General features: G+C 64.9%; 98 protein-coding genes and 4 tRNA genes (2 of these 102 cut by a window edge). 61 read left to right on the forward strand and 41 right to left on the reverse strand.

All coding sequences use genetic code 11. The features are described from left to right. Nucleotides 1–45, forward strand: partial view of a xylulose 5-phosphate 3-epimerase gene (locus ACKI1H_RS13425; protein WP_440468595.1) — the final stretch only. 2,361 nt of this gene lie to the left of the window's left edge; the window shows 45 of its 2,406 coding nt (coding positions 2,362–2,406); its start codon lies off the left edge, out of view; its stop codon occupies nt 43–45. Between the two features lie 39 nt (nt 46–84). On the opposite strand, the gene ACKI1H_RS13430 is transcribed toward ACKI1H_RS13425, so the two are convergent. Together ACKI1H_RS13430 and ACKI1H_RS13435 are read right to left on the reverse strand one after the other, a co-directional pair. Continuing rightward, nucleotides 85–300 carry a DUF3820 family protein gene (locus tag ACKI1H_RS13430; protein WP_138522650.1) on the reverse strand — a complete coding sequence of 72 codons (216 nt, stop codon included), beginning with the start codon at nt 298–300 and terminating at the stop codon, nt 85–87. A 9-nt stretch (nt 301–309) separates the two neighbouring features. Further along, nucleotides 310–717 (reverse strand): quorum-sensing-regulated virulence factor family protein, encoded by a 408-nt coding sequence (locus tag ACKI1H_RS13435; RefSeq protein ID WP_017518004.1) that lies wholly within the window; start codon nt 715–717, stop codon nt 310–312. A gap of 299 nt (nt 718–1,016) precedes the next feature. On the opposite strand from ACKI1H_RS13435, the gene ACKI1H_RS13440 reads away from it, so the two are divergent. Then, the gene (locus ACKI1H_RS13440) at nt 1,017–1,733 is read left to right on the forward strand and encodes a tRNA-uridine aminocarboxypropyltransferase (protein WP_440468596.1); all 717 of its coding nucleotides are present in this window, start codon (nt 1,017–1,019) and stop codon (nt 1,731–1,733) included. Nucleotides 1,734–1,896: 163 nt separating this feature from the next. On the opposite strand, the gene ACKI1H_RS13445 is transcribed toward ACKI1H_RS13440, so the two are convergent. Beyond that, nucleotides 1,897–2,781 (reverse strand): DMT family transporter, encoded by an 885-nt coding sequence (locus ACKI1H_RS13445; RefSeq protein WP_138522648.1) that lies wholly within the window; start codon nt 2,779–2,781, stop codon nt 1,897–1,899. A gap of 266 nt (nt 2,782–3,047) precedes the next feature. Here ACKI1H_RS13445 and erdR point away from each other — a divergent pair, with 266 nt between their 5' ends. Beyond that, nucleotides 3,048–3,698: a response regulator transcription factor ErdR gene (erdR, locus tag ACKI1H_RS13450; RefSeq protein ID WP_440468597.1), complete on the forward strand. Its 651-nt coding sequence runs from the start codon at nt 3,048–3,050 to the stop codon at nt 3,696–3,698. Between the two features lie 107 nt (nt 3,699–3,805). Next, on the forward strand, nt 3,806–4,177 hold the full coding sequence (locus ACKI1H_RS13455) for a diacylglycerol kinase (protein WP_440468598.1): 372 nt from the start codon (nt 3,806–3,808) through the stop codon (nt 4,175–4,177). 114 nt (nt 4,178–4,291) lie between these two features. On the opposite strand, the gene ACKI1H_RS13460 is transcribed toward ACKI1H_RS13455, so the two are convergent. Next, nucleotides 4,292–5,218 (reverse strand): LysR family transcriptional regulator, encoded by a 927-nt coding sequence (locus ACKI1H_RS13460; protein WP_017517999.1) that lies wholly within the window; start codon nt 5,216–5,218, stop codon nt 4,292–4,294. Between the two features lie 222 nt (nt 5,219–5,440). Between ACKI1H_RS13460 and fpr the strand changes: the two genes are divergently transcribed. Beyond that, nucleotides 5,441–6,217 carry a ferredoxin-NADP reductase gene (fpr, locus tag ACKI1H_RS13465; RefSeq protein ID WP_440468599.1) on the forward strand — a complete coding sequence of 259 codons (777 nt, stop codon included), beginning with the start codon at nt 5,441–5,443 and terminating at the stop codon, nt 6,215–6,217. Nucleotides 6,218–6,492: 275 nt separating this feature from the next. Here the strand turns inward: fpr and ACKI1H_RS13470 are convergent, their stop codons facing one another. Beyond that, nucleotides 6,493–6,906, reverse strand: a complete 414-nt coding sequence (locus ACKI1H_RS13470) for a VOC family protein (protein WP_138522642.1) — start codon at nt 6,904–6,906, stop codon at nt 6,493–6,495. 60 nt (nt 6,907–6,966) lie between these two features. Between ACKI1H_RS13470 and ACKI1H_RS13475 the strand changes: the two genes are divergently transcribed. Beyond that, on the forward strand, nt 6,967–7,269 hold the full coding sequence (locus ACKI1H_RS13475) for a putative quinol monooxygenase (RefSeq protein ID WP_081517928.1): 303 nt from the start codon (nt 6,967–6,969) through the stop codon (nt 7,267–7,269). A gap of 8 nt (nt 7,270–7,277) precedes the next feature. On the opposite strand, the gene tsaA is transcribed toward ACKI1H_RS13475, so the two are convergent. Further along, entirely contained in the window at nt 7,278–7,976 is a 699-nt protein-coding gene (tsaA, locus tag ACKI1H_RS13480; RefSeq protein ID WP_440468600.1) for a tRNA (N6-threonylcarbamoyladenosine(37)-N6)-methyltransferase TrmO, read from the reverse strand. Nucleotides 7,977–8,024: 48 nt separating this feature from the next. Then, nucleotides 8,025–8,798 (reverse strand): SDR family oxidoreductase, encoded by a 774-nt coding sequence (locus ACKI1H_RS13485; RefSeq protein WP_440468601.1) that lies wholly within the window; start codon nt 8,796–8,798, stop codon nt 8,025–8,027. A 172-nt stretch (nt 8,799–8,970) separates the two neighbouring features. Here ACKI1H_RS13485 and ACKI1H_RS13490 point away from each other — a divergent pair, with 172 nt between their 5' ends. Continuing rightward, nucleotides 8,971–10,554 carry an ArnT family glycosyltransferase gene (locus ACKI1H_RS13490; RefSeq protein ID WP_440468602.1) on the forward strand — a complete coding sequence of 528 codons (1,584 nt, stop codon included), beginning with the start codon at nt 8,971–8,973 and terminating at the stop codon, nt 10,552–10,554. Here the strand turns inward: ACKI1H_RS13490 and ACKI1H_RS13495 are convergent. From ACKI1H_RS13495 to rimO, 3 genes are read right to left on the reverse strand one after another with little or no spacing between them, the layout of a single operon-like run. Next, nucleotides 10,502–10,870 carry a DUF2784 domain-containing protein gene (locus tag ACKI1H_RS13495; protein WP_138522634.1) on the reverse strand — a complete coding sequence of 123 codons (369 nt, stop codon included), beginning with the start codon at nt 10,868–10,870 and terminating at the stop codon, nt 10,502–10,504. The genes ACKI1H_RS13490 and ACKI1H_RS13495 overlap by 53 nt on opposite strands. A 7-nt stretch (nt 10,871–10,877) precedes the next feature. Beyond that, nucleotides 10,878–11,339, reverse strand: a complete 462-nt coding sequence (locus ACKI1H_RS13500; protein WP_138522632.1) for a DUF1456 family protein — start codon at nt 11,337–11,339, stop codon at nt 10,878–10,880. 49 nt (nt 11,340–11,388) lie between these two features. Then, nucleotides 11,389–12,711 carry a 30S ribosomal protein S12 methylthiotransferase RimO gene (gene rimO, locus ACKI1H_RS13505; RefSeq protein ID WP_138522630.1) on the reverse strand — a complete coding sequence of 441 codons (1,323 nt, stop codon included), beginning with the start codon at nt 12,709–12,711 and terminating at the stop codon, nt 11,389–11,391. A 244-nt stretch (nt 12,712–12,955) separates the two neighbouring features. Between rimO and ACKI1H_RS13510 the strand changes: the two genes are divergently transcribed. Then, nucleotides 12,956–14,860 (forward strand): potassium transporter Kup, encoded by a 1,905-nt coding sequence (locus ACKI1H_RS13510; RefSeq protein WP_138522628.1) that lies wholly within the window; start codon nt 12,956–12,958, stop codon nt 14,858–14,860. A 262-nt stretch (nt 14,861–15,122) separates the two neighbouring features. On the opposite strand, the gene ACKI1H_RS13515 is transcribed toward ACKI1H_RS13510, so the two are convergent. The 4 genes from ACKI1H_RS13515 to ACKI1H_RS13530 all read right to left on the reverse strand — a co-directional run bounded on the left by ACKI1H_RS13515 (nt 15,123) and on the right by ACKI1H_RS13530 (nt 17,890). Further along, nucleotides 15,123–15,389: a DUF2790 domain-containing protein gene (locus tag ACKI1H_RS13515; RefSeq protein WP_138522626.1), complete on the reverse strand. Its 267-nt coding sequence runs from the start codon at nt 15,387–15,389 to the stop codon at nt 15,123–15,125. Between the two features lie 256 nt (nt 15,390–15,645). Beyond that, entirely contained in the window at nt 15,646–15,876 is a 231-nt protein-coding gene (locus tag ACKI1H_RS13520) for a cbb3-type cytochrome c oxidase subunit 3 (RefSeq protein ID WP_440468860.1), read from the reverse strand. 1 nt (nt 15,877) lies between these two features. Beyond that, nucleotides 15,878–17,305, reverse strand: coding sequence for a cytochrome-c oxidase, cbb3-type subunit I (gene ccoN / locus ACKI1H_RS13525; protein WP_440468603.1), 1,428 nt, complete (start codon nt 17,303–17,305; stop codon nt 15,878–15,880). A 150-nt stretch (nt 17,306–17,455) separates the two neighbouring features. Further along, entirely contained in the window at nt 17,456–17,890 is a 435-nt protein-coding gene (locus tag ACKI1H_RS13530; protein ID WP_440468604.1) for an NUDIX hydrolase, read from the reverse strand. 122 nt (nt 17,891–18,012) lie between these two features. On the opposite strand from ACKI1H_RS13530, the gene rluB reads away from it, so the two are divergent. Continuing rightward, on the forward strand, nt 18,013–19,518 hold the full coding sequence (gene rluB, locus ACKI1H_RS13535; RefSeq protein WP_440468605.1) for a 23S rRNA pseudouridine(2605) synthase RluB: 1,506 nt from the start codon (nt 18,013–18,015) through the stop codon (nt 19,516–19,518). A 200-nt stretch (nt 19,519–19,718) separates the two neighbouring features. Here the strand turns inward: rluB and ACKI1H_RS13540 are convergent, their stop codons facing one another. The 5 genes from ACKI1H_RS13540 to ACKI1H_RS13560 form a co-directional block, all read right to left on the reverse strand. After that, complete coding sequence (locus ACKI1H_RS13540; protein ID WP_138522616.1) at nt 19,719–20,645, reverse strand: GGDEF domain-containing protein; 927 nt, start codon at nt 20,643–20,645, stop codon at nt 19,719–19,721. Nucleotides 20,646–20,911: 266 nt separating this feature from the next. Beyond that, complete coding sequence (locus tag ACKI1H_RS13545; protein ID WP_138522614.1) at nt 20,912–21,655, reverse strand: YciK family oxidoreductase; 744 nt, start codon at nt 21,653–21,655, stop codon at nt 20,912–20,914. A gap of 51 nt (nt 21,656–21,706) precedes the next feature. Continuing rightward, nucleotides 21,707–22,384 (reverse strand): N-acetylmuramic acid 6-phosphate phosphatase MupP, encoded by a 678-nt coding sequence (mupP, locus tag ACKI1H_RS13550; protein ID WP_440468606.1) that lies wholly within the window; start codon nt 22,382–22,384, stop codon nt 21,707–21,709. After that, nucleotides 22,381–23,079, reverse strand: coding sequence for a bifunctional 2-polyprenyl-6-hydroxyphenol methylase/3-demethylubiquinol 3-O-methyltransferase UbiG (gene ubiG, locus ACKI1H_RS13555; protein WP_017517979.1), 699 nt, complete (start codon nt 23,077–23,079; stop codon nt 22,381–22,383). Before ubiG ends, mupP begins: the two co-directional genes overlap by 4 nt. A gap of 132 nt (nt 23,080–23,211) precedes the next feature. Beyond that, entirely contained in the window at nt 23,212–24,537 is a 1,326-nt protein-coding gene (locus tag ACKI1H_RS13560) for a TRZ/ATZ family hydrolase (RefSeq protein WP_440468607.1), read from the reverse strand. 152 nt (nt 24,538–24,689) lie between these two features. Between ACKI1H_RS13560 and mtnA the strand changes: the two genes are divergently transcribed. The 10 genes from mtnA to rarD all read left to right on the forward strand — a co-directional run bounded on the left by mtnA (nt 24,690) and on the right by rarD (nt 39,067). Then, the gene (gene mtnA / locus ACKI1H_RS13565; protein WP_081517944.1) at nt 24,690–25,766 is read left to right on the forward strand and encodes an S-methyl-5-thioribose-1-phosphate isomerase; all 1,077 of its coding nucleotides are present in this window, start codon (nt 24,690–24,692) and stop codon (nt 25,764–25,766) included. 233 nt (nt 25,767–25,999) lie between these two features. Further along, entirely contained in the window at nt 26,000–28,780 is a 2,781-nt protein-coding gene (gene gyrA / locus ACKI1H_RS13570) for a DNA gyrase subunit A (protein ID WP_440468608.1), read from the forward strand. Nucleotides 28,781–28,794: 14 nt separating this feature from the next. Beyond that, a complete protein-coding gene (gene serC / locus ACKI1H_RS13575; protein WP_440468609.1) occupies nt 28,795–29,880 on the forward strand; it encodes a 3-phosphoserine/phosphohydroxythreonine transaminase in 1,086 nt (361 codons plus the stop codon). Continuing rightward, on the forward strand, nt 29,880–30,977 hold the full coding sequence (pheA, locus tag ACKI1H_RS13580; protein WP_138522602.1) for a prephenate dehydratase: 1,098 nt from the start codon (nt 29,880–29,882) through the stop codon (nt 30,975–30,977). Before serC ends, pheA begins: the two co-directional genes overlap by 1 nt. Nucleotides 30,978–31,065: 88 nt before the next feature. Then, nucleotides 31,066–32,178, forward strand: a complete 1,113-nt coding sequence (gene hisC, locus ACKI1H_RS13585) for a histidinol-phosphate transaminase (protein WP_440468610.1) — start codon at nt 31,066–31,068, stop codon at nt 32,176–32,178. Further along, nucleotides 32,171–34,396 (forward strand): bifunctional prephenate dehydrogenase/3-phosphoshikimate 1-carboxyvinyltransferase, encoded by a 2,226-nt coding sequence (locus ACKI1H_RS13590; RefSeq protein WP_440468611.1) that lies wholly within the window; start codon nt 32,171–32,173, stop codon nt 34,394–34,396. The genes hisC and ACKI1H_RS13590 overlap by 8 nt, the downstream gene beginning before the upstream one ends. Then, a complete protein-coding gene (gene cmk, locus ACKI1H_RS13595; RefSeq protein WP_138522596.1) occupies nt 34,396–35,085 on the forward strand; it encodes a (d)CMP kinase in 690 nt (229 codons plus the stop codon). Before ACKI1H_RS13590 ends, cmk begins: the two co-directional genes overlap by 1 nt. A 396-nt stretch (nt 35,086–35,481) precedes the next feature. Then, a complete protein-coding gene (gene rpsA / locus ACKI1H_RS13600) occupies nt 35,482–37,164 on the forward strand; it encodes a 30S ribosomal protein S1 (protein WP_017517968.1) in 1,683 nt (560 codons plus the stop codon). Between the two features lie 140 nt (nt 37,165–37,304). Beyond that, nucleotides 37,305–38,174, forward strand: a complete 870-nt coding sequence (locus tag ACKI1H_RS13605; protein WP_138522594.1) for a carboxylate/amino acid/amine transporter — start codon at nt 37,305–37,307, stop codon at nt 38,172–38,174. Beyond that, the gene (gene rarD, locus ACKI1H_RS13610) at nt 38,171–39,067 is read left to right on the forward strand and encodes an EamA family transporter RarD (protein WP_138522592.1); all 897 of its coding nucleotides are present in this window, start codon (nt 38,171–38,173) and stop codon (nt 39,065–39,067) included. Before ACKI1H_RS13605 ends, rarD begins: the two co-directional genes overlap by 4 nt. Before the next feature lie 57 nt (nt 39,068–39,124). Here rarD and ACKI1H_RS13615 read toward each other — a convergent pair whose 3' ends face one another. From ACKI1H_RS13615 to ACKI1H_RS13625, 3 genes are all read right to left on the reverse strand, one after another. Next, a complete protein-coding gene (locus tag ACKI1H_RS13615) occupies nt 39,125–39,730 on the reverse strand; it encodes a C40 family peptidase (protein ID WP_138522589.1) in 606 nt (201 codons plus the stop codon). A gap of 343 nt (nt 39,731–40,073) precedes the next feature. Continuing rightward, entirely contained in the window at nt 40,074–40,478 is a 405-nt protein-coding gene (locus ACKI1H_RS13620) for an NUDIX hydrolase (RefSeq protein WP_440468612.1), read from the reverse strand. Beyond that, nucleotides 40,475–41,020, reverse strand: coding sequence for a dihydrofolate reductase family protein (locus ACKI1H_RS13625; RefSeq protein WP_440468613.1), 546 nt, complete (start codon nt 41,018–41,020; stop codon nt 40,475–40,477). Before ACKI1H_RS13625 ends, ACKI1H_RS13620 begins: the two co-directional genes overlap by 4 nt. Before the next feature lie 171 nt (nt 41,021–41,191). Here ACKI1H_RS13625 and ACKI1H_RS13630 point away from each other — a divergent pair, with 171 nt between their 5' ends. Next, nucleotides 41,192–42,529 carry a DEAD/DEAH box helicase gene (locus ACKI1H_RS13630; RefSeq protein ID WP_440468861.1) on the forward strand — a complete coding sequence of 446 codons (1,338 nt, stop codon included), beginning with the start codon at nt 41,192–41,194 and terminating at the stop codon, nt 42,527–42,529. Nucleotides 42,530–42,588: 59 nt separating this feature from the next. On the opposite strand, the gene ACKI1H_RS13635 is transcribed toward ACKI1H_RS13630, so the two are convergent. Continuing rightward, entirely contained in the window at nt 42,589–44,253 is a 1,665-nt protein-coding gene (locus ACKI1H_RS13635) for an MFS transporter (RefSeq protein WP_138522583.1), read from the reverse strand. A 237-nt stretch (nt 44,254–44,490) separates the two neighbouring features. On the opposite strand from ACKI1H_RS13635, the gene ACKI1H_RS13640 reads away from it, so the two are divergent. Next, nucleotides 44,491–45,786 (forward strand): phospholipase, encoded by a 1,296-nt coding sequence (locus tag ACKI1H_RS13640; RefSeq protein ID WP_280054213.1) that lies wholly within the window; start codon nt 44,491–44,493, stop codon nt 45,784–45,786. 59 nt (nt 45,787–45,845) lie between these two features. Here ACKI1H_RS13640 and ACKI1H_RS13645 read toward each other — a convergent pair whose 3' ends face one another. Beyond that, nucleotides 45,846–46,109 carry a DUF2790 domain-containing protein gene (locus ACKI1H_RS13645; RefSeq protein WP_138522579.1) on the reverse strand — a complete coding sequence of 88 codons (264 nt, stop codon included), beginning with the start codon at nt 46,107–46,109 and terminating at the stop codon, nt 45,846–45,848. Between the two features lie 424 nt (nt 46,110–46,533). After that, complete coding sequence (locus ACKI1H_RS13650) at nt 46,534–48,681, reverse strand: FUSC family protein (RefSeq protein ID WP_138522577.1); 2,148 nt, start codon at nt 48,679–48,681, stop codon at nt 46,534–46,536. A 347-nt stretch (nt 48,682–49,028) separates the two neighbouring features. Here ACKI1H_RS13650 and ACKI1H_RS13655 point away from each other — a divergent pair, with 347 nt between their 5' ends. The 25 genes from ACKI1H_RS13655 (at nt 49,029) to ACKI1H_RS13775 (ending at nt 75,482) form a co-directional block, all read left to right on the forward strand. Beyond that, nucleotides 49,029–49,976 (forward strand): LysR family transcriptional regulator, encoded by a 948-nt coding sequence (locus ACKI1H_RS13655; RefSeq protein WP_138522575.1) that lies wholly within the window; start codon nt 49,029–49,031, stop codon nt 49,974–49,976. Nucleotides 49,977–50,192: 216 nt separating this feature from the next. Continuing rightward, nucleotides 50,193–51,227 carry a TRAP transporter substrate-binding protein gene (locus ACKI1H_RS13660; protein WP_440468862.1) on the forward strand — a complete coding sequence of 345 codons (1,035 nt, stop codon included), beginning with the start codon at nt 50,193–50,195 and terminating at the stop codon, nt 51,225–51,227. A gap of 45 nt (nt 51,228–51,272) precedes the next feature. Continuing rightward, complete coding sequence (locus tag ACKI1H_RS13665; RefSeq protein WP_440468614.1) at nt 51,273–51,911, forward strand: TRAP transporter small permease; 639 nt, start codon at nt 51,273–51,275, stop codon at nt 51,909–51,911. Beyond that, entirely contained in the window at nt 51,908–53,188 is a 1,281-nt protein-coding gene (gene dctM, locus ACKI1H_RS13670) for a C4-dicarboxylate TRAP transporter large permease protein DctM (RefSeq protein ID WP_416747805.1), read from the forward strand. Before ACKI1H_RS13665 ends, dctM begins: the two co-directional genes overlap by 4 nt. Before the next feature lie 162 nt (nt 53,189–53,350). After that, on the forward strand, nt 53,351–55,306 hold the full coding sequence (acs, locus tag ACKI1H_RS13675; protein ID WP_138522567.1) for an acetate--CoA ligase: 1,956 nt from the start codon (nt 53,351–53,353) through the stop codon (nt 55,304–55,306). A gap of 724 nt (nt 55,307–56,030) precedes the next feature. Further along, a complete protein-coding gene (locus ACKI1H_RS13680) occupies nt 56,031–56,810 on the forward strand; it encodes an ABC transporter substrate-binding protein (protein ID WP_138522565.1) in 780 nt (259 codons plus the stop codon). A gap of 140 nt (nt 56,811–56,950) precedes the next feature. After that, nucleotides 56,951–57,640, forward strand: coding sequence for an ABC transporter permease (locus ACKI1H_RS13685; RefSeq protein ID WP_138522563.1), 690 nt, complete (start codon nt 56,951–56,953; stop codon nt 57,638–57,640). 16 nt (nt 57,641–57,656) lie between these two features. Next, complete coding sequence (locus tag ACKI1H_RS13690; protein ID WP_138522561.1) at nt 57,657–58,355, forward strand: ABC transporter permease; 699 nt, start codon at nt 57,657–57,659, stop codon at nt 58,353–58,355. 10 nt (nt 58,356–58,365) lie between these two features. Further along, nucleotides 58,366–59,478, forward strand: a complete 1,113-nt coding sequence (locus ACKI1H_RS13695; RefSeq protein ID WP_138522559.1) for a succinylglutamate desuccinylase/aspartoacylase family protein — start codon at nt 58,366–58,368, stop codon at nt 59,476–59,478. 17 nt (nt 59,479–59,495) lie between these two features. Beyond that, nucleotides 59,496–60,260 carry an arginine/ornithine transport ATP-binding protein AotP gene (aotP, locus tag ACKI1H_RS13700; RefSeq protein WP_138522557.1) on the forward strand — a complete coding sequence of 255 codons (765 nt, stop codon included), beginning with the start codon at nt 59,496–59,498 and terminating at the stop codon, nt 60,258–60,260. A 34-nt stretch (nt 60,261–60,294) separates the two neighbouring features. Beyond that, complete coding sequence (argR, locus tag ACKI1H_RS13705; protein ID WP_440468615.1) at nt 60,295–61,278, forward strand: transcriptional regulator ArgR; 984 nt, start codon at nt 60,295–60,297, stop codon at nt 61,276–61,278. A 432-nt stretch (nt 61,279–61,710) separates the two neighbouring features. Beyond that, complete coding sequence (locus ACKI1H_RS13710) at nt 61,711–62,931, forward strand: aspartate aminotransferase family protein (protein ID WP_081517971.1); 1,221 nt, start codon at nt 61,711–61,713, stop codon at nt 62,929–62,931. A gap of 165 nt (nt 62,932–63,096) precedes the next feature. After that, on the forward strand, nt 63,097–64,113 hold the full coding sequence (gene aruF, locus ACKI1H_RS13715; protein ID WP_138522553.1) for an arginine/ornithine succinyltransferase subunit alpha: 1,017 nt from the start codon (nt 63,097–63,099) through the stop codon (nt 64,111–64,113). A gap of 11 nt (nt 64,114–64,124) precedes the next feature. Then, on the forward strand, nt 64,125–65,144 hold the full coding sequence (gene astA, locus ACKI1H_RS13720; RefSeq protein WP_440468616.1) for an arginine N-succinyltransferase: 1,020 nt from the start codon (nt 64,125–64,127) through the stop codon (nt 65,142–65,144). Between the two features lie 25 nt (nt 65,145–65,169). Next, nucleotides 65,170–66,636, forward strand: a complete 1,467-nt coding sequence (gene astD / locus ACKI1H_RS13725) for a succinylglutamate-semialdehyde dehydrogenase (RefSeq protein ID WP_171049480.1) — start codon at nt 65,170–65,172, stop codon at nt 66,634–66,636. Further along, nucleotides 66,636–67,982, forward strand: coding sequence for an N-succinylarginine dihydrolase (gene astB / locus ACKI1H_RS13730; RefSeq protein ID WP_440468617.1), 1,347 nt, complete (start codon nt 66,636–66,638; stop codon nt 67,980–67,982). Before astD ends, astB begins: the two co-directional genes overlap by 1 nt. A gap of 9 nt (nt 67,983–67,991) precedes the next feature. Then, nucleotides 67,992–68,273 carry a hypothetical protein gene (locus ACKI1H_RS13735; protein ID WP_054907334.1) on the forward strand — a complete coding sequence of 94 codons (282 nt, stop codon included), beginning with the start codon at nt 67,992–67,994 and terminating at the stop codon, nt 68,271–68,273. A gap of 50 nt (nt 68,274–68,323) precedes the next feature. Then, complete coding sequence (gene astE / locus ACKI1H_RS13740; protein ID WP_440468618.1) at nt 68,324–69,316, forward strand: succinylglutamate desuccinylase; 993 nt, start codon at nt 68,324–68,326, stop codon at nt 69,314–69,316. A gap of 183 nt (nt 69,317–69,499) precedes the next feature. Then, entirely contained in the window at nt 69,500–70,504 is a 1,005-nt protein-coding gene (gene ltaE / locus ACKI1H_RS13745; protein ID WP_440468619.1) for a low-specificity L-threonine aldolase, read from the forward strand. Between the two features lie 121 nt (nt 70,505–70,625). Next, nucleotides 70,626–73,250: an alanine--tRNA ligase gene (alaS, locus tag ACKI1H_RS13750; protein ID WP_138522540.1), complete on the forward strand. Its 2,625-nt coding sequence runs from the start codon at nt 70,626–70,628 to the stop codon at nt 73,248–73,250. Nucleotides 73,251–73,351: 101 nt separating this feature from the next. Continuing rightward, nucleotides 73,352–74,587 (forward strand): aspartate kinase, encoded by a 1,236-nt coding sequence (locus ACKI1H_RS13755; protein ID WP_081517979.1) that lies wholly within the window; start codon nt 73,352–73,354, stop codon nt 74,585–74,587. Nucleotides 74,588–74,774: 187 nt separating this feature from the next. Then, entirely contained in the window at nt 74,775–74,960 is a 186-nt protein-coding gene (csrA, locus tag ACKI1H_RS13760) for a carbon storage regulator CsrA (protein ID WP_003085981.1), read from the forward strand. Between the two features lie 70 nt (nt 74,961–75,030). Next, nucleotides 75,031–75,121: transfer RNA gene (locus ACKI1H_RS13765), tRNA-Ser, on the forward strand. Nucleotides 75,122–75,230: 109 nt separating this feature from the next. Further along, nucleotides 75,231–75,307: transfer RNA gene (locus tag ACKI1H_RS13770), tRNA-Arg, on the forward strand. Nucleotides 75,308–75,405: 98 nt separating this feature from the next. Next, nucleotides 75,406–75,482 (forward strand) — tRNA-Arg (locus ACKI1H_RS13775). A 65-nt stretch (nt 75,483–75,547) separates the two neighbouring features. Here ACKI1H_RS13775 and bamE read toward each other — a convergent pair. After that, nucleotides 75,548–76,072 carry an outer membrane protein assembly factor BamE domain-containing protein gene (bamE, locus tag ACKI1H_RS13780; RefSeq protein WP_440468620.1) on the reverse strand — a complete coding sequence of 175 codons (525 nt, stop codon included), beginning with the start codon at nt 76,070–76,072 and terminating at the stop codon, nt 75,548–75,550. A gap of 322 nt (nt 76,073–76,394) precedes the next feature. Between bamE and mgtE the strand changes: the two genes are divergently transcribed. Beyond that, complete coding sequence (gene mgtE, locus ACKI1H_RS13785; protein ID WP_138522536.1) at nt 76,395–77,837, forward strand: magnesium transporter; 1,443 nt, start codon at nt 76,395–76,397, stop codon at nt 77,835–77,837. A 125-nt stretch (nt 77,838–77,962) separates the two neighbouring features. On the opposite strand, the gene amrZ is transcribed toward mgtE, so the two are convergent. Next, nucleotides 77,963–78,295, reverse strand: a complete 333-nt coding sequence (amrZ, locus tag ACKI1H_RS13790; RefSeq protein ID WP_017517196.1) for a transcriptional regulator AmrZ — start codon at nt 78,293–78,295, stop codon at nt 77,963–77,965. Between the two features lie 485 nt (nt 78,296–78,780). Here amrZ and phnN point away from each other — a divergent pair, with 485 nt between their 5' ends. After that, nucleotides 78,781–79,344 (forward strand): phosphonate metabolism protein/1,5-bisphosphokinase (PRPP-forming) PhnN, encoded by a 564-nt coding sequence (gene phnN / locus ACKI1H_RS13795; protein ID WP_440468621.1) that lies wholly within the window; start codon nt 78,781–78,783, stop codon nt 79,342–79,344. Between the two features lie 2 nt (nt 79,345–79,346). Here phnN and ACKI1H_RS13800 read toward each other — a convergent pair whose 3' ends face one another. After that, complete coding sequence (locus ACKI1H_RS13800) at nt 79,347–79,823, reverse strand: GNAT family N-acetyltransferase (RefSeq protein ID WP_138522532.1); 477 nt, start codon at nt 79,821–79,823, stop codon at nt 79,347–79,349. A gap of 92 nt (nt 79,824–79,915) precedes the next feature. Here ACKI1H_RS13800 and ACKI1H_RS13805 point away from each other — a divergent pair. Further along, nucleotides 79,916–79,992 (forward strand) — tRNA-Arg (locus tag ACKI1H_RS13805). Nucleotides 79,993–80,032: 40 nt separating this feature from the next. On the opposite strand, the gene ACKI1H_RS13810 is transcribed toward ACKI1H_RS13805, so the two are convergent. The 5 genes from ACKI1H_RS13810 to wecB form a co-directional block, all read right to left on the reverse strand. Then, the gene (locus ACKI1H_RS13810; RefSeq protein WP_440468622.1) at nt 80,033–81,100 is read right to left on the reverse strand and encodes a diguanylate cyclase domain-containing protein; all 1,068 of its coding nucleotides are present in this window, start codon (nt 81,098–81,100) and stop codon (nt 80,033–80,035) included. 96 nt (nt 81,101–81,196) lie between these two features. Next, nucleotides 81,197–82,072: a DUF4434 family protein gene (locus ACKI1H_RS13815; protein WP_440468623.1), complete on the reverse strand. Its 876-nt coding sequence runs from the start codon at nt 82,070–82,072 to the stop codon at nt 81,197–81,199. Further along, nucleotides 82,072–85,254 (reverse strand): NfrA family protein, encoded by a 3,183-nt coding sequence (locus tag ACKI1H_RS13820; RefSeq protein ID WP_440468624.1) that lies wholly within the window; start codon nt 85,252–85,254, stop codon nt 82,072–82,074. The genes ACKI1H_RS13815 and ACKI1H_RS13820 overlap by 1 nt, the downstream gene beginning before the upstream one ends. After that, the gene (gene nfrB, locus ACKI1H_RS13825; protein WP_138522524.1) at nt 85,251–87,425 is read right to left on the reverse strand and encodes a cyclic di-3',5'-guanylate-activated glycosyltransferase NfrB; all 2,175 of its coding nucleotides are present in this window, start codon (nt 87,423–87,425) and stop codon (nt 85,251–85,253) included. The genes ACKI1H_RS13820 and nfrB overlap by 4 nt, the downstream gene beginning before the upstream one ends. Next, a complete protein-coding gene (wecB, locus tag ACKI1H_RS13830) occupies nt 87,422–88,576 on the reverse strand; it encodes a non-hydrolyzing UDP-N-acetylglucosamine 2-epimerase (protein ID WP_138522522.1) in 1,155 nt (384 codons plus the stop codon). The genes nfrB and wecB overlap by 4 nt, the downstream gene beginning before the upstream one ends. Before the next feature lie 254 nt (nt 88,577–88,830). Between wecB and ACKI1H_RS13835 the strand changes: the two genes are divergently transcribed. The 6 genes from ACKI1H_RS13835 to ACKI1H_RS13860 all read left to right on the forward strand — a co-directional run bounded on the left by ACKI1H_RS13835 (nt 88,831) and on the right by ACKI1H_RS13860 (nt 96,763). Then, entirely contained in the window at nt 88,831–89,682 is an 852-nt protein-coding gene (locus ACKI1H_RS13835) for a LysR family transcriptional regulator (RefSeq protein WP_138522520.1), read from the forward strand. Between the two features lie 631 nt (nt 89,683–90,313). Continuing rightward, a complete protein-coding gene (locus ACKI1H_RS13840) occupies nt 90,314–91,369 on the forward strand; it encodes a putative 2-aminoethylphosphonate ABC transporter ATP-binding protein (protein ID WP_138522518.1) in 1,056 nt (351 codons plus the stop codon). Between the two features lies 1 nt (nt 91,370). Beyond that, on the forward strand, nt 91,371–93,086 hold the full coding sequence (locus ACKI1H_RS13845) for a putative 2-aminoethylphosphonate ABC transporter permease subunit (RefSeq protein ID WP_440468625.1): 1,716 nt from the start codon (nt 91,371–91,373) through the stop codon (nt 93,084–93,086). A 95-nt stretch (nt 93,087–93,181) separates the two neighbouring features. Beyond that, nucleotides 93,182–94,207 carry a putative 2-aminoethylphosphonate ABC transporter substrate-binding protein gene (locus ACKI1H_RS13850; protein ID WP_440468626.1) on the forward strand — a complete coding sequence of 342 codons (1,026 nt, stop codon included), beginning with the start codon at nt 93,182–93,184 and terminating at the stop codon, nt 94,205–94,207. 218 nt (nt 94,208–94,425) lie between these two features. Further along, nucleotides 94,426–95,556: a TIGR03364 family FAD-dependent oxidoreductase gene (locus ACKI1H_RS13855; RefSeq protein ID WP_440468627.1), complete on the forward strand. Its 1,131-nt coding sequence runs from the start codon at nt 94,426–94,428 to the stop codon at nt 95,554–95,556. Nucleotides 95,557–95,740: 184 nt separating this feature from the next. After that, nucleotides 95,741–96,763, forward strand: coding sequence for a transporter (locus ACKI1H_RS13860; RefSeq protein ID WP_138522512.1), 1,023 nt, complete (start codon nt 95,741–95,743; stop codon nt 96,761–96,763). Nucleotides 96,764–96,933: 170 nt separating this feature from the next. Here the strand turns inward: ACKI1H_RS13860 and ACKI1H_RS13865 are convergent, their stop codons facing one another. From ACKI1H_RS13865 to phhA, 3 genes are all read right to left on the reverse strand, one after another. Continuing rightward, the gene (locus tag ACKI1H_RS13865; protein ID WP_440468628.1) at nt 96,934–98,130 is read right to left on the reverse strand and encodes an amino acid aminotransferase; all 1,197 of its coding nucleotides are present in this window, start codon (nt 98,128–98,130) and stop codon (nt 96,934–96,936) included. Continuing rightward, nucleotides 98,127–98,483: a 4a-hydroxytetrahydrobiopterin dehydratase gene (locus ACKI1H_RS13870; protein WP_138522508.1), complete on the reverse strand. Its 357-nt coding sequence runs from the start codon at nt 98,481–98,483 to the stop codon at nt 98,127–98,129. Before ACKI1H_RS13870 ends, ACKI1H_RS13865 begins: the two co-directional genes overlap by 4 nt. A gap of 105 nt (nt 98,484–98,588) precedes the next feature. Beyond that, nucleotides 98,589–99,377 carry a phenylalanine 4-monooxygenase gene (gene phhA / locus ACKI1H_RS13875; protein ID WP_440468629.1) on the reverse strand — a complete coding sequence of 263 codons (789 nt, stop codon included), beginning with the start codon at nt 99,375–99,377 and terminating at the stop codon, nt 98,589–98,591. 259 nt (nt 99,378–99,636) lie between these two features. On the opposite strand from phhA, the gene ACKI1H_RS13880 reads away from it, so the two are divergent. Continuing rightward, nucleotides 99,637–101,199, forward strand: a complete 1,563-nt coding sequence (locus ACKI1H_RS13880) for a sigma-54-dependent transcriptional regulator (protein WP_440468630.1) — start codon at nt 99,637–99,639, stop codon at nt 101,197–101,199. Nucleotides 101,200–101,243: 44 nt separating this feature from the next. Here the strand turns inward: ACKI1H_RS13880 and ACKI1H_RS13885 are convergent, their stop codons facing one another. Then, nucleotides 101,244–101,612: a hypothetical protein gene (locus ACKI1H_RS13885; protein WP_138522502.1), complete on the reverse strand. Its 369-nt coding sequence runs from the start codon at nt 101,610–101,612 to the stop codon at nt 101,244–101,246. A 112-nt stretch (nt 101,613–101,724) separates the two neighbouring features. Between ACKI1H_RS13885 and ACKI1H_RS13890 the strand changes: the two genes are divergently transcribed. Both ACKI1H_RS13890 and ACKI1H_RS13895 read left to right on the forward strand, forming a co-directional pair. After that, nucleotides 101,725–106,041 (forward strand): Lhr family helicase, encoded by a 4,317-nt coding sequence (locus ACKI1H_RS13890; protein ID WP_440468631.1) that lies wholly within the window; start codon nt 101,725–101,727, stop codon nt 106,039–106,041. A gap of 57 nt (nt 106,042–106,098) precedes the next feature. Next, the gene (locus tag ACKI1H_RS13895; protein WP_440468632.1) at nt 106,099–107,619 is read left to right on the forward strand and encodes a glycosyltransferase family 39 protein; all 1,521 of its coding nucleotides are present in this window, start codon (nt 106,099–106,101) and stop codon (nt 107,617–107,619) included. A gap of 12 nt (nt 107,620–107,631) precedes the next feature. Here ACKI1H_RS13895 and ACKI1H_RS13900 read toward each other — a convergent pair whose 3' ends face one another. Then, a complete protein-coding gene (locus tag ACKI1H_RS13900; RefSeq protein ID WP_081518014.1) occupies nt 107,632–107,949 on the reverse strand; it encodes an Mpo1-like protein in 318 nt (105 codons plus the stop codon). Nucleotides 107,950–108,118: 169 nt separating this feature from the next. On the opposite strand from ACKI1H_RS13900, the gene ACKI1H_RS13905 reads away from it, so the two are divergent. Both ACKI1H_RS13905 and ACKI1H_RS13910 read left to right on the forward strand, forming a co-directional pair. Then, the gene (locus tag ACKI1H_RS13905) at nt 108,119–108,664 is read left to right on the forward strand and encodes a hypothetical protein (RefSeq protein ID WP_440468633.1); all 546 of its coding nucleotides are present in this window, start codon (nt 108,119–108,121) and stop codon (nt 108,662–108,664) included. 143 nt (nt 108,665–108,807) lie between these two features. After that, nucleotides 108,808–109,806 carry an AraC family transcriptional regulator gene (locus ACKI1H_RS13910; RefSeq protein WP_138522496.1) on the forward strand — a complete coding sequence of 333 codons (999 nt, stop codon included), beginning with the start codon at nt 108,808–108,810 and terminating at the stop codon, nt 109,804–109,806. A 182-nt stretch (nt 109,807–109,988) separates the two neighbouring features. Here ACKI1H_RS13910 and ACKI1H_RS13915 read toward each other — a convergent pair whose 3' ends face one another. Next, nucleotides 109,989–111,443 carry a TrkH family potassium uptake protein gene (locus ACKI1H_RS13915; protein WP_440468634.1) on the reverse strand — a complete coding sequence of 485 codons (1,455 nt, stop codon included), beginning with the start codon at nt 111,441–111,443 and terminating at the stop codon, nt 109,989–109,991. 179 nt (nt 111,444–111,622) lie between these two features. Here ACKI1H_RS13915 and ACKI1H_RS13920 point away from each other — a divergent pair, with 179 nt between their 5' ends. After that, nucleotides 111,623–112,183 carry a nitroreductase family protein gene (locus tag ACKI1H_RS13920; protein WP_440468635.1) on the forward strand — a complete coding sequence of 187 codons (561 nt, stop codon included), beginning with the start codon at nt 111,623–111,625 and terminating at the stop codon, nt 112,181–112,183. On the opposite strand, the gene ACKI1H_RS13925 is transcribed toward ACKI1H_RS13920, so the two are convergent. Together ACKI1H_RS13925 and ACKI1H_RS13930 are read right to left on the reverse strand one after the other, a co-directional pair. Then, entirely contained in the window at nt 112,164–112,655 is a 492-nt protein-coding gene (locus tag ACKI1H_RS13925; RefSeq protein ID WP_440468636.1) for a hypothetical protein, read from the reverse strand. The genes ACKI1H_RS13920 and ACKI1H_RS13925 overlap by 20 nt on opposite strands. Nucleotides 112,656–112,681: 26 nt before the next feature. After that, nucleotides 112,682–113,348: the end of a sensor histidine kinase gene (locus tag ACKI1H_RS13930; protein WP_138522489.1), read on the reverse strand. Its footprint extends 671 nt past the window's final position; the window shows 667 of its 1,338 coding nt (coding positions 672–1,338); the start codon falls outside the window, past its right edge — the gene reads right to left on this strand; it ends in the stop codon at nt 112,682–112,684.

Genomic DNA, 113,348 nt, shown 5'->3' on the forward strand with positions numbered 1-113,348 from the left:
GCGGCGGCAGTGGCGGGCAGGGAAAACCCGTTCGTGCTGCGCTGACGAGCGCTCGCGCAACCGCCGCAGGGCGGTTGCGCGGCCTCAGTGCTTGAGCGCTTTGATCAGGTCGTCGAGACCATCGATCTTCAGTTCCAGGGTCAGTTGCATCAGCCGCCCCAGTTCGCCGGCCGGAAACTGCCCCTTCTTGTGGAACCACAGCAGGTACTCGTCAGGCAGGTCGACCAGCATGCGGCCCTGGTACTTGCCGAAGGGCATCGGCGTGCGCGCGATCTTCAGCAGCATTTCCTTGTCGAGCATGGACGCGGCTTACTTCTTCAGCTTGATCTTGCAGCTGCCAGCATCGAAGCGCTCGGTGGCGACCGGAGCGTTGGTCTTGTACTCGGTGAAGCTGTAGGTGAGGATCGCGCCCTCGGCCAGCAACTGGCGGTAGGCGGTGTTGCTGCAGACGCTGTCGCCCAGCTGGCTGCGCACGCTGTCGGGGTTCTCGCGCATGCGTTCGGCATGGCTGGCGCGCACACTCAGGTGGTTGATCAACTGGGGGCCGTCGACGGTGTAGCCCTGGTCGAGGATGTCCTCGTTGATGGCGCGCGGGGTGCCTTCGCTGCTTTCCTTGGCGACCTTTTCCAGGGTCTGGGTCAGTTCGAAGTCCTTCTTCGACGCGGCGTGCGCGACGGGAATGACGAGGCAGAGGGCGAGGGCGGTGAGGCGCAGCATGGGCATCTCCTGACAATGGTGCCGATTCGACCGTGGCGAGCCTTCCGGGTTCGCGGGTCATTACAGCCGCCTATTGTCCCTTAAAACGACCTGCCTGCCGAGATTCGATTGCCGCAGGCCGCTGTCCGGCCCGCAGGGTCGCCAAATGGGTCAAGGAAGAGGCGGGTTCGCCGAGCCTATCGACGGTCGGCTGTGCGAGGGGGCGGACCATGGCTCTGGTACAATCGGCGGTCCGCAACCGTCGTCCCGTTCGAGCCTTCGATGTCCCGTCCGCTTTTCCTCATCCCGGTGGCTGCAGCATGAGCCACGCCGTCGCCCGCCTTCGCGATGAACGCCTGGCCCGCTGCATCAAACCGTTCTTCGCCCGTGGCTCGCGCTCGCCGCGCTGTCCCGGCTGCCGTTTGCGGCCGAACTACTGCATGTGCAGCCTGCGCCCGCAGGTCGAGTCCAATTCGGCGATGTGTCTGGTGATGTTCGACACCGAACCGCTCAAGCCCAGCAACACCGGCTGGCTGATCGCAGAAACCGTACCCGAGACTTGGGCCTTCGGCTGGTCGCGCATCGAGGTCGCCCCGGCGCTGCTGGCGCTGCTCGATGACCCGCAGTGGCAGCCGTACGTGGTGTTCCCTGGTGAGTTCGTCCAGCCCGAGCGCGTGGTGACCACGGTGGAGCCGCAGGACGGCAAGCGCCCGCTGTTCATCCTGCTCGACGCCACCTGGAACGAAGCGCGCAAGATGTTCCGCAAGAGCCCTTACCTGGATCGCTTTCCAGTATTGAGCATCACCCCCGATGCGCTGTCGCGCTATCGCCTGCGCCGCTCCAAGTTCGATGAGCACCTGTGCACCGCCGAGGTTGCCGCGCTTTGCCTCGGGCTGGCCGGCGACCGTCGTGCGGGGGATGCGCTGGATGCTTACCTGGACGTGTTCAGCGAGCGCTACCTGGGCTCCAAGCGCCAGCAGCCGCTGGATGAGCAGAGCCCGGCGCATCAGGCGTTGAGGCCGTTTACCGAGCGCTAGATCGGCCCTTCATCGCATGCATGTTTCTGATTTTCAGAGCGGGCGCCGAGGTGTGCGGTTCGCGAGCGAGCTCGCTCCTACGAAGAGCGCTTGTGCCGCCGAATCCCCAGCCTGTAGGAGCGAGCTGGCTCGCGAACAGTCTCGCTCCGTTGTGCAGTAGAGATCAGACCGCCTTCACCTCGGCCTTCTTCGGCCAAAGCTGCGCCACCAGCATGCCGGCGAGCATCAGCGCGCAGCCGAAATAACCACGCACATGCAGGGTCTCGTTGAGGAACAGTGCGCCGGCGATGGCGGCGAACACGGCCTCCAGAGAGAGGATGATCGCCGCGTGGGAGGCAATGGCGTGTTTCTGCGCGATGACCTGCAGGGTGAAGCCGGTGGCAACGCCGAACAGGCCACCGTAGATCAGCGCGGGGCCGGCCTGGATGATGGCGTCGAGGCGGATCTCTTCGAACACCAGCGCGAGAATCATGCTTACCACCGCACAGGTCGCGAACTGCAGGAAGGCCAGTCGGATCGGGTCATAGCGGCTGGCAAAAAGCCCCACCAGCAGCACGTGGCCGCCCCAGACGAAGGCGCCGGTCAGTTGCAGCCAGTCGCCGGAAGCGACGTGGAAGCCCGGGCCGATGCTCAGCATCGCCATGCCGGTCACGGCCAGTGCGCAGCCCAGCCAGGTTCCCATGCCGGCACGATGGCCGATGAGCAGGCCGAGCAGCGGCACGATGATCACGTACAGGCCGGTGATGAAGCCGGAGTTGGTCACGCTGGTGAACATCAGGCCGACCTGTTGCAGGTTGATCCCCACGGTCAGTGCGGTACCGATGGCCAGGCCTGCCAGCAGCAGGCCGCGGTTGAACGGCTGGGCGCCACGCTTGCTCGACCAGGCCAGCAGGGGCAGCAGTGCCACGGCGCCGAGGGTGAAGCGCAGGCCGGTATAGAGGAAGGGACCGATGGCATCCATCCCGAGGCGTTGCGCGACGAAGGAGACCCCCCAGATCATCGCGGTGAACAGCATCAGGAAATCGGCGCGCAGCGCATGGCTTTTCATCTTGTTCTCGTAACGGGCAGGAAAAAAAGCGGAACTCTGCCGTAACGCCGGGCCTTTGGAAAGGGGAGGAGGTTCCCGGCGGGCACAGTGGCAGGGGCTTTCAGGCCACGGTGTAAGTACCGTCCGGCGATGTATTCGCGGCGGACAGCGGATGTGGTCTTTGCGTACAATGCGACAAGTAGTGCTCTATCCGTGCTCCGACCTTTCGTGCGCAAGTCTGGCTGTTATCCGCGGCAGGACTTCGGCGCGGCCTTCAAGGAAAATTCATGGCTTCCTACGAGATCCTGATCGCTGACGATCACCCGCTGTTCCGCAGTGCCCTGCACCAGGCCCTGACCATTGGTCTTGGCCCCGAGGCGCGACTGTCGGAGGCAGCGAGTATCGCGGAGCTGGAGACGCGCCTGAACCAGAAGGCCGACTGGGACCTGGTGCTGTTGGACCTGAACATGCCTGGCGCTTATGGCTTCTCCGGCCTGGTGCTGCTGCGCGGGCAGTACCCGCAGATTCCGGTGGTGATGGTCTCGGCCCAGGAAGATGCCGCCGTGGTGCAGCGCTCCCGTGAGTTCGGCGCCAGCGGGTTCATTCCCAAGTCCAGTGAACTGAGTGTGCTGCAGCAGGCCGTGCGCTCGGTGCTCGATGGCGATGTCTGGTGGCCGCCGCAGGTGGACGCCGTGACCGAGATGAGCGAGGACGTTCGCGCTGCCAGCGCCGGTCTGGCCAGCCTCACTCCGCAACAGTTCCGCGTGCTGACCATGGTCTGCGAAGGCCTGCTGAACAAGCAGATCGCCTTCGAGCTGAGCGTTTCCGAAGCCACGGTGAAGGCGCATGTCACCGCGATCTTCCGCAAGCTGAATGTGCGCACCCGCACCCAGGCGGCACTGCTGCTGGCGCAGATGGAGTCGGTACCGGGGAACTGAGGTCGTCACATTCCGGCTGGGGAACCGTCACATTCTGTAATGGCCTTGACTCCTTTTTGACGATCGCTGGTATAGAGTGCCGCGACCTTTGCCTGTGAGAACCCCACGTGTCCGCCTCCCCCTTCAAGGGCCAGACCGGCCTGAAACGCATCTTCAACGCCGCCGGCTACTCCCTGGCCGGCTTCGCCGCCGCCTTCAAAGGTGAAGCGGCCTTCCGCCAGCTGGTTCTGATCAACGTGGTCCTGATCCCGCTGTCGTTCTTCTGTGACGTCACTCGTGGCGAGCGCGCGCTGATGATCGCCGTGTGCCTGCTGGCGCTGATCGTCGAGCTGCTCAACTCCGCCATCGAGGCGGTGGTCGACCGGGTTTCCCTGGAGCGCCACCCGCTGTCGAAGAACGCCAAGGACATGGGTAGCGCCGCCCAATTCGTGGCGCTGACCATCATCACCGTGACCTGGGCAGGCATTCTGCTGGGCTGACAGGGTCGCCCGCAGGAGCGGGGCTTCTCTGCGAAATCCCGGCGCAACCGGGACCATCTGAGCCGGCCTGCCGGCCTGATCGCGGATAAGATCCGCTCCTACAAGAAGCGCCGTTCAGGGAATCATCGGCAGGACGATGTCGTCGCTGCGCGTTACCCCGGCGGTTTCGCTGCGGCACAGCTCCAGGAACTCGCGCATGGTCGCGGTCTGGTACTTCTGCCGGTGCCAGATGAAGTAGAACTGCCGGCGCAGGTCCAGGTCCGGCGTTTCCACCGGCACCAGGCTGCCACGGCGGAAGGCGTCGCGCAGCGCCAGGCGCGAGATGCAGCCGATCCCCAGTCCCGATTCCACCGCGCGCTTGATCGCCTCGGTGTGTTCCAGTTCCAGCCGCACGTTCAGTGGTTCAACGTGGTGGCGCATGGCCTGGTCGAAGGTCAGCCGCGTACCTGAGCCCTGCTCCCGCAGGATCCACGCTTCCTCCGTCAGCCGCTCCAGGCTCGCGCGGCCTTCACGGGCGAGCGGGTGCTGTGGCGCGCAGAACACTACCAGTTCGTCTTCCATCCACGGCTGCACTTCGATGTCGGGGTGCTGGCAGTCGCCTTCGATCAGCCCCAGGTCCAGCTCGTAGTGCGCTACACGCTGTACCACGTGGGCGGTGTTGTGCACGTGCAGGCGCACCCGGCAGTCGGGCTGGCGCTGCATGAAGGTGCCGATCAGCAGAGTCGCCAGGTAGTTGCCGATGGTCAGGGTGGCGCCCAGGTCCAGCGAGCCGAAGGCGCTCTTGCCATTGAGCATGTTCTCGATCTCGCTGCCGCGGTCGAGCAGGGCCACTGCCTGGGGCAGCAATTGGCGGCCGAGGGCGTTGAGGGTCAGGCGCTTGCCGGAGCGATCGAACAGTTTGCAGTCGAACTGCCGCTCCAGCTCGCCCAGCGCGGTGCTGGTGGCCGACTGCGACATGGACAGCGCTTCCGCGGCGCGGGAGACGCTTTCCTGCTGGGCGACGGCGACGAAGACTTCGAGCTGGCGCAGGGTGAACTTCATTCAGAGGGGCTCCGGAGAGGGCTGCGCGACATTTCGTCACCCCGGCGTAGGAAGGGCCTGACGGTATCCTTTCGCGGCGACGTAGCGGCCTTATCTGCGTTTTGGATTAGCAATATCCAGATAATTTATTTTGCGGATATTGTCGCCGCCTATAAAATGTCGCGCAATTGCGCTACGTCCGGGATCTGCTGGGGTGCGCCACGTTTCTCCTAGGAGTCCTTGATGAGCAACCTGTACACCGAGCGCGTTCTCAGCGTGCACCACTGGAACGCCACCCTCTTCAGCTTCAAGACCACCCGTAACCCGGGTCTGCGCTTCAAGACCGGTCAATTCGTGATGATCGGCCTGGAAGTCAACGGTCGTCCGCTGATGCGCGCGTACAGCATCGCCAGCCCGAACTACGAAGAGCACCTGGAGTTCTTCAGCATCAAGGTCCCGGACGGTCCGCTGACTTCGCGTCTGCAGCACCTGAAGGAAGGCGACGAGCTGATGGTCAGCCGCAAGCCGACCGGCACCCTGGTGCTGGACGACCTCAAGCCCGGCAAGCATCTGTACCTGCTCAGCACCGGCACCGGCATGGCGCCGTTCCTGTCGGTCATCCAGGACCCGGAAGTCTACGAGCGCTTCGAGAAGGTCATCCTGGTCCACGGCGTACGCTGGGTCAGCGAGCTGGCCTACGCGGACTTCATCACCAAGGTCCTGCCGGAGCATGAGTACTTCGGCGACATGGTGAAAGAGAAGCTGATCTATTGCCCGCTGGTGACTCGCGAAGAGTTCCATAGCATGGGCCGTCAGACCGACCTGATGCGCAGCGGCAAGCTGTTCGCCGACATCGGCCTGCCGCCGATGAACCCGCAGGACGACCGCGCGATGATCTGCGGCAGCCCGAGCATGCTCGACGAGACCAGCGAAGTGCTGAACAGCTTTGGCCTGCAGATTTCCCCGCGCATGGGTGAGCCGGGTGATTACCTGATCGAGCGTGCCTTCGTCGAGAAGTAAGCCGCGCTGTCGGATCGAAGAAACGCCGCGATTCCATGGGATCGCGGCGTTTTTTATGGCCCACATTCCAGCGCTGACGGCAGGGCTTTTCGTAGGAGCGAGCTTGCTCGCGAACAACTCCGCTGTGAGGCCGGTTCGCGAGCAAGCTCGCTCCTACAAGACCAAGGGCCCCTAACCCTGGCTGCGCGCCCCGCTCAGCGGGAGAGGGGATCGTTCGGTGCAGGGCGAAGCCTTGGCGTCAGCCTGCACGGCCTGCTCAGCAACAAAGTGTTCCTTTAGGCCAACTTCTGCCCCGAAACCGCCGGGTGATACAGCGGCTGCACCTTGTTCCCCGCCGGGTCCAGCAGGTGGAAGCTGCGCGCGCCGTCGCCATGGTCGAAGGGGCGGTCCAGCAGCGTCACGCCGCGCGCCTTGAAGTACTGGTACCAGGCATCAAGCTCCTCCACGCTGTCCACCACGAAGCCATAGTGATCCAGGGTCTGCAGGCCGTTCGCCGCGCCGAAGCCTCGTCCCAGCGAAAGGTTGTCGTTGCCGCAGGTGAGATACACCAGGTCTTCGTTGGCACGGTTGAGGACTTCCATGCCGAGCACGTCGACATAGAAGCGCTCGCACTCTTCGAGGTTCGGTACCAGCAGGGCGAGGTGGCGCAGGCCGTTGAGGCGGCCGGGGCGGGCAGGGAGATCGGACATGGACGCGGTTCCTTTTTTGTATACAATTCGGTTTCAAATTTAAAACAAAAGGAACGCCCTGTGTACAGTCTGTTCATCAAGACCCGCGTGAAACCCGGCAGCGCCGAAGACTTCCTCCATGCCATCAAGGCCAATGCCGCCGCTTCCGTGTCCAGCGAGCCCGGCTGTCTGGTCTTCGATGTGTCCCAGGATCGCCTTGATCCGGACGTGATCTACCTCTACGAGATCTACCGCGACGATGCGGCTTATGAGGCGCACACACAAACCGCACACTTCCGCGACAGCCGCCCGTTGGTGGAGCCGCTGATCCTCGAGCAGGAGTGCTTCGAAAGCGACGTGATCGCCCTCAATCCGGTGGACTGACGCGGGTTTCAGTTGGCGGCGCGTTGCACATCCAGCACGCGGATTTCGCCATCGGCAGGGTAGTGCCAGTGCACGTCCAGGTCCCACAGGCGTACGCCGTAGCGGCGCTCGGGCGGCGGCTTCTGGTACGCCGGGCGCGGGTCCTGGGCGAGGCATTGCTCGATCAGCTCGCGCACCGGTTGGCGCAGGCGCAGGCCATGTTCATGGGCCTGGCGAAGGGCTTCGTCGCTCCAGTGCACAGCAATGGGGGCGGGCGGTGTGTCGGCGATGGCGTTGCGGGCATCCGCGACTATGTCGGCATAGGGAACGTAGGGTTTGATGTCGATGACCGGGGTGCCGTCCAGCAGGTCGATGCCGGACAGCCAGAGTCGGCCGGGCTCGACCTTCTCCAGCTTCACCACCGATTGGCCGAGGCCGTTGGGCCGGTGGGTGGCGCGAGTGGCGAATACACCCATCGACTGGTTGCCGCCCAGGCGCGGCGGGCGCACCTTCAGTCGTGGCTTGTCTTCCAGTGCCTGATGGAAGAGGAAGATCAGCCAGACGTGGCTGACCTGTTCCAGTCCTTCTACCGCGTCGCCAGTGTCGAATGGCGGCAGCAGTTCCAGCACGCCGGTCGCGGCCGGAGCCAGTTGCGGCTGGCGCGGGATGGCGAACTTCTCCTTGAAGCAGGAGCGGACGTGGCCGATGGGCGAGACGGTGTGGGACATGGCGGCACAAGCGGTTGCAGGGGCCGCCATGGTACCCGATTACGCGCTTCAGCCCAGGTGGAAGCCGCCGTCGATGGGGATGATGTTGCCCGTCATGTAGGCACCGGCGGCGCTCGCCAGACTGATCGCCAGGGCGGACATCTCTTCCTCGCGGCCCCAGCGGCGCATGGGGATGACGGCGGTGTCCTCGGCCATGGCCTGCTCGTCGTTGGCGATGTGGCGGGTCATCTTGCTGGGGAAGCGGCCGGGGGCGATGACGTTGACGTTGATGTGGTCCTTCACCAGTTCGCGGGCGAGCATGCGCGACAGTTGATGCAGCGCGGCCTTGCTTGGGCCGTAGGCGTAGGCGTTCTCGCCGTGGGAGGTGACGCCGGCCACCGAACCGATGTTGATCACCCGCGCCGGGCTCTGCGCGTTGCCGCCTTTCTTCAGCAGCGGCAGCAGCTGCTGGATGCAGCTGAACACGGCAGTGACGTTGAGCTGCATGACCTTCTCCCAGCCCGAGGCCGGGTAGCTTTCCAGTGGTGCGCCCCAGGTGGTGCCGGCGTTGTTCACCAGGATGTCGAGGTGGTCCAGGCGTTCGGCGAGATCGGCGGCCAGTACGCAGGCGCCTTCTTCGGTGGCGAGGTTGGCCGGCAGGCCGATGCATTCGCCGTACTGCGACAGTTCCGCAGCAGTGTCGGCGCAGGCAGCGCCATCGCGGGCACAGATGATGACTTTCGCGCCGGCTTCGAGCAGGCCCTGGGCGATCATCCGGCCAATGCCACGGGTGCCGCCGGTGACCAGTGCGGTCTTGCCTGCGAGGGAAAAGTACGGGTGCATGAGCCTCTCCTGGCTGGGTTTTCGCCTCACCCTAGCGGGATCGTCGGGGCGCTCCGAGCACTATCCAGTTGGCAAATGGATGCGCATTACGTGATGGCTGCATTTTCTTAACCTGCGCATAACCATCGCTGCCCTAGTGTCCGCGCACATTCGAGAGGCCGGGGGCCGGGTGATGCAGGGTTGGAGCAGAGATCGCAAGGCGCTGGTGCTGCTGATGGTTGGCACGCTGGTGCTGTTGATGACCGGGTTGTGGGCCCGCGAAGTCTGGGGGCCGGAGGTGCGTTGGGCGGACATCTCGCTGCAGATGCTGCAGTCTGGCGACTACTTCGACCCCTACCTGCGCGGCGCGCCGTATTACGACAAGCCGCTGCTGTCCTACTGGTTGATCACCGCGCCGGCCAGCTTGTTCGGTCTCAACCACTGGACGCTGCGCCTGAGCACCGTGCTGGCTGGATTGGGCAGCGTCTGGCTGACCTGGTGGCTGGGCGAGCGCCTGTTGCGCAAGGGCACCGGTCTGCTGGCCGGCTGGCTGCTGGCGACCACCTTCTATTTCCTGTTCTGGGCGCGGGTGGCGACGGCCGACATGCTCACGGTCTTCGGTGTGCTGGCGGCGCTGGCCTGGTACTGGCGTGATCCGGAAGACACGCGTTTGCGCAGCTACCTGGGTTTCTTCCTGATCCTGTCGTTGACCTCGCTGTGCAAGGGGCTGATCGGCTTCGTCCTGCCGGGGCTGGTGCTGCTGCCGCACCTGCTCGGCGAGGGACGCTGGCGCCGGCACCTGAACCTGCGGCTGGTGGCTGCGCTGGTGGTGGCTAGCGCGGCCTACGCGATCCCCTTCGTGCTGTCGCACTTCTATGGCCAGCCCAGCTATGGCGAGAGCGGGCTGGCGCTGGTGTTCCGCGAGAACGTGGTGCGTTTCTTCCAGCCCTTCGACCATGAAGGGCCAATCTATACCTACCTGCTGTACCTGCCGGCCTACACGTTGCCCTGGGCACCGCTGTGGATGCTTGGCCTGTGGTTCGCGGTGCGCCGTTGGAAGCAATTGGAGCCCAATGCGCGCTGGCTGGTCTGGGCGCTGGTGCTGCTGTTCGCGTTCTTCACCGCCAGCGGTGGCCGGCGCAGCTATTACGTGTTGCCACTGGTGCCGTTTGCCCAGTTGCTGGCGGCCTGGTGGGTGGTCGAATCCCGACATGAGCGCGGGCTCGCAGGGCTGGGACGTGTCTGGCCAAGGGTGGTGGGAGCAGGGGCGGTGTTGATGCTGCTGGTGGTGGGCATCGCTTATCCGTGGAGCAATGGTGGCGGCGGGATTCCGGTCTTCGCCAAAGAGGTGCGCGCCGCAGCGGAGCAGACCGCGCCCTGGTCGCAATGGCGGGTATTGATCCTCGGGGATGATGATGCGCGCCTGCCGATGTACCTGGAGCAGCGCGGCGAACGGCAGGCGCATCCGTTCCTCTATGTCCACTCCGGTTATCCACAGGGCGACAGCGCCGCACTGTTTGCCTGGCTGCGCCAGAGTACCGGTGAGGAGTGGGACCCGGCGCGTACCCTGATCCTTTCCCAGGTCACGCACCAAGGAGAGCAGCCGCTGAACTGGCTGACGGCGGATCACCGGCTGATCGAGTCGAGGCTCAACAATGGCCAGCGCCTGGGGCACTCGAAGAATCAGGAGGCGAGCCTGGCCTACTTGCCCGTGGGCAAGCCGCTCAGCGCGAACGCAACGCCCGGTGCAGCAGAAGCAGGTACGGCGGCAGATTGACCGCTACCACCACGAGGCCGAGGACGACCTGGGTCGCCTCGGTCAGGCCGGCTGGGTAGATCAGCGGGATCAGGTAGTGCTCGATGAAGCCGCCGTCATAGCCGTGGTCGCCGGCCAGGGCGCGGAAGTGGTTTTCCAGCGGGGTGAGCGGGCAGTAGAGGTGGAGGAACTCCACCGCCATGCCCCAGGCCGCTGCTGGCACATGCAGCCAGGCCAGGCGCGGCCAGCGCAGCACCAGCAGGCCGCCGAGCATCACGAAGAGGATGAACCCCAGGTGCAGCAGGACGACGGCGTCGGCGGCGAGGCGGTAGAGCACGACGGCCTCAGCGCTGCTGGCGCTGGGTCAGGCCCTTGAGGAAGTTGCGCAGCAACTGGTCGCCGCAGGGCCGGTAGTTGTTGTGGCCGGGCTTGCGGAACAGGGCGCCCAGTTCCGTCTTGGTGACGATGAAGCCGACGCTGTCGAGGATCGCGAGGATGTCGTCGTCGCGCAGCTCGAAGGCGACGCGCAGCTTCTTCAAGGTGATGTTGTTGGTCAGCGGCAGTTCCACCGGCGGCAGCGGTCGCGACTCATCGCGGCCACGGCGGTGCACGATCAGGCCGTCGAGGAAATGCGCCAGCACGCGGTCGCTGCAGGGCTTGAAGTCCGGCTCGTCATCGCGGGCGAGGAAGGCGCCGATTTCCTCGGCGCTGACGTTGAAGCCGGCCAGCGCGGTGATCTCGGCCACCTGCGCGTCGCGGATGTCCAGCAGGTAGCGCAGGCTGCGCAGTACGTCGTTGTTGGTCATGTTCGTTCCATTGAAATGAAAAGCCCCGCTTCGGCGGGGCTTTTGCGGATCAGACCAGTTCGGCCCAGAGGTCGTACTCGTCGGCGTCGGTGATGCGCACGCGCACCTTGTCACCCGGCTTCACGTCGAAGCTGTCGACATACACCGCGCCGTCGATCTCCGGGGCGTCGGCGTAGGAGCGGCCCACGGCGCCTTCGTCGTCGACTTCGTCGATCAGGACTTCGATTTCCTTGCCGATCTTCAGTTGCAGGCGCGCGGCGGAAATCGCCTGCTGGTGCGCCATGAAGCGTTCCCAGCGGTCCTGCTTGACGTCATCGGGGACGATGTCCAGGCCCAGGTCGTTGGCCGGGGCGCCTTCCACCGGGGAGTACTGGAAGCAGCCGACGCGGTCGAGCTGGGCTTCGGTCAGCCAGTCGAGCAGGTACTGGAAGTCTTCCTCGGTTTCGCCGGGGAAGCCGACGATGAAGGTGGAGCGGATGGTCAGCTCGGGGCAGATCTCGCGCCACTTCTTGATGCGCGCCAGGGTCTTGTCCTCAAAGGCGGGGCGCTTCATGGACTTCAGCACTTTCGGGCTGGCGTGCTGGAAGGGGATGTCCAGGTAGGGCAGCAGCTTGCCCTCGGCCATCAGCGGGATCACGTCGTCGACGTTGGGGTACGGGTAGACGTAGTGCAGGCGCACCCACACGCCCATGGAGGAGAGCGCCTGGCACAGCTCCAGCATGCGGGTCTTCACCGGCTGGCCGTCCCAGAAGTCCATCTTGTACTTCAGGTCCACGCCGTAGGCGCTGGTGTCCTGGGAGATGACCAGCAACTCCTTCACGCCGGCTTTCACCAGGCGCTGGGCTTCGCTGAGCACGTCACCCACCGGGCGGCTGACCAGCTTGCCGCGCATGGACGGGATGATGCAGAAGCTGCAGCTGTGGTTGCAGCCTTCGGAAATCTTCAGGTAGGCGTAGTGACGCGGGGTCAGCTTGATGCCCTGCGGCGGCACCAGGTCGATCAGCGGGTTGTGCTCGGCCTTGGGCGGGATCACCTCGTGGACAGCATTGACCACCTGCTCATACTGCTGCGGGCCGGTCACGGCCAGCACGCTGGGGTGCACGTCACGAATGCTGTCTTCGGCGACGCCCATGCAGCCGGTGACGATCACCTTGCCGTTCTCGGCGATGGCTTCGCCGATGGCGTCCAGGGACTCGGCCTTGGCGCTGTCGATGAAGCCGCAGGTGTTCACCACCACCACGTCTGCGTCCTGGTAGGTGGGGACGATTTCGTACCCTTCCATGCGCAGCTGGGTGAGGATGCGTTCGGAGTCGACGGTCGCTTTCGGGCATCCGAGCGAGACGAATCCGACTTTGGGTGTGGCGGTGGACATGTGCGGCTAACCTCGAAGGGCGCGCTGGCGGCGCCTCTGATCAAAAAGTGCGCAATTCTAGCGGCGTCCCGCGCACTTGACCAGCCTCTCTGGGACAAGCTGTCGCACGCCGCCGGACAGCCCCGTCCGCCCGGTAATTCCGGGCAACAGGCTCTATAGTCAATCAGAACCTTCGAACCCGGCTCTTGCATCGACGAAAGGGTCGGAGCAGGATGCGCCGAATTTTTTTGAGGAATTTTGTTACATGTCCGATGCAAGCGCCGGCACCGTTGAGCATGAGCAGCCCCATTCGAGCTCCGCGATCGGCCTGATGGTCGGCGCCGTGGGCGTCTGCTACGGCGATATCGGCACCAGCCCGCTGTACACCCTCAAGGAAGTCTTCATCGGCGGTTACGGCGTACAGGCCAACCACGACGGCGTCCTCGGCGTGCTCTCGCTGATCTTCTGGTCGCTGATCTGGGTGGTGTCGATCAAGTACGTGATCTTCGTACTGCGCGCCGACAACCAGGGCGAGGGTGGCGTAATGGCGTTGTCCGCCCTGGCTCGTCGTGCTGCCACCGGACGTCGCCGACTGCAGGCGATGGTGGTGATCGCCGGTCTGATCGGCGCGGCACTCTTCTATGGCGACAGCATGATTACCCCGGCGATCTCGGTCCTTTCGGCTATCGAGGGCCTGGAGATCGCCTTCGATGGGCTGGAGCACTGGGTGGTGCCACTCTCGCTGATCGTGCTGGTGGGTCTGTTCCTGATCCAGAAGCACGGCACCGCGCGTATCGGGATCCTGTTCGGCCCGGTCATGGTGGCCTGGTTCCTCGCCCTCGCTGCGCTAGGGGTCTACGGCGTATCCCGCGAGCCCGAGGTGCTCAAGGCGATGAACCCTGCCTGGGCCTTCAACTTCTTCGTTTCCCATCCGGGCATCGGCGTGGCCATCCTCGGCGCCACCGTGCTGGCGCTGACCGGTGCCGAGGCGTTGTATGCCGACATGGGCCACTTCGGCCGCAAACCCATCGCCCGCGCCTGGTTCGCCCTGGTGTTGCCGGCGCTGGTGCTGAACTACTTCGGCCAGGGCGCGACCATCCTGGTCAACCCGGAAGCCGCGCGTAACCCCTTCTACCTGACCGCGCCAGGCTGGGCGCTGCTACCGATGGTGGCGCTGTCCACCGCGGCCACGGTGATCGCGTCGCAGGCGGTGATTTCCGGGGCCTTCTCGTTGACCCGCCAGGCCATCCAGCTCGGCTACGTGCCGCGGATGTCGATCCAGCACACCTCCAGTCATGAGCAGGGGCAGATCTACATCCCCATGGTGAACTGGGCGCTGATGGTCGGTGTGGTCCTGCTGGTGCTGGGCTTCGAATCCTCCGCCGCGCTGGCCTCGGCCTATGGCGTGGCGGTGACCGGCACCATGCTGATGACCACCCTGCTGATGGGTGTCGTGGTCTGGCTGCTGTGGAAATGGCCGCTGTGGCTGGCGATTCCGTTCTTCCTGACGATGCTGTTCGTCGACACCCTGTTCTTCGCCGCGAACCTGCCCAAGGTTGTACAGGGCGGCGCCTTCCCGGTCGTTGCCGGTATCGGCCTGTTCATCCTGATGACGACTTGGAAGCGCGGTCGCCAGCTACTGGTGGACCGCCTCGACGAGGGCTCGCTGCCGCTGCCGCTGTTCATCTCCAGTATCCGCTCGCAGCCGCCGCATCGCGTGCAGGGCACCGCCGTGTTCCTTACCGCTCGTACTGATGCCGTGCCGCACGCGCTGTTGCACAACCTGCTGCACAACCAGGTGCTGCATGAGCAGGTCGTGCTGCTCACCGTGGTCAACGAAGACAGCCCGCGGGTGACCCAGGACCGTCGCTTCGAGGTAGATGCCTACGGTGAGGGCTTCTTCCGCGTGGTGCTGCACTTCGGCTTCATGGAAGACCCGGACATCCCGCAGGCGCTCAAGCTGTGCCATCTCAACGAGCTGGACTTCAGCCCGATGCGCACCACCTATTTCCTTAGCCGTGAGACGGTGATCCCGTCCAAGCTGATCGGCATGGCGCGCTGGCGCGAGGCGCTGTTCGCCTTCCTGCTGAAGAACGCCAACGGCAACCTGCGCTACTTCAACCTGCCGCTGAACCGGGTGATCGAGCTGGGAACGCAGGTGGAAATCTGAGTTTCCGTTGCATGAAAAGGCGCGCCAATGGGCGCGCTTTTTCGTTGAGGTCGGTTCGCGAGCAAGCTCGCTCCTACAAAGAGCACAACAGCGGCGACCTGTAGGAGCGAGCTTGCTCGCGAACCACTTCAATCCAGCGCTTCGGCCAAGCTCGATTGGCGAACGTGCCCATTGCTCCAGGTTGAATCAGGATCGCCCTCCAACCGCCACCACTGGCTCGCGGGGTTGGCCAAGACGGCTGGAGGACGATGTGCTTCGCGGCTCAGCCCTGGCTGGTGCTGCCGCCCCATTCGAGGAAGCGGACCTTGTGGGTCTGGCCTTCGTGATCCTGGTAGACCATGTACGCCGGTACGACGCCGACCTTGCCGGAGTTGTCGGTGCGGTGCAGAACCTTGTCGACGTCCAGGGACATGCCGTAGTGGTATTCGGTGACCGGCAGCTCGGCGCCGGGGTTCTTGATTGCGTCCTGGGCAAAAGCCATCGGGGCGAGGCTGGAGATGACAGCCGACACGACAGAGGCAAGCTTCATTCTTTATTTCCTCGGTGAGGGCCCGTTGGGGCCCCTGAATGGGATTGAAAGCCCCACCGGGGAGCACTGGCATCGATGATGTCTGTCCTGGGGTCCAGACAGGACAGGGGACGATGCTTCAGGCGTCCATCCGGTGGCGGGGCACGGGAGTGATATTCCTCCTCGGGCTGCCCGCCGGGAAATTGATGTGCTTGCTAATGAAAATTGATGGAGGTGATGTGGCGCTCTGTCTCAGGCGTGTCCGCAAAGTGGCGCGCTAGGGCTGCCAGTCGCGCCAGTGCTCGCAGTCACCCCGACAGCGGCCGGGGCAGGCGCAGCCCGTTCGGCTGCGCCCGGTGGCCTTCTCCACGCGCCGGGCGACTTCCTCGTCATCGGCGAAGGGCAGCATGCTGGCTTCCTCGATGCCCCGGTCGCGGTGGGCCCTCAGGCACCAACCGACGCCGAAATACAGCACCAGCAGGCCCGCGCCCCCCAGCCAGAGCGTCATCTCAGACCATCCGCTCGGCGACACGCATCGCCTCGGGGCGCGCCTGGCGCACCGTTACCCAGGTATTCCAGGCCATCAACAGCATGCCGCTGAGGAACATCAGCCCTCCCGTCATGCGTACCACGAAGCCGGGGTGGCTGGCCTGCAGTGCTTCGACGAAGGAGTAGGTGAGCGTGCCGTCGGCGTTCACCGCCCGCCACATCAGGCCCTGTGTGATGCCGTTGACCCACATCGAAGCGATGTAGAGGACCGTGCCGATGGTGGCCAGCCAGAAGTGTGCGTTGATCAGACCGATGCTGTGCATCTGTTCGCGACCGAAGACCTTGGGGATCAGGTGATAGAGCGAGCCGATGGAAATCATCGCCACCCAGCCCAGTGCGCCGGCATGGACGTGGCCGATGGTCCAGTCAGTGTAGTGAGACAGGGCGTTGACGGTCTTGATCGCCATCATCGGACCTTCGAACGTCGACATGCCGTAGAACGCCAGGGAGACGACGAGGAAGCGCAGGATCGGGTCGGTGCGCAACTTATGCCAGGCGCCGGAGAGCGTCATCATGCCGTTGATCATGCCGCCCCAGCTGGGTGCCAGGAGGATCAGCGACATCACCATGCCCAGCGACTGCGCCCAGTCGGGCAGGGCGGTGTAATGCAGGTGGTGTGGGCCGGCCCAGATGTACAGGGTGATCAGCGCCCAGAAGTGGACGATGGACAGCCGGTAGGAATACACCGGGCGCCCGGCCTGCTTGGGCACGAAGTAGTACATCATCCCGAGGAAGCCGGTGGTGAGGAAGAATCCCACCGCGTTGTGCCCGTACCACCATTGCACCATGGCGTCGGTGGCGCCCGAGTACACCGGGTAGGACTTGAACCAGTCCACCGGAATGGCCAGGTGGTTGACTATGTGCAGCATCGCCGTGACCAGGATGAAGGCGGCGAAGAACCAGTTGCCCACATAGATGTGCGGGGTCTTGCGCTTCATCAGCGTGCCGAAGAACACCACTGCGTAGGCGACCCAGACGATGGCCATCCACACTGCGCCGGTGAACTCGATCTCGGCGTACTCCTTGGTGGTGGTGTAGCCCAGTGGCAGTGTGATCATCATGGTCACGATCAGCGCCTGCCAGCCCCAGAAAGTGAACGCGGCGAGGCTGTCGGAAAACAGGCGTGTCTGGCAGGTGCGCTGCACCGTGTAGTAACTGGTGGCGAACAGCGCACAACCGCCGAAGGCGAAGATCACCAGGCTGGTGTGCAACGGGCGCAGGCGCCCGAAACTGGTCCACGGCAGGTCCAGGTTCAGTTGTGGCCAGACCAACTGGGAGGCGATCAGTACCCCCATGGCCATGCCGACGACACCCCAGACCACCGTCATGATGGCGAACTGGCGAACCACCTTGTAGTTGTACGCCTGCTCCGTGCTTCTCGTGTTCATGCTCGATTCCCGCTTGTGACAGAACGTCCGGACGCGCCGCTGGATAAAAAGCAGGGCGCTCCGGGGAGCGGGCAATCTAGGAAAATGCGGGCAGAGGAAACAGATTCAGATGGGCCGCTCAAATACGTATCAGCGGTCCGGCGCGCGGATTCAGGCGATGTCCCTGCGCCCTGCGAGGAAATGCCGCAGGCGTTCCTGCAGGTAATCCACGGCTTGTTCTTCGGCGAGGTATTCGCTGACGCGCATCAGTCGCCAGTACTGACCCTCATCGCCAAAGCGGATGGCCTCGAACTCCGCCTCCTGCAGCCGCGCCACCAGGAACCAGGCCCAGGGTGCGGGGCCATGGGTGGCGGGATAGCGGCGCAGCCATTCGATGCGCTGCTCGTCCAGACGCAGGGAGAATTCTTCTTCCAGCTCGCGCAACGCGCATTGCGCCGGGGTTTCGTCGCCTTCGCGGCCGCCGCCGGGAAAGTCCCAGCAGCCGGGGTAGGGGATTCCCGGCTTGTCGTCGCGCTTGTAGACCACCAGTTGGCCGGCGTGGAACAGCGCGAGCTTGGCGCCGGTGAAGTCGTCTTCGTGGTGCATGGCTTCATTCCTCCTGTAAGTCGACTAGTCTTTCCCGACTGCGGACGGTGCTTTGCCGCCCGCAAGCGCGTATGATGCGCGACCTTTTTTATTCGCTGCATGCCACACCGGGAGGTGCCCAGATGACCGACACGCACGAAAACCTCGAAGAACTTACCCCAGCCCCAGCCGGCGAGAAACTGCAGAAAGTCCTCGCACGCATGGGCGTCGGCTCGCGCCGTGACGTCGAAGCCTGGATCGACGAAGGTCGCGTCAAGGTCAATGGCGCCGTGGCTACCCTCGGCCAGCGCGTGGGCGACCGCGACGCCATCGCCGTCGATGACCGCCTGCTCAAGCGCGAGAAGATCGAAGAGCACGTCCGTCGCGTGCTGATCTACAACAAGCCCGAAGGCGAAGTCTGCACCCGCGACGATCCGGAAGGCCGTCCGACCGTGTTCGACCGCCTGCCGCGTCTGCGCAGCGGCCGCTGGATCAACGTCGGTCGCCTGGACATCAACACCACCGGCCTGCTGATGTTCACCACCGACGGTGAGCTGGCCAACCGCCTGATGCACCCGTCCTACGAGATGGACCGCGAGTACGCCGTGCGCGTGCGTGGCGAAGTCGACGAAGAGATGATCGAGCGCCTGAAAGCCGGCGTGATGCTCGAAGACGGCCCGGCCAAATTCAGCGACATCCAGGAAGCGCCGGGTGGCGAAGGCTTCAACCACTGGTACCACGTGGTGGTGATGGAAGGCCGTAACCGTGAAGTCCGCCGCCTGTGGGAATCCCAGGGCGTGGTGGTCAGCCGCCTGAAACGCGTGCGTTTCGGACCGGTGTTCCTGACCTCCGAGCTGACCATGGGCCGCTACCGCGAGATGGGCCAGCGCGAGCTGGATATCCTCAGTGAGGAAGTCGGCCTGACGCCGGTCGCCCTGCCCGCGGTCTCCACCAAGACCAAGGAAAAGGTCGAGCGCCAGGAGCGCAAACTCGGCAAGAAGCTGGCGCCCAGCGAGCGTCCGGGCCGTGGCTCGCGTACCCGTACCGAGCGCGCCGAAGGCGAGCGTCCGCAGCGTGCTCCGCGTCCGGCGTCCGGCGAACGCCCGGCTCGTGGTCCGCGTGATTCCGACGAGCACCCGGCTCGCGCTCCGCGTGGCGATGCCGCTGACAGCCGTGCACCGCGCCAATCCCGTGACGGCGCTGGCGAGCGCCCGGCGCGTGCTCCTCGCGATGCAGGTGACCGCCCGGTCCGCGCCCCGCGTGGCGACTCTGCCGACAGCCGCGCCCCGCGCAAGCCGCGTGACGCTGGTGGTGATCGTCCTGCTCGTGCTCCGCGCGACGCTGGCGATCGTCCGGCCCGTGGCCCGCGCAGCGACGCTGGTGAAGGCCGCGCTCCGCGCAAGCCGCGTGACGCCGGGGGTGACCGCCCTGCTCGCGCTCCGCGCGACGACGCTGATCGCCCGGCCCGTGGCCCGCGCAGCGATGCCGGTGAAGGCCGTGCTCCGCGCAAGGCGCCGAGCGACCGTCCAGCGCGTGAGAAAGGCGCCCCGCTGGCCGAGCGTCCCGGCAAGCCGGTCGCCCGCAAGCCGATCGCCAAGCGTCGTCCGCAGGCTGCCGGTGACGGCATGCGTCCGGGCTTCAAGCGCTAAGCGACAGCGGTAAATGAAAAAGGGCTCCTCGGAGCCCTTTTTTATTGCCTGCGATCTGACGGTTTTTGTAGGAGCGGTAGGCGTCGGTTTCCGGCACGCAGGATGGCGTGGAGCGAAGCGATACCCATCGAAACTGGCATTTGCAGCATGGGTATCGCCTAGGCTCCACCCATCCTACGGATCAGCGCTCACGCAGGGGCTCAGCTGGCGCAGGCCAACCGGTTGCGGCCGTCGCGCTTGGCTTCGTACAGGGCGCTGTCGGCGCGGCGCAGCAGGTCGTCCACTGACTCGCCGCCATTGAGCGTCGCGCAGCCCAGGCTGATGGACAGCGGCAACCGCTTGCCGTCGGCGGCCAGGTTCAGCTCTTCCACGGCAGCGCGCAGCCGTTCGCCGACCTGTACGGCGGCAACGCCGGGGGTGTTGGAGAGCAGCACGAGGAACTCTTCGCCGCCGAAGCGGAACACCATGTCGACGTTGCGCAGGCTGTTCTTCAGTGCCGTGGCGACGGCGCGCAGTGCATCGTCGCCGACGCTGTGGCCGTGTTCGTCGTTGATCTGCTTGAAGTGGTCCAGGTCGAGCATGAGGATCGACAGCGGCAGCAGGTGGCGCCGCGCGACCTCGACCTCGCGGCCCAGGGTCTGATCCATGGCGATGCGGTTACCGGTGCCGGTCAGCGCATCGCGCAGCGCCGATTGCACGGCGGCGCGATAGAGCAGGGCGTTACGCAGCGGGTAGAGCAGGCAGGCCATCAACGACTCCAGCTGCGCCAGCTCGGCCTCGGAGAAGCGCCGGGTGCGGCGGAAGCTGATTTCGCCAAGGTATTCGCTGGCGTGGGTCAGGCGGTAGTCGGCACTGTGCCTGGCCACTTCGCCGAACTCCAGGCGCAGGTCGGCACCGGCATGGAAGTAGGCCATGTACTCCACCGGCAGCATCTGCTGGATCTCGCGGAAGAACACCGCCAGGATGCGCTCGGCCTCCAGGCTCACCTGCAGTTGCAGGTTCAACTGCTGGCGCAATTCCAGCAGGTCCAGCGGACGTCGCGAGAGGGTGCGGGTGTCCTGGCTGGCGGCGCGCTGGAGCTTGGCAGCATCGAAATCGATGGTGTTGGACTGCTTGGGAGGAACCATGGCGGTGACCATTTTTACGGCGTTTGCAGGGACAGAGCGATTTCCGTGCCAGGGCGCGGAAAGGCCTGAAAAGACGCCGTATTGACCGACCGATGGTGGTCGGGGTTCCCCAATGGGGATAGGTTTTGCCAGAAGTCTGGCGAAATAGTGGCACTTTGCCGGGATGCGAAGCGAAGCGAAGCCGGAAAATTGGCGGGAGGCGGCGTCGTTGCTGGGCTGCAGGTTGACGCCGCTGGTACGCCAGTACCGATTCTGCGAGGCGGAAATCAGTCCTGGGCGTTGAAGGCCTGGCCGTTCACGCCCTTGCTGTCCGGGCCCATGAGGTACAGGTAGACCGGCATGATCTCTTCGGGCGCCGGGTTGTTGTAGGCGTTCTCGCCCGGATAGGCATGGGCGCGCATGGCGGTGCGGGTGGCGCCAGGGTTGACGCTGTTGGCGCGCACGCTGCTGATGTCCTCGCACTCGTCCGCCAGTACCTGCATCAGGCCTTCGGTGGCGAACTTCGACACCGCATAGGCGCCCCAGTAAGCGCGGCCCTTGCGGCCGACGCTGCTGGAGGTGAAGACCACCGAGGCATCCTCGGAGAGCTTGAGCAGCGGCAGCAGGGTATGGGTAAGGCTGAACATGGCGTTGACGTTTACCTGCATGACGCGGGTGAAGTTGTCGGTGGAAATCTGCTCGATGGGCGAACGCAGGCCGAGGATCGAAGCGTTGTGCAGCAGGCCGTCGAGCTTGCCGAACTCTTTCTCGATCATGGCCGCCAGTTCGTCGTATTGGTGCGGCAGGGTGGTTTCCAGATTCAGCGGGATCACCACCGGTTCCGGATGGCCGGCGGCGACGATCAGGTCATAGACCTCGTTGAGGAAGTCCTCGGTCTTGCCCAGCAGCAGCACAGTGGCGCCGTGTGCGGCAAAGGCGAGCGAGGCGGCGCGGCCGATACCGCGGCCGGCGCCGGTCACCAGGATCACGCGGCCCTTGAGCAGGTCGGGGCGGGCGGAATAGTCGAACATGGTTTCTCCTTGGCGAAGCCCGTCAGCGCGAAGGGCTCCGAGGGATTCGGCTCAGCAGGAGCAGAGGGCGCGGTCGAGGACAGCGAGCAGGTCGAGAGGCGCATCGACAATGACGTCGGCGCCCCAGTGAGTGGGGTTGTCGTCCGGATGGATATAGCCGTAGCGCACCGCTGCGGTCTTGGTCCCTGCGGCACGGCCCGACTCGATGTCGCGCAGGTCGTCACCGATGAACAGCACTTCGGACGGATCGACCTTCAGCTGGCTGCAGGCCAGCAGGAGCATTTCCGGGTCCGGCTTGCTGTTCTTCACGTGATCCGGGCAGACCAGTACCTTCGAGCGCTCGGCCAGGCCCAGCTGTTCCATGATCGGCGCGGCGAAGCGCACCGGCTTGTTGGTCACCACGCCCCAGATCAGGCGCGAGCGTTCGATGCTTTCCAGCAGCTCCGGCATGCCGTCGTAGGGACGGGTCAGAACGGCGCAATGCTCCTGGTAGCGGTCGAGGAACTCCTGGCGCAGGGCCTCGAAGCCGGGGGCCTCCGGGTCCATGTCGAAGGTCGCGGCGACCATGGCGCGGGCGCCACCGGAGACGACGTCCTGGATGCGCTGGTCATCGATCGGTGCGCGGCCGTGGGCGGCGAGCATCGCCTGGCAGACGGCGATGAAGTCCGGCGCGGTATCCAGCAGCGTGCCGTCCATGTCGAAGAGAACCGCTCTGAGCATGCGACTCACTCCTCGCGCAGGGTCTGGATCATGTAGTTGACGTCGACATCGTTGGCCAGCTTGTAGTGCTTGGTCAGCGGGTTGTAGGTCAGGCCGATGATGTCCTTGACCGCCAGGCCCGCGTCACGCGACCAGGCGCCCAGCTCGGAGGGGCGGATGAACTTCTTGAAATCGTGGGTGCCACGCGGCAGCAGGCGCATCACGTACTCCGCACCGACGATGGCGAACAGGTAGGCCTTCGGGTTGCGGTTGATGGTGGAGAAGAACACCTGGCCGCCGGGCTTGACCATCCTGTAGCAGGCGCGGATGACCGAGGCTGGGTCCGGTACGTGCTCGAGCATCTCCAGGCAGGTCACCACGTCGAACTGCTCGGGCATCTCTTCGGCCAGTTCTTCGGCGGTGATGCGGCGGTATTCCACCGGCACGCCGGATTCCAGCTGGTGCAGCTGGGCGACCGCCAGGGGGGCTTCGCCCATGTCGATCCCGGTCACGGTGGCGCCGCGCTGGGCCATGGCTTCGCTGAGGATGCCGCCGCCGCAGCCGACGTCGAGTACCTTCTTGCCGGCGAGGCTGACACGCTCGTCGATCCAGTTGACCCGCAGCGGGTTGATGTCGTGCAGGGGCTTGAACTCGCTTTCGCGGTCCCACCAGCGGTGGGCGAGGGCCTCGAATTTGGCGATCTCGGCGTGGTCGACGTTGCTCATGGTGTCCCTATTGATCAAAAAACTGGAAACGAAGGCTGACTATGATGCCAGCTTCGTGGAATGGATGGGGCGCGGCATGACAGATTGTCGCAGCGGCGGCCTGTGTCGCCGCTGCGACAGGAAAGTCAGGGCTCAGGCGCCAGCGATCTTGCGGCCCCACTCGCTGGCGACGGCGATCAGGCGCGCTTCGTCCAGGCGGGTGAGCTTGCCGTTGTCCAGCAGTTGCTTGCCACCGACCCAGACGTGGCGCACGCAGTCGCGACCGCTGGCATAGATGACCTGCGAAACCGGCTCGTATACCGGCTGCTGGGCCAGTCCGGAGAGGTCGAAGGCGGTGATGTCGGCGGACTTGCCCAGCTCCAGGCTGCCGGTTTCCTGTTCCATGCCCAGCGCGCGGGCGCCGTTCAGGGTGGCCATGCGCAGGGCGCGGTGAGCGTCCAGCGCGGTGGCCTGGCCGGCAACGGCCTTGGCCAACAGGGCGGCGGTACGGGTTTCACCGAGCAGGTCGAGGTCGTTGTTGCTGGCTGCGCCGTCGGTGCCGATGGCGACATTGACGCCGGCCTGCCACAACCGTTCCACCGGACAGAAACCGCTGGCCAGCTTGAGGTTGGATTCCGGGCAGTGCACCACCGAGCTGTTGGTTTCCACCAGCATGGCCAGGTCCTCGTCGTTCACCTGGGTCATGTGTACGGCCTGGAAGCGCGGGCCGAGCAGGCCGAGCCGGTGCAGGCGGGCCAGCGGGCGCTCGCCATTCTTCTCCAGCGCCTGCTGGACCTCGAAGGCGGTCTCGTGAACGTGCATGTGGATGCCGACGTCCAGTTCCTCGGCGAGCATCAGGATGTTTTCCAGCTTGTCGTCGCTGACCGTGTAGGGCGCATGCGGGCCGAAGGCGACCTTGATGCGCGGGTGGTGCTTGAGGTCGTCGCGCAGCGCCAGGCCCTGGCGGATCGCTTCGTCGGCGTCGCGGGCGCCGGGGATCGGGAAGTCCAGCACCGGCACGCTGATCTGCGCCCGCACGCCGGCCTTGTGCACCACCTCGCAGGCGACCTGCGGAAAGAAGTACATGTCCGAGAAGCAGGTGATGCCGCCCTTGAGCTGCTCGGCGATGGCCAGTTCGGTGCCATCACGGACGAAGTCCTCGCTGACCCACTTGGCTTCCGCCGGCCAGATGTGTTCCTGCAGCCAGGTCATCAGCGCCAGGTCATCCGCCAGGCCGCGGAACAGGCTCATTGCCGCGTGGCCGTGGGCGTTGATCAGGCCGGGGGACAGCAGCATGCCCGGCAGCTCGCGGGTTTCCGTGGCTGGGTGGCGCAGCACCTCGGCACGGGGGGCGAGCAGGGCGATGCGGCCATCGCGGATGCCCAGGCCGTGATCGCGCAGGACGACGCCGGCGGGCTCGACGGGGACGATCCAGGTGGGGAAGAGCAGCAGGTCGAGCGGGGCTTTTTCGGTCGGCATGAAGCGCATCCTGGGCGCGTGGATAAAGGCGCCGAGTATAGCCGAGCGCCAGGGCGTCAGGCTCGGTATACTCCGCCGTTTCCCGGTGTTTCCGGGGTGATTTCCGTGGCGCCGGAGCGGCCCGCGATTCCATTCGAATGAAGAGGTGTTCCATGCGTGAGCGACTGTTGGCGGCCGAACGGGTTACGGCCATTGATTGGCGCAAGGGCACACTCCGACTGCTGGACCAGCGCCTGTTGCCGCTGGAGGAAACCTGGCTGTCCTACGAGACCGCCGAAGGCGTGGCCGACGCCATTCGCCAGATGGTCGTACGCGGTGCGCCGGCCATCGGCATCGCTGCCGCCTACGGCCTGGTGCTGGGCCTGCGCGCTCGCGTAGCCGCCGGCGGTGATTGGCGCGCGGCGCTGGAAGACGACTTCACCGTGCTGGCGGAGTCGCGTCCGACCGCAGTCAACCTGTTCTGGGCGCTGAACCGCATGCGTGATCGCCTGGAGCGCCTGAAACCGGGCGAAGACCCGCTGCCGCTGCTGGAAGCCGAGGCCGTGGCGATCCACGAGAGCGACCGCGAGGCGAACCTGACCATGGCCCAACTGGGCGTGGACCTGATCCGCAAGCACCATGGCGGTCCGCAGAAGATCCTCACTCACTGCAACACCGGCGCCCTGGCCACCGGCGGCTTCGGTACCGCGCTGGGCGTGCTGCGCGCGGCACACCTGGAAGGGTTGATCGAGCGTGTCTACGCCGATGAGACCCGTCCCTGGCTGCAGGGCGCTCGCCTGACCGCGTGGGAACTGGCCAATGAAGGTGTGCCGGTCACCCTGAACGTGGATGCCGCCGCCGCGCACCTGATGAAGACCGAAAGCATCACCTGGGTCATCGTCGGCGCCGACCGGATCACCGCCAATGGCGACGTCGCCAACAAGATCGGCACCTACCAGTTGGCGGTCACCGCCATGCACCACGGCGTGCGCTTCATGGTGGTGGCCCCCAGTTCGACCATCGACATGGGTCTGGAAAGCGGCGAGGACATCCCGATCGAGGAGCGCGACGGTCGCGAACTCCTGGAAATCGGCGGCAAACGTGTTGCCGCTGATGTCGAAGCCTTCAATCCGGTGTTCGATGTGACTCCGGCCGATCTGATCGATGCCATTGTGACCGAGCGCGGCGTCGTCGAGCGTCCGGACACCGAGCGGATGGCCCAGTTGATGAGCCGCAAGCGCCTGCACTGACGGGGGCTGCGGCAATTCATCGAGGGGCTTGGGCGAGGGTAGGGTTTGACCCTGGCTTGTGGTAAGCTCCGACGGTTCTTGATGGGGCATTTTTTCGGCCCCCACAGCATCGCGGATCAACGGCCAAGTCGTTGATTTGTAGAGAGTCGGTGGCGCTTTGATGGCGCACCGCGCTCCGCCGGGCTCAGGACGGGCTTGGCGGAGTCCCATTTGAAAAAGGAACCAGGCTTCTCATGGGCGAACTGGCCAAAGAAATCCTCCCGGTCAACATCGAAGACGAACTCCGACAGTCCTACCTCGATTACGCCATGAGCGTGATCGTCGGTCGTGCCCTGCCCGATGCACGCGACGGCTTGAAGCCCGTGCATCGCCGCGTCCTGTACGCCATGAGCGAACTGGGCAACGACTGGAACAAGCCCTACAAGAAGTCCGCCCGTGTGGTCGGTGACGTGATCGGTAAGTACCACCCGCACGGCGACACCGCGGTATACGACACCATCGTCCGCATGGCCCAGCCGTTCTCGCTGCGCTACATGCTGGTCGACGGCCAGGGCAACTTCGGTTCGGTGGACGGCGACAACGCCGCGGCCATGCGATACACCGAAGTGCGCATGTCCAAGCTCGCCCATGAGCTGCTGGCGGACCTGGACAAGGAAACCGTCGACTGGGTGCCCAACTACGACGGCACCGAGCAGATCCCGGCAGTCATGCCGACCAAGATCCCGAACCTGCTGGTCAACGGTTCCAGCGGTATTGCCGTGGGCATGGCGACCAACATTCCGCCGCACAACCTCACCGAGGTGATCGACGGCTGCCTGGCGCTGATGGATAACCCCGAGCTGTCCATCGACGACCTGATGCAGTACATCCCCGGCCCGGACTTCCCGACCGCGGGCATCATCAACGGTCGTGCGGGCATCATCGAGGCCTATCGCACCGGTCGTGGCCGCGTCTATATCCGTGCCCGCGCCACCATCGAGGACATGGAAAAGGGCGGCAACCGCCAGCAGATCATCATCACTGAGCTGCCCTACCAGCTAAACAAGGCTCGCCTGATCGAGAAGATCGCCGAGCTGGTGAAAGAGAAAAAGATCGAAGGCATCACCGAGCTGCGCGACGAGTCCGACAAGGACGGCATGCGTGTGGTCATCGAGCTGCGCCGCGGCGAAGTAGGCGAGGTCGTGCTGAACAACCTCTACGCCCAGACCCAGCTGCAGAGCGTCTTCGGTATCAACGTGGTAGCCCTGGTCGACGGCCAGCCGCGCACGATGAACCTCAAGGACATGCTCGAGGTCTTCATCCGTCACCGCCGTGAAGTGGTGACCCGCCGGACCGTCTACGAACTGCGCAAGGCCCGCGAGCGTGGCCACATCCTCGAAGGCCAGGCCGTCGCCCTGTCGAACATCGATCCGGTGATCGAGCTGATCAAGACCTCGCCGACCCCGGCCGAGGCCAAGGAGCGCCTGATTTCCACCGGCTGGGAATCCAGCGCCGTGGAAGCCATGGTCGAACGTGCCGGTGCCGATGCCTGCCGTCCGGAAGACCTGGACCCGCAGTACGGCCTGCGTGACGGCAAGTACTTCCTGTCGCCGGAACAGGCCCAGGCCATCCTCGAGCTGCGCCTGCACCGCCTGACCGGCCTGGAGCACGAGAAGCTCCTGTCCGAGTACCAGGAAATCCTCACTCTGATCGGCGAGCTGATCCGCATCCTGACCAACCCCGAGCGCCTGATGGAAGTCATCCGCGAGGAGCTGGAGAAGGTCAAGGCCGAGTTCGGCGACGCCCGCCGCACCGAGATCGTCGCGTCGCAGATGGACCTGACCATCGCCGACCTGATCACCGAAGAAGAGCGCGTGGTGACCATCTCCCACGGCGGCTACGCCAAGTCCCAGCCGCTGGCTGCCTATGAGGCCCAGCGTCGCGGTGGCAAGGGCAAGTCCGCCAGTGGCGTGAAGGACGAGGACTACATCGAACACCTGCTGGTCGCCAACAGCCATGCCACGCTGCTGCTGTTCTCCAGCAAGGGCAAGGTCTACTGGCTGCGCACCTTCGAGATTCCGGAAGCCTCGCGTACCGCCCGTGGTCGCCCGCTGGTGAACCTGCTGCCGCTGGATGAAGGCGAGCGCATCACCGCGATGCTGCAGATCGACCTGGAAGCCGTGCGCGCCCAGTTTGCCGGTGATGACAACGAAGACGACGACGTGGTTGCCGAGCAGGTCGCCGAAGTGGTGGAAGCCGAAGAGGCCGAGGAGGGCGACGACGCCGACTTCAGCCAGGACGAGCCGACCGGCGCGTACATCTTCATGGCCACCATGAAAGGCACCGTGAAGAAGACCCCGCTGATCCAGTTCACCAAGCCGCGTTCCAACGGCCTGATCGCCCTGAAGCTGGAAGAGGGCGACTCGCTGATCGCCGCCGCGATCACCGACGGTTCGAAGGACGTGATGATGTTCTCCGACGCTGGCAAGGTAATCCGCTTCAAGGAAAGCAAGGTGCGCATCATGGGCCGTAACGCCCGTGGCGTGCGCGGCATGCGCCTGGCCGAAGGCCAGCGCATCATTTCCATGCTGATCCCCGAGTGCCGCGAAGCGCAGATCCTCAGCGCCTCCGAGCGTGGCTACGGCAAGCGCACCCCGCTGGCCGACTACCCGCGTCGCGGTCGTGGCGGCCAGGGCGTGATCGCCATGGTGATCAACGAGCGTAACGGCAACCTGGTAGGTGCCGTGCAGGTGCTGGACGGCGAAGAGATCATGCTGATTTCCGACCAGGGCACCCTGGTGCGTACCCGCGTCGACGAAGTCCGTGGCGCTGGCCGTAACACCCAGGGCGTGATCCTCATCAAGCTGGCCGCCGACGAGACCGTCGTGGGCCTGGAGCGGGTGCAGGAGCCGACCGTGGTGGACGACGAAGACGACGTCATCGACGGCGAGATCGTCGAGGGCGAAGTGTCGCAAGAGAACCCAGAAGCAGGCGAAGCTGCGGCTGAAGAAGCCCCGCAGGCCAGCGAAGACTGATAGCGAGAGTGGATGTGAGCAAGCGAGCCTTTAACTTCTGCGCCGGTCCCGCGGCGCTTCCCACCGAGGTGCTGGAGCGCGCCCGCGCCGAGCTGCTGGATTGGCAGGGCAAGGGCCTGTCGGTCATGGAGATGAGCCACCGTAGCGACGACTACGTGGCCATCGCCGAGAAGGCCGAGCAGGACCTGCGCGACCTGATGGGCGTGCCGTCGAACTACAAGGTGCTGTTCCTGCAGGGCGGCGCCAGCCAGCAGTTCGCCGAGATCCCGCTGAACCTGCTGCCCGAAGACGGCGTGGCGGACTACGTGGAAACCGGCATCTGGTCGAAGAAGGCCATCGAAGAGGCTCGTCGCTACGGCAACGTCAACGTGGTTGCCAGCGCATCCAAGTACGACTACTTCGCCATTCCCGGCCAGAACGAGTGGAACCTGTCCAAGGACGCCGCTTACCTGCACTACGCGTCCAACGAGACCATCGGCGGCCTGGAGTTCGACTGGATTCCGGAAGTCGGCGACGTCCCGCTGGTGGTGGACATGTCCTCGGACATCCTCTCCCGTCCGACCGACGTCTCGAAGTTCGGCTTGATCTACGCCGGCGCGCAGAAGAACATCGGCCCGTCCGGTCTGGTGGTGGTCATCGTTCGCGAAGACCTGCTGGGCCGCGCCCGCAGCATCTGCCCGACCATGCTCAACTACAAGGTCGCCGCCGATAACGGCTCCATGTACAACACCCCGGCTACCTACTCCTGGTACCTCTCCGGCCTGGTCTTCCAGTGGCTGAAGGAGCAGGGCGGCGTCGACGCCATGGAGCAGCGCAACCGCGCCAAGAAGGACATGCTGTACGGCTTCATCGACAACAGCGACTTCTACACCAACCCGATCCAGCCCAGCGCCCGTTCCTGGATGAACGTGCCGTTCCGCCTGGCCGACGAGAAGCTCGACAAGGCCTTCCTCGAAGGCGCCGATGCGCGCGGCCTGCTCAACCTGAAGGGCCACCGTTCGGTGGGTGGCATGCGTGCCTCCATCTATAACGCCCTGGGCCTGGATGCCATCGGAGCCCTGGTCGGCTACATGGCCGAGTTCGAGAAGGAGCACGGCTGATGAGCGACGCTGACCAGCTCAAGGCTTTGCGCGTACGCATCGACAGCCTCGACGAGAAGATCCTCGAGCTGATCAGCGAACGCGCCCGCTGCGCCACCGATGTGGCGCGGGTGAAGATGGCGGCCCTGCCCGAAGGCGAGAAGCCGGTGTTCTACCGGCCCGAGCGCGAGGCGTGGGTGCTCAAGCACATCATGGAGCTGAACAAGGGCCCGCTGGACAACGAGGAAGTCGCTCGTCTGTTCCGCGAGATCATGTCTTCCTGCCTGGCCCTGGAACAGCCGCTGAAAGTGGCCTACCTCGGCCCGGAAGGCACCTTCACCCAGGCCGCGGCGCTCAAGCACTTCGGCCACGCGGTCATCAGCACACCGATGGCGGCCATCGACGAAGTGTTCCGCGAAGTCGCCGCCGGTGCGGTGAACTTCGGCGTGGTGCCGGTGGAAAACTCCACCGAGGGCGCGGTCAACCACACCCTCGACAGTTTCCTCGAGCACGACATGGTGATTTGTGGCGAAGTCGAGCTGCGCATCCACCACCACCTGCTGGTGGGCGAGAACACCAAGACCAGCAATATCACCCGCATCTATTCCCACGCCCAGTCCCTGGCCCAGTGCCGCAAGTGGCTGGACGCGCACTACCCGAATGTCGAGCGTGTGGCGGTCTCCAGCAACGCCGACGCCGCCAAGCGAGTGAAAAGCGAGTGGAACAGCGCGGCGATTGCCGGCGACATGGCGGCCAGCCTGTACGGCCTCGACAAGTTGCACGAGAAGATCGAGGACCGCCCGGACAACTCCACGCGTTTCCTCATGATCGGCAACCAGGAAGTGCCGCCCACCGGCGACGACAAGACCTCCATCATCGTCTCCATGCGCAACAAGCCGGGTGCTCTGCACGAGCTGCTGGTGCCGTTCCACAACAACGGCATCGACCTGACCCGTATCGAGACCCGGCCGTCGCGCAGCGGCAAGTGGACCTACGTGTTCTTCATCGACTTCATCGGCCACCACAAGGACCCGCTGATCAAGGACGTGCTGGAGAAGATCAACAGCGAAGCCGTTGCCCTGAAGGTGCTGGGCTCGTACCCCAAAGCGGTTCTCTGAAACCGCGAGCCGCAAGCCAGGGCCGCAAGCTGCCGACACGTCGGTGGATGGTTGATGGCTTGCGGCCCATAGCTTGAGGCTTTTAGCGATGTCGTGTGATTTCCTTGCCCTGGCCCAGCCGGGCGTGCAGAAGCTTTCCCCCTACGTGCCCGGCAAGCCGGTCGATGAGCTGGCCCGCGAGCTGAAGCTCGACCCCGCCGGCATCGTCAAGCTGGCCAGCAACGAGAACCCGCTGGGCCCGAGCCCGAAGGTCCTCGAGGCTATTCGTGCCGAGCTGGCCGAACTGACCCGCTATCCCGATGGCAACGGTTTCGAACTGAAAAGTCGCCTGGCTGCCCGCTGCAGCGTCGATACCGCGCAGGTCACCCTGGGCAACGGCTCCAACGACATTCTCGACCTGGTTGCCCGTGCCTATCTGGCTCCTGGCCTGAATGCCGTGTTCAGCCAGTACGCCTTTGCCGTCTATCCAATCTCCACCCAGGCTGTCGGCGCCCAGGGCAAGGTCGTGCCGGCCAAGGACTGGGGACATGACCTGGAAGCCATGCTGGCGGCCATCGACGCCAACACCCGGGTGATCTTCATCGCCAACCCGAACAACCCCACTGGCACCTGGTTCGGCCCGGACGCGCTGGAGCGCTTCCTCTCGCAAGTCCCGGAAAGCGTCCTGGTGGTGCTCGACGAGGCCTACATCGAGTACGCCGAAGGCGAAGAGTTGCCGGACGGCCTGAAGTACCTGGCCCGCTACCCGAACCTGCTGGTCTCGCGCACCTTCTCCAAGGCTTACGGCCTGGCGTCGCTGCGGGTCGGCTACGCGATCTCCTCGGCGCAGGTCGCCGACGTGCTCAACCGCGTACGCCAGCCATTCAACGTCAACAGCCTGGCTCTGGCTGCCGCCTGCGCCGCGCTGGACGACGCGCAGTACCTGGCCGAAGGCAAGCGCATCAACGACGAAGGCATGGCCCAGCTGGAAAGCGGCCTGCGCGCGCTGGACCTGCAGTGGATTCCGTCCAAGGGCAATTTCATTGCCGTGGACCTCAAGCGTGATGCCGGCCCGATCTACCAGGCCCTGCTTGCCGAGGGCGTGATCGTCCGTCCGGTGGGCGGCTACGGCATGCCGCAGCACCTGCGCATCTCCATCGGCCTGCCGGCCGAGAACGCCCGCTTCCTCGACGCCCTGGCCAAGGTGCTTGCCCGTGCCTGATGTCCAGCCACGCAAGCTGCATCGTCTGGTGGTGGTGGGGCTCGGCCTGATAGGCGGCTCCTTCGCCAAGGGCATCCGCGAGAAGGGGCTGTTCGACGAAGTGGTCGGCGTCGACCGTGACCCGGAAACCCGCCGTCTGGCGGTGGAACTGGGCGTGGTCGATCGCTGCGAGGAAAGCCTCGCCGTCGGTTGCCGTGACGCCGACGTGATCCAGCTCGCCGTGCCGATCCTGGCCATGGAGAAGGTCCTCGGCGAGCTCGCCACCCTCGACATTGGCAGCGCGATTCTCACCGACGTGGGCAGCGCCAAGGGCAACGTGGTGCGCGCCGCGAAAGCGGTATTCGGCGGCATGCCGGCACGCTTCGTTCCCGGTCATCCCATCGCCGGTTCCGAGCAGAGCGGGGTCGAGGCGGCCAACGCAAAACTGTTCCGCCGTCATAAAGTTATCCTCACGCCGCTGGATAATGCCGACGCGGACGCGATCCAGTGCGTCGAGAGCCTTTGGCGCGAGCTGGGCGCGGATGTCGAGCAGATGGCCGTCGAACACCATGACGAAGTCCTCGCCGCCACCAGCCACCTGCCGCATCTGCTGGCCTTTACGCTGGTCGACTCGCTGGCCAAACGCAGCGAGAATCTGGAAATCTTCCGCTATGCCGCTGGTGGCTTCCGCGACTTCACGCGGATCGCCGGCAGCGACCCGGTGATGTGGCACGACATCTTCCTCGCCAACCGCGAGGCGGTGCTGCGCATCCTCGACGTATTCCGTGACGACCTCGATGACCTGCGCGAGGCCGTCGATCAAGGGGACGGGCAACAACTGATGGGCGTCTTCACCCGCGCCCGGGTTGCCCGCGAGCATTTCAGCAAAATCCTGGCCCGCCGGGCCTATGTGGACGCCATGCACAACAATGACCTGATTTTCCTGGCCCAGCCGGGTGGCCGCCTCTCCGGGCGCGTACGCGTACCGGGCGACAAGTCCATTTCCCACCGCTCGATCATGCTCGGCTCGCTGGCCGAAGGCACGACCGAGGTGCAAGGCTTCCTCGAGGGTGAAGACGCCCTCGCCACCATCCAGGCGTTCCGCGACATGGGCGTGGTCATCGAAGGCCCGCACCACGGTCGCGTGACCGTTCACGGCGTCGGCCTGCACGGCCTGAAGACCCCGCCCGGCCCGATCTACCTGGGTAACTCCGGCACCTCCATGCGCCTGCTCAGCGGCCTGCTCGCCGCCCAGCCGTTCGACACCACCCTGACCGGCGACGCCTCGCTGTCCAAGCGCCCGATGAACCGCGTCGCCAAGCCGCTGCGCGAGATGGGTGCGGTGATCGAGACCGGTCCCGAAGGTCGTCCGCCGCTGACCATCCGTGGTGGCCAGAAACTGACCGGCATGCACTACGACATGCCGATGGCCAGTGCCCAGGTGAAATCCTGCCTGCTGCTCGCCGGCCTCTACGCTGCCGGAGAAACCTCCACCACCGAGCCGGCCCCGACTCGCGACCACACCGAACGCATGCTGCGCGGCTTCGGCTACCCGGTCGACGTCGAAGGCGCCACCGCCCGCGTCGAGTCCGGCCACAAGCTCACCGCCACGTCCATCGAAGTCCCGGCCGACATTTCCTCGGCGGCCTTCTTCCTGGTCGCCGCGAGCATCGCCGAAGGTTCCGACCTGACCCTGGAGCACGTCGGCATCAACCCGACTCGTACCGGCGTCATCGACATCCTCAAGCTCATGGGCGCCGACATCACCCTGGAAAACCAGCGTGAAGTGGGCGGCGAGCCGGTTGCCGACATTCGCGTGCGTTCGGCGCAGCTGAAAGGCATCGACATCCCCGAAGACCTGGTGCCGCTGGCCATCGACGAATTCCCGGTGCTCTTCGTCGCTGCCGCCAACGCCGAAGGCCGCACTGTGCTGCGTGGTGCGGAAGAGCTGCGGGTGAAGGAGTCCGACCGTATCCAGGTCATGGCCGATGGTCTACTGGCCCTGGGTGTGAAGTGCGAGCCGACCCCGGACGGCATCATCATTGATGGTGGCAGCTATGGCGGCGGCGAAGTCTGGAGCCACGGCGACCACCGTATCGCCATGTCCTTCAGCGTGGCTTCCCTGCGTGCGGGCGCGCCGATCCGTATCCACGACTGCGCCAACGTTGCGACGTCCTTCCCGAACTTCCTCGGGCTCGCGTCCGGCGCTGGCATTCGCGTCGCCGAGGAGAATAACTGATGAACGGCGAATGGCCGGTCCTCGCCATCGACGGCCCCAGCGGCTCAGGCAAAGGCACCGTTGCCGGTCTGCTGGCCAAGCGCCTGGGCTGGAACCTGCTGGACTCCGGTGCGCTGTATCGCCTGCTGGCGTTCGCTGCCGGTAACCACGGCATCGACCTGACCAACGAGGAAGCCCTCAAGGTCCTGGCGGCGCACCTGGACGTACAGTTCACCCACGCCAAGGGCGGGCAGGGCCAGCACATCATCCTTGAAGGCGAAGACGTCACTGACGTCATCCGCACCGAACAGGTGGGTGCCGGCGCCTCGCAAGTCGCCGCGCTGCCGGCGGTCCGCGATGCGCTGCTGCAGCGCCAGCGCGCCTTCCTCGAAGCGCCGGGCCTGGTGGCCGACGGTCGTGACATGGGTACAGTGGTCTTCCCCAGTGCTCCGCTGAAGATATTCCTCACCGCTTCCGCCGAGGAGCGCGCCCGTCGGCGCTACCTGCAGCTCAAGGGCAAGGGTATCGACAGCGACCAGGCGCAACTGGCCGAAGAAATCAGCGCCCGCGACGAGCGCGACAGCCAGCGTGCGGTCGCCCCGCTCAAACCCGCCGAAGGTGCCATCCTGGTGGACTCCACCTCGATGAGCATCGACGAAGTGGTGGACAGCATCCTCGCCGAGGTTTCGCGCCTGGGTCTGGCCGACTAGTCGATCGGGAATCGAAAAGCCCCGGCATGGCCGGGGCTTTTCCTTTTCGGGTAAGGATGTCCGCAGGAGGGAACTGACGGGCGGCTCTCCCAATTTCCGAGGCTGGGCGAAAATAAAGGAACGAGGCTGGCGTCGCGAAGGGCATTGGAAAACAGGGGCGCCGATTGACGCAATCGGTATCCATTGCTACCATTCCAGACCTTGTATCGGGAGGGTTTCGCCCATATTGAGCGAAACGTTCCCTTAAAATCTGAATGTGGAGCATCCGCTTTCGCGGGTGCAACAGGGGGCCGGCAGGATACCAGTCTTGATCCTGCTGGCTTCTTTTTCATCACTTGACCGTGTTCGCTGGTGGCGCGGAATCGGGCTTACAAGCCTTTGACTACAGGTATAGACATGAGCGAAAGCTTCGCAGAACTCTTTGAAGAAAGTCTGAAATCCCTCGACATGCAGCCGGGTGCGATCATCACCGGCATCGTGGTCGACATCGATGGTGACTGGGTCACCGTCCATGCCGGTCTGAAATCCGAGGGCGTCATCCCGGTCGAGCAGTTCTACAACGAACAGGGCGAGCTGACCATCAATGTGGGTGACGAAGTCCACGTTGCGCTGGACGCGGTAGAAGACGGCTTTGGTGAAACCAAGCTGTCCCGCGAAAAAGCCAAGCGTGCCGAGAGCTGGATCGTTCTGGAAGCTGCTTTCTCTGCCGACGAAGTGGTCAAAGGCGTCATCAACGGCAAGGTCAAGGGTGGCTTCACCGTCGACGTCAACGGCATCCGCGCGTTCCTGCCGGGTTCGCTGGTCGACGTGCGTCCGGTGCGTGACACCACTCACCTGGAAGGCAAAGAGCTCGAGTTCAAGGTCATCAAGCTGGACCAGAAGCGCAACAACGTTGTCGTTTCCCGCCGCAGCGTGCTGGAAGCCGAGAACAGCGCCGAGCGCGAAGCTCTGCTGGAATCCCTGCAGGAAGGCCAGCAGGTCAAAGGTATCGTCAAGAACCTCACCGACTACGGTGCGTTCGTTGACCTGGGCGGCGTCGATGGTCTGCTGCACATCACCGACATGGCCTGGAAGCGTATCAAGCATCCGTCGGAAATCGTCAACGTTGGCGACGAGATCGATGTCAAGGTTCTGAAGTTCGACCGCGAGCGCAACCGCGTATCCCTGGGCCTGAAGCAACTGGGCGAAGACCCATGGGTTGCCATCAAAGCCCGTTACCCGGAAGGCACCCGCGTGACCGCGCGCGTCACCAACCTCACCGACTACGGCTGCTTCGCCGAGCTGGAAGAGGGCGTGGAAGGCCTGGTACACGTCTCCGAAATGGACTGGACCAACAAGAACATCCACCCGTCGAAAGTCGTTCAGGTTGGCGACGAAGTGGAAGTTCAGGTTCTGGACATCGACGAAGAGCGTCGTCGTATCTCCCTGGGCATCAAGCAGTGCAAGTCCAACCCGTGGGAAGACTTCTCTGGCCGCTTCAACAAGGGCGACAAGATCTCCGGCACCATCAAGTCGATCACCGATTTCGGTATCTTCATCGGCCTGGAAGGCGGCATCGACGGTCTGGTTCACCTGTCCGACATCTCCTGGAACGAAGTTGGCGAAGAAGCCGTTCGCCGCTTCAAGAAGGGCGACGAGCTGGAAACCGTCATCCTCTCCGTTGATCCGGAGCGTGAGCGCATCTCCTTGGGTATCAAGCAGCTGGAAGACGATCCGTTCTCCAACTACGCCTCGCTCAACGAGAAAGGCACCATCGTTCGCGGTACCGTGAAGGAAGTTGACGCCAAAGGCGCTGTCATCAGCCTGGGCGGCGAAATCGAAGGCGTTCTGAAAGCCTCCGAAATCAGCCGTGACCGCGTTGAAGACGCTCGCAACGTTCTGAAAGAAGGCGAAGAAGTCGAAGCCAAGATCATCAGCATCGACCGCAAGAGCCGCGTCATCTCCCTCTCCATCAAGTCGAAAGACGTTGATGACGAGAAAGATGCGATGAAAGAACTGCGCACCAAGCAAGACGTAGAAAACACTGGTCCGACCACCATTGGTGATCTGATCCGTGCTCAGATGGAGAACCAGGGCTAATCCCTGATTTACCATCCAAGGAAAAGGGCGACTTCGGTCGCCCTTTTTCGTTTCTGCCTTTCGCAGGGCGCGGGCGCGCAGCGCTTTTCCTACGCTGAGACTGACGCTATGTTGCCTGCCCCGTTCCGGTCGCCTTTTCCATGCCTTACCTGCTTTTCGTCACCGTCCTCTGGGCGTTCTCCTTCAGCCTGATCGGCGAGTACCTCGCCGGGCAGGTCGACAGCTATTTCGCCGTGCTGACCCGCGTGGTGCTGGCCGGCCTGGTGTTCCTGCCGCTGACCCGCTGGCGCGGCGTCGAGCCGCGCTTCATCGCCGGCGTGATGCTGGCCGGCGCGCTGCAATTCGGCATTACCTACGTCTGTCTCTACCAGAGCTTCCGCGTGCTGACGGTGCCGGAAGTGCTGCTGTTCACCGTGCTGACGCCGCTGCACGTGGCGCTCATCGATGATGCGCTGAACCGCCGCTTCAACGCCTGGGCGCTGCTGGCTGCCGCCGTTGCGGTGCTGGGCGCCGGGATCATTCGTTATGACGGCGTCAGCGGCGACTACATCCAGGGCTTCCTGTTGCTGCAACTGGCCAACGCGACCTTCGCGGCGGGGCAGGTGTTCTACAAGCACCTGGTGCAGCGCTATCCCTCGGATATCCCGCAATACCGCCGCTTCGGCTACTTCTTCGTTGGCGCACTGCTGATCGCGCTGCCGGGCTGGCTGCTGTTCGGCAATCCGCAGAAGCTGCCAACCACCGACCTGCAGTGGGGCGTGCTGGTGTGGATGGGCCTGCTGGCCACCGCACTGGGGCAGTTCTGGTGGAACAAGGGCGGCACGATGGTGGATGCCGGCACCCTGGCGGTAATGAACAACCTTCACGTGCCGGTGGGCCTGCTGATCAACCTGCTGATCTGGAACGAGGCTGCCGACTTGCCGCGGTTGGCGTTGGGTGGTGCGGTGATCGTGGCGTCGCTGGGCGTCAACCGTTTCGGCCTGCGTCGTCAGCGGGAGCGCTTCGCATGAACATCTCCGGACGTGGTGTAGCGCTGTCCCTGGCGTCTTCCGTGCTGTTCGTGACCTTGCCGGGTTACATCCACTCGCTGGAGCCGCTGACCAGCATCCAGGTGATCGCACACCGGGTAGTCTGGTCGATTCCCATGGTCCTGCTGCTGGTGCTGTTCACCCGTCAGGGTGGCGTGCTGCGCGATGCGGGGCGGCGGCTGCTGCGCGAGCCATGGCTGCTGGCGTGCTTCCCGCTGACGGCGGCGATGATGCTGATCCAGTGGGGGGTATTCATCTGGGCGCCCATGGTCGGGCGCACGCTGGAGTTGTCGCTGGGCTACTTCCTGCTGCCGCTGACCATGGTGCTGTGTGGGCGGGTGTTCTACGGCGAGCGCTTGACTACGTTGCAGGGCATCGCCGTTGCTTTCGCGCTGGCCGGCGTGCTGCACGAGCTGTGGCTTACGCGCGCGTTCTCCTGGTTCACCCTGATCACTGCGCTGGGTTATCCGCCGTACTTCATGTTGCGCCGCAAGATGGCGGTGGATTCGCTGTCGGGCTTTGTCTTCGAGATGATCGTGCTGCTGCCGTTCGCTCTCGCGACCCTGTGGATAACCGATAGCGGCAAGGTGCTGGAGGAGGTGCCGCGCCTGTGGGCATTGCTGCCGCTGCTGGGGCTGATCAGCGCGTTGGCGTTCGGCGCGATGATGGCGGCCAGCCGGCTGCTGCCGATGGGGCTGTTCGGGATTCTGAGCTATGTCGAGCCGGTGCTGCTTTTCGCCATCGCCGTGCTGTTCCTGGGCGAGGCGTTCAATCCGGCCCAGATCTGGACCTACGGGCCGATCTGGATTGCCGTGCTGCTGACCGGTTGGGATAGTGCGCGACTGCTGCGCCGACAGGCGCGTCGCGGTCTGTAAGCGAAGGGAAGAAGGACAAGGGACAGGCGCCCTCCCGAGAGGGGAGAGCGCTCAGCGTCAGTCGAAGCGACCGCCAACGTCAGCTTTGGCCAGGGTTTCCGGCAGGATGCGACGGGCAGCGGTGTAATGCTTTTTCCAGTAGTCGCCACCAAGGTCGGAGACTCGTACCTTCTGGCCGCGGCGCGGCGCGTGGACGAACTGGTTATCGCCGACGTAGATGCCCACGTGGTCGACATTGCGGCGGTTGTGGATGCGGAAGAACACCAGGTCGCCGGGCTGCAGGTCACCGCGCGCCACTTTCGAGTTGCCGCGCATGCTGTACATCTGCTGCGCGGTACGCGGCAGGTCGACTTCATCGACGTTCTGGAACACGTAGTTCACCAGGCCGCTGCAATCGAAGCCACGCTTGGGCGAAGTGCCACCCCAGCGGTAAGGCGTACCGATCATGCTGTAGGCACGCTGGGTCACCTGATGCGCCTCGCTCTTGGTCGGCTTGACCGGCTTGGCGTTGAAGGTCAGCAGGGCACTACCCTGGACCGGGACACGGAGATCAACCGGCGCGGGTTGATAGGAACGCGTGATCTTGGAGGAGGCGGTTGCCTCAGTGGCGGCTAAAAAAGTCGCCAAGCCTATGGAAAGGCATGTCAAAAGGGTACTTCGCATTCGGCATGTCTTCTTGCTGGTTGATATCGCCCAGACTCCGCTGGATCGCCATTGTTGTCGGCGTGGTTTCCTTTGGTCCGCTCAAAAATTCCACGCATTCTGAACGACTTTTGATGACAGTTCGTACCGTCTGTCGATTCTGATAACTCCCCTGTGACTTGCAGGACACAGCGTGACATGTGTTCAGACGCATCAGTCACGGCCTGACCTTATAGCCGGAAGCCCTATAAAACGGGGCTTTCGGCCATGCGACGGAAAGCCGGCGGGTTAGTAGCCAAAAGCCAGACGCTTAAGGCTTCTTAAGGAAAAACCCGACGAAATGCAGGTATTTGAGCTGAACGAATCAGTCCAGATGGGCAAGCAGAGCGGGAAGAACCTGCTCGCGCAGCAGCGGGGCGAGGTTGTGTGGGTAGTCACCGGCGGGGTCCAGCCAGGCGAGCTCTTCCAGCTCGGCGGCGGGCTGGACGGCGTGGGGCAGGGTGGCGACGTAGACGTGGGCGTCCACACGCATGTCCGGTTCGTTGGCGGCGTCGGCCTGGAAGTGGCCGAGCGGCGTCAGCGCGGAGGTCGCCAGGTGCAGGTCGAGTTCTTCGCCCAATTCGCGCAGCAGGGCCTGGATGGACGTCTCGCCGGACTCGTGCTTGCCACCGGGCAGCATGAAAGCCAGGGTGCCACGCTTTCGCACCAGCAGCAGCCGTCCGGCGTCATCCAGCAGGCAGGCGGCGGCGATACGAATGGTGGTGGTCATGGCGAGGGCGTTTCCTTCAGAACCTGGTAGCGCATCTGCACGATGCCGCTGGGGAAGCTGCGCTGCTCCAGCAGCTGCAGGCGTTGCTCGAGTCCGATGCTGAACAGGGGGATGCCAGCGCCGAGCAGGTGCGGAATGATGCTGACGATCACTTCGTCGAGCAAGCCTGCGGCGAGGAAATTACCCGCCAGGCTGCCGCCGCCTACCAGCCAGATGCGCTGGCAGCCACGTGCCTCCAGCGAGGCGAGCGCGTCCACCGGCGTGTAGTGCTCCAGCTCGACCTGCGGTGCGGCGTGGGGCAGGTGGTTGGAACGGGTCATGACCAGCGCGGGCTTGTCCGGGTAGGGCCATTCGTCCTGATTCAGGCAGAACAGGTAAGTGGCGCGACCCATGAGCAGGCCGTCGATGCTGGCGTAAAAGGCGGCGTAGCCATGGTCGTCGTGTTCGTTGCCGTAGCCTTCGAGCCAGTCGACGCTGCCGTCCGGGCGGGCGATGTAGCCGTCGAGGCTGGCTGCGACGTAGTAAATGAGAGTCGATGGCACCTGTATTCTCCTTTTTCCCAGGCATATCAGAGCATGGCATTGCCTTTCGCCGGGCGCCGCAACGTTTGTCGGGTTATTGACGCTGCAAGTCGCCTGCAAGGCTCGCCGGCAATATTTCCAGCGCGCCGGCTCGGCAAACATTAAGCTATGCAGCTATTTGGTCTTTACGTGATATCGAGGTCTGCCTTGTTCTCCCAATTCGCCCTGCACGAACGCCTGCTCAAGGCGCTCGATTCGTTGTCCTTCACCGAGCCGACCCCGGTCCAGGCCGCGGCCATTCCGAAGGCCCTGGAGGGACGCGACCTGCGGGTGACGGCGCAGACCGGCAGCGGCAAGACCGCGGCCTTCGTGCTACCGCTGCTGCATCGCCTGCTCACCGAGGAGAAGCCCAAGAGCGGCGCCCGCGCGCTGATCCTGCTGCCGACCCGCGAGCTGGCCCAGCAGACCCTCAAGGAAGTGGAGCGCTTCGCCCAGTTCACTTTCATCAAGGCCTGCCTGATCACCGGTGGCGAGGACTTCAAGGTGCAGGGCGCGCGCCTGCGCAAGAATCCGGAAATCATCATTGGCACGCCCGGCCGCCTGAACGAGCAGTTCAACGCCGGCAACCTGCCGCTGGGTGACGTCGAAGTGCTGATCCTCGACGAAGCCGACCGCATGCTCGACATGGGCTTCTCCGAGGACGTGCTCAAGCTCGCCGCACAGTGCCCGGCCGAGCGCCAGACCCTGCTGTTCTCCGCCACCAGCGGCAGCGGCCTGCACGAGATGGTCGAGAAGGTCCTGCGCGAGCCGGAGAACCTGCAACTCAACCGCGTCAGCGAGCTGAACGAGGATGTCAGCCAGCAGGTGATCCTGACCGACCACGTCGGCCACAAGGAACAGCTGCTGCAGTGGCTGCTGACCAACGAGACCTATGAAAAGGCCATCGTCTTCACCAATACCCGCGTAGCCGCGGACCGCCTGACCGGTCGCCTGATCGCCGCCGGCCACAAGGTCTTCGTGCTGCATGGCGAGAAGGATCAGAAGGACCGCAAGCTGGCCATCGAGAGGCTGAAGCAGGGCGCGGTGAAGATCCTCGTCGCTACCGACGTGGCTGCCCGCGGCCTGGATGTCGACGGCCTGGATCTGGTGATCAACTTCGACATTCCCCGTCGTGGTGACGAGTACGTACACCGCATCGGCCGCACCGGCCGCGCGGGCGCCGCCGGCACCGCGATTTCGCTGGTGGGCCATGGCGACTGGAACCTGATGTCGAGCATCGAGCGCTACCTCAAGCTGCGCTTCGAGCTGCGTACCATCAAGGAGCTGAAGGGCTCGTACAAGGGGCCGAAGAAGGTCAAGGCGTCGGGCAAGGCCGCCGGTACCAAGAAGAAAAAGGACGATGCGAAGAAGTCCGGCAGCAAGGCGCCGGCGAAGAAGAAACCCGCTGCGAAGCCGAAGTCCGGCCCGTCGAAGGTCGTGAGCCAGGATGGCCTGGCGCCGCTCAAGCGCAAGAAGCCGGCAGCGGAGTAACGCTCTCGCGTCTCCTGAAACGCCTCCCCTGACCGGGAGGCGTTTTTGTTTCTGCTTCGCTAGCCCAGCGTCTCCGGCGGTGCCTCGTAACTGCCAGACTCGTAACTCACCCCGTGCCGGATCACCGGCGGCGCGTCACCGTCGTGCAGGCTGGTGACGTTGTCGATGATGGTCTTGTCCTCGAGGGTAAGGCGATCGAGCATGCGCAGGTGGCCGATCCAGTTGTCCACCAGGAACAGCTCCTGCCAGATTTCCGGGTTGCTCACGTCGCGATACAGCGCCCAGCGTTCCGCGCCGTTGCGCAGGCGCAGGCGGCGCAACGGCTTGGCGGCGCGGACGAAATCGCGCGTGCGCTCGGCGGGAATCCGGTACTCGATGGAGACCAGTACCGAGCCGCGCTCGGGGTTGAACACGAAGGTCGGTTGCCCCGGCATACCGCCCGGTGCGCGGGCGATGCTGGCGGAGTTCAGCTCCGGCAGGCGCGAGTTGTAGAGCAGGGCCACGGAGATCAGCAGCAGACAGCCAGCGGCGATCAATGCGCCTTGCACGCCCATGGTTTCGGCGAAATGGCCCCAGAGGAAAGAGCCCGCCGCCAGACCGCCGTAGATGGCTGTCTGGTACAGCGCCAGGGCGCGCGCCTTGACCCAGTCGGGTACCAGAATCTGCACCGCCGAGTTGTAGGTAGCCACCGCTGCGATCCAGCAGGCCCCGCCCAGTACCAGGGCGGGGAAGATCACCCAGAGGTTGTCGACCCAGCCCAGGATGAGCATGACCACGGCGAGCGTGGCAGCGGCGAAGCTGATCAGCCGGCTGCTGCCCAGCCACTGCCGTGCCTTGCTCACCACGGTACTGGCGACGATGGCGCCCAGGCCCAGGGCGCCGAGCATGTAGCCGTACACCGAGGCGCTGCCGTCCGGGTTGCGGTGCGCCAGCAGCGGCAGCAGGGCCCAGATGGCGCTTGCCGACAGGCCGAAGACTGCCGAACGCAGCATCACCAGGCGGGTGACGCTGGAGTACTGGGTGAAGCGCAGCGCGGCGATCACGCCCTCGAAGATGTGCTCCGGCGGCAGGGTGCGCTTGGGCACGTCACGGCGCCATTGCCAGATCGCCCAGATCAGCGAGGCGTAGCAGATGCAGTTGAACAGGAATACCCAGGAGGCGCCGGTGGCCGAGAGCAGCAGACCGCCGATGGCCGGGCCGACGGCGCGGGCGACGTTGTAGTTGACGCTGTTGAGCAGCACCGCATCGCCGAGCATGCGTGGCGGTACCTGCTCGTTCACCGCCGCCTGCCAGGCGGGGATGGTGATCGAGCTGCCCAGCGACAGCCAGAGGATCGACACGATCAGCATCAGCGGGTCGAGGTAGCCCATGAACGCCAGCACCGTCACCAACGCCGCGCCGGAAAGCTCCACGGTCAGGCCCACCAGCATGATCTTGCGTCGGTCGTGGTTGTCGGCCAGCACGCCAGACATGATCGACAGCAGCACCAGCGGCAGCGCCGAGGCGACCTGGATCATCGCCACCATCAGCGGGCTGGCATGGGCTTCGGTGACCACCCAGGCGGCGGCAACCGATTGCGCCCAGGTGCCCAGGTTGGCGAACAGGTTGCAGATCCAGATGATGCGGAACGCGGCGATGCTGAAGGGGGCGAGGACGCCGCTGCGGGATTCGGCAGGATCGGGCTTGAGGGGGAGGTCTTGCTTGGGTGAAACGGACTGCAGCATGGGGACGCCCTTATTTCGAGTGACCGGCAGGTACGCGCCGCCGGGGCCTTTCCATGCCGGGCAAGTGTAGTGGCTGAGGCCGTTCGCGCCATTGATGATGGTCAGCCGTGGCGTTATCGGTGACTCGCGCTGGCAAGCTTCGACAGTGCCCGCAGAGCTTTGTGTTGTTAGGCTGCGTCGGAATTTTCCGCATTGCACTGGCAAATAACTGCACTGGCAAATAAGAGCGAAGAGCCGATGAAGCGACTTTCCACCTGCCTGCTGGCGGGCCTGCTGGTCCTGCCGCAAAGCCTCTGGGCCTGGTCCAATCACACCCTGGGCAGCTACATCGCCCTGCAGCAATTGCCCGCCGTCGCCCAGGCGCCGGAAGTCGAGGTGGAGCCGCTGGAAAGCTTCATCACCCAGCAGCGCGCCGGCCTGGTGAAGCTGCTGGACGAGCAGGAAGCCTATGCCCGCGAACACTTCCGCCAGTACCCGCCGCGCCCGGATGACCTGCGCCTGAGCGAGGATGGCCGCGAAGATCCGCGCAAGGCCTTCCTCATGGCACTGCGCCTGAACCCCGAGATCAAGCTGGCCACCGCCGTGCAGCCGCCGCCCGGCGGTGAACTGCCGAATCATGCCGCACTGCAGCCAGCGGACGTGCTGGTGTTCCGCAACCTCTCCGGTTGGAACCAATGGCGTTTCGTGCAGCTTCAGGCCGGGGAGAAGATTCCCGCGCTGGACGTGCTGGCCAGCGCAGCCGATGAGCCGGACTTCGGCCACGACATCAACCTGTTCAGCGACAATCCCGGCGAAGCCGGCCAGCGCTATGGCTTCGGCACCCAGCCGTTCGGCGACCCGCGCTACGAGTTCAGCTCCCAGGCACCGTTCCACATGGGCTTCTACCACGAGGATGCGATCATCTTCACCGGCGCGCCGTACCTGGAGCGCAACTGGCCGGAGTGGCGCGCCTACCAGTTCTACGGCCTGGCACGCTTCGCCTTCGAGAAAGGCCATCCGTACTGGGGTTACCGTTTTCTCGGCTGGGCCATGCACTACATCCAGGATATGACCCAGCCGTACCACTCGACACCGCTGCCGGGTGAGACCACCGCCAGCATGCTGTGGACGGCGGGCAAGTCCATGGCCGGCTTCGATGCCGACAAGCAGGCGGCGATCCAGCGCGTGGCGGACCGTCATACCGGTGTGGAGCGATATCAGGTGGACTGGCTGCGCGAGACACTGCGCCTGGGCGGGCAGTCGCCGTTGCTGGCGGCCTATGCGGATGTCAGCACGGATGGCACTTATCCACCGTACTCGACCGAGTATCTGCGCGAGGTGGTGGCGAGCGAATCCCATGCCCATGCAGCGGCATTCGATGCGGCGATTGGCCATTGGTTGGAGAACGAGAAGGCGCCGGCGGGGGATTTCAGTGCGGGGAATTCACCGGAGCCGTTCCGCCACGATGAGGCGTTGGATGAGCAGATTCTGCAATTGATCCGGCATTTCGGCGCGCACAGTCGCAATATCGCGAAGGCGGCGCTGCAGCCGTAGGAAGAGGGTTGGCATTGCCGCCGGGGCTGCGTGGGCCGCGGCGGCACTGCGCAAGTTGCTTAGCCGCCGGAGCAGCCGTTGCCCCACACCTGGTATTCGACGGTGTGGCGCTGACCCTGAGAGTCTTCGTAGGTCATGCGTGCCGGCACGATGCCGCACTCGTTGGATACGTCGGTGGTCGAGATGACGTGGGCGACGTCCATTTTCATGTCGTAGGTGTACTGCTCCACGGCCGCGCTTGGCGCCTGGTCGGCGGCGTTCACCTGCTCGGCGAGGGCGAGCGAAGAGAAGCCCAGCATGGCCAGGATGACTACAGCTTTCATGAATTTACCTGCCTTGTTCCCGGAGTCCGGACGTGACGGGTCCGTGACGTTCAGCGCATGGCTGCATCGGGAAGCGTTGGGGAATGATTACGGGTCTTGGGTGGTGTTGCGGCGCGCGCTGTAACAGCACGGAAATAATAGAATTTGCCTGACCTGAGTCATATATCCAGGCGCCAACAAGACTTCGTACTCAGAGGCAACAATCCAGATGTGACGCGGGTTTCAGGGCTGGTCTTGCGGCGGAGTGTCACAGGACTCACCGGTAGGATGGTGTGGAGCGAAGCGATACCCATCGATCACCCGGTGCTCTTCGCAATGCGGCTGCGAATCGAGCTGGGACAGCGGACGGTTTGTCGGGATTGATGCGAGTGGCGTTGATGGGTATCGCTTCGCTCCACCCATCCTACGCAGAGCCGGCCCGTCTTCAGTCGCGCAGCGGCGACTGCGGATCGAGCAGCGAAGTGCGGATGAAATGCAGGTAGCTGCACACCCGGCGCAGAGGCGAGGAATCGAAGTGCGGCGGGCGCCGGTCGTCCGTGGTACGCGTGGCGTGGATGGCGTGTTCCACCGCCGCCAGGGCGCGCTGGCGGTTGCTCTCGCTGGGCTGGATGAACAGCCGGATCAGCGCCCGGCCCAGCGCGCGAATGGCCCGGCGCCAGGGCATGCGCTCGGCGTACCAGGGCTCCTTCGGCAGGGCTTCCTGTTCGCGGCGCAACTCGATGATCGACAGGCCGATCTCCTGTACCTGGAAGGTCCAGCGCAGCAGCCGGCGCTGCACGTCCGGACGGCCTGTGGATAACCCGTAGGCCTGGTTCAGCAGGTCGCGCGTGCCGCTTTCGAAGTTCGATGACAGACCCTTCAGCGGATCGCTGATCACCCGCACCACGCGCAGGCGCAATTCGGCCTCCAGGCGTTCCCACAACCAGGGCCGGTTCGGCGGCAGTATGACGATCGCCGCGACCACCGCCATGCCCATGGACAGCAGCATCGCCAGGTATTCGTTGATGAAGGTGTAGGCATCGTAGCGCGCGAGGTTGGCCGGTAGCGAGGCAATACAGAACCACACCAGCAGGCCGACGCCATAACCGCTCCATTTGGGCCGGGTAATCAGGAAGGCGCCGAGAGCGAACACCGGCGCGAGCACGAAGCACAGCAGCGGGAAGCCATCGATGTGCGGGAGCACGCGGAAGGTCAGGATGAAGCCCAGCGTCGCGCCGAGCAGCGTGCCGAGCGTCAGTTGCAGCGACAGGCGCTTGGGATTGGGCGAAGCGGAGGAGAGCGCGGCGATCAGCACCGAGGTCAGCGCGAAGGTCGCGCCGCTGAGCCAGGAGGTCTCGATCCAGAACACCCCGCCGACGATCACCAGCAGCGCACAACGGAAGCCCGCGACTGCGGCGGCGAGCGCATTTGCCTTGGGCGTGAAGCGCTCCTTCCACTGCTCGCGTTCGTGCTTGTGCGCAGCCAGCGAGGCGTGGGTCTGGGCGTAGTTGTGCATGTCATCGACGAAGCGGAACAACAGCTCGGCGGCGGTCTCGAAATCCAGTTGATCTGCCTCGCGCGGGCAAGTGTGGCCGAGACTGGCGCGAGCTTCGCGGATACGCGGCATCAGGTGGTGTTTGCAAAGTTCCAGTTGCACGCTCAGGCGCTCCGCGTCCGCCTCGCTCAGAGGGCGGCCATGCCAGCTGGCGAGCAATTCGCTGACGTCGATCAGGCATGGCATCAGCACTTCGAGTACGTTGCTGGCCTGACGCTCGCGCAGCCGGTCGAGCAGGCGTTGCAGGGCATGGAAGCGCGTGGTCAGTTGCATGAACTCGCTGTTCAGGCGTGCCAGGCGGCCGCTGCGCAGGCGCATGTGCGGGTCTTCGAAGGCGGTGACGTTGCGCAGGCTTTCCAGCCCCACCACTTCGGCGGCGATGCGCGCGCTGGCCTGTTCGAAGCGCTCACGGTCCAGGGTGCCGTCGAGACCGGCGCTGGCCAGGCCGGCGAAGTCGCCGAAGCGGGTGTTCAGCGCGTTGCGCAGGGCGGCGGTGCTGGTTTGCGGCAGGACGATGGCGCTGACCACGCCGGTGCAGAGAATCCCCAGGGTGATCTCGATCACCCGCCACAGCGCCTGCATGAAGGCGCCTTCGGGGTGCAGGGTGGCGGGGATGCCGATCATCACCGCGGTGTAGCCGGCGAGCAGGCAGGCGTATGCACGGAAGTCCCGGTAGCGCGCCGCGCCGGCTGTGCACAGCCCGACCCAGATCGCCACGCAGAGCAGGAACAGCACCCGCTCCTGGGCGAACAGGGCGATGAAGGTGACCATCACCGTGAGCCCGGCGAGGGTACCGAGGATGCGGTAGAAACTCTTTGCCAATACCTGGCCGCTCTGCGGCTGTAGCACGATGAAGGCGCTCACCAGCACGGTGTTGGGCTGCGGCAGTTCCAGGCGGTAGGCCAGCCACAGGGCGGTGAAGGCGGTGATCAGCGTCTTGAGGATGAACATCCAGGTGACGCCGTCGGTGTGCGCCCAGTCGGACAGGGCGAAGCGCACCGCGGCGGCCTTGGGCAGGCGCACGGACAGACTGCTCATCGGGCTTATCTCGGCAGGCGGTGATCGGGCTGGGGCGGGTTTTGATGACCCTGTAGTTCTAAGGCGGAGCGAAGGGGTGGCAGCACGTTGCACGAAAGGCGGAGCACGGGTGCGAATCCTGGGGTGTCGCGGCGGGCCGCGTTGGGGAGGGCGATTCTAGAAGTGCGCCGGGGGGCAGGATAAGCTGACGGTTGGATGAATTATTGTTGCCTGAAAGGACAATAATCCCGTCGCGACAGGTATGCGACAATTCGCCGCCTGTCATGAATCTGTAACAAGGCGTTGCTCGTTCGAGCGCCGTTGCAGAGGCCGCCCGCCGTGGCGTGGACAGGCTCTCAGGAGAAATGATGGACCTGCTGCACAACATGCGTGCTTTCGTCTGTGTCGCCGAGACCGGCAGCTTCACCGCCGCCGCCCAGCGCATGGACCTCACCACCGCCTACGTCTCGCGGACGGTGGCCAAGCTCGAAGCGCACCTGCGCACCCGCCTGCTACATCGCACCACCCGCCGCATCGCCCTCACCGAAGCCGGCCAGCGCTACTTGCTGCGCTGCCAGCAGATCCTCGGCTACATCGAGGAAGCCGAGGCCGAGGCGGGCGACGCCCACGCCCGGCCCCACGGCAAGGTGAAGGTGCATGCCATGACCGGTATCGGTCAGCATTACCTGATCCGCGCGATTTCGCAGTACTGCGAAATCTACCCGGAGGTCACCTTCGACCTGACCCTGGCCAACCGCATCACCGACATCCTCGACGAGGGCTACGACATCTCCGTGGTCATCGCCCAGGAGCTGCCGGATTCGGGCTTCGTTTCCAAGCGCATCGGCAAGACCTACAGCGTGCTTTGCGCATCGCCCGACTACGTGGCGCGGCATGGCATGCCGAAGAAGCTGGGCGAGTTGACCGAGCACCGTTGCCTGCGCTTGGTGAACTCGGTGATGTCGCTGGACAAGTGGCTGTTCGACGGCCCTGATGGCCAGGAAATGGTCGGCATCAACCACACCCATTTCCAGGTCAATACCGCCGACGCCATGACCGAGGCCGTGCGCGCCGGCATGGGTATCGGTGCGCTGCCGGTGTACTCCGCCGTGCAGGGTCTGAAGGATGGCAGCCTGGTGCGCGTGCTGCCGGACTACAGCCTGTTCCACCTCAATGTCTATGCGCTGTATCCGTCGCGCCAGTACCTCGACGCGAAAATCCGCACCTGGGTGGAGTTTCTCCGCGACTGCGTGCCCGGGATGCTCGAAGAGCACGAGCGGATGATGCTCGAGCACCGCACGCGGGTGCCGGCCTGAGTCGCCGCTACGTAGCAGTGATCCGCTGAAATCCCGAGCGCCCGGCCTTCGCCGGGCGCGTCTTTTGGCACCTTGCGTTCCGCTGTGTCGAACGCCGCTTTGGGAAAAGACGAATTCTCCGAACGCCAACATTTGCGTCAGTCTCCTCGCGAGCCTGCCATCAGGCTCACCTCGCAAGCACAAGAACAAATTGAGGGTGACGCGATGTTTGGAACCATGGGGCGGGCGTTGCTCGCCGTCCTGGCGTTGGCCTGCGCTTCTGTCATACAGGCTGCCGATGAACCGCAGACTGCCAATCAACCGACTATCCATGAACCGGCTATTCATGAACCGATAGTGATCAAGTTCGCCCACGTGGTCGCGGAGAACACGCCCAAGGGACAGGGCGCGCTGATGTTCAAGCGCCTGGCCGAAGAGCGTCTGCCCGGTCGCGTGCGCGTGGAGGTCTACCCGAACTCCTCGCTGTTCGGCGACGGTAAGGAAATGGAGGCGCTGTTGCTGGGCGACGTGCAGATGCTCGCGCCGTCCCTGGCCAAGTTCGAGCAGTACACCAGGAAGGTGCAGATATTCGACCTGCCGTTCCTGTTTGACGACATCGATGCCGTCGACAACTTCCAGCGCAGCCCGCAGGGCCAGAGCCTGCTGACCAGCATGCAAGGCAAGGGCATCCTCGGCCTGGCCTACTGGCACAACGGGATGAAGCAGCTGTCGGCCAACCGCCTGCTGCTCGAGCCGGGCGATGCGCGCGGGCTGAAGTTCCGCGTGCAGGCCTCCGACGTGCTCAATGAGCAGTTCCGCGAGCTGCGCGCGATCTCCCGCAAGATGTCCTTCGCCGAGGTCTACCAGGGCCTGCAGACCGGCGTGGTGAATGGCACCGAGAACACCTGGTCGAACTACGAGAGCCAGAAGGTCAACGAGGTGCAGAAGTATTTCACCGAGTCCAACCATGGCCTGGTGGACTACATGGTGATCACTAATGCGAAGTTCTGGAACGGCCTGCCGCCTGACCTGCGCGCCGAGCTGCAGAAGATCATGGCCGAGGTCACCGTGAAGGTGAACCAGGAAGCCGAGCGGCTGAACCGCGACGCCCGCCAGCGCATCCTCGCCAGCGGTACCAGCGAGATCCATCCGCTCACCGCGCAGCAGCGCGCCGACTGGCGCGAGGCGATGCAGCCGGTCTGGCAGAAATTCCGCGACAACGTCGGCGCCGATTTCCTCCAGGCCGCCGAAGCCTCCAACCGTCCCCATTGATCCGTCCGGCCCCGCCGGATGGCGGGGCTTTCTGGAGCCTTTTCCATGAACCGACTCGTGCGCGTCTGGAACCACTTCGAGGAAGGCGCCATCGCCTTTCTGCTGGCGGCGATGACGCTGGTGACTTTCGTCTACGTGGTGATGACCAATGTCTTCACCCTGTTCTATGACCTGGGCGACCGCCTGCCGTCGCTGCAGGGGCTGTTCTACGCCATCGGCGACGCAATCCTCGGCATCGCCCAGGACATGTCCTGGAGCAATGCGCTGACCAAGGCGCTCTTCGGCTGGCTGATCTTCTTCGGTATCGCCTATGGCGTGCGTACCGCCGGCCACCTGGGAGTGGACGCGCTAGTGAAGCTGGCGCCGCGCCCGGTCCAGCGATTCATTGGCGTGCTCGCCTGCCTCTGCTGCCTGGGCTACGCCGGGCTGTTCATGGTCGCCAGTTTCGACTGGGTGAATACCCTGTTCAATGCCGGCATCGGCGCCGAGGACCTCGACCACTTCGGCATCCTCCAGGCCTACATCGCGGTGATCGTGCCCATCGGTTTCGGCCTGGTGCTCCTGCGTTACCTGGAAATCCTCGTCAACCTGTTGCGCGGCCGCCAGCTCGGCCTGGGCCTTGCCGACGAGGCCGCGGAAGCCTCGAAGCTGGCCGGCGAAGAAGCCGCGGAGAATCGTCCATGACCGTGATGATCCTGTTCCTCCTGCTGTTCGTCTTCATGTTCATCGGCGTGCCCATCGCGATTTCCCTGGGCCTGTCCGGCGCGCTGACGATCCTGCTGTTCAGCCCGGACTCGGTGCGCTCGCTGGCGATCAAGCTGTTCGAGACGTCCGAGGCCTACACGCTGCTGGCGATCCCGTTCTTCCTGCTATCCGGCGCGTTCATGACCACCGGCGGCGTGGCCCGACGGCTGATCGACTTCGCCAACGCCTGCGTCGGCCACATCCGTGGCGGCCTGGCGATCGCGGCGGTGCTGGCGTGCATGCTGTTCGCCGCGCTGTCCGGTTCCTCGCCGGCGACCGTGGCAGCCGTGGGTTCCATTGCCGTGGCCGGCATGGTGCGCTCGGGCTATCCGCGGGAGTTCGGCGCCGGGATCATCTGCAACGCCGGGACCCTGGGCATCCTCATCCCTCCGTCGATCGTCATGGTCGTGTACTCCGCCGCCACCGAGACCTCGGTGGGCAAGCTGTTCGTCGCCGGCGTGGTGCCGGGCCTGCTGCTGGGCGTGATCCTGATGGTGGTGATCTACATCGTCGCCCGCGTGAAGAAGCTGCCGGCGCAACCGCGCGCCAGCCTGCGCGAATGGCTGTCCGCTGCACGTCGCGCGGGTTGGGGGCTGTTGCTGCTGGTGATCATCCTTGGCGGCATCTACTCCGGCCTGTTCACCCCCACCGAGGCGGCAGCGGTGGCGGCGGTCTACTCGGCCTTCGTCGCGCTGTTCGTCTACAAGGACATGCGCCTGCGCGACTGTCCCAAGGTGCTGGTGGAGTCCGGGCGACTGAGCATCATGCTGATGTTCATCATCGCCAACGCCATGCTCTTCGCCCACGTGCTGACCACCGAGCAGATTCCCCAGCAGATCACCGAGTGGGTGATGCAGGAGGGGCTGACGCCGATCGGCTTCCTGCTGATGGTCAACATCGTGCTGCTGGTGGCAGGCAGCTTCATGGAGCCGTCGGCCATCGTGCTGATCCTCGCGCCGATCTTCTTCCCCATCGCCATGCGCCTGGGGATCGATCCGATTCACCTGGGGATCGTCATGGTGGTGAACATGGAGATCGGCCTGGTACACCCCCCGGTGGGGCTCAACCTGTTCGTCACCTCGGCGGTCACCGGCCTGCCGCTGGGGGCGACCATCCGCGCGGCGCTACCGTGGCTGATGATCCTGCTGCTGTTCCTGATCCTGGTGACCTACGTGCCCTACATCTCGCTGGCGCTGCCCCACGCCCTTGGCATGTGACAGGTTGTCGCGGCCCCATGAGCCTGTTGCCAAAACAACGGCTTATGGGGCTCATCACTACGACTAAGGATTGGTAAGACCATGGTCGTATGGTTCGGGGAAGGGTGTCGCCGTTACAACTGATGGCAACAAAAACAACACTCTTCACCGAGGTAAAACGCCATGACAGCGGCATCCGTGTACCCCGTGCGTCCCGAAGTGGCCGCGACCACTCTGACCGACGAGGCCACCTACAAGAAGCTGTACCAGCAGTCGGTGGTCAATCCCGACGGCTTCTGGCGCGAACAGGCCCAGCGCATCGACTGGATCAAGCCGTTCACCAAGGTCAAGCAGACCTCCTTCGATGACCACCACGTGGACATCAAGTGGTTCGCAGACGGCACCCTGAACCTCTCCTACAACTGCCTCGACCGCCACCTGGCCGAGCGCGGCGACCAGCTCGCCATCATCTGGGAAGGTGACGATCCTTCCGAGCACAAGGAAATCACCTACCGCGAGCTGCACGAGCAGGTCTGCAAGTTCGCCAACGCCCTGCGTGGCCAGGACGTGCACCGTGGCGACGTGGTGACCATCTACATGCCGATGATCCCGGAAGCCGTGGTCGCCATGCTGGCCTGCGCCCGCATCGGTGCGATCCATTCCGTGGTGTTCGGTGGCTTCTCACCCGAAGCCCTGGCCGGCCGCATCATCGACTGCCGCTCCAAGGTGGTGATCACCGCTGACGAAGGTCTGCGTGGCGGCAAGAAGACCCCGCTCAAGGCCAACGTCGACGACGCGCTGACCAACCCGGAAACCAACAGCGTGCAGAAGATCATCGTCTGCAAGCGTACCGGTTCGCCCATCAAGTGGAACCAGCACCGCGACGTGTGGTTCGAGGACCTGATGAAGGTCGCCGGTTCCACCTGCGCACCGAAGGAAATGGGCGCCGAGGACCCGCTGTTCATCCTCTACACCTCCGGCTCCACCGGCAAACCCAAGGGCGTGCTGCACACCACCGGCGGCTACCTGGTCTACGCCTCGCTGACCCACGAGCGCGTATTCGACTACCGTCCGGGCGAAGTCTTCTGGTGCACCGCCGACATCGGCTGGGTCACCGGTCACACCTATGTGGTCTACGGCCCGCTGGCCAATGGCGCGACCACGGTGCTGTTCGAGGGCGTGCCGAACTATCCGGACATCTCCCGCGTCGCCAAGATCGTCGACAAGCATAAGGTCAACATTCTCTACACCGCCCCGACTGCCATCCGCGCCATGATGGCCGAGGGCAAGGCGGCGGTCGAAGGCGCCGACGGCTCCAGCCTGCGCCTGCTGGGCTCGGTCGGCGAGCCGATCAACCCGGAAGCCTGGCAGTGGTACTACGAGACCGTCGGCCAGTCGCGCTGCCCGATCGTCGACACCTGGTGGCAGACCGAAACCGGCGCCTGCCTGATGACCCCGCTGCCGGGCGCCCACGGCCTGAAGCCGGGCTCCGCCGCCAAGCCGTTCTTCGGCGTGGTGCCGGCGCTGGTGGACAACCTGGGCAACATCCTGGAAGGGGCCACCGAGGGCAACCTGGTGATCCTCGATTCCTGGCCGGGCCAGGCGCGTACCCTGTACGGCGACCACGACCGTTACGTGGACACCTACTTCAAGACCTTCAAGGGCATGTACTTCACTGGCGACGGTGCCCGTCGCGATGAGGACGGCTACTACTGGATCACCGGCCGCGTCGATGACGTGCTCAACGTCTCCGGTCACCGCATGGGCACCGCCGAGATCGAGAGCGCCCTGGTCGCCCACCCGAAAGTGGCCGAGGCCGCAGTGGTTGGCGTGCCGCACGACATCAAGGGGCAGGGCATCTATGTCTACGTCACCCTGAATGCCGGTGAGGAAACCAACGAGCAACTGCGCCAGGAACTGCGCGCCTGGGTGCGCAAGGAAATCGGCCCGATCGCTACCCCGGACGTGATCCAGTGGGCGCCCGGCCTGCCGAAGACCCGCTCGGGCAAGATCATGCGCCGCATCCTGCGCAAGATCGCCACGGCCGAGTACGACACCCTGGGTGATATCTCCACCCTGGCTGATCCGGGCGTCGTGCAGCACCTGATCGACACGCACCAGGCCATGCGCGCGGCCTGATCCGTCGTCCCACAAAAACGCCCCGCTTGCCGGGGCGTTTTTCATTCCTGCGTCTTTATGCCGGGCGCCTGCCTGCGCTGAAGCTCTCGCGGAGCACGAATGTAGGATGGCGTGGAGCGCAGCGATACCCATCAATTCCGTACGCATCGACAGCATGGGTATCGCAAGCTCCACCCATCCTACGAGTTCGCTTTCCGCGGAGGGCGATAGCTCGCAGGGCGCATAACGCGCCTTATCCGTCGGCGGGGTATCGGCGGATAACCCGTTCCGGGTTATCCGCCCTACAGTGTGCTTCCTGCCCACTGGTAACATTCTCCTGCGACAAAATGAGGCGTCAGGAAACATTTCGCACGTCATTGGTGCGTCTTTTCTGTCGGTGTGGAATAAGGCAATATCGCGCACCCCGCGCCAAGCCTGGGGTTTGATAGTTTTGGCTCGATTACTGCTAGTAATTAGGGTTTTACTACCCGCTTTCGAATCACGTAAAATCCGCGCCGTCAAGCCGCCGGGGCCCTGTCTCCGGCGCTTCTATAATTACTTGTCGCATTGAAGAAATATCCGCTCCGGGGCTGTCGCTAGAATGCCGCTCACCCCGGTAGGCGCGCTTTTCACAAGAATCGCGCCGGCAATGCGCAGACGAACAATAACCTTCACTTCTGCACGGGCAGCCTGGGCCAACCCCTTTCTCCTGCCAATCGAAGACCTACCCTCGAAGGAGTTACTGATGAAGAAGTTTGCACTTCTCGGTGCGCTGGCCCTGTCCGCGCTTTCCCTGGTTGCCCACGCTGACGACAAGCCGGTCCGCATCGGTATCGAAGCCGGTTATCCGCCTTTCTCCTTCAAGACTCCCGACGGCAAGCTCGCCGGTTTCGACGTGGATATCGGCAACGCCCTGTGCGAAGAAATGAAGGTCAAATGTACCTGGGTCGAGCAGGAGTTCGACGGCCTGATCCCGGCACTGAAGGTGCGCAAGATCGACGCCATCCTCTCGTCCATGACCATCACCGATGAGCGCAAGAAGTCCGTCGACTTCACCAACAAGTACTACCACACCCCCGCGCGCTTCGTGATGAAGGAAGGCGTGACCCTGAACGATCCGCTGGCGGACCTGAAGGGCAAGAAGGTCGGTGTGCTGCGCGCTTCCACCCATGATCGCTACGCCACCGACGTCCTGGCCCCGGCCGGCATCGAAGTGGTGCGCTACAACTCCCAGAACGAAGCCAACATGGACCTGGTCTCCGGCCGCATCGATGCGACCATGGCCGACTCGGTCAACCTCGACGACGGTTTCCTGAAAACCGACGCCGGCAAGGGCTACGCCTTCGTGGGCCCGGAATACAACGATCCGAAGTACTTCGGTGGTGGCGCCGGTATCGCCGTGCGCAAGGGAGATACCGCCCTGGTCGAGAAATTCAACACGGCCATCGCCGGCATCCGTGCCAACGGCAAGTACAAGGCAGTACAGGACAAGTACTTCAAGTTCGACGTCTACGGCGAGAACTGATCCACGTCCAGAAGTGGCACAGACCCAGGCCTGATCCTGAAGTTTGTGCCACTTTTTTATTGGGGGTGAGCCTGCAGTCGCGCTCGCCCTGAGCGTCCGTGTCGTTGCGGGCGACGTCCGGCTTCACGAGGTACGAAATTATGCTCAATGGCTATGGAGCCACCATCGTCGATGGTGCCTGGCTGACGCTTCAGCTGTCCCTGCTATCGATGGCCCTGGCGATCGTGCTGGGCCTGCTCGGCGCGGCCATCCGCCTGTCGCCGGTGAAATGGCTGGCCTGGTGCGGCGACCTCTATGCCACCGTGATCCGTGGCGTACCGGACCTGGTGCTGATCCTGCTGATCTTCTACGGCGGCCAGGCCGCGGTGAACTGGATCGCACCCATGGTTGGCTATGACGACTACATCGACCTCAACCCCTTCGCTTCCGGCGTCGGAACCCTGGGCTTCATCTTTGGCGCCTACCTGTCCGAGACCTTCCGTGGCGCCTTCATGGCCATCCCGAAAGGGCAGGGCGAGGCCGGCTTCGCCTATGGCATGAGCCCGCTTCAGGTGTTCTTCCGCATCCAGGTGCCGCAGATGATCCGCCTGGCCATTCCTGGCTTCACCAACAACTGGCTGGTGCTGGTCAAGGCTACTGCGCTGATTTCCGTGGTCGGCCTGCAGGACATGATGTTCAAGGCCAAGCAGGCCTCGGACGCCACCCGCGAACCCTTCACCTATTTCCTTGCCGTGGCGGCGCTGTACCTGGTCGTTACCAGCGTCTCCCTGGTGCTGCTGCGCCTGCTCGAACGCCGCTATTCGGTCGGCGTGAAAGTCGCCGAGCTTTGAGACCGGGAGCCTGATCATGATTTTTGACTTCTCCGTCATCTGGGACAGCCTGCCGCTCTACTTCAGCGGCCTGCTGGTGACCCTCAAGCTGCTGGCGATCTCGCTGTTCTTCGGCTTGCTGGCGGCCGTGCCGCTGGCGCTGATGCGCTGCTCCAAGAACCCTGCGGTGAACCTGCCGGCCTGGCTCTACACCTATGTCATCCGCGGCACCCCGATGCTGGTGCAGCTGTTCCTCATCTACTACGGCCTGGCCCAGTTCGAAGTGGTACGTGAAAGCGTCTTCTGGCCGTGGCTGTCCAACGCCACCTTCTGTGCTTGCGCCGCGTTTGCCATCAACACCAGCGCCTACACCGCCGAAATTCTCGCCGGCAGCATCCGCGCCACTCCGCATGGCGAGATCGAAGCGGCCAAGGCCATGGGTATGTCGCGCCTGAAGATGTACCGCCGCATCCTGCTGCCCTCGGCCCTGCGCCGCGCGCTGCCGCAATACAGCAACGAAGTGATCATGATGCTGCAGACCACCAGCCTGGCGTCCATCGTGACCCTGGTGGACATCACCGGCGCCGCGCGCACCGTGTACTCGCAGTACTACCTGCCGTTCGAGGCTTTCATCACTGCCGGCATCTTCTACCTGATCATGACCTTCACCCTGGTGCGCCTGTTCAAGCTGGCCGAACGCCGCTGGCTGGCCTATCTCGCGCCGCGCAAGCACTGAGGAATACACCGTGGAACGTATCGATCATCTGCTGCCGTGGAGCAGCCTGGGTAGCGAGCGCCGCCTGAGCGTATTCCGCTACGGCAAGGGTCCGCGCAAGGTCTACATCCAGTCCAGCCTGCACGCTGACGAGCTGCCGGGCATGCGCACCGCCTGGGAGCTCAAGCAGCGGCTGGCTGACCTCGAGTCGCGCGGGCAACTGAACTGCGTCGTCGAACTGGTGCCAGTGGCCAATCCCATCGGCCTGGGCCAGACCCTGCAGGCCAGCCATCTGGGTCGTTTCGAGTTCGGCAGCGGAAAAAACTTCAACCGCGATTTCGTCGAGCTGAGCGCGCTGGTTGCCGAGCGTGTCGGCGACAGGCTGGGCGCCGATGAAACCGCCAACGTAGAGCTGATCCGCCAGGCCATGCGTGATGGCCTCGATGCGCTGCCGCCGGCTTCGTCCGAGCTGCAGGGCATGCAGCGCATCCTGTTGCGTCACGCCTGCGACGCCGAGGTGGTGCTCGACCTGCATTGCGACTTCGATGCCGCCATCCATGTCTACGCGATCCCGCAGCACTGGCCGCGCTGGAAGTCCCTGGCTGCACGCCTGAAGGCGGGTGTCGCGCTGCTTGCCGAAGACTCAGGCGGTAGCTCCTTCGACGAATCCTGCTCGTTGCCCTGGCTGCGCCTGGCGCAGGCCTTCCCGCAGGCGGCGATTCCGCTGGCGTGCCTGGCGACTACCGTCGAGCTGGGTGGCGTGGGTGATACCCGCGTCGACCAGGGACAGGCCAATGCCGAAGCCATCCTCGGCTTCCTCGCCGAGCAGGGCCTGATCGCTGGCGAGTGGCCGGCAGCCCCGGCTGAATGCTGCGAAGGCATGCCTTTCGAAGGCACCGAATACCTCTACGCACCCCACGTGGGCGTGGTGAGTTTCCTGCGCAAGGCGGGGGAGTGGGTGGAGAAGGGCGACGCACTGTTCGAAGTGGTCGATCCGCTGAACGACCAGGTCAGCACCGTTCGCGCCGGCACTTCCGGCGTGCTGTTCGCCATCGAGCGCGGGCGCTACGCCCAGCCGGGGCTTTGGCTGGCCAAGGTGGCCGGGCGTGAGCCGTTCCGCAAGGGCCGGCTGATCAACGACTGAATTCGAGAACCGACACCATGTACAAACTGGAAATCCAGGACCTGCACAAGCGCTACGGCAACCACGAGGTGCTCAAGGGCGTCTCCCTGGCGGCGAAGGCAGGCGACGTGATCAGCATCATCGGCTCCTCCGGCTCGGGCAAGAGTACCTTCCTGCGCTGCATCAACCTGCTGGAGCAACCCCACGCCGGCAAGATCCTGCTCAACGGCGAAGAGCTCAAGCTTGTGCCGAACAAGGAGGGTGCGCTCAAGGCTGCCGACGCCAAGCAGCTGCAGCGCATGCGCTCGCGCCTGTCGATGGTGTTCCAGCACTTCAACCTGTGGTCGCACATGAGCGCCCTGGAGAACGTCATCGAGGCGCCGGTCCACGTGCTGGGCGTGTCGAAGAAAGAGGCGCTGGAAAAGGCCGAGCACTACCTGGCGAAAGTCGGCGTGGCGCACCGCAAGGATGCCTACCCGGCCCACATGTCCGGCGGCGAACAGCAGCGCGTGGCCATCGCCCGCGCCCTGGCGGTCGAGCCGGAGGTCATGCTGTTCGACGAACCGACTTCGGCGCTCGACCCGGAGCTGGTCGGCGAAGTGCTCAAGGTCATGCAGGACCTGGCCCAGGAAGGCCGCACCATGGTGGTGGTGACCCACGAGATGGGCTTCGCTCGCGAGGTCTCCAACCAGCTGGTGTTCCTGCACAAGGGCCTGGTGGAAGAGGCGGGCTGCCCGAAGGAAGTCCTGGCCAATCCGCAATCGGACCGCCTCAAGCAGTTCCTTTCCGGCAGCTTGAAGTAAGCTGTCCGTTACAGTCGCCTGGTGACCTAGCCGCATGACCGCACAACGCATCGGATTTCTCCTCTGGCCGCACACGCGGGCGCTGACCCTCGGTCTGGCCGAGGAGGCCCTGCGGGTCGCCCGCCGGCTGCACCCCGAAGCGCTCTACGAACCGGTGTTCATGAGCGCCGAAACGGTAGCCGAAGCCGATGGCTGGCGCCTGCCGGGGCAAGCCTGGAACGGCGTGCTGGAGCAATGCCAGCGCATCTTCCTGGTCGCCGACGAGATTCCGCAGACGGTCTCCGCGCCACTGGCCGCCGTACTCAAGCAGCTGTCGCGCAGCGGTGTGAGCATCGGTGCGCTGTCCGCCGGTATCTATCCGCTGGCGCAACTGGGCCTGCTCGACGGCTACCGCGCCGCCGTGCACTGGCGCTGGCACGATGACTTCACCGAGCGTTACCCCAAGGTCATCGCCACCAACCACCTGTTCGAGTGGGACCGTGACCGCCTCAGCGCCTGCGGAGGCATGGCGGTGCTCGACCTGCTGCTGGCCGTGCTGTCCCGCGACCATGGGGCGGAACTGGCGGGCGCGGTTTCCGAAGAGCTGGTGGTGGAGCGCATCCGCGAAGGCTCGGAACGCCAGCGCATTCCGCTGAAGAACCGCCTCGGCTCCAGCCATCCGAAGCTCACCCAGGCGGTGCTGCTGATGGAGGCGAACATCGAGGAGCCTCTGACCACCGACGAGATCGCCCAGCACGTGTGCGTCTCGCGCCGCCAGCTGGAGCGCATCTTCAAGCAATACCTGACCCGCGTGCCCAGCCAGTACTACCTGGAACTGCGCCTGAACCGCGCGCGGCAGATGCTCATGCAGACCAGCAAGTCGATCATCCAGATCGGCCTGTCCTGCGGCTTCTCCAGCGGCCCGCACTTCTCCAGCGCCTACCGCAACTTCTTCGGCGTGACCCCGCGCGAAGATCGCAACCAGCGCCGCGGCCAGAGTGCCGCCGAAGCCGCCCCGGTGGTTACCGAGCGCGGCTGACTTTCTGTGCCCGCAGGGCGAATAACCTGGAACAGGTTATCCGCCGGTCGTGGTAAGGCGGATAACGCTGGTGCGTTATGCGCCCTACGGTCCTGATCTCCCTGTAGGAGCGAGCTTGCTCGCGAACCGCCTGCTGCTAGTGCGTCAGGAAAGAACGTTCGCGAGCAAGCTCGCTCCTACAAAAAAATCCCTGCGCTCCTTATTCCTTTTCTTCTCGTTCGCCGAGCGAACAAATTCCACAGTCGCTTGTACCCGCAGCAAGCCACAGGCCTTACACTGCGCCTTCCCGACGCTTTCTGTCGCATTTCCGTAAGCCTCGGCAATTCGCGGGTTGGCGCTATAACAAGTTGTCGCATGGCGACAATGACGGCCCGCTGTTCGTCCCTACAATCCATTCATCGATAGCCGCCTCAACCAGGCAGGAGAACACCGATGTCCGCTCCGCAAGCTCAGGTCCAACGCTCCGATTTCGACCAGGTCATGGTTCCCAACTATTCGCCGGCGGCCTTCATTCCGGTGCGTGGCGAGGGTTCCCGAGTCTGGGATCAGAGCGGCCGAGAGCTGGTGGACTTCGCCGGTGGCATCGCGGTCAGCTCCCTGGGCCACACCCATCCGGCACTGATGCAGGCGCTGACCGAGCAGGCCGGCAAGATCTGGCACGTCTCCAACGTCTTCACCAACGAGCCGGCCCTGCGCCTGGCCAAGAAGCTGATCGACGCCACCTTCGCCGAGCGCGTGTTCTTCGCCAACTCCGGCGCCGAGGCCAACGAGGCTGCGCTGAAGCTGGCGCGCCGCTACGCCCATGACGTCTACGGCCCCGAGAAGTACGAGATCATCTCGATGGTCAACAGCTTCCACGGCCGTACCCTGTTCACCGTCAACGTCGGTGGCCAGGCCAAGTACTCCGATGGTTTCGGCCCGAAGGTCGAAGGCATCACCCACATCCCGTTCAACGACCTGGAAGCCCTGAAGGCGGCCATCTCCGACAAGACCTGTGCGGTGATCATCGAGCCGGTGCAGGGCGAGAGCGGCGTGCTGCCGGCCGACCAGGCGTACCTGGAAGGCGTGCGCAAGCTGTGTGACGAGAACAACGCTCTGTTGATCTTCGATGAAGTGCAGAGCGGCTTCGGTCGTATCGGCTACCTCTACGCCCACCAGTACTACGGCGTGAACCCGGACATCCTCTCCAGCGCCAAGGGCCTGGGCGGCGGTTTCCCGATCGGCGCCATGCTGACCACCGCGAAGATCGCCGAGCACCTGGTCGTCGGCACCCACGGCACCACCTACGGCGGCAACCCGCTGGCGTGCGCCGTTGCCGGTGCGGCCTTCGACGTGATCAACACCCCGGAAGTGCTCGAAGGCGTGAAAGCCAAGCACGAGCGCTTCAAGGTCCGCCTGGAGAAGATCGCCGCCGAGTACGGCATCTTCACCCAGGTACGTGGCATGGGCATGCTGATCGGCGCCGTGCTCAACGACGCCTTCAAGGGCAAGGCCAAGGATGTGCTCAACGCCGCCGAGAAGGAAGGTGTGATGGTCCTGCAGGCCGGCCCGGACGTGGTGCGCTTCGCGCCCAGCCTGGTGATCCCGGACGCCGACATCGACGAAGGTCTGGATCGTCTCGAGCGTGCCATCGCCAAGCTGACCCGCGGCTGATCACCCGGCTACGCTGAACCGGCGGGGCCCGCGCCTCGCCGCTCAACCGGCCGGATCGTCCCGGCCGGCGCTTTCGAATGCCCTGATGAGCGCGGCACGGGCCGTGTCGCGCCCATGATTCATCAACCAAGAATCACAATTTTGTCTGGTTAGAGGAGTGACGCCATGCTGGTGATGCGCCCCGCCCAAGTGGCCGACCTGCAGCAAGTGCAGCGTCTCGCCGCGGACAGCCCGGTCGGCGTCACGTCGCTGCCGGACGACGCGGAACGTCTGCGCGAGAAAATCCTGGCCTCGGAAGCCTCGTTCACCGCCGAAGTGAGCTTCAACGGTGAGGAGAGCTACTTCTTCGTGCTCGAAGACAGCGAGACCGGTCGCCTGGTCGGCTGCTCGGCCATCGTGGCCTCGGCCGGCTTCTCCGAGCCGTTCTACAGCTTCCGCAACGAGACCTTCGTGCACGCCTCCCGCGAGCTGAAGATCCACAACAAGATTCACGTTCTCTCGCTGTGCCATGACCTCACCGGCAACAGCCTGCTGACCAGCTTCTACGTCGAGCGCGATCTGGTGAATACGCCGATCGCCGAGCTCAACTCCCGTGGCCGCCTGCTGTTCATGGCCAGCCATCCGGAGCGCTTCGCCGACGCGGTGGTCGTGGAGATCGTCGGCTACAGCGACGATCAGGGCCAGTCGCCGTTCTGGAACGCCATCGGGCGCAACTTCTTCGACCTGGACTACACCGAGGCCGAGAAGCTGTCCGGGCTGAAGAGCCGTACCTTCCTCGCCGAACTGATGCCGCACTACCCGATCTACGTGCCGCTGCTGCCGGACGACGCCCAGGAAGCCATGGGCCAGGTTCACCCGCGTGCGCAGATCACCTTCGACATCCTGATGCGCGACGGCTTCGAGTCCGACAACTACGTCGATATTTTCGACGGCGGCCCCGCGCTGCATGCGCGCACCAGCAGCATCCGCTCCATCGCACAAAGTCGGCAGGTGCCGGTGCGCATTGGTGAGGGTGGCAAGGGCAATCGTGGCTATCTGGTCACCAATGGCCAACTGCAGGATTTCCGCGCCGTCGTCGCCGAACTCGATTGGGTACCGGGCAAGCCCGTCACCCTGAACCAGGAAACCGCCGAAGCCCTGGGCATCGGCGAGGGCGCCAGCGTGCGCCTGGTTGCGATCTGAGGGGAGAGAGCATGATCGTCCGTCCCGTAACCAGCGCCGACCTGCCGGCTCTCTTTGACCTGGCGCGCAGCACCGGCACCGGTCTCACCACGCTGCCAGCCAACGAGCAGCGCTTGCAGCACCGCGTGAACTGGGCCGAGAAGGCCTTCCGTGGTGAGGCCGAGCGTGCCGACGCCGACTATCTGTTCGTGCTGGAAAACGACGAAGGCAAGGTTGTCGGCATCTCCGCCGTCGCCGGCGCCGTCGGCCTGCGCGAGCCCTGGTACAACTACCGCGTCGGCCTGACCGTCAGCGCCTCCCAGGAACTGGGCATCCATCGCGAGATTCCCACGCTGTTCCTGGCCAACGACCTCACTGGGCAGTCCGAGCTGTGCTCGCTGTTCCTGCATGCCGACCACCGTGCCGGCCTCAACGGTCGCCTGCTGTCCAAGGCGCGCTTCCTGTTCATCGCCGAATTCCGCGAGCTGTTCGGTGACAAGGTGATCGCCGAGATGCGCGGCATGTCCGATACCGCCGGGCGCTCGCCGTTCTGGGAAAGCCTGGGCCGGCACTTCTTCAAGATGGAGTTCAGCCAGGCCGACTACCTGACCGGGGTGGGCAACAAGGCCTTCATTGCCGAGCTGATGCCCAAGTTCCCGCTCTACACCTGCTTCCTCTCCGAGGATGCGCGCGACGTGATCGGCCGCGTACATACCGATACCGAGCCGGCGCTGGCCATGCTCAAGGCCGAGGGCTTCAGCTACCAGGGTTATGTCGACATCTTCGATGCCGGCCCCGCCATCGAGGCGCCGACCGAGAAGATCCGTGCCATCGCCGACAGCCAGAACCTGGTGCTGGCCATCGGCACGCCGGGCGACGACGCCGAGCCCTACCTGATCCACAACCGCAAGCGCGAGGAGTGCCGCATCACCGCAGCCCCGGCGCGCGTGGCCGCCGGTTCGCTGGTGGTCGATGCGCAGACCGCCAAGCGCCTGCGCCTGTCCGCCGGGGCTTCGGTCCGCGCGGTGCCCCTCTCCGGAAAACGCAACTGACGCCGCCCGGCGTCAGGGGAGCCTGATAATGAATACCCACTACATTGCCGGCCAGTGGCTGGCGGGCGAAGGCGAGCCTCTGGAATCGCTCTGCCCGGTCAGCCAGGCCGTGGTCTGGTCCGGCCGTGCCGCTTCGCAGCAGCAGGTCGCCTCCGCCGTTGCCGCCGCTCGCAGTGCCTTCCCGGCCTGGGCCCGTCGCCCGGTGGATGAGCGCATCGCCGTACTGGAACGCTTCGCCGCCGCCCTCAAGGGCCGTTCCGAGGAACTGGCCCGCGCCATCGGCGAGGAGACCGGCAAGCCGCTGTGGGAAGCTGCCACCGAAGTGACCAGCATGGTCAACAAGGTCGCCATCTCGATCCAGGCATTCCGTGAGCGCACCGGCGAGAAGAGTGGTCCGCTGGCCGACGCCACTGCCGTGCTGCGCCACAAGCCCCATGGCGTGGTCGCCGTGTTCGGCCCGTACAACTTCCCCGGCCACCTGCCCAACGGCCACATCGTGCCGGCCCTGCTGGCCGGCAACGCCGTGGTGTTCAAGCCCAGCGAGCTGACCCCGAAGGTCGCGGAGCTGACCCTGCAGGCCTGGATCGAGTCGGGCATTCCCGCCGGCGTGATCAACCTGGTACAGGGCGCCCGTGATACCGGCGTGGCACTGGCTGGCCATGACGACATCGATGGCCTGTTCTTCACCGGCTCCAGCCGCACCGGCAACCTGCTGCACAGCCAGTTCGGCGGTCGCCCGCAGAAGATCCTGGCGCTGGAGATGGGCGGCAACAACCCGCTGATCGTCGATGAAGTGAAAGACGTCGACGCCGCCGTCTACACCATCATCCAGTCCGCCTTCATTTCCGCCGGCCAGCGCTGCACCTGCGCCCGCCGCCTGCTGGTGCCGCAGGGCGCCTGGGGCGATGCGCTGATCGAGCGCCTGGTGACCGTGGCCTCGACCATCAAGGTCGGCCGTTTCGACGAACAACCGGCGCCCTTCATGGGCTCGGTGATCTCGCTTGCCGCCGCCGAACACCTGGTCAAGGCCCAGGAACAACTGCTGGCCAAAGGTGCCAAGCCGTTGCTGGCGATGACCCAGCCGCTGGCCACCGCCGCGCTGCTGACGCCGGGCATCCTCGATGTGACTGCCGTGGCCGAGCGCCCGGACGAGGAATTCTTCGGCCCGCTGCTGCAAGTGATCCGCTACGCCGACTTCGACGCCGCCGTGCGCGAAGCCAACGCCACCCAGTACGGCCTCGCCGCCGGCCTGCTGTCGGATTCCCGCGAGCGCTATGAGGACTTCCTCATCGAGAGCCGCGCCGGCATCGTCAACTGGAACAAGCAGCTGACCGGCGCCGCCAGCAGTGCGCCGTTCGGTGGCATCGGCGCCTCCGGCAATCATCGCCCGAGTGCGTACTACGCAGCCGACTACTGCGCGTACCCGGTCGCTTCGCTGGAAAGCGACAGCCTGAGCCTGCCTGCAACCCTGACTCCGGGAGTGAGCCTGTGATGACCGCCTATGAAATGAACTTTGACGGCCTGGTCGGACCGACGCACAACTATGGCGGCCTGTCCTACGGCAACGTGGCCTCGCAGAGCAACAGCCAGGCGGCGTCCAACCCGCGCGAAGCGGCGAAGCAGGGCCTGTCGAAGATGAAGGCACTGATGGAGATGGGCTTCAAGCAGGGCGTATTCGCCCCGCAGGAGCGTCCGGCGGTGGCCTCGTTGCGTGCCCTGGGCTTCTCCGGCAGCGATGCCGAGGTGATCGCCAAGGCGGCGAAAGAGGCCATGCCGCTGCTCGCTGCCGTCAGCTCGGCGTCCTGCATGTGGACGGCCAACGCCGCGACCGTCAGCCCCGGTGCCGACACCGCCGATGGCCGTGTGCACTTCACCGCCGCCAACCTGAACTGCAAGTTCCACCGCTCCATCGAACATCCGCAGACCAGTCGTATCCTCGCGGCGATGTTCAACGACGAGAAACACTTCGCCCACCACGCCGCTCTGCCGGCGGTCGCCCAGTTCGGCGACGAGGGTGCGGCCAACCATACGCGCTTCTGCAAGTCCTACGGCGAAACCGGCGTCGAGTTCTTCGTGTTCGGTCGCAGCGCCTTCGACAGTCGCTTCCCCGCACCGCAGCGCTACCCGGCGCGGCAGACCCTGGAAGCCTGCCAGGCGGTCGCCCGCCTGCACGGCCTGAGCGATGACGGCGTGGTCTACGCCCAGCAGAACCCGGCGGTGATCGACCAGGGCGTGTTCCACAACGACGTCATCGCGGTCGGCAACGGCGAAGTGCTGTTCCACCACGAAGACGCCTTCCTCGACACCGAGCGGGTGCTCGCCGAGCTGCACGACAAGCTGGGCCGTCGTGGCGGCCGCTTCCGCGCCGTGTGCGTGCCGCGTGACCAGGTCACCGTCGAGGACGCGGTGAAGTCCTACCTGTTCAACAGCCAGCTGCTCACCCGTGCCGACGGCAACATGCTGCTGATCGTTCCGGAGGAGTGCCGCAAGAACGAGCGCGTATGGAACTATCTGTCGCGACTGACTGCCGAGGACGGCCCGATCCGCGAGGTGAAGGTGTTCGACCTCAAGCAGAGCATGCAGAACGGCGGCGGTCCTGCCTGCCTGCGCCTGCGTGTGGCGCTGAACGACGCCGAGCTGGCGGCGGTCAACCCGGGGGTGATCATGACCCCGACCCTGCATGACACCCTGGTCACCTGGGTCGACAAGCACTACCGCGATCGCCTGGCCGAGTCCGACCTGGCTGACCCGCAACTGCTGGTCGAGTGCCGGACGGCGTTGGATGAATTGAGCCAGATCCTTAAACTGGGCTCGGTTTACCCCTTCCAGCAGATTTGAGTAACTGACATGACCGAAAGCCTCCCGCTGATTCTCGAAGACAACAAGGGCGAGCGCCGCGAGACCCACACCGCACGCCTGGCCATCCGCCTGGAAGGGCGGGAACTTTGGCTGGAAGCCGACGGCAAGGGCGGCCTGGTGATCTACGCCGACTCCCATGAGGACGATGCCGAGATCCCGCTGCTGGTGGTGCGCCCGCAGGCAGTGAACCAGTTGGGCCTGAGCCTTGAGCTGGAAGCCGCCGAAGTCCACGAACATGGTCCAGACTGTGGATGTGACCATCACCACTGATCGCGGAGTCCGCGGCCGCTCCGGCCACGGGGAATGATGGAGGCGTCCGCATGCTAGCTCTGGGCAAACTGCTCGAACTGACCCTCGCCGGCCGTGAGCCGACGGAAAAGATTCAGCTCACCGCGGACGGCACCCGTCTGCACTGGCTGGCTGAAGGCGCCCTCGAAGTCACCCCGCCGGTGGCGCGCGACAATGGCCGTGACCTGCTGCTCTCGGCAGGTATCCACGGCAACGAGACGGCCCCCATCGAACTGCTCGACCGGCTGGTACACGGCATCGCCCGTGGTGAGCTGAAGCCGGCGTCGCGGGTGCTGTTCCTGCTCGGCAACCCCGAGGCCATGCGCCGTGGTGAGCGTTACCTGGAACAGGACATCAACCGCCTGTTCTGTGGTCGCCACGAGGAGGGCAGCGGCAACGAGGCCCTGCGGGCGTCGGAACTGGAGCGCCTGGCCGCTGCATTCTTTGCCCGTGAGGGCCGCCCACGCCTGCACTACGACCTGCACACTGCCATCCGTGGCTCGAAGATCGAGCAGTTCGCGCTGTACCCCTGGGCCAGCGGACGCGAGCATTCCCGCGAGGAACTGGCGCGTCTGCGCAGCGCCGGCATCGATGCCGTGCTGCTGCAAAGCAAGCCGGGTATCACTTTCAGCGCCTACACCTACAGCCAGCTCGGCGCCGAGGCGTTCACCCTGGAGCTGGGCAAGGCCCGGCCGTTCGGGCAGAACCAGGCGGTGAACCTGGATCGCCTGGAGGACATGCTGCAGGGCGTGATCAGTGGTCAGGAGGCGGATGGCGCGCAGATCGACGGGCTGCAGCTGTTTGCGGTCTCCCGCGAAGTGATCAAGCACAGCGACCACTTCCGCCTGCACCTGGACGACGCGGTGGACAACTTCACCGAACTGGACCACGGCTTCCTGCTCGCTGAGGACATCGGCGGTACCCGCTGGATCGTGGAAGAGCGGGGCGCGCGGATCATCTTCCCCAATCCGCGGGTGAAGAACGGCTTGCGCGCCGGCATCCTCGTGGTGCCCACCGAACTCTGACCGCACTCTGCTTCTCGCAGGACCGAGGGGCGCCTAGCCCTCGCTCGCGAACCCCCGAGACTGAAGTCGCCGGAAAAATGTGTTCGCGAGCAAGCTCGCTCCTACAGCCACTCCACCCTTGTTCCGCCTCCGGCGAGCGCTTAGCATCGGGCCCTTTCCGCCTGATGCCCGAGGAGCCTTGCCATGTCCATCATCGACCTTCGCAGCGACACCGTGACCCTGCCCACCGCCGGCATGCGTGAGGCGATGGCGCGGGCTGAGCTGGGTGATGACGTCTACGGCGAAGACCCGACGGTGAACCGCCTGGAAGCGACCCTGGCCGAGCGCCTGGGCTTTTCCGCCGCGCTGTTCGTGCCCACCGGCACCATGAGCAACCTGCTCGGCCTGATGGCCCATTGTGGCCGGGGCGACGAATACATCGTCGGCCAACAGGCGCACACCTATAAATACGAAGGCGGCGGTGCAGCGGTGCTGGGCTCGATCCAGCCGCAGCCCATCGATGGCGAGGCCGATGGCTCGCTGGACCTTGCCAGGGTCGAGGCGGCGATCAAGCAGGACGATTTCCACTTCGCCCGCACCCGCCTGCTGGCGCTGGAAAACACCATGCAGGGCAAGGTCCTGCCGCAGGCCTATCTCGCCGCTGCCCGCAAGATGACCCTCCGTCGTGGGCTGGCGCTGCACCTGGACGGCGCGCGGCTGTACAACGCAGCGGTGAAGCTGGGCGTGGATGCTCGCGAGATCACCCGCCACTTCGATTCCGTCTCGGTGTGCCTGTCCAAGGGCCTCGGCGCGCCGGTGGGTTCGGTGCTCTGCGGTGATGCCGAGCTGATCGGTCGTGCGCGCCGTCTGCGCAAGATGGTCGGCGGCGGCATGCGCCAGGCCGGTGGCCTCGCGGCAGCGGCGCTGTATGCGCTGGATCACCAGGTCGAGCGCCTGGCCGAAGACCACGCCAATGCCGAAGCGCTGGGCCGTGGCCTGGCTGAACTGGGCTTCGCCATCGAGCCGGTGCAGACCAACATGGTCTACGTCGGCATCGGCGAGCAGGCTGGTGCACTGGGTGCGCACCTGGCCGAGCGGGGCATTCGTGTCAGCCCGGCGACGCGCCTGCGCCTGGTCACCCACCTTGATGTAAAAAGCGCCGATATCCCGCGTATCGTCGAAGCTTTTGCCGCCTTTCGTCGTTCCTGACAGAAATTATTGCGCGATAGGGGTTAACTATCGCGCAAAGACACTACAACCTTGATGCGGGGCCGATATAATGCGGCCCTTTGCCGGCGATTCGTGGCCGCATTTTTCCGTGGAAGAACCTATGAAAAGCGCTGAAATCCGTGAAGCCTTCCTCCGCTTCTTCGAAGAGAAGGGGCACACCCGCGTAGCGTCCAGTTCGCTGATCCCCGCGAACGACCCGACCCTGCTGTTCACCAACGCAGGCATGAACCAGTTCAAGGACTGCTTCCTGGGTCTGGAAAAGCGCGCCTACACCCGCGCCACCACCAGCCAGAAGTGCGTGCGTGCCGGCGGCAAGCACAACGACCTGGAAAACGTCGGTTACACCGCGCGCCACCACACCTTCTTCGAAATGCTGGGCAACTTCAGCTTTGGCGACTATTTCAAGCGCGACGCCATTACCTACGCCTGGGAATTCCTCACCTCGGACAAATGGCTGAACCTGCCCAAGGACAAGCTCTGGGTCACCGTCTACGCCACCGATGACGAGGCCTACGACATCTGGACCAAAGAGGTCGGCATTCCGGCCGAGCGCATGGTCCGCATCGGCGACAACAAGGGCGCTCCCTACGCTTCGGACAACTTCTGGGCGATGGGCGACACCGGTCCGTGCGGCCCGTGCACCGAGATCTTCTTCGACCACGGCGCCGACATCTGGGGCGGCCCGCCCGGTTCGCCGGAAGAAGACGGCGATCGCTACATCGAGATCTGGAACAACGTCTTCATGCAGTTCAACCGCACCGCTGACGGCGTCATGCACGCGCTGCCGGCGCCGAGCGTGGACACCGGCATGGGCCTTGAGCGCATCAGCGCCGTGCTGCAGCACGTCCACTCGAACTACGAGATCGACCTGTTCCAGAGCCTGCTGAAGGCTTCGGCCGACGCCATCGGCTGCGCCAATGACGACGCGCCGTCGCTGAAAGTGGTCGCCGACCACATCCGTTCCTGCGGCTTCCTCATCGCCGACGGCGTGCTGCCGTCCAACGAAGGCCGTGGCTACGTGCTGCGCCGCATCATCCGTCGCGCTTGCCGCCACGGTAACAAGCTGGGCGCCAAGGGTACCTTCTTCCACAAGATCGTTGCCGCGCTGGTTGGCGAGATGGGCGAAGCCTTCCCCGAGCTCAAGCAGCAGCAGGCGCACATCGAACGCGTGCTGAAGACCGAGGAAGAGCAGTTCGCCAAGACCCTGGAGCAGGGCCTGAAGATCCTCGAGCAGGACCTGTCCGAGCTCAAGGGCAGCGTCATCCCCGGCAACGTGGTGTTCAAGCTGTACGACACCTACGGCTTCCCGGTCGACCTGACCAACGACATCGCCCGCGAGCGCAGCCTGACCCTTGATGAGGAAGGCTTCGAGCGCGAGATGGAAGCCCAGCGCGAGCGCGCCCGCTCCGCCAGCGCCTTCGGCATGGACTACAACAGCCTGGTGAAAGTCGACGGCGATACCCGCTTCCTCGGCTATCAGGGTGTTTCCGGTGCTGGCCAGATCATCGCACTGTTCAAGGACGGCAAGGCCGTCGAGCAACTGGGCGAAGGCGAGGAGGGCGTGGTCGTCCTCGACCAGACTCCGTTCTACGCCGAGTCGGGTGGCCAGGTCGGCGACAGTGGTTACCTGCAGGGTGCCGGCGTGCGCTTCGACGTTCGCGATACCACCAAGGCTGGCGGCGCGCACCTGCATCACGGTGTGGTTGCCCAGGGCAGCCTGAGTGTCGGTGCGGCTGTCAAAGCCGAAGTCGATGCCTCCGTGCGCCAGGCCACCGCGCTGAACCACTCCGCGACCCACCTGCTGCACGCCGCGCTGCGCCAGGTACTGGGCGAGCACGTCCAGCAGAAGGGCTCGCTGGTCGATAGCCAACGCCTGCGCTTCGACTTCAGCCACTTCGAGGCGATCAAGCCCGAGCAGCTGAAGCAGCTGGAAGACATCGTCAACAGCGAAATCCGCAAGAACTCCGAGGTCGAGACCGAAGAGACCGACATCGAGTCCGCCAAGAACAAGGGCGCCATGGCGCTGTTCGGCGAGAAGTACGGTGACCAGGTGCGTGTGCTGAGCATGGGTGGCAGCTTCTCCGTCGAGCTGTGCGGCGGTACCCACGTGTCCCGCACCGGCGACATCGGCCTGTTCAAGATCACCAGCGAAGGTGGTGTGGCTTCCGGCGTGCGCCGTATCGAAGCGGTCACCGGCGGCGCTGCGCTGGCCTATCTCAATGGTGCCGAAGAGCAGCTCAAGGAAGCGGCCGGCCTGGTCAAGGGCAGTCGTGACAACTTGCTGGACAAGCTCTCCGGCCTGATCGAGCGCAACCGTCAGCTGGAAAAAGAGCTGGAACAGCTCAAGGCCAAGGCTGCCAGCGCGGCCGGCGACGATCTGGCGGGTTCTGCTGTCGACGTTGGCGGCGTGAAGGTGCTGTCCTCGCGTCTTGACGGTCTGGACGGCAAGGCGCTGCTGGCGCTGGTCGACCAGCTGAAGAACAAGCTGGGCAGCGGCGTGATCCTGCTGGGCGGTGTGTTCGAAGAGAAGGTCGTGCTGGTGGCCGGTGTGACCCAGGACCTGACCGCCAAGCTGAAAGCTGGCGATCTGATGAAGCAGGCCGCTGCGGCCGTGGGCGGGAAGGGCGGTGGTCGTCCGGACATGGCCCAGGGTGGTGGCGTCGATGCCGGCAAGCTGGACGAAGCTCTGGCGCTGGCAGTCAAGTTTGTCGAACAGGGCCTCTAAAGGCCCTGAAATACGGGGCCCGCAGCGCGTCCGGCGGGCCTTGGCAGCATGCGGTGATGCATGTTTAATGGGCGCCCTTCAGGAATCAGGCGGCTTTTGAAATGGCTTTGATCGTACAGAAGTTTGGAGGGACCTCCGTCGGCACCGTCGAGAGAATCGAGCAGGTAGCCGAGAAGGTGAAGAAATTCCGTGAGGCGGGCGACGACATCGTCGTGGTGGTATCCGCCATGAGCGGCGAGACCAACCGCCTGATTGGTCTGGCGAAACAGATCATGGACCAGCCGATTCCGCGCGAGCTGGACGTGATGGTCTCCACTGGCGAGCAGGTAACCATCGCCCTGCTGAGCATGGCGCTGATGAAGCGTGGCGTGCCGGCGGTTTCCTACACCGGTAACCAGGTCCGCATCCTGACCGACAGTTCCCACACCAAGGCGCGTATCCTGAGCATCGACGATGCGAACATTCGCGCAGATCTGAAAGCCGGCCGCGTAGTCGTGGTCGCTGGCTTCCAGGGTGTGGACGAGCAGGGCAACATCACCACCCTGGGTCGTGGCGGTTCCGATACCACCGGCGTAGCCCTGGCGGCGGCACTGAAGGCCGATGAGTGCCAGATCTACACCGATGTCGATGGCGTCTACACCACTGACCCCCGCGTCGTGCCGCAGGCTCGTCGCCTGGACAAGATCACCTTCGAAGAGATGCTGGAAATGGCCAGCCTCGGCTCCAAGGTGCTGCAGATCCGTTCGGTGGAATTCGCCGGCAAGTACAACGTCCCGCTGCGCGTGCTGCACAGCTTCCAGGAGGGTCCGGGCACCCTCATTACCCTTGATGAAGAGGAATCCATGGAACAGCCGATCATCTCCGGCATCGCCTTCAACCGCGACGAAGCCAAGCTGACCATCCGTGGCGTACCGGATACCCCCGGCGTTGCTTTCAAGATTCTCGGCCCGATCAGTGCCGCCAATGTAGAAGTCGACATGATCGTGCAGAACGTCGCGCACGATAACACCACCGACTTCACCTTCACCGTGCACCGCAACGACTACCAGGCCGCCCTGGAAATCCTCAAGCAGACCGCCACCACCATCGGTGCGCGCGAAGCGACAGGCGACACCAACATCGCCAAGGTTTCCATCGTCGGCGTCGGCATGCGCTCCCACGCCGGTGTTGCCAGCCGCATGTTCGAAGCCCTGGCCAAGGAGACCATCAACATCCAGATGATCTCCACCTCGGAAATCAAGGTGTCCGTGGTTATCGAAGAGAAGTACCTCGAGCTGGCGGTCCGTGCTCTGCACACCGCTTTCGAACTCGACGCCCCGGCCCGACAGGGCGAGTAAGGGGAGCAATAATCGAAAGGCGCGGCTAACCCGCGCCTTTTGTCGTTTTTGACCGGCTGTCAGGAACTTTCTTTCCGGCAGGACTGGTCAATACTTGGGTGAAGGATTCGTGCACTTGATCTATACGAATCTGCCACCATTTCTTTTTTTGCAGACTGCTTATCCCGTAACACGTAAGGAGAAAGGAATGCTGATTCTGACTCGCCGGGTCGGAGAGACCCTGATGGTCGGTGATGACGTCACCGTGACTGTGCTGGGCGTCAAAGGAAATCAGGTGCGCATCGGTGTGAATGCTCCGAAGGAAGTCGCCGTGCACCGTGAGGAAATCTACCAGCGCATCCAGAAAGAGAAAGACCAAGAACCAAACCATTAATTTTTCTAAAATTTTTCTAAAATTTCCTTTGCAAACGGGGAAAACATGGATATCATGCGCCCCGTGTTGCGGAGAGGTGGCCGAGTGGCCGAAGGCGCTCCCCTGCTAAGGGAGTACACCTCAAAAGGGTGTCGGGGGTTCGAATCCCCCCCTCTCCGCCATTGCATCTCCTGGTGCGATGAGTTGTCCGGTTACGTAAGTGACTGAAAAGATTGAAAAATCTTGTTGACAGGTCAGAAGAATCGCTCTAGAATTTGCGCCCTCATCAGCGCACTCATAGCTCAGCTGGATAGAGTACTCGGCTACGAACCGAGCGGTCGGAGGTTCGAATCCTCCTGAGTGCGCCATATACGAGGCAACGCGAAAGCGGGGCTTCAGTGGCGAAAGGGCTGAAAGGTCATTAGCTGCAACCAGTTGGTGAATCTGGTTAAACTTTGCCAACGACGCACTCATAGCTCAGCTGGATAGAGTACTCGGCTACGAACCGAGCGGTCGGAGGTTCGAATCCTCCTGAGTGCGCCATATACGAAAGGGCCTGCAGAAATGCAGGCCCTTTTTCTTTGCCTTCGAAAACATGGTCTGTGCGCTCAGCGTTTCGCCTTACCCATCACACAACCGTCTTCGTCGAAGGTTACGGTGCGTGCGCCCTGTTTCTTGCCCGCTTCGTAGTGATAGCGCAACGTCTCGTTGTGCTGGCTGACCCTGTCTGGCCTCCCCAGGGCGCTTTCCACGTCGCGACGCGTCATTCCCGTCCTCACGCGCCCCTCGATGATCGCCTTGCGCCGTGTGTTGCCCGTAACGCGGTTGCCGCAGCCATTCTGCTGTTCGCCGACAACCACAACTGACTCGTGCTCGGTCTCCTTGCTCTGGCCCTTGCTGCGCGCTACAGGCTTCTGAAGGGCAGGCTCCTGCGGGTTTGCCATTGGCACCGGCTCGCCGCTGCCGGGTGTGGGGTTGTTCGCCTCCTGGATTTCCTGCTGCCGCTCCACCGGGCAGCCATACTGACTGAACAGCACGCTGCCGTCGGCCGCAGTGCAGCGGAACACCGAGGCCGCCTCGCTGGTCGGTACGAGTGGAATCAGGAGTGAGCAGAGCAGGGCAGGCAGGCGCATGGTTTCCTCCGTGATGGCGGGCCTGCCTGCAGCCTAGGAGTGGAAATTGTCAGTTGGGGCCGGGTGTCCTGTGGGAGCTTTCGGGCGTCGAACCGGGCAGTGATTCGCCAGTGAACTTTCGCCCGCAAGCGATTGTTCTGGCCGCCATTTTGTAACGCCTATTACACCCCGGAGTGTTATCATTTCCCGCATCTGCCCTCGATGGGCGCATGGGACACCACCATGGACTTACCCAGTAGTTACTCAGAACCCCGATTGCGTACACACGACCTGATGTATTGATCCCCTCTGGCCCGTTCTGCCACTGGGGGTGGAGCGTGCTATGACCGAAGTAGAAGCCAAGAAGCCGCAGGAAAGCCTGCAGGACCGCCTGAACCAGGTGGTCGACCTGCTGCACAAGCACAAGCTGATGGAAGACCTGACGCACCGTCAGGAAGGCCAGCATCAAGACCTCGTCGAAAACCTCGTGCACCGCCAGAACCTGGCGGAACTCCAGCGCAAACTGGAAGAGCTGCACCCGGCCGACATCGCCCACATCCTCGAGTCCCTTCCGCTAGACGACCGCCTGACGGTCTGGCAGTTGGTCAAGGCCGAGCGCGACGGCGACATCCTCCTCGAAGTGTCCGACTCCGTGCGGGAGACCCTGATCGCCGACATGGACGATCACGAGATCCTCGCCGCGGCCAGGGACATGGACGCCGACGAACTCGCGGACCTCGCGCCGGAACTGCCGCGCGATGTGGTCCACGAGTTGATGGAAAGCCTCGATCAGCAGCAGCGCGAGCGTGTGCGCTCGGCGCTCTCCTACGAGGAAGACCAGGTCGGTGCGCTGATGGACTTCGAGATGGTCACCATCCGCGATGACGTCAGCCTGGAAGTGGTGCTGCGCTACCTGCGTCGCCTGAAGGAACTGCCGGGCCACACCGACAAGCTCTTCGTCGTCGACTACGACGGCGTGCTCAAGGGTGTGCTGCCGATCAAGCGGCTGCTGGTGAACGACCCGGACAAGGACGTGGCCGAGGTCATGGCCACCGACCCGGTGACTTTCACGCCTGACGAGGATGGCTACGACGCCGCTCAGGCGTTCGAGCGTTACGACCTGATTTCTGCCCCTGTGGTGGACAAGAACGGCAAGCTCATCGGCCGTCTGACCATCGACGAGATGGTCGACCTGATCCGTGAGGAAAGCGAAAGCGAAGTCCTGAACATGGCCGGTCTGCGCGAAGAGGAAGACATCTTCGCCTCGGTCTGGAAGTCGGTCGGCAACCGCTGGGCCTGGCTGGCCACCAACCTGGTCACCGCCTTCATCGCCTCACGGGTGATCGGCCTGTTCGAAGGGTCCATCGAGAAGCTGGTGGCGCTGGCTGCACTGATGCCCATCGTCGCCGGTATTGGCGGCAACTCCGGCAACCAGACCATCACCATGATTGTCCGCGCCATGGCCCTGGACCAGATCCAGACCAGCAGTGCCAACCGCCTGCTGCGCAAGGAACTGGGCGTGGCGTTGGTGAACGGCCTGGTATGGGGCGGGGTGATCGGCCTGGTCGCCTTCTACCTGTACGGCAACTGGGAGCTGGGCGCGGTCATGACTGGCGCCATGACGCTGAACCTGCTGCTCGCTGCGCTGATGGGCGTGCTGATCCCGATGACACTGTTGCGCCTGGGGCGCGACCCGGCCATGGGCTCCAGCGTGATGATTACCGCCATGACCGACAGTGGCGGATTCTTCATCTTCCTCGGACTGGCTACGCTGTTCCTGATGTAGCGCCAGCTCCGCCGAAAAGGCCGCCCGCGAGGCGGCTTTTTTGTGTCTGCCATTGCATGGCGCCGGTAAATCGCGGGCATGAAAAAGCCGGCTCGAGGCCGGCTGTTTCGGGTGTCGCGAACGAATCAGGCGTCGTTCTGTGCCATCTCGGCATCGTGCGCGATCAGCGCGATCAGCGCATTCTGCTGACGATGGGTCAGCTGGCGGAAGCGCTGCAGCAGTTCGCGCTCGTGCAGGCTGAGTTCCGGGCTGTCCAGGCGGATGCCCAGGTTGTCCTGCAGGGCACCTTCCTGCAGCAGGCTCTGTTCGAGACGCGCAATGATCTCGGAGTTCATGCTGCGGTGGTGGCTGCGAGCGACGTCGGCGATACGCTCACGCATGCCTTCGGGCAGACGTACGACGAACTTGTCAGCGGTACGGCTGGAGTAGGTGGGGGTTGCCTGTTTCAATGGGCGCATACTTTAAACCTGTAAGTCAGGGAGGCCGATGCCATGGGTCAGCGTTCGTTCAGGCCCTTTGACAGCGATTTCCAGTGGCCGTTCAGCGCGTCGTCAAAGCTTTTGAAAAATATCCAATAACTTGACGTCAAACCTTCGGCATATTGTGTCTCGGGTGAAGGCTAAATGCCAGCACCAATCGTCCGAAATGAGACCGCCTAGGCAGACCCTTCTTTGGATGGGAGTTAAAGGGAAAGCTGGCGATTTGCCCATATCCGTCAGCGTAGTCGATATGTGCCGTGAGCCTGTCTGCCGTTGGGCAGTCTGATGAGAGCACTTCGTCGCGGATAGCCATGATGGCACAGCGCCCGATGATGAGTCAGGGAAAGCCGGGTCGGCGGCCGTTGATATTGTGTTTTCACTGATATCGCACAAGGCTCGGAGTATTATCCGCCCCGCGGATCAGAATTGAAGTAGCGCCGAGCCGCCGGCGCACCGAGAGTCTCATGACCCCAGGCAGACTGATTTTCCTGATGGGCCCTTCGGGCTCTGGCAAGGACAGCGTGTTGCAGGCCGCCAGCGTTCCGCTGGCCGCGATGGATTGCCGGATCGTCCGGCGCGTCATCACCCGTTCCGCCGAGGCGCATGGTGAAGAAGCTCACTCGGTGAGCGTCGACGAGTTCAGCGAACTGGAGCGCTCCGGTGCGTTCGCCATGAGTTGGCGCGCCAATGGCCTGCACTATGGCATTCCCCGCGAAATCGATGACTGGCTGGCCGCCGGCCATGACGTACTGGTCAATGGTTCGCGCAAGTACCTGCCCGAGGCTCGTCGCCGTTATCCGCAGTTGATCGCCGTGCTGCTGAAGGTTGACTCCGAGGTGTTGCGTCAACGCCTGCTCAAGCGCGGACGGGAGACGCTGGCGGAAATCGAGGAGCGCCTGGCGCGCAATGCGCACTTCGCCGATGGCCTGCCGGGGCCGTTGGTGGAGCTGGATAACTCGGTGTCCCTGGAGGTAACGGTCGGTCATCTGCTGGACCTGCTCGCTCCCCCGGATGCCCAGGCCAGCTGAGTTCAGTCCAGGTTCAGTGAGAGGCTGACACCGTGGGGCGCGAAGCCCATCGCCGCATAGAAGCGGTGCGCCATTTCCCGGTCCTGGTGGCTGGAGAGGGCCAGCTTGTAGCACTTCCAATCCCGCGCCCATTCCACGGCCCGGCCGATCAGCGCCTGGCCGATGCCTTGGCCTCGTGCGCGGCTGTCCACCACCATGTCCTCGAGGATCGCCGAGCGGGCGAAACCGTGGGCGATGTGTTCGATCAGGTGCAACGTGCAGGTGCCAAGCAAGGCTCCATCGCGCTCGGCGATCAGCGTCACCCGCGAAGGTTGCTGATCGCTCAGGGCGAGGGCGAGCAACGCCGTGTCGGGCAGCGGGTCACGCGTGCCCAGTTGCTGCAGCAGCGGAGCCAGGGCCGCCGCATCGTCTGCCGTGGCGACGCGCACATCGAAGGTGGCGAAAGGGGAATCGGGCAGGGCACCGTCGTCTGTGATCATGGCGTTTCTCCGGCTGACGGCGAAATTATGGACCGCGTCGGTGGCGGCGGCATGACAAATCGCTTGTCGGTGGTTAACATGCCGACCCGATTGTCCCGGTAGCTCAATTGGATAGAGCGTCCCCCTCCTAAGGGGAAGGTTGGAGGTTCGACCCCTCTCCGGGACACCAGTATGAAAAGGCCCGCCTATGCGGGCCTTTTTCGTTCTACTCAGGGCGAATAGGTCGTTCGATTGCGGCCATTGTGCTTGGAGCTGTAGAGCGCCTTGTCAGCCTTGATCAACGCTTCGCTGAGACTGCCCTCCAGGCTCAGGTGGGCGAGGCCCAGGCTGATGGTGACGTTGGGGTGGCCGGGCAAGTCCGCGGTGGCCTGGCGCAATTGCTCGAGCCGCGCCTGCGCCTGGTCGGCATTCAGGCCCCAGAGGTACAGGCCGAACTCCTCGCCGCCCAGCCGGGCGAATTCGAAGTCACCCATTTGATGCTTGATCGCCAGCGCGACACGGGTCAGTACTTCGTCGCCGATGTCGTGGCCGTAGGTGTCGTTGACCCGTTTGAAATGGTCGATGTCGATCATCGCCAGGTAGCGTTGCTCGCCGTCTTCTTCCAGACGCTTGCCCACCCGGGCCATGAATGAGCGGCGGTTGGGAATACCGGTGAGGGTATCGATGTAGGCCTGGTCCAGCAGCAGACGGGCCATGGCGTAGTTGTGCAGCTTGGCCTGGCTGAGGTGGTGGAAGATGTACACCGTGAGCGCGCTGATGAAGACCGGATAGCAGATCAGCATGCTGTGCCGCACATTGAACTCGGGCACGTTGCCCAGGAACGGGTTGAGCAGCACCCAGGTGACGAGCAATACCGCGAAGAAGGCCGGGCGGTTCAGCGGCAATACCGTCGCGCTGTAAAGCACGGTGGAGGCGCAGATCACCAGCCAGGCCTGGCGGACGTCGCTGGGTATGCCCTCGATCAGCAGGCGGGCTCCCCAGGCAAAAGTCACGACAAAGGCAAAGTTGATCAGGTAGAAGTGCAGGGCGCGGCGGACGGCGGCAGTGAGGGCGAAGAGGACGAGGAAGGCGGCGAGGAACAGTAGCGAGATGTAGCTGAAACCCTGGCCGGTCTGGAAGCTGACGATCAGGTCGAAGAGAAGCCAGATACCGATGCTGATGCCGAATACCAGCAGGCTGAAGCCTTTTAGCCGCTCGAAATCATGTTGCAGGAACTCGGCGCGCAGTTCAGGTGAAACGTGCTGTTTCACGACTTCCGATTCGATGGTCTTGAACATGAACGGTCCTGTACGAGTGCGGGATCGCTCGCGCGAGCATAGACGAACTCACTTGCCCCCGCGCGGCGCCGGACAGGTTGCGCGCGGGGGCCGGTCTCAAGGGTGCAGGGAGGTGCCGACGTGCGACTGCTGGTTATCCAGCAGGAGTTTGCCCCAGGGGCGATAACGGACCTCGAAGACGGCGCTGGTGTGACAGCCCGTGGAGACGCTCGAAGGTGCGGCAGGTTCGGCCCTGAAGGGCTGGCCGGCAGCGCTGGTCTGACGGAAGGCTTCGCGAACGATACCGACCGGACAGGGCAGGGCGGCGGCGTAGGCCTGGCGCACGCGCTCGGGTAGTGCGCCGGTACCGGCGCCATCCTGCCACCAGACCTGCACACCCAGCCCGGCGATCTGTCCCAGCCAGTTGCCGTACACCTGCGGCGCCAGTTTACCGCCGGAGAAGGCGCTCAATTGCAGCGGTGCCTTCAGCTGGCCGGCGAAGTCCTTGAGTTGGTGCTGCAGCGCCTGGCGGCGTTCGACGGCCTGGAAGTGCCAGTCGTCCAGTTCCATCGGCAGGTACCAGGCGGCGACCGGCAGCTTCCACTGCTCGCTCACTTGCCGCTGCTGTGCCAGCGAGCGGCCGAGCTGATGTTGCCAGTAGGCTTCCAGGCCGGGGGTGTCCAGCTCGCCCTGGCGCTGGTAGTAGGCCGGGTCCATGTACAGGCCGAGGACCAATTGCAGGCCGTTGTCGTGGGCGCTTTTCAGGGAGCGCGCGAGCCAGCCGTTGGCTCCGCCGAAGTCGGAGTCGCCGTAGGCGGTCCACTGCACGATCAGGGTCTTGGCGCCCTGGGCCGCGCTGGCTCGCCAGATCTGCTGCCACTGCGCGTCGCTCAGCGAGGAGTCGACATTGAGCGGCTGATAGAACAGGCGATCATCGGCGTGCGCGGTAGCGGCAGAGAAGAGCAGGGCGAGGGTGAAAATCAGGCGGCGCATCAGAAGTTCACCTCGAGTCCCACCAGCCAGCCGTTGGCCTTCTCATAGAGATTGCCTGCCATGCCCAACTGGTATTCGGTGCGCACGGTGACGTGGGCGCGGTAGGCGTTGTAGCGATCCTCACCGTACCAGTACTGCCAGCGCAGGCCGACGCCGCTGCGCAGGTCCTGGCGCCAGTCGTTGCTCGGGTCCTGTGCGGAGAATTCAGCGAAGCCGTAGGGCATGATCGTCTGCGGCGAGTCCACCGGCAGCTTCCAGGCGTGACCCTGCTGGTAGCGCGAGACCCACTGATGGTCGCCAGCGTGGGTCCACCAGGCGAAGTCGGTGTAGAGGAAGCGCTCGTCCCAGTCGCTCTCGTCCACGCGCCAGTCGTTGCGGTACTCGCCCTGATCGAGGAAGGAGGCGGTGGCGCGCAGCAGGAAGTCGGTGGAGGTCTGGCCGTACTTGTCGCGTTTGCGGATGTAGCGCTCGAACTTCTCCGGCGTACCGATCTCGTGCCAGCGCAGACCTTCGAAGGCGTCGTCAGGATCGACGTCGTCGTTCACGGTGTTCTGCTTGTACAGCTCGCTGTAGAGGTTGAGGTTGTAGTCGCCGAAGGGCTTGTAGCGCAGGCCGAAGCCGGCAGCGAGGGTCTGGGTGTAGTTCTTGCGCCCTTCGTTGCCGGCGATCGCGCGGCCATATACCGAGAGGGTGCTGCCGTTGCGGGTCGGTTCCTCGCCCAGCGCGTGGTCCCAAATGAATGTCTGCAGGTTCTGCGATTGCGCGCGGCGGCGGTTGCCGGTCTGGTTGTCGCCATTGAGGATCGGCACCGTGGTGACACCGGCGGGCGACCAGGTGCTGGCGATGGTCAGGTTGTCGCGCTGGGACAGCGTCTGGTGCGCGCGGCGCTGGCGGTAGCGGCGGGCTTCGAGGCTGCCGTACTCGTCATCGGCTGCCACCGGCTCCTGTTCCAGGTCGATCACTCGACGCAGCTCGCGGCGGGCGGCGAAGCTGTCCTCGGCCTCGTCATAACGCCAGGCGAGGGTTTCACCCAGGCGGAAGTCCTCGGGGTAGTCACGGGTGGCGCGTTCCAGGTACGGAATCGCGGTGCGCCGTTCTTCCGGCGTGTCGGTGCCGGCCAGGCGCATGCCGTAGTCGGCGCGGAAGCGCGGGTTGCTGGGCTCGCGGCGTACCGCTTCGGCCAGCCAGAGCTTGCTCTGCTGCTGGTCGCCGGCTTTCTGGGCGCTACCGGCGGCGTTGTAGAAGTGCTGGCCGTTGGGCTCGTGTTGCAGGGCCTCGCGGTGCCGGGTAAGGGCCAGTGAATAGTCGCCACGGGCATCGGCAATGTTGGCGCCCAGTGCCCAGTCGTCCGCGCTGCCCTTCTTCGCCTGCTGCCAGTAGCGTTCGGCGGTGGCGTTGTCGCCCGTCAGCAGGGCGGCACGGCTGGCAGTGAGGCGAGCGTTGTCGTTGAGTTCGCTGGCGGGCAGGGCGTTGAAGATGCGCAGCGCGCCGGCCGGGTCACCGGCGGCTTCCAGCGCATAGGCCAGCGGCAGTTGGCTGTCATGGTCGCCGTGGACAATGGCGGCCTGGTAGTAGACCACCGCTTCGCCAGGCCGCGCGGGCATGGCGCAGCGACCAAGGGCACGCAGCTCACCGGGGGTGTTGGAGTCCGGGCTCAGGTAGCGCTGCAGGGCATCGCAGCGCCCGGCCTCGGCCAGGCGGCCGAGCAGGTAGCCGCGCGAGACCGGGTCAGCCTTGGGCAGTAGCGATTCGATGCGGGCGACATCCAGCGGGGTGTCACTGCGTGCGTGAATACTGGCGAGACGCTGCAGCAGGGCAGGGGGCAGGTTGCCGCCGCGGCGGTCGTAGGCGCTTTCGAGCAATTGCTTGGCGCGTTCGGTGCGCCCGGCGTTGAGGGCGAGGTAGCTGGCCTGGTCCAACGCCTTGAGGTCGCCGGTCTGGCGGTAGCGTTGCTCCCACAGTGCCGCGGCTTCGCCGGTACGGCCGCGGGCCTGCAGCAGTTCGGCGCGCTGGCGCACGGTATCGGGTGTCTGTGGTTGGCGCGATAGCCAGGCCAGTGCCAGATCGGTGCGTCCCTGGCGTCGCCAGGCGTCCACCAGTTGGTCGCGCCGAGCGGTGTCCCAGGGTTCGGGCAGCCGGGTGTTTTCCAGCAGGTCGGTGGCGTCCAGGCGCTGGGCCAGCACCAGCCAGGTCTTCGGATCTTCAGCGGGCTTGCACTGTTGCAGCTTCACCAGCGCCGCCGCCTGGTCATGGCGCGACAGCCACTCGGTAGTTTCCAGGCAGGGGCGGTCCTGAGCGTCGCTGAGTCTTTCCACCAGCGCCGTGTCACTGCTGTCACGGGCGACCTCCAGCAGCTGCGCCTGGCGTTTCGGGTCGTTGCGATCCTGCTCGGGCAGGGTGAGCAGCCAGCGCTTGGCGACGTCGGTCTGCTCGACGGCAATGGCGCGGTCGATGATCGCCAGCCGTGCCTGGCGCGCCGAGTCGGCATTCGGCGCTTGCTGGATCAGTTGCTCCAGCGGTTTTTCTTCCAGGCGCTGGGCGTAGGCATTGGCCAGCCGCCGCCAGTCGTCGGCAGAGAGTTGGTGGGAAGCGGCCAGCGGGGCGAGTTGGGTGATGGTGGTGTCCCAGTCGCGCAGTTGTTCGGCCCAGTTTGCCCGTGCCTCGCGTAGCACGCGGCCGTCGCTACCGGGCGGTAGGGTACCGAGCCATTCCAGCGCCTTGGCCGCGCCCTGGGTCTGGCCGAGCTTGAGGCTATAGGCTTGCCACAGACGTACACGCTCGTTGGCATCGACGAGGGCCAGCCACTGGTTGACCTGGGCTTCGGGCGGTGGGCCGTTCTCGATCAGGTCCAGGCGCAGATTGGTCAATGCCTCGGCGCCGGCCTCGGTGCCAGCCAGTGCCTGGGCTTCCTTCTCCGCATCGGCGAAGCGCTGCTGCTTGGCCAGGGACTGGATCAGCAGCGAGCGCGCCTCGGTGTTGTTCGGTACACGGTCGAGCAGATGGCGCATCAGGCGTTCGACTTCCGCCCAGTTGTTCTTCTTCGCTTCCTTGTAGCCCTTGTCGAGGTAGGGGAAGCTGCGGAAGCGCTGGAACTCCGTGAGCTGGTCATCGGCGGCCTGCGCGAGCGGGGCGGCGATGCTCGCCAGGATGAGGCCGTAAAGCAGGGGTTGTTGCGGTTTCACACGGCCTCCCGGGCGATGCGATAGGCCTCGTGCTGTTCATTGGCCTGTTCCTTGAGCGCTTCCTCAAGTACCTGTTGGGTAATGATGCCGCGCTTGATCAGGTGCTCGCCGAGCGAATCCTGCTCCGGATCGAAATCGATCAGCGCCTGGTTGAACAGGCTGGGAGGCACCATCCCGCGTACCTGCAACAGGGTGCCGAACATCACCAGGTGGCCGCAGATGCGCTCGATGAGCGCCTCATCGCCCTGCCGGCTTTGCAGCGTGTCGAGGATGAAGCGGGTTTCTTCACTCTGGTGGCGGCCGCCATACCAGTGGCGCAGGCCGAGGGTGACGCGGCCCTGTGGGGCGAGCTGGCTGCGTACGGGGCGTTTGAGGTGGCGGCTGATAGCGCCGAGGGATACCTGGCTGAACTGCTGCTCGCCGGCGAGCACCAGGGTGTCGCCTTCGATAGCCACCGGCAGCACAGCGTAGCGCAGCGCGAGCTTGCGCGGCAGCGCCGCGATCAGCTTCGGATCGAGGGTGAAGGGATTGAGCGGCGCCCATTCCTCGCCCAGTTCCTCGGCCAGGGTTTCCACCAGTTGCGTGCTGTTGATCTGCTCGCGCAGCAGTAACTCGCGGCCCAGCCGGCGGCGAACCGGGCTGGTCAGTGCCGATTGCAGCTGTTCTTCACTGATCAGGCCCTTTTCCTTCAGGCGCTGGCCCAGCGGCGTGCGCTGCGGGCCGGCGAGGGCGGGGAATTCGTGGGTGGTCTTGTCCCAGGCCACGCGGCGCGAGTCGCCCATCTCCATTACCTGCTTGAGCGCGCGCAGGTTGGCGAAGAAGTTGACGAAGTTGCTCCACATCATCCGCGGTGCCGACAGCAGCCCCTCGAAGATGCCGTAGAAGCGGGTGACGAACCAGAAGCGCTGGAACAGTCGGTTGAGCAGCATCAGGCCGTTGAGGAACAGCAGCACCACCAGCAACTGGCTGCCTTCCAGGATCGACGGGAACCGCCAGGCGTTGGGCGACAGGCTGGTGATCAGCCACATGGTGATCAGCACCAGGAACAGCAGGTTGACCAGGAAGCTCAGCAGGTAGGCGATCAGCCCCCGGCGGTCGCGCCAGAGGAAGTAGTTGAGCATGCCCTTGCGGCTCCAGCCCAGGTTGCGCGTGCCCTGGAAGACGATCCCGGTGATCCACCGCGACTTCTGCCGGATGGCGTGCTGCCAGGTGCGCGGGAAGTGTTCGCGTACACAGATGACCTGGGAGAAGCGCCGGTCCATGCCCGGCACCCAGGTGCTCTTGAGCGCCAGTTGCGGGTCGGTGATGGAGTAGCGGGCGAAGATGCACTTCATGCCCTTCTGCTTGAGGCGGAAGCCGATGTCGTAGTCCTCGGTAAGACTCTGCACATCGAAGGCGATGCCGTCGCCGTCTTCCAGCAGCGCGGCGATGGCGCGGCGGCTGAAGCAGGTGCCGACACCGGCGCTGGGCACCTGGCCGGTCAGCGCCTCGCGCACCGGGACGTCCTTGCCGTGGTTCTCGGCGAACTCGTCGACGTAGTGGCCGGCGGTGAAGCCGGTCCATTCCGGGGCGTAGGGGTAGACCGGGATCTGGATCAGGTCCTTGGCCGGTAGCAGGTAGTTGAACAGGCGCAGTTCCAGCGGCGAGATGACGTCTTCGGCGTCATGCAGGATGAAGCCTGCGAACTCTATCTTGGCGTCGGCCTCGAAACGCAGGATGGCATCGATGATGTTGTTCAGGCAGTCGGCCTTGCTGGTGGGGCCGGGGCGCGCGCAGACCACCTTGTGCACGTTGGGGTAGTGCAGGCAGACCGCGTCGACGTCCGCCTGGGTCTGCGGGTCGTTGGGATAGGTGCCGACGAATATCTGGTAGTTCTCGTAGTCCAGCGTCGAAGCCGCCAGGCGAGCCATCTCGCCCACCACGCCGACCTCGTTCCAGGCCGGCACCATGATCGCCAGCGGCTTTTCCGGGGCAGCGAAGAGGCGCTCTTCGTCGGCGCGGTCGAAGCGGTTGTAGATGCGGAAGCGGCGCACCAGCACCCGGCCCCAGTACACCAAGTCGATGAACAGGTCATCCAGGCCGAGCAGGAACATCAGCGCGGCCAGGATGATCGCCAGGTACTTCAGGGCATAGAGAACGTAAGTGAGGATATCGACCAGTTCGAGGCTCATTCGAACTCGCTTGGCGTGCGTGATTCACCGAACCAGGACAGCAGCCGGGCGACGATCTTCTCGCTGGCGTGGCCGTCGCCATAAGGGCTGAAGACCCGGCTCATCTGTTCGTAGACTTCCTCGTCGCGCAGCAGGTGGCTGGCTTCGCTGACGATGCGGCCGGTGTTGGTGCCCACCAGCACCACGGTGCCGCCTTCCAGCACGGCGGGGCGCTCGGTGACGCGGCGCAGCACCAGCAGCGGTTTGCCCAGCGCCGGGGCTTCTTCCTGGATGCCGCCCGAGTCGGTGAGGATGATGTACGCGCGGTCCATCAGCCAGACGAAGTGCTGGTAGTCCTGCGGGGCGATCAGGTGGATGTTGGGCTTGTCCGAGAGCAGGCCGTAGACGGCGTTCTGCACCTGCGGGTTGAGGTGCACCGGGTAGACGAAGTCCACGTCGGGGAAGCGCTGGCCGAGCTCGGCCAGGGCCAGGCAGATGCGCTCGAAACCCTTGCCGAAGTTTTCCCGGCGGTGGCCGGTTATCAGCACGACGCGGCGGTCCCCGGTGAACTTGGCCAGGGGGGAATCGGCAGCGGGTGTCCAGTTGGTTTCGTGCAGGTGCTCGCGCATCCACAGCAGGGCATCGATCACCGTGTTGCCGGTGACTTCGATCTGGTCGATGTTCACCCCTTCGCGCAGCAGGTTGTCACGCGAGGCCTTGGTCGGTGGGAAGTGGAGGTCGGCGATCACCGCGGTGAGGCGGCGGTTGGCTTCTTCCGGCCAGGGCTGGTGGATGTTGCCGGTGCGCAGGCCTGCTTCAACGTGCCCCACCGGGATCTGCCGGTGGAAGGCGGTGAGAGCGGCAATGAAGCTGGTGGTGGTGTCCCCGTGGACCAGCACGATATCCGGGCGATGGCGGTCGTAGCTGTCGTCCAGCTTGCCCATCATCTGCAGGGCCAGGCTGTTGAGCGTCTGGCCCTGGGTCATGACGTCGAGGTCTTCGTCCACCTCGAGTTCGAAGGAGTTCAGCACTTGCTGTAGCATCTCGCGATGCTGGCCGGTGGAGCAGATGCGCAGCTCGATTTCTGGGGTACGGCGCAGAACGCGGGCGAGCGGGGCCATCTTGATGGCTTCCGGACGGGTGCCGAAAACCATGGTGACTTTGTACTTCATCAATTGCTCCTTGGGCGTGCCCTTGTGAGGCCGCCTTCGGTTTCCATGTGGGATTTTTCCAAGGGCAATGAAAGTCGCTCAAGTCCGGGCTGTCCAGCGACAACTGGTGTTGCCAGTGATACAGGTCAGGTACATTGACCTTTTAGAGTGTTTTGTCGCCTGGCTGCAGGCCGCGTCGCCAGTGGGCTGGCGCCGGTTTGCCGACAGCGCCGAGAAAAAATGTTGATGAATTTTTCGAAAAGGCGGATCGGTCGATGCTGAGCGCGGAATTGAAGGCGTTCTACCGGGTAGCGAAGCTGGGCAGCATCACCCAGGCGGCGAAGAAGCTCGGTCTCAGCCAACCCACTGTGACCACGCAGATCCGCAACCTGGAAAGCCAGTACGCGGTGGAGCTGTTCTATCGAGGCGGCCGTCGCCTGACCCTGAGCGATGAGGGCGCGCGCCTGTTGCCGATGGTCGAGGCGCTGTTGCAGCAGGAAGCCGACATCGAGTTCTACCTGCGCAACTGTGGGCAGATGCAGGGCGCCCTGCGCATCGGCGCCACCTCTCCTTATTATGTGCTCGGGCTGATCAAGAATTTCCGCGAGCGCTTCCCGCAGATCGAAGTGTCGGTGGAGATCGGCAACTCCCAGCAAGTGCTTGAATCGCTGATCGAGTGCCGGGTCGACCTGGCTGCCTCCTCGCAGCAGGTGGATGATGCGCGCCTGACCCGTGTGGTGCTGGGGAGCGATCCGCTGGTGCTGGCGGTGCACCGCAGTCACCCGCTGGCGGCACTGCAGTCGGTGAGCCTGGGCGACTTGCGCAACCATTGCCTGCTGATGCGCGAGGCGGGCTCGACCACCCGCCAGCTGACCGAGGCGATGTTGCAGCAGGCGGGGGTGACGCCGGCCTCGATGCTGGAAATCGGCAGCCGCGAATCGATCCGCGAGGCAGTGATCCGCAACCTCGGCGTGAGCATCATCGCTCGCCAGGAAGTGCCGGATAACCCGCAGTTGTGCGTACTGGAGATCAAGGGTGCGAGCCTGATCGACGAGTACCTGTATTGCCTGAAGGATCGGCGGCAGGCGCGGTTGCCGAGTGCGTTTCTGGCGTTGGCGCAGGCGTAGAGGCTGGCTCCTGGGGGGAGGCCATACCCGCGATTCGTTGGCAGAGCTGGTGCATGCCCAGGCTTTCCTGCTTTGGCTTTTGTATTTCAGCGTCGCTTCGGCGTGCGCGGTGAGATCTTGTGTCGCCCCCTCGGGCGACCGCCTTTGGAAAGACCCAAAGGAGGCAAAGGTCTTGCCCCTGTCATCCGGTTTTTCGCCTAGGCGAAAAATACCCTCGCTGAAGCGAAGTTTCAGGGGCACGCCACGACGGGCCATCCCTGGCCCATCGCGGCTCTCGCGGCATCCATGCCGCTCAACCCCTGAAACTCCGCTTCAACGAGGCCTCCTGAACGGGGCGGTCCGGAGTGTGCGGCTGTTTCTCTGGAAGTCTTCTATAAGCCGTAGCCGTAGCCGGAGCATGTCTTTCCTGTAGGAGCGAGCAAGCTTGCTCCTACAGGTCGGCTTCGGTTCTGGAGGCAAGACTGGCCCATCTACGCAAATTTTTTCGCCCCCATACCCAAATCTGCCTATGGATCTATCGGCGCACTTGGCCCTTTAGCAATAGTGCCGTCGCAATCCGTCCCTAGCATGGACCTCGTTCCTTCACGCCATGGCTCACGCGGCGTGGACCACAAGAAGACGAGGTACCGCCATGCATCCCACCCTCACCGGCACACCGCTCAGCGTGCGCCATATCCGCAAGCGCTTCGGCCAGTTCGTCGCCCTCGACGGCGTGTCGCTGGACGTCAAGGCCGGTGAGCTGGTTTGCCTGCTCGGCCCGTCGGGTTGCGGCAAGACCACTCTGCTGCGCTGCATTGCCGGTCTCGAGCAACAGGACGACGGTACCCTGCACCTGGGCCAGCGCGATGTCTCGAACCTGCCGCCGCAGGCGCGGGACTACGGCATCCTGTTCCAGTCCTACGCGCTGTTCCCCAACCTCACGGTCGAGCAGAACATCACCTACGGCCTCACGAACGCGAGCAAGGATGAAGCCCGCCGCCGCGTCGCCGAGATGCTCGAACTGGTCGGCCTGACCGGCAGCGAGAAGAAGTACCCCGGCCAGCTCTCCGGCGGCCAGCAGCAGCGCGTCGCCATGGCTCGCGCACTGGCGCCAAGCCCGTCACTGCTGCTGCTCGACGAGCCGATGTCGGCGCTGGATGCGCGCGTCCGCGAGCACCTGTGTGGCGAGTTGCGTCAACTGCAGAAGAACCTGGGCATCACCACCGTGATGGTCACCCACAACCAGGACGAGGCCATGCTGATGGCCGACCGCATCGCGGTGATGAACCACGGGCGCATCGAGCAGTACGGCACCGCCCAGGAGATCTACAGCACCCCGAGCACGCCCTTCGTTGCCGAGTTCGTCGGCCAGGGCAACTGGTTGCCCTTCGAGCGCGGCAACGATGGCCACGCCCGCGTCGGCAGCCTCAGCCTGCGCTTGCCGAGCCAGGCGTCCAGTGCCTCGGGTCGCCTGTTCTGCCGCCCGGAAGCGATCAGCGTGAACCCCGCCGTACACCAGGAAAACCTGTTCCGTGCGCAGATCCGCGAGATCACCTTCCTGGGCAACCGCTGCCGCATGAGCTTCGAGCTGGAGCAACTGCCGGGCCACGCGCTGTTGGCGGAGCTGGCGCCGGAGGACATGCCGCGCCTGGGTACGCCGGACATCTGGGTGTCGCTGCCCCCGCGCAGCCTGCAGGTGTTCGCCTGAGATGGAAGCCGTGGTGAAGCACAGCTCGGCGCTGTCCGCCGGCAAGGTACGTGGCGATCTGGGTGATCGTCTGTTCGTCCGTGGCGGCAAATACCTGCTGCTGCTCCTGCTGACCCTCGCGGTGCTGATGCCGCTGCTGGCCATCTTCTGGCGCGGCTTCAGCGGCGAGGCAGGGCAGGGCGGCGGCCTGGCGGCCATGGGCGAGTTGCTGCGCAGCGATAACTTCCACTGGCTGCTGGGCAACAGCCTGAAGGTTTCCGTGAGCGTCGCGTGCATCGTCGTGCCGGCAGCCTATCTGTTCGCCTACGCGCTGCAACGCACGCTGATCCCGGCCAAGGGCCTGTGGCGCGGGATTTCCCTGCTGCCGCTGCTGGCGCCGTCGATGCTGCCGGGCATCGCGCTGATCTACCTGTTCGGCAACCAGGGCCTGCTGCGTCACCTGCTGTCCGACAACATCTACGGTTTCTGGGGCATCGTCCTCGGCGAGGCGATCTACACCTTTCCCCATGCGCTGATGATCCTGCTCTCGGCGCTGTCGCTGGCCGATGCGCGCCTGTTCGATGCTGCCTCCAGCATGGGCGCCGGTCCGTGGAAAGCCTTCCGCAGCATCACCTGGCCGGCTTCGCGCCAGGGTGTGTTCGCCGCCTTCTGCCTGGTGTTCACCCTGACCATCACCGACTTCGGCGTGCCAGTCGTGGTGGGCGGCGACTATCAGGTGCTGGCACTGGAAGCCTACAAGGCGGTGGTTGGCCAGCAACAGTTCGGCCGTGGCGCGCAGATCGGCATGATCCTGCTGCTGCCGGCGCTGCTCAGCTTCGCCGTCGACACCTGGCTGCGCCGCCGCCAGGGCGCCGCCATGAGCGGCCGAGCACAGGTCTACCATCCCAAGCCTTCGCGCCGTCGCGATGCCGCCTTCCTCGCCATCGTTGTACTGATCAGCGCGGTGCTGTTGGGCGTGCTGGGCATGGCCGTGTACTCCTCGCTGGTGAAGTTCTGGCCCTATAACCTTTCGCTGTCGCTGAACCACTACGACTTCAACACCACTGCCGGTGGCGGTTGGCTGGCCTACCGCAACAGCCTGACCATGGCCGCCTGTACTGCGATCATCGGCAGCGCGCTGATCTTCACCGGCGCCTACCTGATCGAGAAGACCCGCGAGCAGCGCTGGCTGAGCCAGCTGCTGCGCATGCTCTGCTTTGTGCCGATGGCCGTGCCGGGCCTCGTGCTGGGCCTGGGCTACGTGTTCTTCTTCAACCTGCCGGGCAACCCGCTGCATGTGTTCTACGGCAGCATGGCGCTGCTGGTGGTGTGCACCATCGCCCACTACCTGACCACCGCGCAGATGACCGCCACCGCCGCGCTGCGCCAGCTCGACGGCGAATTCGAGGCCGCCGCGCTGTCGCTGAAGATGCCGCTATGGCGCCATTACCTGCGCGTCACGGTGCCGATCTGCCTGCCGGCGCTGCTGGACATCACCCGCTACCTGTTCGTCTCGGCGATGACCACGGTCTCGGCGGCGATCTTCCTCTACAACCCGGACACCATCCTCGCCGCCGTCGCCGTGCTGAACATGGACGACTCCGGCAACGTCGGCGGCGCCGCCGCCATGTCGACCCTGATCCTGCTCACCTCCGCGGCTGTGTCGTTGCTGCTGGCCGGCGCATCGCGCGGCCTGCTGCGCCGTTCCCAGGCCTGGAGGGCGGGCGCGAACCCGTAACACCGCTGGACGCTGTCGCCCGGCGTCTACCTGCCGGGCTCAACCCCTGACAAACCCGCCCCGAGCGGGAGACCAACACTGCCAAGGAGCTCCACATGTTCAAACGTCTTGCCCTCGCCGTCGCCGTGGTGGCCGGCTTCGCCGCCCAGGTCCACGCCGCCGACACCGAACTGACCGTCTATACCGCCCTGGAACCGGAACAGCTGACCGCCTACAAGCAGGCCTTCGAAGCCGAGAACCCGGACATCAAGATCAAGTGGGTGCGTGATTCCACCGGCATCGTCACCGCCAAGCTGCTGGCCGAGAAGGATCGTCCGCAGGCCGACGCCGTCTGGGGCCTGGCGGCTTCCAGCCTGGCCATCCTCGACCAGCAGGGCATGCTGGAGAAATACGCGCCCAAGCACCTGGACGCCATCGGCAAGAACTACCGCGACCCGGCCAACCCGCCGGCGTGGGTCGGCATGGACGTCTGGGCCGCGACCATCTGCTTCAACACCGTCGAGGCCGAGAAGCTGGGCCTGGAGAAGCCAGTGAGCTGGCAGGACCTGACCAAGCCGGAATACAAGGGCAAGATCGTCATGCCGAATCCGGCGTCCTCGGGCACCGGCTTCCTCGACGTCTCCGCCTGGCTGCAGACCTTCGGCGAGAAGCAGGGTTGGGCCTACATGGACGCCCTGCACGAGAACATCGGCCAGTACGTCCACTCTGGCTCCAAGCCGTGCAAGCTGGCCGCCGCCGGCGAGTTCCCGATCGGCATCTCCTTTGAGTACCCGGCCGTGCAGCTCAAGCGCCAGGGCGCACCGCTGGACATCGTCCTGCCGAAGGAAGGCCTGGGCTGGGAAATCGAAGCCACCGGTATCGTGAAAGGCACTCAGCATGAAGCCGCCGCGAAGAAGCTCGCCGACTTCTCTGCCAGCCCGAAAGCCATGGAGCTGTACAAGGAAAACTTCGCCGTGCTGGCCCAGCCGGGCATCGCCAAGCCGCAGACCGAACTGCCGGCCGACTACGAGCAGCGCCTGATCAAGAACGACTTCGCCTGGGCCTCGAAGAACCGCGACGAGATCCTCGCCGAGTGGCGCAAGCGCTATGACGGCAAGTCGGAAAAAGTCGCTCAGAAGTAATTGCCTGAGTGGGGGCTCCCTCTCCCTAGCCCTCTCCCTGAAGGGAGAGGGAACCCTCAGCAGCAGAGCGTGATCCCGCGTTCATCCTGCTGCACTCCTGATATCGTTGCCGTTGTTCGCCTGGGCGCACATGGCAGAACCCGCACACCGAACAGCCCCCTCTCCCTTCAGGGAGAGGGTTGGGGAGAGGGGCTCTTCACCGCGCAGGACTTACCCTGATGACCCAGATTCACTGCGACGTCGCCATCGTCGGCGCCGGCATCCTCGGCCTTTCCCACGCCTACGCCGCCGCCCGTCGCGGCCTCTCCGTGCGCGTCTTCGAGCGCACCGCCACACCCCTGGGAGCTTCGGTACGCAACTTCGGCCAGGCGCTGGTCACCGGCCAGCCGCCGGGCGTGATGTCGGACCTGGCCCGCGCCAGCCGGCCGATCTGGGCGCAGTGGGCGGAAGGCGCGGGGTTCTCCCTGCGGCGCAACGGCTCGCTGCTGTTCGCCCGCACCGAAGCCGAGGAGCATCTGCTGGAAGCCTTCTGCGCCGGGCGCGCCAGGGAGCTGGACTACCGTGTAGGCCTGCTGCGCGGCAGCGAACTGAACGACCTCTACCAGGGCCATTTCCGCCACCACCGCGCGGCGTTGCTCGGCTTCGATGACCAGCAACTGTATTCCCGGGAGGCGCTGCCGAGCCTGATCGACTACCTGCGCCGCGAGTACGGCGTGGCGTTCCACTTCTCCACCCTGGTGCGTGACGTCGACACCGGCGTGCTGCGCACGACGGCAGGCACCTTCACCGCCGGGCAGGTGCTCGTCTGCTCCGGGCATGACTACCAGACCCTGCTGGCCGAGGTCATTGCGCCGCTGGAGCCGCAGGTGTGCCGCCTGCAGATGCTGCGCGCCCGCCCACAGGTCGACTTCGGTCTCGCCCATTCGATCCTCACCGGCCTGAGCTGCGTACATTACGGCGCCTTCTCCGACCTGCCTGAATCCGAGGCGGTGCGCGAGCAGATCCGCCGCGAGACGCCGGAGCTGGAAGAGCAGGGCATCCACCTGCTGGTCAGCCCGACGCCCCATGGCGAGCTGATCATCGGCGATTCCCACCACTACGGCAGCGACGCGGCGCCGTTCAACGCCGAGTTCGTCGACCGGCTGATGCTGGAGCTGGCCGAGGACACCCTGGGCATGCGTGTCGACGTGGTCGAGCGCTGGCAGGGTGTCTACGGCTCGCGCGGACCGGGGCCGTTCTCGGTGCTGCAGGCCGCCGACGGCATCACCGCCGTGCTGATGCATACCGGCGTGGGCATGAGCGTTGGTCCGGCGCTGGGCGAGCGCACTGTCGCGGCGCTGTTTGGCTGAGGCCTGTCACACGGCTGTCATTCGTCGTTCATGGGCCTCTGATAACACCAGAGGGCGGGCGTGATCTGCTCTTCGTAGGAGCGAGCTTGCTCGCGAACAGTCCGTGCCGTGCGGGTTCGCGAGCAAGCTCGCTCCTACAGGGCCGGTTTCAAGCCCGCATTAAGGCCTCAAGAACCGCAGCCCCATGAACCACAGCATCGTCCAGAGCCATCAGGATTCCGACCTGTTCGGCCTGCTTTATGGCTTCAGCTTCCGCCCCGACCAGCCGGGGCTCGAGATCGATTCGCCCACTGCCCTGCAGCGCCTGCAGGAGCCACGCGCGGCGGATGAATTCCTCTGGCTGCATTTGAACCTCGCGCACGCGGCTTGCGAGCGCTGGATGAAGTCGCACCTCGAACTGCCCGACTACTTCTTCGAGACCCTGCGCGAAGGCTCGCGCTCCACCCGCATCGAGCATGTGGATGGCGCGCTGCTGGCGGTGGTCAACGACGTGGTATTCGACTTCAGTAGCCGCATGTCCTCGGACATCGCCACCCTCTGGGTCTGCGCCCGTGGTCGCCTGCTGGTCACCGCCCGCGCGCAGCCGCTGCGCTCGGTGGACACGCTGCGCTCCTCGGTGAAGCATGGCGAGCGCTTCAACTCGCCACTGGAGCTGCTGATCCACCTGCTGCGCGATCAGGGCGAAATCCTCACCCGCATCGTCCGCGAGACCAGCATCAGCGTGGATCGCATCGAGGACCAGCTGCTGTCCTCGCGCCTCTCCGCCAGCCGCGCCGACCTGGGCGCCATGCGCCGTGTGCTGGTGCGCCTGCAACGCCTGCTGGCACTGGAGCCGGGCTCGCTGATGCGCCTGCTCAACCGCCCGCCGGTGTGGCTGACCGAGGACGATGTGCGCGTGCTGCGCGAGGCCACCGAGGAGTTTTCCCTGGTGATCAACGACCTCACCGCGCTGGGCGAACGCATCAAGCTGCTGCAGGAAGAGATCGCCGCGAAGATCAACGAGCAGAGCAACCGCACGTTGTTCACCCTCACCGTGGTCACGGTGCTGGCGTTGCCGATCAATATCATCGCCGGCTTCTTCGGCATGAACGTCGGTGGTATTCCCTTCTCCAGCGACCCGGAAGGCTTCTGGATTCTGGTGGTACTGGTGGCCAGCTTCACCGGCCTGGCCGGGCGCTGGGCGTTCCGCAAGCGCGACGACTACTGAACGACATCGGCAGGGGATTTCCCTGTAGGAGCTCGCTCGCGAACACCCCTTGCACCGGATCAGTCGGTTGATACGGTTCGCGAGCAAGCTCGCTCCTGCAGACTGGGAGTTGACGCGGTTCGCAGGCAAAAAAAGACCGGCTCAAAGGCCGGTCGAATGGGAAGACGTCGTCAGCGGCAGACGCGGGCGATGGCCGCCGCCAGGTGGTCCAGGCGCTCGCCGTCGAGCCCGGCAATGTTGGCGCGGCCGCTGCTCACCAGGTAGATGCTGTGCTCCTCGCGCAGGATTCGCACCTGCTCGGCCTGCAGGCCGGTGTAGGAGAACATGCCGCGCTGGATGGCGATATGCGCGAAACGCTCCGCCAGCCCATGGGGACGCAGGGCCTCGACCAGGCCGATGCGCAGGTCGGCGATACGCCCGCGCATGCCGTCCAGTTCGTCCAGCCAGAGATTCTTCAGCTCCGGATCGCCGAGGATGGTGGCGACCACTTCCGCGCCGTGGGCCGGCGGGGTGGACCACAGGTTGCGGGCAAACAGCGCCAGTTGGCTGCGGATGTCGGTGAGCTTGTCGGCGTTCTCGGCGCAGACGATCAGCGCGCCGACGCGGTCGCGGTAGAGGCCGAAGTTCTTCGAGCAGGAGCTGGTAATCAGCACCTCCGGCAGGCGTTCGGCGAGCAGGCGCACAGAGTAGGCGTCCTCTTCAAGCCCGTCGCCCAGGCCCTGGTAGGCGAAGTCCAGCAGCGGCAGCAGTTCGCGGCGGCGGACGATTTCCAGCACGCGCTGCCACTGGTCATGATCCAGGTCGAAGCCGGTGGGGTTGTGGCAGCAGGCGTGCAGCAGCACCACGTCGCCCTGGGGAATCTTCTCCAGCATGGCGAACATGGCGTCCGCGTCGAGGCTGTTGTCCGCGCCGACGTAGGGGTAGTGCTTGATCGGCACGCCGGCGGCGGCGAATAGCGTTTCGTGGATCGGCCAGGTCGGGTCGCTCAGCCAGATGCTTTTGCCCGGCAGGCAGTGGGCGATGAACTCCGCCGCCAGGCGCAGCGCTCCAGTGCCGCCGGGTGTCTGGGTGGCATCGGCGCGGGAGTCGGCCAACAGGGGCGAGGTGACGCCCAGCACCAGCTCGCACAGGCGCGCGGCAAACAGCGCGTCACCGTGGCTGCCGACGTAGCTCTTGGTGGTCTCGGTATCGACCAGGCGCTGTTCGGCGAGCTTCACCGCGCGGGGGATCGGCGTGAGGCCCTGGACGTCCTTGTAGACGCCCACACCAAGGTCGAGCCGCGCGGGGTTGGGGTCCGCCCGGTAGGCTTCGAGCAGGCCCAGGATCGGGTCGCCCGGTACGCGGGTGACCTTGGCGAAATGGCTCATTTGCGTCCCTCTGCTGTCGCGGCCAGCTCGTCGGTGCGCGCGGCCATGATGAAGTCGTTGCGGTGCAGGCCCTTCAGTTCGTGGCTCCACCAGGTGACGGTGACCTTGCCCCACTGGGTCAGCAGGTCGGGGTGGTGGCCTTCTTCCTCGGCAATGGCGCCCACCGCATTGGTGAAGGCCAGGGCGTGCCTGAAGTTCTTGAACAGGAAGACCCGCTCCAGTTCCATGTGATTGTCACGGACCTCGATGTTCCAGTCCGGAATCTGCTTGATGAGCACTGCCAGTTCTTCATCGGACACCTTCGGGGCGTCGGCGCGGCAGGCTTCGCAATGGGCTTGGGTGAGTGCGGTCATGAAAGGTTCTCCTTGTCGTGGGGTGGCATAGGAGTGCGCTCGCGAACCATCTTAGGCTCGCGAGCACGTCTCATCCTAGGCACAGATGGGATCGATTGCAGCGGATCAGGCGGCCTGTTTCGGCGGAAACTTCGGTGCATGCAGGCCCAGGCGCATGGCTTCGCGTACCAGCGCCATGATGTCCTCATGGGCCAGCTCGAAGAGGCGCTTGAGCTCGGGAAGCACGAAATACAGGGGCTGCAGGATGTCGATGCGGTACGGCGTGCGCATGCATTCCAGCGGGTTGAACGGCTGGTGCTCGGGCGCACTGGAGAGGCTGTAGACCGTCTCCTTGGGCGACGAGAGGATGCCGCCGCCATAGATTCGCAAGCCCTGCGGGGTGTCCAGCAGGCCGAATTCGATGGTCATCCAGTAGAGGCGGGCGAGGAACACGCGTTCTTCCTTGCTGGCGGCCAGGCCGAGTTTGCCGTAGGTGTGGGTGAACTCGGCGAACCAGGGGTTGGTGAGCAGCGGGCAGTGGCCGAAGATCTCGTGGAAGATGTCCGGCTCCTGCAGGTAGTCCAGCTCTTCCGGGGTGCGGATGAAGGTGGCGACGGGGAACTGCTGGCTGGCCAGCAGCTCGAAGAAGGTCTGGAACGGAATCAGTGCCGGCACCCGCGCCACGCGCCAGCCGGTGGTGGCCTGGAGCACCTGGTTGACTTCGCCCAGTTGCGGGATGCGCTCATGGGGCAGGCCGAGCTGCTCGATGCCGTCCAGGTATTCCTGACACGCGCGGCCCTCGATCACTTTCAACTGGCGGGTGATCAGCGTATTCCAGACCTGATGTTCGGCTTCGGGGTAGTGGATAAAGCCATCTTCATCAGGTTGGCGGGCCACGTACTGCGTTGTCTTCATGGAGTCTCCGGCGTCGAGCTGCCTGTTCTTGTGATGACTCACAAATAGCGCGATGCGTCCCGGTGATCAGCCCCCTGGCGCTGCGCTGGAGCGCGCCAAACGCAGATATTCGTAAAGAAATGATTACGCTTGGCGGCGCAGGTGTCCGGCCATGGCTTGAAGGTGGGGTGATCTGTCACATATTCTTGACGGTAATTTCCGGCCGCCTTGCGAAAATCCGTGCCGGAGCGCCCACCACAACGACAACCACGGGCCCGCCATGCGCATCAAAGTGCACTGCCAGAACCGCGTCGGTATCCTGCGCGACATCCTTAACCTGCTGGTCGACTACGGCATCAACGTCAACCGCGGCGAGGTCGGCGGCGAGCAGGGCAACGCCATCTACCTGCTCTGCCCGAACCTCATCAACCTTCAGTTCCAGTCGCTCAAGCCCAAGCTCGAAGCGGTGCCCGGTGTATTCGGCGTCAAGCGTGTCGGCCTGATGCCCAGCGAACGCCGCCACCTGGAGCTGAATGCGCTGCTGGCGGCGCTGGAGTTCCCGGTGCTGTCCATCGACATGGCCGGGCAGATAGTCGCCGGTAACCGTGCCGCTGCGCAGTTGCTGGGTGTGCGCGTGGATGAGGTTCCGGGCATCCCGCTGTCACGCTACGTCGAAGACCTCGACCTGCCGGAGCTGGTGCGGGCCAACAAGGCGCGCATCAATGGCCTGCGGGTGAAGGTGAAGGGCGATGTGTTCCTCGCCGACATCGCGCCGCTACAGACCGAACATGACGAAAGCGAAGCGCTGGCCGGTGCCGTGCTTACGTTGCACCGTGCCGACCGCGTCGGCGAGCGCATCTACAACGTACGGCGCCTGGAGCTGCGCGGCTTCGACAGCATCTTCCAGAGTTCGCGGGTGATGGCTGCCGTGGTCCGCGAAGCGCGGCGCATGGCGCCGCTGGACGCGCCGCTGCTGATCGAAGGCGAGACGGGCACCGGCAAGGAGCTGCTGGCCCGCGCCTGCCACCTCGCCAGCCCGCGCGGGCAGTCGCCATTCATGGCGCTGAACTGCGCCGGCCTGCCCGAATCCATGGCCGAGACCGAACTGTTCGGCTACGGCCCCGGCGCCTTCGACGGCGCCCGTCCGGAAGGCAAGCTCGGCCTGCTGGAGCTGACCGCTGGCGGCACGCTGTTTCTCGACGGTGTCGGCGAGATGAGCCCGCGCCTGCAGGCCAAGCTGCTGCGCTTCCTGCAGGACGGCTGCTTCCGCCGCGTGGGCAGCGACGAAGAGGTTTACCTGGACGTGCGGGTGATCTGTGCGACCCAGGTGGACCTGTCCGAGCTCTGCACCAAGGGCGAATTCCGCCAGGACCTCTACCACCGCCTCAACGTGCTGTCGCTGCACATCCCGCCGCTGCGCGAATGCCTGGATGGCCTGGAACCGCTGGTGGAACACTTCCTCGACCAGGCCAGTCGGCAGATCGGCTGTTCGCTGCCCAAGCTCTCGCCACAGGCGCTGGACCGCCTCGGCCGCTATCACTGGCCGGGCAACGTACGGCAGCTGGAGAACGCGCTGTTCCAGGCGGTTTCACTGTGCGAAGGCGGCACCATCCGCCCCGAACACATTCGCCTGCCGGACTATGGCGCGCCGCATCCGCTGGGGGACTTCTCCCTGGACGGCGGACTGGATGCCATTGTCGGGCGGTTCGAGAGGGCAGTGCTGGAGCGTCTCTACCGCGAGCACCCGAGCAGCCGGCAGCTGGGCAAGCGGCTGGGGGTGTCGCACACCACCATTGCCAACAAGCTGCGGATGCATGGGTTGGGGCACAACGAGGAGTCCTGACCGCGCCCTGCCCGTGACTCATCGGCAGAGCCGACGGCTCTCCGTCACCAGGTCTTCGGCCGATACCCCTTCACGCAGGCCCGCACCTCATCGTCGATCACATTCCCCGGCTTGATGCAGTCGGACAGCTTGCGTGGGCTGTCGCTATAGGGTGAGGCCGCGGGCGCCGCCTCGACTCCGGTCGGAGACAGGCCCAGCCGGCTTTGCAGCACCACCCAGCGCTCCGCCAGCCAGGCATGGCTGGCTGGATCGCGCCACAGGGCGGTGCCGGCGGCGAGGATCAGCAACGGAACGAGAAACCACAGCAACGGCTTCACCAGCATCCGCCAGTTGCGTTTTGGGTCTTCGGGCGGCTTCTGCCGGTTCTGTTGCCGGACCTGCTCCCAGTAATAGTCGCGATCACGGTCGCTCATCGAATGTCATTCCGCCGGGTGGATGAGTGAAGAGTAATGGCTGGCGCGGCCTGCGGCGAGGCGCGATCAGTGGTCCTTGTGACGGGCTTCGCGCACCACCATATTGGTCGGCATGACCGCTCCCCGAACCTCCTCTCGCGCCCAGCGAGCCGATGTGCTGTCCGCTTTCCATCCGGCGGTGGCCGGCTGGTTTCGCGCGCACTTCAAGGCTCCCACCGAGGCGCAGGTGCAGGCGTGGCCGGCAATCCAGGCCGGCGAGTCGACCCTGGTGGCGGCGCCCACCGGCTCGGGCAAGACACTCACTGCCTTCCTCTCGGCCATCGATGCCCTGGTTCGCGAGGGGCTGGCAAACGGTGGCGCGCTGCCGGACCGCACCACGGTGGTGTATGTCTCGCCGCTCAAGGCGCTGTCCAACGATATCCGCATCAACCTCGACGAGCCCCTGGCCGGCATCCGCGCGGCGCTGGTGGACTTGGGCCTGCCGGAGGTGGCTATCCGCACAGCAGTGCGCACCGGCGACACCACCTCCAGCGAGCGCGAAGCCATGCGCCGGCAGGTGCCACACATCCTCGTTACCACGCCCGAATCGCTCTACGTCCTCCTGGGGTCGGATTCCGGCCGCGCCATGCTCGCCGGCGCGCGCAGCGTCATCATCGATGAAATCCATGCGCTGGCCGCCAGCAAGCGTGGCAGCCATCTGGCGCTGTCGCTGGAGCGCCTGCAGGCCTTGTGCGAAGCACCGCTGGTGCGCATTGGCCTGTCTGCCACGCAGAAACCCATCGAGGCAGTGGCGGGCTTTCTGGTAGGGCGCCACCAGGCCTGCCGTATCGTCGACATCGGCTACAGCCGCGAGCGTGACCTGAACCTGGAAGTGCCGGCGGCGCCGCTGGAGGCGGTGATGTCCCACGAGGTCTGGGACAAGGTCTACGACCGCCTCGCCGAACTGGCCGGCGAGCACCGCACCACGCTGGTGTTCGTCAACACCCGGCGGCTGTCCGAGCGGGTCACCCGGCATCTGGCCGAGCGCATCGGCGCCGGCTGGGTGGCGGCGCACCACGGCAGCCTGTCCAAGGAACTGCGCCTGGGCGCCGAGCGGCGGCTCAAGGCCGGGCAATTGAAAGTGCTGGTGGCTACCGCTTCGCTGGAGCTGGGCATCGATATCGGCGACGTCGATCTGGTCTGCCAGATCGGCTCGCCGCGCTCCATCGCTGCCTTTCTGCAGCGCGTCGGGCGCTCCGGCCACAGCGTCGGCGGCACGCCCAAGGGCCGGCTGTTCCCGACTTCGCGGGACGACCTGATCGAATGCGTGGCGCTGCTCGACAGCGTGCGGCACAACGAGTTGGACGCGCTGAGCATTCCCCACGCGCCGCTGGACGTGCTGGCCCAGCAGATCGTCGCCGAAGTGGCCTGCCAGGAATGGTGCGAAGATGCGCTGTTCGAGCTGTTCACCGCCGCGCAACCCTACGTCGACCTCAGCCGCGAGCAGTTCGACGCGCTGCTGCGCACCCTTGCCGAGGGCTACACCAGCCGCAACGGCCAGCGCGGCGCCTACCTGCACCGCGACGCCGTGCACCAGCGTCTGCGCGGCCGGCGCGGGGCCAAACTCACCGCCGTGACCTCCGGCGGCACCATCCCTGATACCGGCGACTACGCCGTGCTGCTGGAGCCGCAGGGCCTCACGGTGGGCACGGTGAACGAGGACTTCGCGGTGGAGAGCCTGGCCGGCGATGTGTTCCAGTTGGGCAATATCTCCTACCGCATCCTGCGCGTGGAGCCGGGCCGCGTGCGCGTCGAGGACGCCCAGGGCCAGCCGCCGAACATTCCCTTCTGGCTCGGCGAAGCGCCGGGCCGCACCGACGAACTGTCCGTCAGCGTTGCGCGCCTGCGCGGGCAGTTGGATGAACTTCTGGCCCAGGGCGAGCACGACGACGCTCCCTTGCAGCGGGCCATCACCTGGTTGCAGGACGAGCTGGGCCTGAGCGACGCGGCAGCGCGTCAGCTGGTGGAGTACCTGGCCCGCGCGCGCCACGCCCTCGGTGCGCTGCCCACGCAGGAGACGCTGATCCTCGAGCGCTTCTTCGATGAGTCTGGCGGCATGCAGCTGGTCATCCATTCGCCCTACGGCAGCCGACTCAATCGCGCCTGGGGCCTGGCGTTGCGCAAACGTTTCTGCCGCACCTTCAACTTCGAACTGCAGGCCGCCGCCACCGAGGACGCGATCATCCTCTCGCTGTCGACCAGCCACAGCTTCCCGCTGGACGAAGTTTGGCGCTACCTGCATTCCAACAGCGCGGAGCACGTGCTGATCCAGGCGTTGCTCGACGCGCCGCTGTTCGGCGTGCGCTGGCGCTGGAACGCCACCACCGCGCTGGCGTTGCCGCGTTACAGCGGCGGCCGCAAGGTCGCTCCGCAGTTGCAGCGCATGCGCAGCGAAGACCTGCTGGCCTCGGTGTTCCCCGACCAGGTGGCATGTCTGGAGAACATCGTCGGCGAACGCGAGATTCCCGATCACCCACTGGTAGCGCAAACCCTCGACGACTGCCTGCACGAGGCGATGGACAGCGAAGGCTGGCTCGATCTGCTGCGTCGCATGGAGCGCAGCGAGATCACCCTGTTGGCGCGCGATCTGCCGGCTCCGTCGCCGCTGGCGGCGGAAGTGCTGTCCGCCAGCCCGTACGCCTTCCTCGACGATGCGCCGCTGGAAGAGCGCCGCACCCAGGCCGTGCAAAGCCGCCGCTGGACCGATCCGGAAAGCGCCGACGACCTCGGCGCGCTGGATGCCGAAGCCATCGACGCGGTGCGCGCCGAGGCCTGGCCCGAAGCCCGCGACGCCGACGAAATGCATGAGGCGCTGACCGGCCTGGGCGGCATCCGCGAGAGCGAGGCTCGATCCAACGAGGGCTGGCCTTTATTGCTCAAGTCATTGGCCAAGGCAGGGCGGGCGACACGCCTGGAGCTGCTGGCGGGTGATGTGTGGGTGGCAGCGGAACGGCTCAGCCAATGGCTTGCCCTGCATCCTCAAGTCGCGATGAAGCCCCGGCTCGATCTGCCTGCGGCACTGCGTGAACCCTGCTCGGCGGACGAGGCGCAGGTCGAACTGGTGCGGGCGCGGCTGACTGGCTTCGGCCCGCGACTGTTGCGTGAGCTGGCGGAAGACCTGGGCATTTCCAGTGGCGATACCGGCTTCGCCCTGGCCAGCCTGGAGCGCGAGGGTTACGTGCTACGCGGTCGGTTCACGCCGGGCACGAGCGAGGAGGAGTGGTGCGAGCGCCACCTGCTGGCGCGCATCCATCGCTATACGGTCAAGCGCCTGCGCCGAGAGATCGAACCGGTGGCGCGGGCGGATTTCATGCGTTTCCTGTTCGACTGGCAGCGGGTATCCGCTGGGTCGCGAGTGCGCGGTGCGGAGTCCCTGGCCGGCGTGCTCAGCCAACTGGAAGGCTTCCAGGCCGCCGCCAGTGCCTGGGAAAGCGACATCCTGCCCAGTCGTGTAGCCGACTACGGAATCAACTGGCTGGACGATCTGTGCCGTGCCGGTCGTATCGTCTGGGCGCGCCTGCCGGGCCGAACCACCTCGAAGGGGCGTGGCGGCCCGCTGAAAAGCACGCCCATCGTGCTGCTGCCGCGTGCGCAGATGGCGCAGTGGAGTGCGTTGAGCGCGGGGCAGGCGGATGCCGAGCTGTCCGCCAAGGCCAGCAAGGTGCTGGAGGTGCTCAAGGAGCACGGCGCGTCCTTCTTCGAAGAGTTGGCCAGTGACAGCCACCTGCTGCGCACCGAACTGGAAACCGTGCTGGGCGAGTTGGTAGCGGCGGGGCGGGTGAATGCCGACAGCTTCGCGGGGCTGCGCGCTCTGCTGATGCCGGCCGCGCGGCGCCATCCGCAGCGTCGCTCGCGTACGCCGCTGTTCGGCATGGCCGATGCCGGGCGCTGGGCACTGCTGCGCCGTTCCACGCTGGAGCCGGGCGCGCGATTGCCAGCGGAAGTGCTCGAACATGTCGCCATGACCCTGCTGCGCCGCTACGGCGTGGTCTGCTGGCGTTTGCTGGACCGCGAGGCCGATTGGTTGCCGCCGTGGCGCGATCTGCTGCGGGTCTACCATCGCCTGGAAGCGCGCGGGGAAATCCGCGGCGGGCGATTCGTCGCCGGGCTGACCGGCGAGCAGTTCGCCCTGCCCGAAGCCGTTGGCCTGCTGCGCGAAGTGCGCCGCCGTGAAACGAGCGGCGATTGGGTGGTGGTCTCGGCGGTCGACCCGCTGAACCTGGCCGGCACCCTGCTGCCGGGACGCAAGGTGCCAGCCGTGAGCGGCAACCGCGTGCTCTATCGCGATGGCGTGCCGGTGGGGGCATTGATTGCCGGGGAGGTGGAGCTGCTCGCGGAGCTGGCGCCGGAAGACCAGGCCCGCGCGCGGGAACTGCTGATCCGCCGGTAAGCCGGGCGCGGCTGACGTACACTCAGCGGCACGGACGTTTCTCCCTGCGAGGCTGTGATGTCTTCCCGCGAGCCCCTGAGTCTACTGGTCCTGTTGCGCCAGTGGTGGTTCCTGCCGCTGCTGGCCCTCGCGCTGGGCCTGCGGCTGTACGGGCTGACGGGCTCGGCCATCTGGGGAGACGAAAGCTCCAGCCTGTTCCTCGCCCGCTATTCGCCAGTGCAACTCTGGCAGCACGCTGCCCATGACGTGCATCCGCCGCTGTACTTCTACCTGCTGCACCTGTGGACCGCGTTGTTCGGCGAGAGCGCGCTGTCGCTGCGCCTGCTCAGCGCCGTGTTCGGCACGCTGGCGGTCTTCCTCGGTGGCTGGCTGGCCTGGAGGATCGCCAGTCGCCGCGCAGCCTTGCTCGCTGTCCTGCTGCTGGCGCTGTTGCCCACGGCGGTGCGCTACAGCCAGGAAGTGCGCATGTATTCCTTGCTCGGCTGCTGGCTGCTGGCGGCAACCCTGGCCTTGCTCTACTGGCGGGAGGAGGGGCGACGGCGCTGCCTGCTGGCCTACGTGCTGCTGATGACGGCGGCGTTCTATACCCACTACTTCAGCCTGTTCGGACTGCTGGTGCACTGGGTCTGGCTGGCGACGCTGCCGAACAGTCCGCTGCGCCGCCGTGACTGGTGGCTGGCCAACCTGGCCATCGCCGTGCTGTTCCTGCCCTGGCTGCCGGGCCTGCTGGACCTGGTTCGCCACATGGAGGTGCTGGTCGCCGGTGGCGACGTGGGCTGGGAGCCGCCGGTGGATGCCCGCTCCGTCCCCTCGATGCTCTGGCAATGGCTGGCACAGTCGGATGGCAATGAGCTGCTCTGGCCACTGTTGGTGGGCGTTCCGTTGCTGGTGGTGGGGGCGATGCTGCTGGTGCTGCGTCGGGATCACAGACGCCAGCGCGCCGGCCTGTTGCTGTCGCTCTACGTCGGCCTGCCGCTGCTGTTGCTGTACGCCGCGTCCTTCATTTCGCCGGTGTTCGTCGAACGCTACCTGACGGCCTTCGCGCTGGGCCTGCCGCTGCTGTTCGCGCTGGCGCTGGACCGCTTGCTGGAGTTGCGGCGGGCGCTGGGAGTCGTGACGCTGGCGACATTGCTGAGCCTGCAAGGCCTGGGACTGGCGCGCGCCTACCAGACAGCCCCGGATGAGCAGTTCGACGGCATGGTCGCCTACGTCAACGCCCATTACCGAGCCGGTGACCGGGTGGTGGTGGACGATATCCTCTGGTACCTGGCGTTCCGTTACTACAACCGCACCGGCAGCGAGCCGCTGCTGTACACCGCGCCGGCGCCGGATGGTTCGTCCGGACGGCCGGGCCGTTACGGCTTCGGCTCGCTGATCGATGATCGCCAGCACAGCTTCGTCGACCGCCTGGCCGACCTGCCCCACGACGAGGGGCGCGTGTGGCTGGTGATGAGCCGCTACAACGACGAGGAGATTCCCGATGTGCCCGCCAACTGGCGACGCATCGCCCAGCATGCCGGCGGGGAAGTGCAGGCGCTGCTGTTCGAGCGCGCGTCGCTGCGTAACGCCGCGCGCTGACCGCTCAATGGCTTAGAAGCGGATGCGCCCGGTGAAGGCATCCTTGAGCATCACCCAGTCGCCCATCAGCGACCACAACGGGTATTTGAAGGTGGCCGGGCGGTTCTTCTCGAACACGAAGTGGCCGACCCAGGCGAAGCCGTAGCCGGCCAGCGGCATGGCCAGCAGCCACAGCCAGTGCCCGCTGACGAGGGCGTAGGCGAGGATCGACAGCACCAGCAGGCTGCCCACGTAGTGCAGGCGTCGGCACACGGCATTGCTGTGTTCCTGCAGGTAGTAGGGGTAGAACTCGGCAAAGCTCTGGAATCGATCGGCGGTCTGGGTGCTCATGACGCACTTCCTGTTCTTGTGATCCCTTCAGTTTAGGCCCGCTCCCGCGCTTGCGGGTGACCCTGGGTGCCAGTTTAGTGTCCGCGCGCTGCCAGTCGGATTGGCGCCTGGATCAACTGGAAAGGAAAGTGCCGGAGTGGACATAGCTGAATTCAAATGGGCGGCGGTCGTGTTCGGCATGCTGCTGGGGCTGGGTATCACCCGGGTACTGTCCAGTGTGGCGGCGGCTATCCGCTCGCGCGGGACTGCCGGTATGGATTGGGTGGCGCTGTCCTGGGCCGCCTGTGTTTTCGCCACACAGTTGGAACAGTGGTGGGCGTTCGCCGACTTCAGCCAGATCGTCAAACAGTGGACGTTCCTGACCTTCCTCACCCTCATCAGCTCGCCTTTGCTGCTCTACTTCACCGCCGCGCTGATCCTTCCCAACCATGAACTCAAGCCCGGCGAGGACCCTCGGGAACTCTTCAGTCAGCACGGTCGTTGGGCGCTGATGTTCATCGCGCTCTACTACTTGTTGAACCTGGTCGAGACGCAGTATTTCTGGCACGAGTCGCTGCTCAATGGTTGGGCAGGATTGAATCTGGTGCTGATCGTTCTGCCCCTGCTGGCCTTCTTCGCGCGTGACTGGATGGCGCGCCTGATTGCGCTCTGCAACCTGGGCCTGACCGGCGTGTTCATCTTCGTCGACATCAGCATTCCCGTTCCGGTCGGCTGACCCCGCGGGCGTTGCGCTGGCCTGCTCGTTCTATACACTGGGCGGCGCCCCCGGTCGGACGGGTACCGCGTGGGGTGATACCGCGTTCGCCTGCTGAGCGGGTGGAAGTGGCCAGAACAATAATCGAGCAAGACGAGCCGAGCATGCCTGAGCGTACGACCCTGTCCAGCTGGGTGCGGGGAATCGTCCAGTCCCTGGAATTGGAGGGTCTCGACAGCCGAGCGCTGTTCGCTGAACTGGGGCTGGATTTTGCTGCCCTCGACGATCCCGATGCGCGCTTTCCGCAGGACGCCATGAGCCGCCTGTGGAACCGGGCCGTGGAGCTGTCCGGCAACCCGGCCATCGCCCTGAACATCGCCCGCGTGCACACGCCGGCGTTCCCGGTGGTGGGCTATGCGCTGATGTCCAGCCGCAACCTGGGCGAGGGGTTCGAGCGCCTGGAGCGCTACCAGCGGATCATCGCCGAGGGCGCCGACCTGACCTTCCGCCGTCTGCCTGAGGGCTGCCTGTACCGCATCGTGGTCCACGGCGACCGTTTGCCAGTGCCGCGACAGAGCGCCGAGTGCTCGCTGGCCAGCCTGATCGCCATGCTGCGCTGGATCACCGGGCGGGCCATCAAACCGCTGGAGGTGCGTCTGGCCGGAGACGCGCCGCAGAACGTCGAGCCTTACCGGGAGCTGTTCCAGGCGCCGCTGAGCTTTGGCCATGCCGACTGCGCCATGCTGTTTTCCCACGAAGACATGGCCGCGCCGCTGCCTACCGCCAACGAGGAGCTGGCGCGCCTGCACGATCGTTTCGCCGGGGAATACCTGGCGCGCTTCGTCAGCAGCCGCTTCAGCCACCAGACGCGTCAGGTACTGTGCCGCCTGCTGCCCCAGGGCGAGCCCAAGCGCGAGAGCGTGGCCCAGGCGCTGCACCTGTCCGAGCGCACCCTGCAGCGTCGCCTGCAGGAAGAGGGCACCAGCTACCAGCAGTTGCTAGATGACACCCGCCGCGAGCTGGCCCAGCAGTACCTCGCCACGCCGCGCATGACGCTGCTGGAAATCGCCTACCTGCTGGGGTTCTCTGAGCCGAGCAACTTCTTCCGCGCCTTCCGCCGCTGGTTCGGCAAGACGCCAGGGGAGTATCGCGAGGAGTTGTGATTCCTCTGGCGTCAATCGGCTGGTTGTAGGAGCGAGCTTGCTCGCGAACCGCTTGACGCCAGATCAGTAGGATGGGTGGAGCGCAGCGATACCCATGCTGCCCGTGCCAGGATTGATGAGTATCGCTGCGCTCCACGCCATGCTACGACGTGCTCAACCTGCAACCCGGGTTGCAGGGGCGATCAGTGCCGCCAGAACGCCGGAGTGAACAGCACCAGCACGGTGATGATCTCCAGGCGGCCCGCCAGCATGCCGGCGCAGAGCAGCCATTTGGCGGCATCCGGCAGCGAGGCGAAGTTGCCCGAGGGGCCGATGATCGGGCCCATGCCCGGACCGACGCCGGCCACGGTGCTGGCCGCGCCGGTCAGCGAGGTCATCCAGTCCAGGCCGAGGAACGACAGGCCCAGCGCCAGGGCACCGACGGTGGCGCCGAAGAAGAACGAGAAGGTCAGGATCGAACGCACGATCTCTTCGTCCAGGCGATGGCCGTTGTAGCTCTGCTTGATCACCGCGCGCGGATGGATCAGCTGGTAGAGGCTGGCGCGCAGCAGGGTGAAGGCCACCTGGAAGCGGAAGATCTTGATGCCGCCGGCGGTGGAGCCGGAGCAGCCGCCGATGAAGCCCAGGTAGAAGAACAGCATGATCGAGAAGTGACCCCACAGGCTGTAGTCGCCCAGGGCGAAGCCGGTGGTGGTCATCACCGAGGTGACGTTCACTGCAACGATGCGGAAGGCGTCCAGCCAGGGCAGGTCGGAGTTCACCGAGTACCAGGTGCCCATCACCAGCCAGGTGAAGACCAGCAGGCCGATGAAGCCGTGCACCTGGTGGTCGCGGATCAGCGCCTTGCGGTTGCCGCGCAGGGTGGAGACGTAGAGCACGAAGGGGATGCTGCCCAGGATCATCACCACCACCGCCACCCAGTGCACCGCGGGCTGGTGCCACTTGGCCAGGGATTGGTCGGAGGTGGAGAAGCCGCCGGTGGAGATCGCCGACATGGCGTGGTTGAGCGAGTCGAACAGGCCCATGCCGGCCCACCAGAACGCCAGGGTACCGGCGATGGTGATGGCCACGTAAACCCCGACTATGTACTTGGCCACCATGTGCGAGCGCGGCATGACCTTGTCGGAGCGGTCGGAGGATTCGGTCTGGAACAGGCGCATGCCGCCGATGCGCAGCATCGGCAGGATCGCCACCGCCATGGCGATGAAGCCGATACCGCCCAGCCAGTGCAGCAGCGAGCGCCAGATGAGGATGCCGGGGGACATCTTGTCCAGCCCGGATAGCACGGTCGAGCCGGTGGCGGTGATGCCCGACATGCTCTCGAAGATCGCGTCGGTGAAGCTGATGTGCCGGGCGAACATGAAGGGCAGGGAGGAGAAGAAACAGACGATCACCCAGCTCGATACGGTGAGCATGTACATGTCCCGCGGGCGCAGGTGCACATGTTCCGGGCGACCCGGGATGACCATGCCCAGCCCGCAGGTGAAGGTGATGATCGCCGACCAGATGAACGGGTGCAGCTCGTTGGCGCGGCCGTAATACAGCAGCGTGGCCATGGGGACCAGCATGGCGACCGCCAGGGTAATCACGAAGATGCCGATGATGAATCCGAGGGTACGTAGTGTCGGCAGGGCCATGCGCTGGAGTTCTGGAATGACGGGAACCGGCCATTCTACCTGCCGTCTGGCGAGAGTAAACCGCGTGACTCCGTTCCGCTTTACAAGTTGAGCGGGAAAGGCTGGCGCTGTCTTTGCTGGGAAAATGCGAACCTTTTGCGTCTACAATGGCGGCTTTCGAGATTGACTGGAGGCAGCCCATGGAGGCTCTCGACGCGTTGCTCAACCGTGTGTCCCATGCTCGCCTGAGCGAGCCGGCACCGTCTGCCGAGCAGCTGGACCGCCTGTTCCGCAGCGCCTTGCGCGCCCCGGACCACGGGCAACTGCGCCCCTGGCGCTTCCTCACCGTGGAAGGCGAGGCGCGCAAGGCGCTGGGAGAGCTGTTCGCCCGCGCCGTGACGGCGAATGAGCCGGACGGCAAGCCCGAGGCGCTGGACAAGGCTCGCGCCATGCCGCTGCGCGCGCCGTTGCTGGTGGTGGCCGTAGCGCGTCTGCAGGATCACCCCAAGGTGCCGGAAATCGAGCAGTGGCTGGCGGCGGGTTGCGCCGCCCACGGCATCATCCAGGCGGCCTACGTCGAAGGATTGGGAGCGATGTGGCGGACCGGCGCCATGGCGTTCGATCCGCTGGTGCGCGAAGGCCTGGGCCTGGCCGAGAACGAGCGCATCGTCGGTTTCATCTACCTCGGGACGCCGATTGGCGAACTGCGCCGCCCGGCGCCGTTGGACCCGGCCGAATTCGTCAGCGCCTGGCGGGGCTGAGCGGCAGTTCCAGGCGAACCTTCCAGCCGCCATGCTTGCCAGGACGTGGGGCGCGCCAGAGCAGGTGCCCGCCCTGCCAGACGGCCAGGCGTCGCGCTGCAGGCAGGGCTTCCGGCAGCCAGGCCCGCGCCTGTGGGTCGTAGCCTTGCAGATCCAGACGCAGCTCACCGCGTGCTGAACTGAGCGACAGCTCCAACGCAGCATGCGGATGGCGCGCCAGCGCCCCTTCCAGCACGGCGTCCAACGCTTCGCCCAGCGCATCCGGCCAGCTTTCCAGTGGCCAGGTGCCGCTTTGCGGCAGGCTCAGGCGCAGGCCCGGCCAGCGTGCGCGCCATTGCGTGGCGAGGCGCGCCAGTTCCACCGCCAGCACCAGGTACTGCGGATCGTCGTAGGGTTCGCTGCGCAGCAGGGTAGCCGGCGGCAGCGGCCGTTGCAGGGCGGGAATCGGGGTAGCGAAGGCGGGTAGGCTCATGGTGGCTCTCCGAAAATGCGCTCGGTTCAGGCGCCCTGGCGGCGCAGCGGCAGGTCGATGCTGGCGACGAATCCACCCTCGGGATGGTTGCTCAGGCGCAGCCGTCCGTGGTGGCGCTCGATGGCGCGTCGGGCAATCGCCAGGCCCAGGCCATGGCCGGGGCTGCTCTGGTTGGGAGCGCGGAAGAAGGGTTCGCCCAGTTGCGCCAGGTGTTCCTCGCTGGCGCCGGGGCCATGGTCGCGCACGCTGATGTGCAGGCGTTCGCCGTCGATCCGCGCCTGTACTTCCAGCGGCTGCTCCGCCGGGTTGAAACGCAGGCCGTTGCGCAGCAGGTTGTCGAGGGCGCGTTCGAGCATGTCCGGCCAGCCGTCGAGGGCCAGTTGCGGGGCGATGTCGAGCTGGATGTCCTGTTCCGGGTAAAGCAGTTGCGCGTCGTTGCGCAGGCGCTCGAACAGCGGCAGCAGGTCGATGCGGCTGGTCGGGCCGGGCTCGGCGTCGAGGCGGGCGAGGGCGAGGATTTCGCCGATCAGCGCTTCCAGACGGTCGCACTCCTGCTCCAGGCGCGGCCACATGGCGGCGCGCTGCTCGGGACCGGCACGCTCGGCCAGCGCCAGGGCGATGCGCAGGCGTGCCAGCGGTGAGCGCAGTTCATGGGACACATCGCGCAGCAGCTGGCGCTGGCTGCCAATCAAC

Origin of the sequence: Pseudomonas sp. YH-1 (assembly GCF_051990045.1) — a bacterium.
Taxonomy (GTDB): domain Bacteria; phylum Pseudomonadota; class Gammaproteobacteria; order Pseudomonadales; family Pseudomonadaceae; genus Pseudomonas; species Pseudomonas nicosulfuronedens.

Coding starts and splice junctions, on each gene's coding strand:
- ACKI1H_RS13885 (WP_138522502.1), bottom strand. CDS start 101,612: ATGAGCGACCGTGATCGCGACTATTACTGGGAGCAGGTCCGGCAACAG.
- ACKI1H_RS13430 (WP_138522650.1), bottom strand. CDS start 300: ATGCTCGACAAGGAAATGCTGCTGAAGATCGCGCGCACGCCGATGCCC.
- ACKI1H_RS13835 (WP_138522520.1), top strand. CDS start 88,831: ATGCTGAGCGCGGAATTGAAGGCGTTCTACCGGGTAGCGAAGCTGGGC.
- acs (WP_138522567.1), top strand. CDS start 53,351: ATGACAGCGGCATCCGTGTACCCCGTGCGTCCCGAAGTGGCCGCGACC.
- ACKI1H_RS13915 (WP_440468634.1), bottom strand. CDS start 111,443: ATGGCCCTGCCGACACTACGTACCCTCGGATTCATCATCGGCATCTTC.
- ACKI1H_RS13660 (WP_440468862.1), top strand. CDS start 50,193: ATGGGGCGGGCGTTGCTCGCCGTCCTGGCGTTGGCCTGCGCTTCTGTC.
- ACKI1H_RS13755 (WP_081517979.1), top strand. CDS start 73,352: ATGGCTTTGATCGTACAGAAGTTTGGAGGGACCTCCGTCGGCACCGTC.
- ACKI1H_RS13615 (WP_138522589.1), bottom strand. CDS start 39,730: ATGCGAAGTACCCTTTTGACATGCCTTTCCATAGGCTTGGCGACTTTT.
- ACKI1H_RS13685 (WP_138522563.1), top strand. CDS start 56,951: ATGCTCAATGGCTATGGAGCCACCATCGTCGATGGTGCCTGGCTGACG.
- amrZ (WP_017517196.1), bottom strand. CDS start 78,295: ATGCGCCCATTGAAACAGGCAACCCCCACCTACTCCAGCCGTACCGCT.
- ACKI1H_RS13530 (WP_440468604.1), bottom strand. CDS start 17,890: ATGCACCACGAAGACGACTTCACCGGCGCCAAGCTCGCGCTGTTCCAC.
- ACKI1H_RS13515 (WP_138522626.1), bottom strand. CDS start 15,389: ATGAAGCTTGCCTCTGTCGTGTCGGCTGTCATCTCCAGCCTCGCCCCG.
- rluB (WP_440468605.1), top strand. CDS start 18,013: ATGACCGACACGCACGAAAACCTCGAAGAACTTACCCCAGCCCCAGCC.
- ACKI1H_RS13865 (WP_440468628.1), bottom strand. CDS start 98,130: ATGAGCCATTTCGCCAAGGTCACCCGCGTACCGGGCGACCCGATCCTG.
- csrA (WP_003085981.1), top strand. CDS start 74,775: ATGCTGATTCTGACTCGCCGGGTCGGAGAGACCCTGATGGTCGGTGAT.
- ACKI1H_RS13655 (WP_138522575.1), top strand. CDS start 49,029: ATGGACCTGCTGCACAACATGCGTGCTTTCGTCTGTGTCGCCGAGACC.
- ACKI1H_RS13540 (WP_138522616.1), bottom strand. CDS start 20,645: ATGGTTCCTCCCAAGCAGTCCAACACCATCGATTTCGATGCTGCCAAG.
- aruF (WP_138522553.1), top strand. CDS start 63,097: ATGCTGGTGATGCGCCCCGCCCAAGTGGCCGACCTGCAGCAAGTGCAG.
- rarD (WP_138522592.1), top strand. CDS start 38,171: ATGAACATCTCCGGACGTGGTGTAGCGCTGTCCCTGGCGTCTTCCGTG.
- astB (WP_440468617.1), top strand. CDS start 66,636: ATGACCGCCTATGAAATGAACTTTGACGGCCTGGTCGGACCGACGCAC.
- ACKI1H_RS13710 (WP_081517971.1), top strand. CDS start 61,711: ATGTCCGCTCCGCAAGCTCAGGTCCAACGCTCCGATTTCGACCAGGTC.
- ACKI1H_RS13520 (WP_440468860.1), bottom strand. CDS start 15,876: ATGACGCTCTGGCTGGGGGGCGCGGGCCTGCTGGTGCTGTATTTCGGC.
- ACKI1H_RS13435 (WP_017518004.1), bottom strand. CDS start 717: ATGCTGCGCCTCACCGCCCTCGCCCTCTGCCTCGTCATTCCCGTCGCG.
- ACKI1H_RS13855 (WP_440468627.1), top strand. CDS start 94,426: ATGACCCAGATTCACTGCGACGTCGCCATCGTCGGCGCCGGCATCCTC.
- hisC (WP_440468610.1), top strand. CDS start 31,066: ATGTCGTGTGATTTCCTTGCCCTGGCCCAGCCGGGCGTGCAGAAGCTT.
- erdR (WP_440468597.1), top strand. CDS start 3,048: ATGGCTTCCTACGAGATCCTGATCGCTGACGATCACCCGCTGTTCCGC.
- ACKI1H_RS13920 (WP_440468635.1), top strand. CDS start 111,623: ATGGAGGCTCTCGACGCGTTGCTCAACCGTGTGTCCCATGCTCGCCTG.
- ACKI1H_RS13440 (WP_440468596.1), top strand. CDS start 1,017: ATGAGCCACGCCGTCGCCCGCCTTCGCGATGAACGCCTGGCCCGCTGC.
- cmk (WP_138522596.1), top strand. CDS start 34,396: ATGAACGGCGAATGGCCGGTCCTCGCCATCGACGGCCCCAGCGGCTCA.
- ACKI1H_RS13485 (WP_440468601.1), bottom strand. CDS start 8,798: ATGCACCCGTACTTTTCCCTCGCAGGCAAGACCGCACTGGTCACCGGC.
- ACKI1H_RS13635 (WP_138522583.1), bottom strand. CDS start 44,253: ATGCTGCAGTCCGTTTCACCCAAGCAAGACCTCCCCCTCAAGCCCGAT.
- phhA (WP_440468629.1), bottom strand. CDS start 99,377: ATGAAGACAACGCAGTACGTGGCCCGCCAACCTGATGAAGATGGCTTT.
- nfrB (WP_138522524.1), bottom strand. CDS start 87,425: ATGAGCCTCGAACTGGTCGATATCCTCACTTACGTTCTCTATGCCCTG.
- ccoN (WP_440468603.1), bottom strand. CDS start 17,305: ATGAACACGAGAAGCACGGAGCAGGCGTACAACTACAAGGTGGTTCGC.
- ACKI1H_RS13665 (WP_440468614.1), top strand. CDS start 51,273: ATGAACCGACTCGTGCGCGTCTGGAACCACTTCGAGGAAGGCGCCATC.
- mgtE (WP_138522536.1), top strand. CDS start 76,395: ATGACCGAAGTAGAAGCCAAGAAGCCGCAGGAAAGCCTGCAGGACCGC.
- ACKI1H_RS13900 (WP_081518014.1), bottom strand. CDS start 107,949: ATGAGCACCCAGACCGCCGATCGATTCCAGAGCTTTGCCGAGTTCTAC.
- ACKI1H_RS13620 (WP_440468612.1), bottom strand. CDS start 40,478: ATGACCACCACCATTCGTATCGCCGCCGCCTGCCTGCTGGATGACGCC.
- mtnA (WP_081517944.1), top strand. CDS start 24,690: ATGCGTGAGCGACTGTTGGCGGCCGAACGGGTTACGGCCATTGATTGG.
- ACKI1H_RS13500 (WP_138522632.1), bottom strand. CDS start 11,339: ATGACCAACAACGACGTACTGCGCAGCCTGCGCTACCTGCTGGACATC.
- ACKI1H_RS13815 (WP_440468623.1), bottom strand. CDS start 82,072: ATGCGCCGCCTGATTTTCACCCTCGCCCTGCTCTTCTCTGCCGCTACC.
- ACKI1H_RS13680 (WP_138522565.1), top strand. CDS start 56,031: ATGAAGAAGTTTGCACTTCTCGGTGCGCTGGCCCTGTCCGCGCTTTCC.
- ACKI1H_RS13850 (WP_440468626.1), top strand. CDS start 93,182: ATGTTCAAACGTCTTGCCCTCGCCGTCGCCGTGGTGGCCGGCTTCGCC.
- ACKI1H_RS13890 (WP_440468631.1), top strand. CDS start 101,725: ATGACCGCTCCCCGAACCTCCTCTCGCGCCCAGCGAGCCGATGTGCTG.
- ACKI1H_RS13910 (WP_138522496.1), top strand. CDS start 108,808: ATGCCTGAGCGTACGACCCTGTCCAGCTGGGTGCGGGGAATCGTCCAG.
- ACKI1H_RS13860 (WP_138522512.1), top strand. CDS start 95,741: ATGAACCACAGCATCGTCCAGAGCCATCAGGATTCCGACCTGTTCGGC.
- ltaE (WP_440468619.1), top strand. CDS start 69,500: ATGTCCATCATCGACCTTCGCAGCGACACCGTGACCCTGCCCACCGCC.
- ACKI1H_RS13490 (WP_440468602.1), top strand. CDS start 8,971: ATGCAGGGTTGGAGCAGAGATCGCAAGGCGCTGGTGCTGCTGATGGTT.
- ACKI1H_RS13735 (WP_054907334.1), top strand. CDS start 67,992: ATGACCGAAAGCCTCCCGCTGATTCTCGAAGACAACAAGGGCGAGCGC.
- pheA (WP_138522602.1), top strand. CDS start 29,880: ATGAGCGACGCTGACCAGCTCAAGGCTTTGCGCGTACGCATCGACAGC.
- aotP (WP_138522557.1), top strand. CDS start 59,496: ATGTACAAACTGGAAATCCAGGACCTGCACAAGCGCTACGGCAACCAC.
- bamE (WP_440468620.1), bottom strand. CDS start 76,072: ATGCGCCTGCCTGCCCTGCTCTGCTCACTCCTGATTCCACTCGTACCG.
- ACKI1H_RS13510 (WP_138522628.1), top strand. CDS start 12,956: ATGTCCGATGCAAGCGCCGGCACCGTTGAGCATGAGCAGCCCCATTCG.
- astA (WP_440468616.1), top strand. CDS start 64,125: ATGATCGTCCGTCCCGTAACCAGCGCCGACCTGCCGGCTCTCTTTGAC.
- wecB (WP_138522522.1), bottom strand. CDS start 88,576: ATGAAGTACAAAGTCACCATGGTTTTCGGCACCCGTCCGGAAGCCATC.
- tsaA (WP_440468600.1), bottom strand. CDS start 7,976: ATGTCCCACACCGTCTCGCCCATCGGCCACGTCCGCTCCTGCTTCAAG.
- ubiG (WP_017517979.1), bottom strand. CDS start 23,079: ATGAGCAACGTCGACCACGCCGAGATCGCCAAATTCGAGGCCCTCGCC.
- ACKI1H_RS13445 (WP_138522648.1), bottom strand. CDS start 2,781: ATGAAAAGCCATGCGCTGCGCGCCGATTTCCTGATGCTGTTCACCGCG.
- ACKI1H_RS13800 (WP_138522532.1), bottom strand. CDS start 79,823: ATGATCACAGACGACGGTGCCCTGCCCGATTCCCCTTTCGCCACCTTC.
- ACKI1H_RS13460 (WP_017517999.1), bottom strand. CDS start 5,218: ATGAAGTTCACCCTGCGCCAGCTCGAAGTCTTCGTCGCCGTCGCCCAG.
- ACKI1H_RS13645 (WP_138522579.1), bottom strand. CDS start 46,109: ATGAAAGCTGTAGTCATCCTGGCCATGCTGGGCTTCTCTTCGCTCGCC.
- dctM (WP_416747805.1), top strand. CDS start 51,908: ATGACCGTGATGATCCTGTTCCTCCTGCTGTTCGTCTTCATGTTCATC.
- fpr (WP_440468599.1), top strand. CDS start 5,441: ATGAGCAACCTGTACACCGAGCGCGTTCTCAGCGTGCACCACTGGAAC.
- alaS (WP_138522540.1), top strand. CDS start 70,626: ATGAAAAGCGCTGAAATCCGTGAAGCCTTCCTCCGCTTCTTCGAAGAG.
- ACKI1H_RS13845 (WP_440468625.1), top strand. CDS start 91,371: ATGGAAGCCGTGGTGAAGCACAGCTCGGCGCTGTCCGCCGGCAAGGTA.
- ACKI1H_RS13640 (WP_280054213.1), top strand. CDS start 44,491: ATGAAGCGACTTTCCACCTGCCTGCTGGCGGGCCTGCTGGTCCTGCCG.
- argR (WP_440468615.1), top strand. CDS start 60,295: ATGACCGCACAACGCATCGGATTTCTCCTCTGGCCGCACACGCGGGCG.
- astE (WP_440468618.1), top strand. CDS start 68,324: ATGCTAGCTCTGGGCAAACTGCTCGAACTGACCCTCGCCGGCCGTGAG.
- ACKI1H_RS13605 (WP_138522594.1), top strand. CDS start 37,305: ATGCCTTACCTGCTTTTCGTCACCGTCCTCTGGGCGTTCTCCTTCAGC.
- ACKI1H_RS13880 (WP_440468630.1), top strand. CDS start 99,637: ATGCGCATCAAAGTGCACTGCCAGAACCGCGTCGGTATCCTGCGCGAC.
- ACKI1H_RS13545 (WP_138522614.1), bottom strand. CDS start 21,655: ATGTTCGACTATTCCGCCCGCCCCGACCTGCTCAAGGGCCGCGTGATC.
- ACKI1H_RS13810 (WP_440468622.1), bottom strand. CDS start 81,100: ATGTTCAAGACCATCGAATCGGAAGTCGTGAAACAGCACGTTTCACCT.
- ACKI1H_RS13560 (WP_440468607.1), bottom strand. CDS start 24,537: ATGCCGACCGAAAAAGCCCCGCTCGACCTGCTGCTCTTCCCCACCTGG.
- ACKI1H_RS13650 (WP_138522577.1), bottom strand. CDS start 48,681: ATGAGCAGTCTGTCCGTGCGCCTGCCCAAGGCCGCCGCGGTGCGCTTC.
- ACKI1H_RS13925 (WP_440468636.1), bottom strand. CDS start 112,655: ATGAGCCTACCCGCCTTCGCTACCCCGATTCCCGCCCTGCAACGGCCG.
- ACKI1H_RS13690 (WP_138522561.1), top strand. CDS start 57,657: ATGATTTTTGACTTCTCCGTCATCTGGGACAGCCTGCCGCTCTACTTC.
- ACKI1H_RS13840 (WP_138522518.1), top strand. CDS start 90,314: ATGCATCCCACCCTCACCGGCACACCGCTCAGCGTGCGCCATATCCGC.
- phnN (WP_440468621.1), top strand. CDS start 78,781: ATGACCCCAGGCAGACTGATTTTCCTGATGGGCCCTTCGGGCTCTGGC.
- rpsA (WP_017517968.1), top strand. CDS start 35,482: ATGAGCGAAAGCTTCGCAGAACTCTTTGAAGAAAGTCTGAAATCCCTC.
- ACKI1H_RS13470 (WP_138522642.1), bottom strand. CDS start 6,906: ATGTCCGATCTCCCTGCCCGCCCCGGCCGCCTCAACGGCCTGCGCCAC.
- ACKI1H_RS13895 (WP_440468632.1), top strand. CDS start 106,099: ATGTCTTCCCGCGAGCCCCTGAGTCTACTGGTCCTGTTGCGCCAGTGG.
- ACKI1H_RS13870 (WP_138522508.1), bottom strand. CDS start 98,483: ATGACCGCACTCACCCAAGCCCATTGCGAAGCCTGCCGCGCCGACGCC.
- gyrA (WP_440468608.1), top strand. CDS start 26,000: ATGGGCGAACTGGCCAAAGAAATCCTCCCGGTCAACATCGAAGACGAA.
- rimO (WP_138522630.1), bottom strand. CDS start 12,711: ATGTCCACCGCCACACCCAAAGTCGGATTCGTCTCGCTCGGATGCCCG.